This window comes from Bradyrhizobium macuxiense, assembly GCF_001542415.1.
Classification (GTDB): Bacteria; Pseudomonadota; Alphaproteobacteria; order Rhizobiales; family Xanthobacteraceae; genus Bradyrhizobium; species Bradyrhizobium macuxiense.
In genome coordinates this window covers 104,124-205,198 of the sequence record NZ_LNCU01000115.1, presented here as the reverse complement: position 1 = coordinate 205,198, position 101,075 = coordinate 104,124, and the positions used below count along the sequence as shown (strand labels likewise).

General features: G+C 64.2%; 104 protein-coding genes, 1 tRNA gene and 2 pseudogenes. 46 read left to right on the top strand and 61 right to left on the bottom strand.

Annotated elements, in window-relative coordinates; genetic code table 11:
* Nucleotides 1-245: 245 nt before the first annotated feature.
* Together AS156_RS35605 and AS156_RS35600 are read right to left on the bottom strand one after the other, a co-directional pair.
* The gene (locus tag AS156_RS35605) at nucleotides 246-1,286 is read right to left on the bottom strand and encodes an IS110 family RNA-guided transposase (protein WP_066500203.1); all 1,041 of its coding nucleotides are present in this window, start codon (nucleotides 1,284-1,286) and stop codon (nucleotides 246-248) included.
* A 219-nt stretch (nucleotides 1,287-1,505) separates the two neighbouring features.
* Nucleotides 1,506-2,276, bottom strand: coding sequence for a gamma-glutamyl-gamma-aminobutyrate hydrolase family protein (locus tag AS156_RS35600; RefSeq protein ID WP_066514110.1), 771 nt, complete (start codon nucleotides 2,274-2,276; stop codon nucleotides 1,506-1,508).
* A 319-nt stretch (nucleotides 2,277-2,595) separates the two neighbouring features.
* Here AS156_RS35600 and AS156_RS35595 point away from each other — a divergent pair, with 319 nt between their 5' ends.
* On the top strand, nucleotides 2,596-3,744 hold the full coding sequence (locus tag AS156_RS35595) for an AI-2E family transporter (RefSeq protein WP_066514109.1): 1,149 nt from the start codon (nucleotides 2,596-2,598) through the stop codon (nucleotides 3,742-3,744).
* A gap of 16 nt (nucleotides 3,745-3,760) precedes the next feature.
* Here AS156_RS35595 and AS156_RS35590 read toward each other — a convergent pair whose 3' ends face one another.
* From AS156_RS35590 to AS156_RS35565, 7 genes and pseudogenes are all read right to left on the bottom strand, one after another.
* Entirely contained in the window at nucleotides 3,761-4,057 is a 297-nt protein-coding gene (locus AS156_RS35590) for an antibiotic biosynthesis monooxygenase family protein (RefSeq protein WP_066514107.1), read from the bottom strand.
* Nucleotides 4,058-4,219: 162 nt separating this feature from the next.
* The gene (locus AS156_RS35585; RefSeq protein WP_066514165.1) at nucleotides 4,220-4,456 is read right to left on the bottom strand and encodes a hypothetical protein; all 237 of its coding nucleotides are present in this window, start codon (nucleotides 4,454-4,456) and stop codon (nucleotides 4,220-4,222) included.
* A 45-nt stretch (nucleotides 4,457-4,501) separates the two neighbouring features.
* Nucleotides 4,502-4,691 (bottom strand): annotated as a pseudogene (locus AS156_RS45345) (GGDEF domain-containing protein); the annotation flags it as partial.
* 1 nt (nucleotide 4,692) lies between these two features.
* A partial coding sequence (locus tag AS156_RS35580; RefSeq protein WP_245313214.1) for a GGDEF domain-containing protein occupies nucleotides 4,693-5,719 on the bottom strand: 1,027 nt, incomplete at its 3' end.
* A 231-nt stretch (nucleotides 5,720-5,950) separates the two neighbouring features.
* Entirely contained in the window at nucleotides 5,951-6,427 is a 477-nt protein-coding gene (gene rpsI, locus AS156_RS35575) for a 30S ribosomal protein S9 (protein WP_066514105.1), read from the bottom strand.
* Nucleotides 6,428-6,892 carry a 50S ribosomal protein L13 gene (rplM, locus tag AS156_RS35570; RefSeq protein ID WP_066514103.1) on the bottom strand — a complete coding sequence of 155 codons (465 nt, stop codon included), beginning with the start codon at nucleotides 6,890-6,892 and terminating at the stop codon, nucleotides 6,428-6,430.
* A gap of 154 nt (nucleotides 6,893-7,046) precedes the next feature.
* A complete protein-coding gene (locus AS156_RS35565) occupies nucleotides 7,047-7,475 on the bottom strand; it encodes a PaaI family thioesterase (RefSeq protein ID WP_066514102.1) in 429 nt (142 codons plus the stop codon).
* A 70-nt stretch (nucleotides 7,476-7,545) separates the two neighbouring features.
* Here AS156_RS35565 and AS156_RS35560 point away from each other — a divergent pair, with 70 nt between their 5' ends.
* From AS156_RS35560 to nadC, 8 genes are all read left to right on the top strand, one after another.
* The gene (locus AS156_RS35560; protein WP_066514101.1) at nucleotides 7,546-8,370 is read left to right on the top strand and encodes an enoyl-CoA hydratase; all 825 of its coding nucleotides are present in this window, start codon (nucleotides 7,546-7,548) and stop codon (nucleotides 8,368-8,370) included.
* 130 nt (nucleotides 8,371-8,500) lie between these two features.
* On the top strand, nucleotides 8,501-9,085 hold the full coding sequence (locus tag AS156_RS35555) for a CoA-binding protein (RefSeq protein WP_066514096.1): 585 nt from the start codon (nucleotides 8,501-8,503) through the stop codon (nucleotides 9,083-9,085).
* Between the two features lie 151 nt (nucleotides 9,086-9,236).
* Nucleotides 9,237-10,517 carry an O-acetylhomoserine aminocarboxypropyltransferase gene (locus tag AS156_RS35550; RefSeq protein ID WP_066514093.1) on the top strand — a complete coding sequence of 427 codons (1,281 nt, stop codon included), beginning with the start codon at nucleotides 9,237-9,239 and terminating at the stop codon, nucleotides 10,515-10,517.
* A gap of 131 nt (nucleotides 10,518-10,648) precedes the next feature.
* Nucleotides 10,649-11,053, top strand: a complete 405-nt coding sequence (locus tag AS156_RS35545; protein WP_066514091.1) for a hypothetical protein — start codon at nucleotides 10,649-10,651, stop codon at nucleotides 11,051-11,053.
* A 14-nt stretch (nucleotides 11,054-11,067) separates the two neighbouring features.
* Nucleotides 11,068-12,012 (top strand): NUDIX hydrolase, encoded by a 945-nt coding sequence (locus AS156_RS35540; RefSeq protein ID WP_066514090.1) that lies wholly within the window; start codon nucleotides 11,068-11,070, stop codon nucleotides 12,010-12,012.
* Between the two features lie 54 nt (nucleotides 12,013-12,066).
* Nucleotides 12,067-13,053 (top strand): quinolinate synthase NadA, encoded by a 987-nt coding sequence (gene nadA / locus AS156_RS35535; RefSeq protein ID WP_066514088.1) that lies wholly within the window; start codon nucleotides 12,067-12,069, stop codon nucleotides 13,051-13,053.
* Complete coding sequence (locus tag AS156_RS35530) at nucleotides 13,050-14,600, top strand: L-aspartate oxidase (protein ID WP_066514086.1); 1,551 nt, start codon at nucleotides 13,050-13,052, stop codon at nucleotides 14,598-14,600. The genes nadA and AS156_RS35530 overlap by 4 nt, the downstream gene beginning before the upstream one ends.
* On the top strand, nucleotides 14,597-15,448 hold the full coding sequence (gene nadC / locus AS156_RS35525) for a carboxylating nicotinate-nucleotide diphosphorylase (RefSeq protein WP_066514085.1): 852 nt from the start codon (nucleotides 14,597-14,599) through the stop codon (nucleotides 15,446-15,448). The genes AS156_RS35530 and nadC overlap by 4 nt, the downstream gene beginning before the upstream one ends.
* A gap of 4 nt (nucleotides 15,449-15,452) precedes the next feature.
* On the opposite strand, the gene AS156_RS35520 is transcribed toward nadC, so the two are convergent.
* Nucleotides 15,453-16,538 carry a COX15/CtaA family protein gene (locus tag AS156_RS35520; RefSeq protein ID WP_066514084.1) on the bottom strand — a complete coding sequence of 362 codons (1,086 nt, stop codon included), beginning with the start codon at nucleotides 16,536-16,538 and terminating at the stop codon, nucleotides 15,453-15,455.
* A 190-nt stretch (nucleotides 16,539-16,728) separates the two neighbouring features.
* Between AS156_RS35520 and AS156_RS35515 the strand changes: the two genes are divergently transcribed.
* A complete protein-coding gene (locus AS156_RS35515; protein WP_066514080.1) occupies nucleotides 16,729-16,944 on the top strand; it encodes a DUF2842 domain-containing protein in 216 nt (71 codons plus the stop codon).
* 78 nt (nucleotides 16,945-17,022) lie between these two features.
* Here AS156_RS35515 and AS156_RS35510 read toward each other — a convergent pair whose 3' ends face one another.
* Together AS156_RS35510 and AS156_RS35505 are read right to left on the bottom strand one after the other, a co-directional pair.
* Complete coding sequence (locus AS156_RS35510) at nucleotides 17,023-17,787, bottom strand: class I SAM-dependent methyltransferase (protein WP_245313212.1); 765 nt, start codon at nucleotides 17,785-17,787, stop codon at nucleotides 17,023-17,025.
* Nucleotides 17,788-17,839: 52 nt separating this feature from the next.
* Complete coding sequence (locus AS156_RS35505) at nucleotides 17,840-18,892, bottom strand: polysaccharide deacetylase family protein (RefSeq protein ID WP_082747918.1); 1,053 nt, start codon at nucleotides 18,890-18,892, stop codon at nucleotides 17,840-17,842.
* A gap of 128 nt (nucleotides 18,893-19,020) precedes the next feature.
* Here AS156_RS35505 and AS156_RS35500 point away from each other — a divergent pair, with 128 nt between their 5' ends.
* Nucleotides 19,021-20,214, top strand: a complete 1,194-nt coding sequence (locus tag AS156_RS35500; protein ID WP_066514076.1) for a GNAT family N-acetyltransferase — start codon at nucleotides 19,021-19,023, stop codon at nucleotides 20,212-20,214.
* A gap of 31 nt (nucleotides 20,215-20,245) precedes the next feature.
* Here the strand turns inward: AS156_RS35500 and AS156_RS35495 are convergent, their stop codons facing one another.
* Nucleotides 20,246-21,181 carry a LysR family transcriptional regulator gene (locus AS156_RS35495; RefSeq protein WP_066514160.1) on the bottom strand — a complete coding sequence of 312 codons (936 nt, stop codon included), beginning with the start codon at nucleotides 21,179-21,181 and terminating at the stop codon, nucleotides 20,246-20,248.
* Between the two features lie 228 nt (nucleotides 21,182-21,409).
* Here AS156_RS35495 and AS156_RS35490 point away from each other — a divergent pair, with 228 nt between their 5' ends.
* Nucleotides 21,410-22,738: an MFS transporter gene (locus AS156_RS35490; protein WP_066514073.1), complete on the top strand. Its 1,329-nt coding sequence runs from the start codon at nucleotides 21,410-21,412 to the stop codon at nucleotides 22,736-22,738.
* Nucleotides 22,739-22,759: 21 nt separating this feature from the next.
* On the opposite strand, the gene AS156_RS35485 is transcribed toward AS156_RS35490, so the two are convergent.
* On the bottom strand, nucleotides 22,760-25,168 hold the full coding sequence (locus tag AS156_RS35485) for a GumC family protein (protein WP_066514072.1): 2,409 nt from the start codon (nucleotides 25,166-25,168) through the stop codon (nucleotides 22,760-22,762).
* Nucleotides 25,169-25,344: 176 nt separating this feature from the next.
* Here AS156_RS35485 and AS156_RS45705 point away from each other — a divergent pair, with 176 nt between their 5' ends.
* The 4 genes from AS156_RS45705 to AS156_RS35470 all read left to right on the top strand — a co-directional run bounded on the left by AS156_RS45705 (nucleotide 25,345) and on the right by AS156_RS35470 (nucleotide 29,712).
* The gene (locus AS156_RS45705; RefSeq protein WP_283807963.1) at nucleotides 25,345-25,470 is read left to right on the top strand and encodes a hypothetical protein; all 126 of its coding nucleotides are present in this window, start codon (nucleotides 25,345-25,347) and stop codon (nucleotides 25,468-25,470) included.
* 3 nt (nucleotides 25,471-25,473) lie between these two features.
* Nucleotides 25,474-26,613 carry a glycosyltransferase family 4 protein gene (locus AS156_RS35480; protein WP_066514071.1) on the top strand — a complete coding sequence of 380 codons (1,140 nt, stop codon included), beginning with the start codon at nucleotides 25,474-25,476 and terminating at the stop codon, nucleotides 26,611-26,613.
* 116 nt (nucleotides 26,614-26,729) lie between these two features.
* Nucleotides 26,730-28,268, top strand: a complete 1,539-nt coding sequence (locus tag AS156_RS35475) for an undecaprenyl-phosphate glucose phosphotransferase (RefSeq protein WP_066514069.1) — start codon at nucleotides 26,730-26,732, stop codon at nucleotides 28,266-28,268.
* 172 nt (nucleotides 28,269-28,440) lie between these two features.
* A complete protein-coding gene (locus AS156_RS35470; protein WP_066514066.1) occupies nucleotides 28,441-29,712 on the top strand; it encodes an O-antigen ligase family protein in 1,272 nt (423 codons plus the stop codon).
* On the opposite strand, the gene AS156_RS35465 is transcribed toward AS156_RS35470, so the two are convergent.
* Nucleotides 29,684-30,157: a MarR family transcriptional regulator gene (locus AS156_RS35465; RefSeq protein ID WP_066514159.1), complete on the bottom strand. Its 474-nt coding sequence runs from the start codon at nucleotides 30,155-30,157 to the stop codon at nucleotides 29,684-29,686. The genes AS156_RS35470 and AS156_RS35465 overlap by 29 nt on opposite strands.
* A gap of 147 nt (nucleotides 30,158-30,304) precedes the next feature.
* Here AS156_RS35465 and AS156_RS35460 point away from each other — a divergent pair, with 147 nt between their 5' ends.
* Nucleotides 30,305-31,501: an FAD-dependent monooxygenase gene (locus AS156_RS35460; protein ID WP_066514155.1), complete on the top strand. Its 1,197-nt coding sequence runs from the start codon at nucleotides 30,305-30,307 to the stop codon at nucleotides 31,499-31,501.
* A gap of 192 nt (nucleotides 31,502-31,693) precedes the next feature.
* On the opposite strand, the gene AS156_RS35455 is transcribed toward AS156_RS35460, so the two are convergent.
* The 3 genes from AS156_RS35455 to AS156_RS35445 form a co-directional block, all read right to left on the bottom strand.
* Complete coding sequence (locus tag AS156_RS35455; RefSeq protein WP_066514065.1) at nucleotides 31,694-32,872, bottom strand: saccharopine dehydrogenase family protein; 1,179 nt, start codon at nucleotides 32,870-32,872, stop codon at nucleotides 31,694-31,696.
* Nucleotides 32,873-32,937: 65 nt separating this feature from the next.
* Nucleotides 32,938-33,723, bottom strand: a complete 786-nt coding sequence (locus AS156_RS35450; RefSeq protein WP_066514153.1) for a DUF169 domain-containing protein — start codon at nucleotides 33,721-33,723, stop codon at nucleotides 32,938-32,940.
* 89 nt (nucleotides 33,724-33,812) lie between these two features.
* A complete protein-coding gene (locus tag AS156_RS35445; protein ID WP_082747917.1) occupies nucleotides 33,813-34,607 on the bottom strand; it encodes a YdcF family protein in 795 nt (264 codons plus the stop codon).
* 66 nt (nucleotides 34,608-34,673) lie between these two features.
* On the opposite strand from AS156_RS35445, the gene AS156_RS35440 reads away from it, so the two are divergent.
* From AS156_RS35440 to AS156_RS35425, 4 genes are all read left to right on the top strand, one after another.
* Nucleotides 34,674-35,615, top strand: coding sequence for an acetamidase/formamidase family protein (locus AS156_RS35440; protein WP_066514064.1), 942 nt, complete (start codon nucleotides 34,674-34,676; stop codon nucleotides 35,613-35,615).
* A gap of 86 nt (nucleotides 35,616-35,701) precedes the next feature.
* A complete protein-coding gene (locus AS156_RS35435; RefSeq protein WP_066514062.1) occupies nucleotides 35,702-37,525 on the top strand; it encodes an AMP-binding protein in 1,824 nt (607 codons plus the stop codon).
* A 173-nt stretch (nucleotides 37,526-37,698) separates the two neighbouring features.
* Nucleotides 37,699-37,899: a hypothetical protein gene (locus AS156_RS35430; protein ID WP_066514059.1), complete on the top strand. Its 201-nt coding sequence runs from the start codon at nucleotides 37,699-37,701 to the stop codon at nucleotides 37,897-37,899.
* Between the two features lie 49 nt (nucleotides 37,900-37,948).
* Nucleotides 37,949-38,416, top strand: a complete 468-nt coding sequence (locus tag AS156_RS35425) for a GcrA family cell cycle regulator (RefSeq protein WP_066514058.1) — start codon at nucleotides 37,949-37,951, stop codon at nucleotides 38,414-38,416.
* A gap of 94 nt (nucleotides 38,417-38,510) precedes the next feature.
* On the opposite strand, the gene AS156_RS35420 is transcribed toward AS156_RS35425, so the two are convergent.
* From AS156_RS35420 to AS156_RS35410, 4 genes are all read right to left on the bottom strand, one after another.
* The gene (locus AS156_RS35420; RefSeq protein WP_066514056.1) at nucleotides 38,511-39,473 is read right to left on the bottom strand and encodes an SDR family oxidoreductase; all 963 of its coding nucleotides are present in this window, start codon (nucleotides 39,471-39,473) and stop codon (nucleotides 38,511-38,513) included.
* A 51-nt stretch (nucleotides 39,474-39,524) separates the two neighbouring features.
* Nucleotides 39,525-40,433 carry a dihydrodipicolinate synthase family protein gene (locus AS156_RS35415; RefSeq protein ID WP_066514054.1) on the bottom strand — a complete coding sequence of 303 codons (909 nt, stop codon included), beginning with the start codon at nucleotides 40,431-40,433 and terminating at the stop codon, nucleotides 39,525-39,527.
* A gap of 165 nt (nucleotides 40,434-40,598) precedes the next feature.
* Nucleotides 40,599-40,724 carry a hypothetical protein gene (locus AS156_RS45700; RefSeq protein ID WP_283807962.1) on the bottom strand — a complete coding sequence of 42 codons (126 nt, stop codon included), beginning with the start codon at nucleotides 40,722-40,724 and terminating at the stop codon, nucleotides 40,599-40,601.
* Between the two features lie 563 nt (nucleotides 40,725-41,287).
* Nucleotides 41,288-42,817: a porin gene (locus tag AS156_RS35410; RefSeq protein ID WP_066514150.1), complete on the bottom strand. Its 1,530-nt coding sequence runs from the start codon at nucleotides 42,815-42,817 to the stop codon at nucleotides 41,288-41,290.
* Nucleotides 42,818-43,266: 449 nt separating this feature from the next.
* On the opposite strand from AS156_RS35410, the gene AS156_RS35405 reads away from it, so the two are divergent.
* A complete protein-coding gene (locus tag AS156_RS35405; RefSeq protein ID WP_066514051.1) occupies nucleotides 43,267-43,779 on the top strand; it encodes a MarR family winged helix-turn-helix transcriptional regulator in 513 nt (170 codons plus the stop codon).
* Between the two features lie 53 nt (nucleotides 43,780-43,832).
* Here the strand turns inward: AS156_RS35405 and AS156_RS35400 are convergent.
* From AS156_RS35400 to AS156_RS35370, 7 genes are all read right to left on the bottom strand, one after another.
* Nucleotides 43,833-43,910 (bottom strand) — tRNA-Pro (locus AS156_RS35400).
* A gap of 90 nt (nucleotides 43,911-44,000) precedes the next feature.
* Nucleotides 44,001-44,597, bottom strand: coding sequence for a MerR family transcriptional regulator (locus AS156_RS35395; protein ID WP_066514045.1), 597 nt, complete (start codon nucleotides 44,595-44,597; stop codon nucleotides 44,001-44,003).
* A gap of 31 nt (nucleotides 44,598-44,628) precedes the next feature.
* Entirely contained in the window at nucleotides 44,629-44,964 is a 336-nt protein-coding gene (locus tag AS156_RS35390; RefSeq protein ID WP_035631661.1) for an integration host factor subunit alpha, read from the bottom strand.
* A 129-nt stretch (nucleotides 44,965-45,093) separates the two neighbouring features.
* Nucleotides 45,094-46,071, bottom strand: coding sequence for a beta-ketoacyl-ACP synthase III (locus tag AS156_RS35385; RefSeq protein WP_066514043.1), 978 nt, complete (start codon nucleotides 46,069-46,071; stop codon nucleotides 45,094-45,096).
* Nucleotides 46,068-47,129 carry a phosphate acyltransferase PlsX gene (plsX, locus tag AS156_RS35380; RefSeq protein WP_066514041.1) on the bottom strand — a complete coding sequence of 354 codons (1,062 nt, stop codon included), beginning with the start codon at nucleotides 47,127-47,129 and terminating at the stop codon, nucleotides 46,068-46,070. The genes AS156_RS35385 and plsX overlap by 4 nt, the downstream gene beginning before the upstream one ends.
* A 300-nt stretch (nucleotides 47,130-47,429) precedes the next feature.
* Nucleotides 47,430-48,029, bottom strand: coding sequence for a YceD family protein (locus tag AS156_RS35375; RefSeq protein ID WP_066514039.1), 600 nt, complete (start codon nucleotides 48,027-48,029; stop codon nucleotides 47,430-47,432).
* Nucleotides 48,026-48,577, bottom strand: coding sequence for a ubiquinol-cytochrome C chaperone family protein (locus AS156_RS35370; protein WP_066514035.1), 552 nt, complete (start codon nucleotides 48,575-48,577; stop codon nucleotides 48,026-48,028). The genes AS156_RS35375 and AS156_RS35370 overlap by 4 nt, the downstream gene beginning before the upstream one ends.
* 137 nt (nucleotides 48,578-48,714) lie before the next feature.
* Here AS156_RS35370 and AS156_RS35365 point away from each other — a divergent pair, with 137 nt between their 5' ends.
* The 3 genes from AS156_RS35365 (at nucleotide 48,715) to AS156_RS35355 (ending at nucleotide 50,983) form a co-directional block, all read left to right on the top strand.
* Complete coding sequence (locus AS156_RS35365; RefSeq protein ID WP_066514029.1) at nucleotides 48,715-49,191, top strand: outer membrane protein assembly factor BamE; 477 nt, start codon at nucleotides 48,715-48,717, stop codon at nucleotides 49,189-49,191.
* Between the two features lie 169 nt (nucleotides 49,192-49,360).
* Nucleotides 49,361-49,717, top strand: coding sequence for a hypothetical protein (locus AS156_RS35360; RefSeq protein ID WP_066514027.1), 357 nt, complete (start codon nucleotides 49,361-49,363; stop codon nucleotides 49,715-49,717).
* 258 nt (nucleotides 49,718-49,975) lie between these two features.
* Entirely contained in the window at nucleotides 49,976-50,983 is a 1,008-nt protein-coding gene (locus tag AS156_RS35355; protein ID WP_066514025.1) for a Bug family tripartite tricarboxylate transporter substrate binding protein, read from the top strand.
* Between the two features lie 42 nt (nucleotides 50,984-51,025).
* Here the strand turns inward: AS156_RS35355 and AS156_RS43620 are convergent, their stop codons facing one another.
* The 9 genes from AS156_RS43620 to glyA form a co-directional block, all read right to left on the bottom strand.
* The gene (locus AS156_RS43620; RefSeq protein WP_165123933.1) at nucleotides 51,026-51,181 is read right to left on the bottom strand and encodes a hypothetical protein; all 156 of its coding nucleotides are present in this window, start codon (nucleotides 51,179-51,181) and stop codon (nucleotides 51,026-51,028) included.
* A 151-nt stretch (nucleotides 51,182-51,332) separates the two neighbouring features.
* Complete coding sequence (locus tag AS156_RS35350) at nucleotides 51,333-53,453, bottom strand: sodium-translocating pyrophosphatase (protein WP_066514023.1); 2,121 nt, start codon at nucleotides 53,451-53,453, stop codon at nucleotides 51,333-51,335.
* Nucleotides 53,454-53,665: 212 nt separating this feature from the next.
* Nucleotides 53,666-54,667 carry a thiamine-phosphate kinase gene (gene thiL / locus AS156_RS35345; protein ID WP_066514020.1) on the bottom strand — a complete coding sequence of 334 codons (1,002 nt, stop codon included), beginning with the start codon at nucleotides 54,665-54,667 and terminating at the stop codon, nucleotides 53,666-53,668.
* A gap of 173 nt (nucleotides 54,668-54,840) precedes the next feature.
* Nucleotides 54,841-55,335, bottom strand: coding sequence for a transcription antitermination factor NusB (gene nusB, locus AS156_RS35340; protein WP_066514018.1), 495 nt, complete (start codon nucleotides 55,333-55,335; stop codon nucleotides 54,841-54,843).
* A gap of 2 nt (nucleotides 55,336-55,337) precedes the next feature.
* Nucleotides 55,338-55,829 (bottom strand): 6,7-dimethyl-8-ribityllumazine synthase, encoded by a 492-nt coding sequence (gene ribH, locus AS156_RS35335; RefSeq protein ID WP_066514016.1) that lies wholly within the window; start codon nucleotides 55,827-55,829, stop codon nucleotides 55,338-55,340.
* A 136-nt stretch (nucleotides 55,830-55,965) separates the two neighbouring features.
* Nucleotides 55,966-56,574 carry a riboflavin synthase gene (locus tag AS156_RS35330; RefSeq protein WP_066514014.1) on the bottom strand — a complete coding sequence of 203 codons (609 nt, stop codon included), beginning with the start codon at nucleotides 56,572-56,574 and terminating at the stop codon, nucleotides 55,966-55,968.
* Nucleotides 56,574-57,725: a bifunctional diaminohydroxyphosphoribosylaminopyrimidine deaminase/5-amino-6-(5-phosphoribosylamino)uracil reductase RibD gene (gene ribD / locus AS156_RS35325; RefSeq protein WP_066514012.1), complete on the bottom strand. Its 1,152-nt coding sequence runs from the start codon at nucleotides 57,723-57,725 to the stop codon at nucleotides 56,574-56,576. The genes AS156_RS35330 and ribD overlap by 1 nt, the downstream gene beginning before the upstream one ends.
* A complete protein-coding gene (nrdR, locus tag AS156_RS35320) occupies nucleotides 57,722-58,204 on the bottom strand; it encodes a transcriptional regulator NrdR (RefSeq protein WP_066514009.1) in 483 nt (160 codons plus the stop codon). Before nrdR ends, ribD begins: the two co-directional genes overlap by 4 nt.
* Nucleotides 58,205-58,289: 85 nt before the next feature.
* Entirely contained in the window at nucleotides 58,290-59,591 is a 1,302-nt protein-coding gene (gene glyA, locus AS156_RS35315) for a serine hydroxymethyltransferase (protein ID WP_066514007.1), read from the bottom strand.
* Between the two features lie 489 nt (nucleotides 59,592-60,080).
* Between glyA and AS156_RS43615 the strand changes: the two genes are divergently transcribed.
* Nucleotides 60,081-60,248, top strand: a complete 168-nt coding sequence (locus tag AS156_RS43615; RefSeq protein WP_201456163.1) for a hypothetical protein — start codon at nucleotides 60,081-60,083, stop codon at nucleotides 60,246-60,248.
* Between the two features lie 177 nt (nucleotides 60,249-60,425).
* Nucleotides 60,426-60,800, top strand: coding sequence for a DUF930 domain-containing protein (locus AS156_RS35310; protein WP_347336661.1), 375 nt, complete (start codon nucleotides 60,426-60,428; stop codon nucleotides 60,798-60,800).
* Between the two features lie 46 nt (nucleotides 60,801-60,846).
* On the opposite strand, the gene AS156_RS35305 is transcribed toward AS156_RS35310, so the two are convergent.
* Nucleotides 60,847-61,902 (bottom strand): HoxN/HupN/NixA family nickel/cobalt transporter, encoded by a 1,056-nt coding sequence (locus tag AS156_RS35305; protein WP_066514004.1) that lies wholly within the window; start codon nucleotides 61,900-61,902, stop codon nucleotides 60,847-60,849.
* 493 nt (nucleotides 61,903-62,395) lie between these two features.
* Between AS156_RS35305 and AS156_RS35300 the strand changes: the two genes are divergently transcribed.
* From AS156_RS35300 to AS156_RS35265, 8 genes are all read left to right on the top strand, one after another.
* On the top strand, nucleotides 62,396-63,217 hold the full coding sequence (locus AS156_RS35300) for a chromate resistance protein ChrB domain-containing protein (protein ID WP_066514002.1): 822 nt from the start codon (nucleotides 62,396-62,398) through the stop codon (nucleotides 63,215-63,217).
* A 116-nt stretch (nucleotides 63,218-63,333) separates the two neighbouring features.
* Nucleotides 63,334-63,567, top strand: a complete 234-nt coding sequence (locus AS156_RS35295) for a hypothetical protein (protein ID WP_066513998.1) — start codon at nucleotides 63,334-63,336, stop codon at nucleotides 63,565-63,567.
* A gap of 65 nt (nucleotides 63,568-63,632) precedes the next feature.
* Nucleotides 63,633-63,956 carry a hypothetical protein gene (locus AS156_RS35290; RefSeq protein ID WP_066513996.1) on the top strand — a complete coding sequence of 108 codons (324 nt, stop codon included), beginning with the start codon at nucleotides 63,633-63,635 and terminating at the stop codon, nucleotides 63,954-63,956.
* A 59-nt stretch (nucleotides 63,957-64,015) separates the two neighbouring features.
* Nucleotides 64,016-64,960, top strand: coding sequence for a DUF1259 domain-containing protein (locus tag AS156_RS35285; protein ID WP_066513994.1), 945 nt, complete (start codon nucleotides 64,016-64,018; stop codon nucleotides 64,958-64,960).
* Nucleotides 64,961-65,093: 133 nt separating this feature from the next.
* The gene (locus AS156_RS35280; protein WP_066514147.1) at nucleotides 65,094-65,666 is read left to right on the top strand and encodes a c-type cytochrome; all 573 of its coding nucleotides are present in this window, start codon (nucleotides 65,094-65,096) and stop codon (nucleotides 65,664-65,666) included.
* A gap of 426 nt (nucleotides 65,667-66,092) precedes the next feature.
* Entirely contained in the window at nucleotides 66,093-67,274 is a 1,182-nt protein-coding gene (chrA, locus tag AS156_RS35275) for a chromate efflux transporter (protein ID WP_066513992.1), read from the top strand.
* A 21-nt stretch (nucleotides 67,275-67,295) separates the two neighbouring features.
* Nucleotides 67,296-68,300: a YncE family protein gene (locus AS156_RS35270; protein ID WP_245313210.1), complete on the top strand. Its 1,005-nt coding sequence runs from the start codon at nucleotides 67,296-67,298 to the stop codon at nucleotides 68,298-68,300.
* Between the two features lie 23 nt (nucleotides 68,301-68,323).
* Nucleotides 68,324-69,115: a hypothetical protein gene (locus AS156_RS35265; RefSeq protein ID WP_245313209.1), complete on the top strand. Its 792-nt coding sequence runs from the start codon at nucleotides 68,324-68,326 to the stop codon at nucleotides 69,113-69,115.
* Between the two features lie 433 nt (nucleotides 69,116-69,548).
* Here AS156_RS35265 and AS156_RS35260 read toward each other — a convergent pair whose 3' ends face one another.
* The 4 genes from AS156_RS35260 to AS156_RS35245 all read right to left on the bottom strand — a co-directional run bounded on the left by AS156_RS35260 (nucleotide 69,549) and on the right by AS156_RS35245 (nucleotide 71,851).
* Nucleotides 69,549-69,770 (bottom strand): hypothetical protein, encoded by a 222-nt coding sequence (locus AS156_RS35260; protein WP_066513991.1) that lies wholly within the window; start codon nucleotides 69,768-69,770, stop codon nucleotides 69,549-69,551.
* Nucleotides 69,771-69,790: 20 nt separating this feature from the next.
* Entirely contained in the window at nucleotides 69,791-70,021 is a 231-nt protein-coding gene (locus AS156_RS35255) for a hypothetical protein (RefSeq protein WP_066513990.1), read from the bottom strand.
* A 189-nt stretch (nucleotides 70,022-70,210) separates the two neighbouring features.
* On the bottom strand, nucleotides 70,211-70,729 hold the full coding sequence (ldtR, locus tag AS156_RS35250; RefSeq protein ID WP_066513988.1) for a transcriptional regulator LdtR: 519 nt from the start codon (nucleotides 70,727-70,729) through the stop codon (nucleotides 70,211-70,213).
* A gap of 660 nt (nucleotides 70,730-71,389) precedes the next feature.
* A complete protein-coding gene (locus AS156_RS35245; RefSeq protein WP_066513985.1) occupies nucleotides 71,390-71,851 on the bottom strand; it encodes a DUF6163 family protein in 462 nt (153 codons plus the stop codon).
* A gap of 188 nt (nucleotides 71,852-72,039) precedes the next feature.
* On the opposite strand from AS156_RS35245, the gene hemB reads away from it, so the two are divergent.
* The 3 genes from hemB to AS156_RS35230 all read left to right on the top strand — a co-directional run bounded on the left by hemB (nucleotide 72,040) and on the right by AS156_RS35230 (nucleotide 74,660).
* Complete coding sequence (hemB, locus tag AS156_RS35240; RefSeq protein ID WP_066513983.1) at nucleotides 72,040-73,104, top strand: porphobilinogen synthase; 1,065 nt, start codon at nucleotides 72,040-72,042, stop codon at nucleotides 73,102-73,104.
* Nucleotides 73,105-73,258: 154 nt separating this feature from the next.
* Nucleotides 73,259-73,798, top strand: coding sequence for an RDD family protein (locus AS156_RS35235; protein WP_066513981.1), 540 nt, complete (start codon nucleotides 73,259-73,261; stop codon nucleotides 73,796-73,798).
* An 85-nt stretch (nucleotides 73,799-73,883) separates the two neighbouring features.
* On the top strand, nucleotides 73,884-74,660 hold the full coding sequence (locus AS156_RS35230) for an arginyltransferase (RefSeq protein ID WP_066513978.1): 777 nt from the start codon (nucleotides 73,884-73,886) through the stop codon (nucleotides 74,658-74,660).
* Nucleotides 74,661-74,671: 11 nt separating this feature from the next.
* On the opposite strand, the gene AS156_RS35225 is transcribed toward AS156_RS35230, so the two are convergent.
* The gene (locus AS156_RS35225; protein ID WP_066513973.1) at nucleotides 74,672-76,042 is read right to left on the bottom strand and encodes an Nramp family divalent metal transporter; all 1,371 of its coding nucleotides are present in this window, start codon (nucleotides 76,040-76,042) and stop codon (nucleotides 74,672-74,674) included.
* 121 nt (nucleotides 76,043-76,163) lie between these two features.
* Here AS156_RS35225 and AS156_RS35220 point away from each other — a divergent pair, with 121 nt between their 5' ends.
* From AS156_RS35220 to AS156_RS35205, 4 genes are all read left to right on the top strand, one after another.
* Complete coding sequence (locus tag AS156_RS35220; protein WP_066513968.1) at nucleotides 76,164-77,294, top strand: PspA/IM30 family protein; 1,131 nt, start codon at nucleotides 76,164-76,166, stop codon at nucleotides 77,292-77,294.
* The gene (locus AS156_RS35215; protein ID WP_066513966.1) at nucleotides 77,291-77,953 is read left to right on the top strand and encodes an OB-fold-containig protein; all 663 of its coding nucleotides are present in this window, start codon (nucleotides 77,291-77,293) and stop codon (nucleotides 77,951-77,953) included. The genes AS156_RS35220 and AS156_RS35215 overlap by 4 nt, the downstream gene beginning before the upstream one ends.
* Before the next feature lie 3 nt (nucleotides 77,954-77,956).
* Nucleotides 77,957-79,714, top strand: coding sequence for a flotillin family protein (locus tag AS156_RS35210; RefSeq protein ID WP_066513964.1), 1,758 nt, complete (start codon nucleotides 77,957-77,959; stop codon nucleotides 79,712-79,714).
* Between the two features lie 146 nt (nucleotides 79,715-79,860).
* Entirely contained in the window at nucleotides 79,861-81,102 is a 1,242-nt protein-coding gene (locus tag AS156_RS35205) for an MFS transporter (protein ID WP_066513960.1), read from the top strand.
* Nucleotides 81,103-81,251: 149 nt separating this feature from the next.
* On the opposite strand, the gene AS156_RS35200 is transcribed toward AS156_RS35205, so the two are convergent.
* Nucleotides 81,252-82,508, bottom strand: coding sequence for an adenylate/guanylate cyclase domain-containing protein (locus tag AS156_RS35200; protein WP_066513959.1), 1,257 nt, complete (start codon nucleotides 82,506-82,508; stop codon nucleotides 81,252-81,254).
* Between the two features lie 199 nt (nucleotides 82,509-82,707).
* Between AS156_RS35200 and AS156_RS35195 the strand changes: the two genes are divergently transcribed.
* On the top strand, nucleotides 82,708-82,905 hold the full coding sequence (locus tag AS156_RS35195) for a hypothetical protein (RefSeq protein ID WP_066513958.1): 198 nt from the start codon (nucleotides 82,708-82,710) through the stop codon (nucleotides 82,903-82,905).
* Between the two features lie 27 nt (nucleotides 82,906-82,932).
* Here the strand turns inward: AS156_RS35195 and AS156_RS35190 are convergent, their stop codons facing one another.
* The 12 genes from AS156_RS35190 to rpoZ form a co-directional block, all read right to left on the bottom strand.
* Nucleotides 82,933-83,886 (bottom strand): cation diffusion facilitator family transporter, encoded by a 954-nt coding sequence (locus tag AS156_RS35190; protein WP_066513957.1) that lies wholly within the window; start codon nucleotides 83,884-83,886, stop codon nucleotides 82,933-82,935.
* A 101-nt stretch (nucleotides 83,887-83,987) separates the two neighbouring features.
* Nucleotides 83,988-86,249: a DNA topoisomerase IV subunit A gene (gene parC, locus AS156_RS35185; protein ID WP_066513951.1), complete on the bottom strand. Its 2,262-nt coding sequence runs from the start codon at nucleotides 86,247-86,249 to the stop codon at nucleotides 83,988-83,990.
* 79 nt (nucleotides 86,250-86,328) lie between these two features.
* On the bottom strand, nucleotides 86,329-86,586 hold the full coding sequence (locus AS156_RS35180; RefSeq protein WP_066513949.1) for a hypothetical protein: 258 nt from the start codon (nucleotides 86,584-86,586) through the stop codon (nucleotides 86,329-86,331).
* Nucleotides 86,587-86,675: 89 nt separating this feature from the next.
* Nucleotides 86,676-87,431, bottom strand: a complete 756-nt coding sequence (recO, locus tag AS156_RS35175; RefSeq protein ID WP_066513948.1) for a DNA repair protein RecO — start codon at nucleotides 87,429-87,431, stop codon at nucleotides 86,676-86,678.
* A gap of 56 nt (nucleotides 87,432-87,487) precedes the next feature.
* Nucleotides 87,488-87,868 carry a hypothetical protein gene (locus tag AS156_RS35170; RefSeq protein ID WP_066513946.1) on the bottom strand — a complete coding sequence of 127 codons (381 nt, stop codon included), beginning with the start codon at nucleotides 87,866-87,868 and terminating at the stop codon, nucleotides 87,488-87,490.
* Between the two features lie 15 nt (nucleotides 87,869-87,883).
* A complete protein-coding gene (gene era, locus AS156_RS35165; protein ID WP_066513944.1) occupies nucleotides 87,884-88,807 on the bottom strand; it encodes a GTPase Era in 924 nt (307 codons plus the stop codon).
* Nucleotides 88,800-89,621, bottom strand: coding sequence for a ribonuclease III (gene rnc / locus AS156_RS35160; protein ID WP_066513942.1), 822 nt, complete (start codon nucleotides 89,619-89,621; stop codon nucleotides 88,800-88,802). Before rnc ends, era begins: the two co-directional genes overlap by 8 nt.
* The gene (lepB, locus tag AS156_RS35155; protein ID WP_066513940.1) at nucleotides 89,618-90,376 is read right to left on the bottom strand and encodes a signal peptidase I; all 759 of its coding nucleotides are present in this window, start codon (nucleotides 90,374-90,376) and stop codon (nucleotides 89,618-89,620) included. Before lepB ends, rnc begins: the two co-directional genes overlap by 4 nt.
* Before the next feature lie 286 nt (nucleotides 90,377-90,662).
* On the bottom strand, nucleotides 90,663-91,079 hold the full coding sequence (gene acpS / locus AS156_RS35150; RefSeq protein WP_066513938.1) for a holo-ACP synthase: 417 nt from the start codon (nucleotides 91,077-91,079) through the stop codon (nucleotides 90,663-90,665).
* Nucleotides 91,076-91,849 carry a pyridoxine 5'-phosphate synthase gene (locus AS156_RS35145; RefSeq protein ID WP_066513936.1) on the bottom strand — a complete coding sequence of 258 codons (774 nt, stop codon included), beginning with the start codon at nucleotides 91,847-91,849 and terminating at the stop codon, nucleotides 91,076-91,078. The genes acpS and AS156_RS35145 overlap by 4 nt, the downstream gene beginning before the upstream one ends.
* Nucleotides 91,850-91,963: 114 nt before the next feature.
* The gene (locus tag AS156_RS35140) at nucleotides 91,964-94,255 is read right to left on the bottom strand and encodes a RelA/SpoT family protein (protein WP_066513932.1); all 2,292 of its coding nucleotides are present in this window, start codon (nucleotides 94,253-94,255) and stop codon (nucleotides 91,964-91,966) included.
* 217 nt (nucleotides 94,256-94,472) lie between these two features.
* Nucleotides 94,473-94,865 carry a DNA-directed RNA polymerase subunit omega gene (gene rpoZ, locus AS156_RS35135; RefSeq protein ID WP_016844003.1) on the bottom strand — a complete coding sequence of 131 codons (393 nt, stop codon included), beginning with the start codon at nucleotides 94,863-94,865 and terminating at the stop codon, nucleotides 94,473-94,475.
* Between the two features lie 360 nt (nucleotides 94,866-95,225).
* Here rpoZ and AS156_RS35130 point away from each other — a divergent pair, with 360 nt between their 5' ends.
* Together AS156_RS35130 and AS156_RS35125 are read left to right on the top strand one after the other, a co-directional pair.
* Nucleotides 95,226-95,867 carry a LabA-like NYN domain-containing protein gene (locus AS156_RS35130; RefSeq protein WP_066513931.1) on the top strand — a complete coding sequence of 214 codons (642 nt, stop codon included), beginning with the start codon at nucleotides 95,226-95,228 and terminating at the stop codon, nucleotides 95,865-95,867.
* The gene (locus AS156_RS35125) at nucleotides 95,848-96,507 is read left to right on the top strand and encodes a uracil-DNA glycosylase (RefSeq protein WP_066513930.1); all 660 of its coding nucleotides are present in this window, start codon (nucleotides 95,848-95,850) and stop codon (nucleotides 96,505-96,507) included. Before AS156_RS35130 ends, AS156_RS35125 begins: the two co-directional genes overlap by 20 nt.
* A gap of 22 nt (nucleotides 96,508-96,529) precedes the next feature.
* Here AS156_RS35125 and AS156_RS35120 read toward each other — a convergent pair whose 3' ends face one another.
* From AS156_RS35120 to dapA, 4 genes are all read right to left on the bottom strand, one after another.
* Nucleotides 96,530-97,111 carry a peroxiredoxin gene (locus AS156_RS35120; protein WP_066513929.1) on the bottom strand — a complete coding sequence of 194 codons (582 nt, stop codon included), beginning with the start codon at nucleotides 97,109-97,111 and terminating at the stop codon, nucleotides 96,530-96,532.
* Between the two features lie 110 nt (nucleotides 97,112-97,221).
* A complete protein-coding gene (gene smpB / locus AS156_RS35115; RefSeq protein ID WP_066513928.1) occupies nucleotides 97,222-97,698 on the bottom strand; it encodes an SsrA-binding protein SmpB in 477 nt (158 codons plus the stop codon).
* 1 nt (nucleotide 97,699) lies between these two features.
* The gene (gene mscL / locus AS156_RS35110) at nucleotides 97,700-98,116 is read right to left on the bottom strand and encodes a large conductance mechanosensitive channel protein MscL (protein WP_066514144.1); all 417 of its coding nucleotides are present in this window, start codon (nucleotides 98,114-98,116) and stop codon (nucleotides 97,700-97,702) included.
* 59 nt (nucleotides 98,117-98,175) lie between these two features.
* On the bottom strand, nucleotides 98,176-99,066 hold the full coding sequence (gene dapA / locus AS156_RS35105; protein WP_066513927.1) for a 4-hydroxy-tetrahydrodipicolinate synthase: 891 nt from the start codon (nucleotides 99,064-99,066) through the stop codon (nucleotides 98,176-98,178).
* A gap of 315 nt (nucleotides 99,067-99,381) precedes the next feature.
* On the opposite strand from dapA, the pseudogene AS156_RS45340 reads away from it, so the two are divergent.
* A pseudogene (locus AS156_RS45340) lies at nucleotides 99,382-101,075 on the top strand (lytic transglycosylase domain-containing protein); the annotation flags it as partial.

Sequence of the window (101,075 nt, the reverse complement as noted above, 5' to 3'; positions counted from 1 at the left end):
CCCCGTGGCACAAGAGCTTTTTGGTGAGATCGGATCGCTTGCATCCATATGTCCGGCCTGTTGAGCGCGATCGATTGGATCGCTGGCCAAGATGGTTTGCGCGATGCGAGTTCCAAACAACCTGGCGACCTGCTGGCGGCCAATGGGTCCCACGGATTGTCTCGCATCGTTGCTCGATCGATCGCTCCATCTGCTCCTGCAGCTCCGGATCGGCCGGCGAGCGAGCCCGCCGGTCGGCCAATCTGTTAGGCGGCCACTGCCGTAGCGGCATTCGACCGCGCCGCGTCGTAACTCTCGCCGGTCACCATGAGCTTCCAGGCGATGCGGGCGACCTTGTTGGCGAGCGCCACGGCGGCGAGCTTCGGCGGCTTGCGCGCAATCAATGCCAGCAGCCAGCGCGGATGCTGGCCGCGCCCACCTCTGGCCTGCCGGATCACCGCCGTGGCCCCGATCACGAGCAGTCGTCTCAAGTCCTCGTCGCCCGCCCGCGTGATCTTGCCGAGCCTGGTCTTGCCACCAGTGGAATGGTCCTTGGGCGTCAATCCCACCCAGGCCGCAAAATGCCGACCGGAGGGGAACGCACGCGGATCGGGCGTCTTCATCACCAGCGCGGTCGCAATGATCGGGCCGACCGCGGGGATCGTTGCCAGACGCCGGCCCGTGGCATCGCCGCGGTGCCAGGCCATCACCTTGGCCTCGATTGCCTCCAGTTCGCTCTCGAGCTTGGCGTACTCGCGGCCCAGCACGACAAACAGCTCACGCGCCAGAGCGGGAAGCGTCTCGTTCTGCGCGATCTGCGCCAGCAGCGGCTCGATCCTGTCCAGCCCCCTGGGTGCAATCAGGCCATACTCCGCCGCGTGGCCGCGGATCGTATTGGTCAACTGGGTGCGCCGGGCGATCAACCCGTCGCGGATTCCCATCAGCATCAACGCGGCTTGCTGCTCGGCTGTCTTGACCGGCACAAAGCGCATGGTCCGCCGGCTCATCGCCTCACACAGCGCTTCCGCATCCCGCCAGTCGTTCTTGTTCCGCGCGACATAGGGCTTCACCAATTGCGGGGCCATCAGCTTCACCTCATGGCCCAGCCTGGAGAGCTCCCGCGCCCAATATTGCGAGGCTCCGCAGGCCTCCATCCCGATCACGGTCGGCGGCAATTTGGCAAAGAACTCCACCACCTGCTTGCGCGAAAGCTTCTTGCGCAGCACAGGCCGCTCATCCTCATCAATCCCGTGCAGCACAAAAATATACTTCGACGTATCCATTCCAATGCGGATAATCTTCGTCACGGACGGCTCCCTTGCTGAGATTTGCAACAACCTCATTCTGGCACACTGATGCCGTAGGGGGCCGTCCACCCCATCAACCACGAATGCTGGTTATTGCCCGATGCTGGAACGACGAGTCCCGCCTGCAACATCCGCCGCGGAGTATGGGTCCCTGCTTTCGCAGGGACGACAGCGGGGCGGCTCAAACAGCAGGGTCACAGTTGCGGTCAACAGCGATCGCTACGCCGCGCGACGCCGCTCACGCAGGGCGTCGCCGAAGGCCTCGAACAGCGCGCGGTTGATCGGGTTGCGCTGCGGATCGTATTCGGCGTGCCACTGCACGCCGAGCGCAAATCCCGACGCGTCGGCGATGCGGATCGCCTCGATGGTGCCGTCCTCGGCGATCCCCTCGATCACGACGCGGTTGCCGGGCTCGAGGATTCCCTGCCCGTGCAGCGAATTGACGCGGATGGTGTCCCGGCCGAGGATCCTGGCGAAGGCGCCGCCCGGCGTCAGCGTGACGTCGTGACGGTCGGCAAACACGACCGTGGGATCGGGATGGATCTCGCCGTTCTCGAGCCGCGGCATGCGGTGGTTCATGCGGCCGGGGATCTCGCGGATCTCTGGGTGCAGCGAACCGCCGAAGGCGACATTCATCTCCTGCAGGCCGCGGCAGATACCGAAGATCGGCACGCCGCGCGCAACGCAGGCCTCCGACAGCGCCAGCGCGACGTCGTCACGGTGGAGATCGTAAGGCTCGTGGGCCGCGCATGGTTCGGTGTTGAAGCGAGTCGGATGGACGTTGGCGCGTGCCCCGGTCAGCACCACACCGTCGACCACGTCGAGCAAGGCTGCGATATCGGTGATTTCAGGCGTTCCAGCAAACATCAGCGGAACGGCACCAGACACTTCGGCAACCGCGCGAAGGTTGCGCTCTCCGACCATCTGGACTGTGAAACGATTTTCGAGGCGATGGGCGTTTCCGATCACGCCGACCACGGGCCGTCTCATTATCTAAGTCTCGCGTTATCTACGTCTCGCGCAATGATTTTTCTACGTTTGCTACGATTCAGAGAGGATCATGCCTTCGAGTTCCTGCCGGATCAACTGTCTATATCTGCACAGGACGGTTGCAGCCCGACACAACGCCGGCCTGGGGACGACGCCCCCGGATTGGCCGCACCCGCACCGGTGATCCGGCTCACCAACGCACCGATCCTGACGCCTGCCGCAGCGCCTCAGCCCCAAGGTGGACCAACCCGGCAGCTTGATCCCAGCCGCGTTTTCGCCAAAGACTGGCCCGGACACCGTCGCGAAGGGGGAATCACCCGTGACAGACTCGGCTGACAATCGCCTGCAGGCCCGTAACGACATGGCGTGGGCGATTGCCGTCGGCGGCATCGGCGCGGTGCTGTTCGCGGCGCTGTTGATGTTCTCCTGGCATTTCGCCGCGACGCTGTTCCTGCTGTTCGCGGGCATGCTGCTCGGCGTCGGCCTGAACGCGATGACCACCCTGCTCGGCCGCCTGATCAAGCTGCCCCATGCGCTGCGGCTCACCCTCGTCTGCCTCGGGCTGGCGGGCGCGCTCTCCGGCATCGTATTCCTCGGCGGCACCACGATCGCGCAGCAGGCGACGGTGTTGAGCAACACCATCAAGTCGCAGCTCGGCAGCGTCAAAGAGTTCCTCGAGCAGCACGGCGTCGACACCAACTATCTCGACTTCACCAATGCAGCGGGCGAGGCCAAGCCGGAAGGCACCGGCGCGGCGACGACGACCACAGCGACGACACCCGCGACGCCCTCGCCGCACGGCCTGCCCGGCGCCGGGGCGCTGGCCTCCAGCGGGGGCGCCATCATCAGCCAGACGCTGAAGGTGCTGCTTGGCACCGTCAGCGTCGTCGGCAACTTCTTCATCGTGCTGTTCCTGGGCCTTGCCTTCGCCGCCCAGCCGAGCATCTACCGCGCCGGGCTTCTGTTCATCGCGCCGGCCAAGTACCGCACGCAGGCGACCATCATCGTCGACCGCATCGGCGACACCCTGGAGCGCTGGCTGATCGCGCAGATGATCACCATGGCCGCGGTGTTTCTCGTCACCTGGATCGGGCTTGCGATCATCGGCATCCCGAGCTCGTTCATCCTCGGCATCCAGGCAGGCCTGCTCGCCTTCATCCCGACGGTCGGCGCGATCCTCGGCGGCTTGATCGTGGTGATGGCGAGCCTTGCCACGGGATGGATCGCGGCGCTGTCCGCCTTCATCCTGTTCCTCGGCGTGCACGCGCTGGAAAGCTACGTGCTGACGCCGATCATCCAGCGCCAGGCGCTCGACATTCCGCCGGCGACGCTGTTCGCGTTCCAGATCCTGCTCGGCGTCGTGTTCGGCATCTGGGGGCTGGCGCTGGCGCTGCCGTTGATGGCGATCGCCAAGGTGATGATCGACCACTTCAAGACGGAGGATAAGGCGCCTGCGCACGCCGCTTGAAGCGTTTTCGAGCGCCTCAGGTCGTCACCACCGTCTCGGTGTGCTCGACCTCAGGCGGCGCCGCGAAGTACTGGCCGACCAGCGCACGCCAGGCGGTGAAATCCTCCGAGCCGCGGAAATCGACGGTGTGGTTCTCCAGCGTCTCCCACTTCGCCAGCAGCCGGTAGCGGGACGGCTTCTCGATCGAACGGTGCAGCTCGAACCCCTTGCCGCCCTTGGCGCGCAGGAACAGCGGGCGCGCCTTGGCCACCGCAGCTTCAAAATCCTTCTCGGTGCCGGGCTTGACGTCGAAGATCGCGATTTCAGTGATCATTGGGCTTGGGTCTCCTCCGTAGCGTTTTCGAGCGAAGTGGATACCGGTTCGCGTAAAGAAAACGCGTCAAAACAAGAATCCAGAGGCCCGTCTCTAGCCCAGCCGCCGAAAAAGAAAAAGGCGCCACAGCGGGCGCCTTCCTTTGCCGCAGCAGGCGATGCTTCATTTGAGCAGCAGCACCGTACCTACGACCATCAGCATGGCGCCGAGCAACAGCACGGTCGGCAAGCGACGCTTCGGTTGGCCGTAACGGCCTTGCGCGCGCCGCTCGTCGATCAGCGCGCGTTCATATTCGTCCGAATTCGAGAACATGCAGGCGAAGCCACCACGTGTCGAAGCTGCTGCGGCTTCGAGCGACATCAAGGCTGCCTGCGGATTGCGTGTGTGAAACGACTCCATGTCCGGAAACATGGGATCGAATGGTTAACCAATGGTTACCTCAACTCACCCTTGGGCGATCGCCGGCTTGTGGCGTGCCGACGCAGGCAGGCCCGCGGTCTTGCGCCGCCAGTTTTCCAGCGAGAGCGGCAACTCCTCCGCCGCCTCGACGCGATTGCGGCCGCCGCGCTTGGCCTGATAGAGCGCGGTGTCGGCCGAGGCCAGCAATACCTCGAGTTCGGTGCCGGCGGGCCCGNCCACGCCGATGCTGACGGTGGTATCGACCGGCCCCTCATCGCAAACGATGCCGCTGGACTCGAAGGCTTCGCGGACGCGCTCGGCGACCAGCACGCCCTCCTCCAGCGAACACGGCAAAAGTGCTGCGAATTCCTCGCCGCCGATGCGACCGGAGAGATCGCTGATCCTGAGACTGTTGATCACCACGGCGGCAAACAGCTTCAGGATCTCGTCGCCCGCGGGATGACCGAAGCGGTCGTTGATCGACTTGAAATGATCGATGTCGAAGATCATCATCGTGACCGGGCGGCCGGCATTGGCTTCCCGCTCGATCACCCGCGAGCAGGCCTCGGAGAAGCCACGGCGGTTCAGCATGCCGCTCAGAGGATCGATCGACGCGGCGGTCTTGTGCACGGCGACCGCACGGTCCGACACCATCATGAAGATCACGAACACCGTTCCGATCGCATAGAGCACGAGTTCGATCGAGAACAAGGTGACCCAGAAGCTGTTGCCGAAATTCTCCTCATTAGGACGCAACAGGGCGCCGAGCAGGATCGGCAGCATCAAGACGCTGCCATGCAGGACCGGCACCACGATCGCGGGCCAGCGCCTCTGCATCGCGCGCCGGCGCTCGCTCCACAGTTCGGACGCAGTCAGCGCAGCGTAGATCGCCACGATCGCAGCGCCGATCGTCAGACGGTTCGCGGAATCATGCACAGTCGTCACGGTGCCGATCCAGGCGATCGCGCCAAGCACGAGCCCCGGCAGGTTCGGCTTGCGGCCGTGGAAAACCCGCGAAGCGTTCCAGACCATGCCGCAGGCGATGAAGCCGACGGCGTTCAGCCCCAGCAGCACGGACTCGCCGAACATCGAGCCGCCGATCGTCCAGAGTCCGACCGATGCTGCACCGAGCAGATAGGCCGTCCCCCACCACTTCAACGCAGGAATGTTCTCCTGCCTGCCGAAGAACATCAGCATGGCACCGAGCATGCCCGCAACCATGGTCGCGAACAAATAAAGTGTCGACGGATCGAACGACATAATCTCACCCCAGCCAGTGTGATGCGACGTTCGCAGGTGCAATTATTAGGTGATGCCGCGCCGCTGCGAGCTTGCAGACTAGGAGACCGGCGTTCGAATTTCGTTTGCACGCATACGCAAGTTTTCGCGAAAATCTGCGTTAATTCATGTCTAACCGAACAGCAAAAAGGGCGCCTCGCGGCGCCCTCTTCAACTCGATACGCGCGGCGATTGCCGCAAATTTTACGACTCGAATTAGCGCTTCGAGAACTGGAAGGACTTACGGGCCTTGGCCTTGCCGTACTTCTTGCGCTCGACCGAGCGGGAGTCACGGGTGAGGAAGCCGCCCTTCTTGAGGACGCTGCGCAGCTCGGGTTCGAAGTTGGTCAGCGCCTTCGAGATGCCGTGGCGGACCGCACCGGCCTGGCCCGAGAGACCGCCGCCGGTGACGGTGCAGATCACGTCGTACTGGCCGTTGCGCGCGGCTGCGACAAGCGGCTGCTGGATCATCATGCGCAGCACCGGACGGGCGAAGTACACCTCGAACTCGCGGGTGTTGACCGAGATCTTGCCCGAGCCGGGCTTGACCCAGACGCGGGCGACCGCGTCCTTGCGCTTGCCGGTGGCATAGGCGCGATTGTACTTGTCGACCTTCTTCACATACTTCGGGGCTTCGGGAGCCGCCGGCTTGACCTGCGAGAGCTGGTCGAGAGACTGCAACGTGTCGGACATTTATGCGGCCCTCGTGTTCTTGCGGTTCAGCGACGCGATATCGACCTTCTCGGGGTTCTGGGCTTCATGCGGATGATCGGCACCGGCGTAGACGCGCAGGTTGCCCATCTGCATGCGGCCGAGCGGGCCACGAGGAATCATGCGCTCGATCGCCTTCTCGACGACGCGCTCGGGGAAGCGCCCCTCGAGGATCTGCTTCGCGGTGCGCTCCTTGATGCCGCCGATAAAGCCGGTGTGCTTGTAGTAGGTCTTCTGGTCGCGCTTGCGACCGGTCAGCACCACATGCGCGGCGTTGACGATGATGACGTTGTCGCCGCAATCGACGTGCGGGGTGTAGGTGGGCAGGTGTTTGCCGCGCAGACGCATGGCGACGAGGGTCGCGAGACGACCGACGACCAGACCCTTGGCGTCGATCACCACCCACTTCTTCGTCACTTCGGCGGGCTTGGCCGAGAACGTGCTCATGTGTGAAATCCGTGAAAAAAGAAATCGGCGCCGTATGCGCCGAACTGCGCGGTTTTCTAGAGAAGCCGCGCGCGCACGTCAACGTCCCAGCGAGATAATTACGTCAATCAAATCAATGGTTTATAAATACGGTGTTATAATACCTGCAAAAAGCTCACGTGTTCGGAATGGAATAGGTCGCCGTGACATGGGCGATCGGATCGGGCGACGTGCCCGACAGCAAATTGACATCGCCGACCGCGAGCCGCTTGCCGAGCTTGAGCAGCTTCGCCACCGCGAGCACGTCCTGCCCCGGCTGACCCTTGCGCAGGAAGTTGATGTTGAGGTTGGTGGTCACCGCAAGGCCGATCGGCCCGATCGCCGACAGCAGCACCACATACATCGCGAAATCGGCCAGCCCCATCAGGGTCGGGCCGGACACCGTGCCACCCGGCCGCAGCATGCGCTCGCTGAAGCGCTGGCGCAGCAGCGCCGTTTCGCCGTCGGCGCTCTCGATCCTGATGTCGTCATACGTGAACGCCTGCGGAAATTCCTTGCGCAGGAACTCCTCCAGATCAGCCACGCTCATTTTCGCAATCGCCATGCCCTGCCCGCCCTCGCTTCAGCCTGCCTGTTACATTAAGTTGTCATAGTCACCATAGTGGAATTTCGCCATGTCCGCCCAAGCCGCCCGCGCAGAAGCGCCGCAAGTCCCGATCCTGCTGCGAGAAGCCGTCGGCAGTATTGCGGTACTGACGTTGAACCGCCCCGCGGCGCGCAACAGCCTGTCCGAGGGACTGATCGGCGAATTGCACGCAGCGCTGAACGACATCGGCAGCGACAAGGCGATCCGCGGCGTCGTGATCGCCGCCAACGGCCCGGCCTTCTCTGCCGGCCATGATTTGAAGGAGCTCACCGCCCGCCGCAGCGACGCCGATCGCGGCCGCGCCTATTTCGCCGAGCTCATGAACGCATGCAGCGCGATGATGCAGGCAATCGTACGCCTGCCCAAGCCGGTAGTTGCCGCCGTCCAGGGCGTCGCCACCGCGGCCGGCTGCCAGCTTGTCGCAAGCTGCGACCTCGCCGTCGCATCCGAAGCCGCGACCTTCGCGACGCCGGGCGTCGACATCGGCCTGTTCTGCTCGACGCCGATGGTGGCGCTGTCGCGCAACGTGCCGCGCAAGCAGGCGATGGAGATGCTGCTCACCGGCGAGCCGATCTCCGCGGCCACTGCGCAGGGCATCGGCCTGGTCAACCGCGTCGTGCCAGCCGGCACCGAGCGCGATGCCGCGATCGCGCTGGCGCAGAAGGTCGCATTGAAATCGGCCCACACGGTCAAGCTCGGCAAGGAGGCGTTCTATCGCCAGGCCGAGATGAACCTCGCGGACGCCTATCGCTTCGCCGCCGAGGTGATGACCGAGAACATGATGGCGCGCGACGCCGAGGAAGGCATCGGCGCCTTCATCGAGAAGCGCGAGCCGAAGTGGCAGGACAAGTGACGCGCCTCTTCGGGCGTCATTCCGGGATGGTGCGTTAGAACCAGACCCGGAATCTCGGGATTCTCAGATGCGCAAGTGCGCATCATAGTTCGATGCCACGCATCACCCCGGAATGACTGACAGGACTAAAATGAACCACGACGCCTACGACGACAATTACATCCGCAGCATCCTCAACAGCGTGAAGTCGATCGCGATGGTCGGCGCCTCACCCGTGAATGTGCGGCCGAGTTACTTCGCGTTCAAATATCTGGCGCAGCGCGGCTACGACATGATCCCGGTCAACCCCGGCCATGTCGGCAAGACGCTGATGGGCAAGCCGTTCGTGGCCTCGCTCGCGGACATCGGCCGCCCGATCGACATGATCGATATCTTCCGCAATTCGAGCCACATCATGCCGGTGGTGGAAGAAGCGCTGAAGCTGTCGCCGCTGCCGAAGGTGATCTGGATGCAGCTCGGCGCGCGCGACGATGCCGCCGCGGAGAAGGCGGAAGCCGCCGGTCTCAAGGTCGTGATGAACCGCTGCCCGAAGATCGAGTACGGCCGTCTCTCGTCGGAGATCTCCTGGATGGGCGTCAACTCGCGCACGCTGAGCGCCAAGCGCGCGCCGATCCCGACGCAAGGCATGCGGCTGTCGCTCAACCGCACGAGCTTCGGCGGCGGGCAGACTGCGGCATCTGACCGCGCCGCGAAAAACAAGACTGAGACCTCCTGACACATCGGCGGAACAATCGTTTCAATCATCCAGCAGAGCGCAGCATGCCCGTTTCAAACACGCGGCGCGAGCGGCAACTCGGCTTGACGGCGAGCGCCGCCGCCATCAGCATGCCGCGCATTTCGACCAGGCCACAACAGGACGACAAAGTATGACCGATCGCCTTCCGGGATTCTCCACCCTCGCCGTGCACGCCGGTGCGCAGCCTGATCCCACCACCGGCGCGCGGGCGACGCCAATCTACCAGACCACATCTTTCGTCTTCAACGACGCCGACCATGCCGCCTCGCTGTTCGGCCTACAGGCGTTCGGCAACATCTATACCCGGATCGGCAACCCGACCAACGCGGTGCTGGAAGAGCGCGTCGCCGCGCTCGAGGGCGGCACTGCCGGGCTTGCGGTCGCCTCCGGTCACGCCGCGCAGCTCGTCGTGCTGCAGCAGCTGATGAAGCCCGGTGACGAGGTGATTGCGGCGCGCAAGCTCTATGGCGGCTCGATCAACCAGTTCACCCATGCCTTCAAGGCCTTCGGCTGGAACGTCGCCTGGGCCGATCCCGACGAGGTCTCGACCTTCGAGCAGGCGGTGACGCCGCATACCAAGGCGATCTTCATCGAGTCGATCGCCAACCCGGCCGGCAGCATCACCGACATCGAGGCGATCGCGGCTGTCGCGCGCAAGGCCGGTGTGCCGCTGATCGTCGACAACACGCTGGCGTCGCCCTATCTGATCAAGCCGATCGATCACGGCGCCGACATCGTCGTGCATTCGGCGACGAAATTCCTCGGCGGCCACGGCAATTCGCTCGGCGGCATCATCGTCGACGCCGGCACCTTCGACTGGTCGAAGGACAACAAATATCCGATGCTGAGCGAGCCGCGCCCGGAATATCACGGCATCCGGATCCAGGAGACGTTCGGCAATTTCGCCTTCGCGATCGCCTGCCGCGTGCTCGGCTTGCGCGACCTCGGGCCGGCGCTGTCGCCGTTCAACGCCTTCATGATCCTGACCGGCATCGAGACGCTGCCGCTGCGCATGCAGAAGCACTGCGACAATGCCAAGGCGGTGGCGGAGTTCCTCTCCGGGCATCCGGCGGTCTCGGCGGTGAACTATGCCGGCCTGCCCAGCGACAGGTACAACAACCTCCAGCGCAAATATGCGCCGAAGGGCGCGGGCGCGGTGTTCACCTTCAGCCTCAAGGGCGGCTACGACGCCGGCGTCAATCTGGTCTCGAACCTGAAGCTGTTCTCGCATCTCGCCAATGTCGGCGACACCCGCTCGCTGGTGATCCACCCGGCCTCGACCACCCACAGCCAGCTCGACGATGCCGCCAAGGTGAAATCGGGTGCCGCCCCCGATGTGGTCCGGCTGTCGATCGGCATCGAGGACAAGGAAGACCTGATCGCCGACCTCGACCAGGCCCTGCGCGCCTGATCGCGCCGTCATGTCCGGAGCGAGGCGGCCGCTTCGCTCAGGAGATTTGCCTAAAACGGCAAGTCTCTCATTAACGCTCATTCCGGCATAAAGTGGCAGTTATAGGCTCCGGATGATTCGGGAGACCATTAATGCTGCGCTGGATATTGCCACTCGCGGTCGCGCTGTCAGCGATTCCGCCCGCTGACGCCGCCGACAGCCTCGCCGTCCCTAAGCCCGCGACCGTGCGCGCCGCGCGCCAGCTACCTGCCGGCCTGCCCCACCGGCACTATTCCTACCGCACCACGGTCACACCGCCGACCTATGTGCGGCGCGGCCGGCAGCTCGTGGTCGTCGAGCCCAAGGTGATCCCGATGAACTCGGACCCCTACATCCCGTTCGTGCCGGGTGAGCCGCTGCTTCCGGGCTCGTCCTCGCTGCCCGGCTATTACGGCAACGCGCGCTCCTACAGCTACCTCGGCCCCTATTACGGCGGCGCCTATGTGGATTACTGGGATCGCCTGCCCTACGCCTGCGGCATCTACGGCTACTGCTAGCGCGGACCCGTCGCGTGGCAAGATCGACGCAAAAATCCAGCGCACCGGCTTCGGGGAACGCGATCACCGCTGATCTCGTCGCGGTGCTGGTGGCCGTCACCGACGGCACACCGAGGATCATGACCATCGCAGGCGGATCGGCGCTGCCGAGCGGCCCGTTCGAATTCAGCCACCGCTCGCTGCAGACAGCGCTTCGCGCGTGGGTCGAGACCCAGACCGGCCATCCGCTCGGCTATGTCGAGCAGCTCTACACCTTCGCCGATCGCGGCCGCTCCGGCGACATCAAGGGACCGCACAGCGTTTCCATCAGCTATCTCGGCCTGACCCGCGAGGACAGGGTCGGCGAGGGTTTCGAGGCGCATTGGTCCGGCTGGTACGACTACTTCCCCTGGGAGGATCATCGCGCCGGCGCGCCACCCTGCCTTGCCAAAATACTCGCGCCGAAGCTCAAGGCGTGGGCGAAATCGGCGTCGACGCCGACGCTGCAGCGCGAGCGCTGGCAGCGCTGCGCCATCACCTTCGGCCTCGACGATCGCGACTGGAACGAGGAGCTGGTGCTGCAGCGCTACGAGCTGCTCTACGAAGCATCGCTGATCCCGGAGGCGAGCCGCGAGGCATCGGTGCTGCCGGGCAAACCGATGACCGCAGATCACCGCCGCATCCTCGCCACCGGGATTGCGCGGCTGCGCGCCAAGATCAAATACCGCCCGGTGGTATTCGAGCTGATGCCGGCCGAGTTCACCCTGCTGCAACTGCAACGCAGCGTTGAGGCTCTCGCAGGCCGGTTGGTCCACAAGCAGAACTTCCGCCGGCTAATCGAGCAGCAAGAACTCGTTGAAGAGACTGGCGCAATCGCCACGGAGGCGGTCGGTCGGCCGGCCAAGCTGTTCCGCTTCCGTCACGCCGTTTTGGCCGAACGCGCCGTCGTCGGCACCAAGCTCCCGCTTTCGCGCACTTGACAGCCCTTATGCTCAGGATAAGTATAAGCCGTCTTATGCTCAAGGAGAGTATAAATGGCGACACTCGATACCGAACTCCTCGCGCGCACCGCGCCGCTCTATGAACGCGTCAAGCGAGTCATCCCTCCCTTCGAATGGGCCACCTTCGCCGAGGACGTCGATGCGATCCTCGACCTGAAGCGCCGCCGCAACGCAGTCGTGCTCGCGCACAATTACCAGACGCCCGAGATCTTCCACGGCGTCGCCGATATCGTCGGTGACAGCCTGCTGCTCGCGCGCGAAGCCACCAAGGTCGATGCCGATGTCATCGTGCTCGCCGGCGTGCACTTCATGGCCGAGACGGCAAAGCTGCTGAATCCGGAAAAGGCCGTGCTGATCCCCGACCTCAAGGCCGGCTGTTCGCTGGCGGATTCCATCACGGCACAGGACGTGCGGCTGATGCGCGCGCGCTATCCGGACGCGCCCGTCATCTGCTACGTCAACACATCGACCGCCGTGAAGGCGGAGTCCGACATCTGCTGCACCTCGGGCAACGCGCTGAAGGTCGTGGAATCGCTAGGCGTCGAGCGCGTTATCATGCTGCCGGATGAATATCTGGCGCAGAACATCGCCAAGCAGACCAGCACAAAGATCATCGCCTGGAAGGGCCATTGCGAGGTACATGAGCTCTTCACTGCCGACGACGTGCAGCAGCTCCGAGACGATCATCCCGGCATCACCATCCTGGCGCATCCGGAATGCCCGCCCGAGGTCGTGGCGGAAGCGGACTATTCGGGCTCGACCGCCGCGATGTCCGCGTTCGTGGACACCAAACGTCCGCCGCGCGTCGTGCTGCTGACAGAATGCTCGATGAGCGACAACATCGCGGCCCAGCACCCCGAAGTTGACTTCGTCCGCCCCTGCAATCTCTGTCCGCACATGAAGCGGATCACGCTGAAGAACATCCGTCACGCACTGGAAACCAACCAGCACGAAGTGACGATCGACTCCGCGATTGCCGATCGCGCGCGGCAGACGGTTGAAAGGATGCTGGCACTATGAGTACGAAAGTCTCCGACCTGATCGGCTGTCCCGTCATCATCGGCGGCGGCGCCGCCGGGCTCATGACCGCGCTTGAACTTGCGCCCGAGCCGGTCGTGCTGCTGTCGAAATCGCCGCTGGGTGCGGAAGCCTCCAGCATGTGGGCGCAAGGTGGCCTTGCCGCGGCCGTCGGCGACGACGACACCCCTGCCCTCCATCTCGCCGACACGATCGCGGCCGGCGCTGGACTGTGCGACGAAGCCGCAACATGCCGGATCGTCGACGCCGCGCCGGCAGCCGTGGAACGACTTGCGGGGCTCGGCGTCGCATTCGATCGGCGGCCCGACGGCGGTTGGCGGCTCGGGCTGGAGGCCGCGCATGGCCGCAATCGCATCGTGCACGCCACCGGCGACGGCACCGGACGTGAGATCATGCGCGCGCTGATCGCCGCGGTCCGGCGCTCGCCGTCGATCACGCTGTTGGAACGTGTCGAAGCGCGCCGGCTCCTCGTCGAGGACAATGCGGTCAGCGGCGTGCTCGCGTCGAACGACGGCGGCTGGTTCATCCTCCCAACCAACCGGGTCGTGATCGCGACCGGCGGCATCGGCGGCCTGTTCGCCGACAGCACCAATCCGAGCGGATGCTTCGGCCAGGGGCTCGCGCTTGCGGCAAATGCCGGCGCTGAGCTTTCCGATCTCGAATTCGTGCAGTTTCATCCGACTGCCTTCGACGGACCGTCGCGGCCGATGCCGTTGCTCACCGAGGCGATCCGCGGCGATGGCGCCGTGCTGATCGACGAGACCGGACAACGCTTCATGGCCGACCAGCCCGGCGCCGAGCTTGCGCCGCGCGATATCGTCGCGCGCGCCGTGTGGCGCCACCGCGCCGCGGGACATCGTACGTTCCTCGATGCACGGCAGAATCCCGGCGCGGACTTCGCGCGGCGCTACCCCGTGATCAGCGCATTCTGCAAGATGGCCGGTATCGATCCCGCCAGCGATCCGATCCCGATCCGTCCGGCGGTCCACTATCACATGGGCGGCATCGCCGTTGACGGCGAAGGACGCAGCTCGGTGCAGGGCCTGTGGGCCTGCGGTGAAGCGGCGCGCACTGGACTGCATGGCGCAAACCGGCTCGCGAGCAATTCGCTGATGGAAGCGATCGTCTGTGCGCGGTGGGTCGCCGAGAGCATCGAGGGCGTCGGCGCAGGTCCGCGGGCCATGTTGAATGCCGAAGCTGCTCCGCCGCCCAGCGATCCCTCGGCGGTGCGTCCGATCCTGACGCAAGGGCTCGGCGTATTGCGCGACAATGACGGGATCAAGCGTGCGATCCGCAGCCTCTATCCGCTGGCGCGCAAGCAGGGCGCAGCATCCGATGCGGCCCTGGTCGGCTTGATGATCGCGGTTGGGGCCATCAAGCGTGAGGAAAGTCGTGGCGGGCACTTCCGCACCGATTTTCCGGACACCGCACCGACGGCCGTCCCCTCATCCCTCACCCGCACCGAGGCGCTCGTCGCCGCGCGCGACATCGTCGAATCCGTCCCCACTGCCAGGAGTGCCCAATCATGAATCTCGATCCCCTGTTGCCGCTGATGTTCGAGCCGATCGTGCGAACCGCCCTGCTCGAGGATCTCGGCCGCGTCGGCGACATCACCGCCAATGCGATCGTGCCGCTGAGCCAGCAGGCTCGGCTGGTGATGCGGGCACGGCAGCCCGGCGTGGTCGCCGGGCTCGACGTCGCCCGCTGTGCCTTCCAGACGGTATCGCCGGCGATCGAGCTGCGCGCTGAGCGCCCGGACGGCAGTGCGGTCGAGCCCGACCAGGTGATCGCGATCATCGACGGTCCGGCGCGCAGCCTGCTGACCGGCGAGCGCACTGCGCTCAACTTCCTCTGCCATCTGAGCGGCGTTGCGAGTGCGACCGCGACACTTGTCAAATCCGTTCAAGGAACGCGGGCGCAGATCGTCTGCACCCGCAAGACGATGCCGGGGCTGCGCACGCTGGAGAAATATGCGGTCCGCGCCGGCGGCGGCCACAACCACCGCTTCGGGCTCGACGATGCGGTGCTGATCAAGGACAATCACGTCGCGCTCGCCGGCGGCATTCGTCCCGCGATTGAGCGGGCGAAGGCAAATGTGGGCCATCTCGTCAAGATCGAGGTCGAGGTCGATACGCTGACGCAGCTCGAAGAGACGCTGGCGCTCGGCGTCGACGCCGTGCTGCTCGACAACATGACGACCGAGCAGCTCGCCCAGGCAGTGGAGATGGCGCGCGGCAAGGCGATCACCGAGGCCTCGGGCCGCATCACCGCAGCAACCGCGCCTGCGATTGCCGCAACCGGCGTCGACCTGATCTCGGTCGGCTGGGTGACCCACAGCTCGGCCGCGCTCGATATCGGGCTGGATTATCTGCCGTAAAAGATCAACCGGTCTGGCCGGCGGGAACGAGCTTCGGCTGCTCCCGCTCGGTCCGGCGCACAGCCAGTCGCTCGGCCTGCAGGACGGCGAGCGTGAGCACGACGATCGCCACCGCCTGGTGCGTCAGCGCCAGATCGATCGGCACCTGATGCAGCAGCGTCAGGATGCCGACCGTGGCCTGCACCGTGATGGCCGCCACCAGCCACCACGCACCCGCGATCACGCCACGCCCGGCGCGCGAGCGCACGGCATCGATCGCGTGCGCAATCGCCAGTGCGAACACAAGATAGGCGGTCATGCGGTGCTCGAACTGCACGGTCAGTGTGTTGTCGAACAGGTTGCGCCACCACGGCGTCTCGAACCACAGCCGGTCGGCGGCCGGAATGAAGCCGCCGTCGATGTCGGGCCAGGTGTTGTAGACCCTGCCCGCGCGCAGGCCCGCAACCAGCGCACCGAAATAGAGCTGCACGAAGGTCAGCACGAGCAGCACCGCGCTCGTGATCTTCAACCTGACGGCCGCGATGACCGGCGGACGCTCCGTCAGCCGCCGCAGCGTCCAGACGATCGCGGCGAAGATCAGCAGCGCGAGCACCAAATGCGTCGCCAGCCGATACTGTGACACCTCGACACGCTGTGACAGGCCGGAGGCAACCATCCACCAGCCCACCGCGCCCTGCAGCGCACCGAGGCCAAAGATCACCCACAGCCGCCGCCCCAGTTCGCCGCTCACCGCGCCGCGCCACAGGAAGTACAGGAACGGCAGCAGATAGGCGACGCCGATCACACGGCCGAGCAGCCGATGGCTCCATTCCCACCAGAAGATCGTCTTGAACTGCTCGAGCGTCATGCCGGCATTGAGCTCGCGATATTGCGGAATGGTCTTGTAGCCCTCGAAGGCCTGCGTCCACTGCGCCTCGGTCAGCGGTGGCAGCGCGCCGGTGACCGGCTTCCATTCCACGATCGACAGGCCGGATTCGGTGAGTCGGGTCGCGCCGCCGACCAGCACCATCAGCGCGATCAGCGCGGCGACCGAAAGCAGCCACACCCTGACGGCGCGAAGCTGCGTTGTCTTTGCGGAAATACCGGCCATTTCGCCCGACTTGATTGGATTTTCGCGCCCCTTATAGTCCGCCGCGCCAGCGGCGCAAGCGCCGCTTGGAGCCCTCGTTCCGGGAGATTGGAACGAAGCTCCGGAATCTTGTTTTGACGCGTTTTCTTCAGTTGAACCGGTGTCCACTTCGCTTGAAAACGGTCTGGATTGCGAGTTGCACATATCCGCCATGGCCATACGTACCCGCAAACTGCTCGGAACCATTGCACTGCTCATCCTGGTCGTGGTGTGGTCGCTGCTCGGCATGACGGTCGCCCAGACACCGTGGCTGGCCAATTCGGGGCTGCTGCAGGCGATCTTCTACGTGATCGCGGGGCTCGGCTGGGTGCTGCCGGCGATGCCGATCGTCGCCTGGATGTCGCGGCCCGATCGCGCCCCTAACTAATAGCAGCGGTTGCTCCTTCCCAGGCAGGGCCAGGTTCTCCGCGTCATTTCGCCCGGCGCGCGATGTAGAGGCTGGTGGTCATGTTTCTGATGACCCGTCCCCGAACTCGTCGCGGGCGATGCGGCCAAGCTCGGCCAGGATGCGCTCACGATCCGGATGCGCCGTGGCGTTCGAGTAGGTCGAATACAACGCCACCGTCTGCTCTGCATCGAGGACCAGCGGCCATCGGCTGGCGACGTGATCCGCGACGTCGAAGCCGCGCGAGCGCTGCAAGGCGGCCAGGCGGGCGGCGCTATCCAGCCCAAAGGGCATTCCTCCCTTGCCGATCGAAGGCCCGGTCGGGCCCTTCAGCAATCGCGTTGTCGCGTTATGAAATGGATCGGGCCGGCTGTCGTCGCCGAACACGTTCCAGACCGCCGCCCACCAGCCGCCCGGCCGAAGCAGCCGGACGATCTTCGCAAGCGCGCTCTCCTCGTCGAGCCAGTGAAAGGAGGTCGCGCTCAGGCCGAGATCGAACGCCTGCTCCTCAAGCGCGGCCTCCTCGAACGGCGCGACAATCACCCGCAGCACCTGGCTCGCATTGTTCTGGCGCAGGAAGTCGGCAAGGCGCTGATCCGGCTCGATGACCGTCAAAGGATCGGCGCCGAGCTCAAGCAAGCGGCGCGTCGCCTTTCCGGTCCCGGCCCCGATCTCGAAAGCCGCAGTCTTTGGCCGTAGATCGCAGCGCGAGCTGAGGGTTTCGTAGACCCACTCGGGATAGTCGGGGCGCGCCGTGTGATAGCCGGCGGGATCCGCCCCGAACGCCTGCCGGCCGAACTGCCGTTCCAATCCGGGTGATGGCATCGCTTGCACTTCACAATCGTGGCTGATCGAGATGGCGGATCTAACTCGAGATTCAGCCCTGCGCGCTGCGGGTGGGTCGCATCGGGGCGAACATAACGCCTGACAGCAGCACTCGCATCATCCGTAGCGAACGTACACGTCCGTCCCAGGCGATGCGCGGCAAGGCGTGAAGGCTGATGCGTCCCTGCGCCTCGACGATGCCAGGTATCGTCGACACGGCGCTGGCAAAGCCGACTTCTTCCGCCATCACCACATGCGGGCGGCGGAAGGATTCGCGATCGCCGAACGGAAAGGCGAAATGCCTGACCTCGCGCCGGAACGCGCTCTCCGCCACCGCCTTCCCCATCGCCATCTCGCGCCGCGCGTCGGCATCCCCAAGGTTCGACAACGCGGGATAGTTCACGGTGGCGCTGCCGAATGTGACCTTCGGATTCTCCGCGAGCTTCGCCAGATCCTCCCAATCCATGAACGCGCCGCGCGACACCTGCGCGACGTCGACCGAATAACGCGTGCCGAGATCGTGGATCGCATAGGACAGATCGGGCGGCGGCAGCTTGCGCATCCACTGGAACAGAAAATCGAACAGTTCGTATTTGTCCGATACCTTGGCGATCGCGAAGTGCTGCTCCCTGCCCTCGATTATCAGGCTGATTCGGCTCTCGCGCCCGATGATGTCCTCGAGCACCAGCCACCAGGCCTCGCCCACGCCGTCGGGAAAGGCGGTTGGCAAATACAGCGTGAACGGAACGCCGTGGCCGGCGAGAACCGGATAGGCATGCTTGACGAGATCCTTGGTGCCGCCATCAAACGTCAGGCAGGCAAACCGCCGCCGCTCAGGCAAGGTGATGGCGCGGCGGCAGGCCTCGTCGATTCCGACGATGTCGTAGTTCCAGCGCTTCAACGCATGGATTGCGCGATGGAGGAATTCCGGCGAGATCTCTCTGGATTTCAGTGGCTGGAATCGGGCCCGCCGCGCGGGTCGGACCCGTTCGAACCGCAGGATCACTCCGGCGCCACCGGCCGCGCGCTGCCTCAGCCGGAACGCGCCGCTGAAATAGGCGAGCTCCATCCGCACCCGTCGCAAAAAACGGTTATCCGATCCCAAAGTCCCGCCCTCGTCCGGCGGTTCCCACCCGCCGCCGTGGCATTGTTATTACCCTTTGTTGACATTTCCCTGCGAAGGTCGCCGCCGTCGAAAACTGTGAACAAATACCTAGAAGAAGCGGGTTCCGAATGACCATGGCTGCAGCAATCCAGGGCCGGACGGCGGATGCGCGGACGTGGTCAAATGCAAGCCGCATCGCCGGCGTCGACATTTTCCACGATCTTGGCGCCGCCGAAGCGGTCTGGCGCGGTTTCGAGGCGTCGCGGCAATCCTTCACCCCGTATCAACGTTTCGACTTCCTGGCCGCCTGGCAGCGCCAGGTCGGCGAGCGCGAGGGCCTGCGGCCCTTCATCATCGTCGCGCATGACGGCGAGCGCCGGCCCCTGATGCTGCTGCCGTTGGCGGTCGAGTCAAAATGGGGCGCGCGGTGCGCCGGCTTCATGGGCGGCAAGCATTCGACCTTCAACATGGCGCTGTGCGACAAGGATTTCGCCGCCAACGCGACCGAGGCCGACCTCGCCGCGCTGGTGCGCTCCATCGCCGATCGGTCCCGCGTCGATGCGCTGGTGCTGCACCAGCAGCCATTGCGGTGGCAGGACCTGCCGAACCCGCTGGCGCTCCTGCCGCGCCAGCCCTCGGCAAATGATTGCCCGCTGCTCGTGATCGAGCCGGGTTCTGCGCCCGCGACCCTGATCAGCAATTCGTTCCGCCGCCGCCTCAAGGGCAAGGAGCGCAAGCTGCAGCCGCTGCCGGGTTTCCGCTATCACATGGCAACCGAGAGCGCCGACATCAGCCGACTGCTCGACTGGTTCTTCCGCGTCAAGCCGGAGCGGATGGCCGAGCAGAAGCTGCCGAACGTGTTCGCCGAACCCGGTGTCGAGCAGTTCATCCGCACCGCCTGCCTCACGCCGCTCGGTGACGGCTCGCGCCATGTCATCGACATCCATGCGCTGGAATGCGACGACGAGGTCATCGCGATCTTCGCCGGCGTCGCTGACGGCCATCGGTTCTCGATGATGTTCAACACCTACACGATGTCCGGCAATTCCAAATACAGCCCCGGCCTGATCCTGATGCGCGACATCATCGATCGCCATGCCGGCGAGGACTATCGCGCCTTCGATCTCGGGATCGGATCGGACGAATACAAGCGGCTGTTCTGCAAGGACGACGAAGCGATCTTCGACAGCTTCGTTCCGCTTAGCCTGCGCGGACGGCTGGCGGCCAGCGCATGGTCAGGCCTCAATCGCGCCAAGCGCACGGTGAAGCACAACGCAGTCCTGTTCGAGATCGCGCAGAACCTGCGCAGCATGTTCCGTTGACAGCGCGTCACTGAGGCTCGTGCGATAGCTTTCAGGATTGGCCGTTCGACGCAGACCGGCCGTTCGGCACGCCAAGCCGCATCATTGCATCGAAGACCAGTGTGGCGGCGGGCGACAGTGTGCGCTTGCGTAACCTGATCAGGCCATAGCTCTCCAACATCAGCTGGTCCCGGATGCGCAGCTTCCTGAAACGCTCCGGATCGACCAGATCGAATATGAGCATCGGAACCGGCACGATCGCATCGATCCGCGCTGCGATTCCGACCGACGCGAGAAAAGACTCGGTATTGATGATGCGCCGGGGCGGCGTGACCCCGCGGCTGTAGAACAAGCGCTCCAGCGCCTGGCGCATGAAGGATCCCTGCGGCTGGCAGACCCACTGCTGGTCGACCATGTCCTCCAGCTCGACGAGCTCGCTGTCGGCCAGCGGATGCTCCGCGCGAACGAGCAGCGCGGCCTCCTCTGCACCGATCTCGTAATAGTCGAATTGCCGAGGATCGACGTCGGCGGGAATCCGGGCAACCACGAAATCGAATTCGAGCGCGAGCAGACGCTCGATCAGCGGCGGGCTGGTGCTGACGTCGAGCGTGATGTTCACCCGCTGATGCTTCTTGCCGAGATACTCGATGACCTCGATCACCAGGTCGGCGCAGGGCCTCGCGACCGTTCCAATCGACACCGTGCCGAGTTCACCCGACTTGTAGCCGGCGAACTCGTCGGTGACCTGGTCGAGATCCGCCAGCACGCTTTTGCCGCCACGGATCAGGATCGCGCCATAGGCCGTCGGCTCGACGCCGCGCGCGGTTCGCTCGAACAGCGGAACCCGGGCGAGCGCCTCGATCTCGGCGAGCATTTTCGACGCGGCCGACTGGGTGATGTTCAGACGCTCAGCCGCGAGCTGAAGCTTGCGTTCGCTGTCGAGAGCGACCAGCAGGCGGAGCTGCCGCAGTTTGAGGTCCTTGATCACAGCCTTTTCGCCATCCTGCCCGGCAAGGTTCCAACGTTCATGCCGCGATGCATCATGACGGTTTCGCCGTGGCTCCATTCCCAAATGCCATTAGTCACCCGCCTCTCAATTACACAACAATGAACGCATAGCCTGCAAGGGCTGGCCCCTCCCCGGAGGGCGCGGAAGCGCTCGTCGCCGGGTCATATCGGCGCGTGCCAAATCAACAAAGCAGGAGGGACGGGAACGATGACCGACAATGTCGAGAAGCGCGCCATCGGCAAGATCATGCGGCGGCTGATCCCATTCCTGATCCTCTGTTATTTCGTAGCCTATCTTGATCGCGTCAATGTCGGCTTCGCCAAGCTGCACATGAACGAGTCGCTCGGCTTGAGCGAAGCCGCGTTCGGACTGGGCGCCGGCCTGTTCTTCATTGGATATTTCTTCTTCGAAGTGCCATCCAACATCCTCCTGGAACGGTTTGGCGCGCGGCGCTGGATTGCCCGCATCATGATCAGTTGGGGCATCGTATCGGCGGCATTCGCCTTCATTCCGTCGATGTCTGCAGCATCAGGAATATCGAACGAGTGGATCTTCTATTTCCTCCGCCTGCTGCTCGGCGCCTGCGAAGCGGGCTTCTTCCCCGGCATTATCTTCTATCTGACGCTGTGGTTCCCGGCGGTGTATCGCGCCCGTGTCATCAGCCTGTTCATGCTGGCGATTCCGATCTCGAGCATCATCGGATCTCCGATCTCGGGACTGCTGCTCAATCTGTCCGGACTGAGCTTGCAGGGTTGGCAATGGCTATTCATCTGCGAGGCGCTGCCGTCGGTGCTGGTCGGCTTCGGCGTCCTGATGTTCCTGCCTGACTTCCCGCGCCAGGCGACCTGGCTCAAGCCGGACGAGGTCAGCTGGATACAGGACACGCTCGAATTCGAGCGGCAGCGAACGGTGGAGGCGGAGCATATTTCGGTCATGCAGGCCCTGACCGACATGCGAATTCTCGCCTGCTCCGTGGTGTACTTCTGCCTCAACGCGGCGAGTTACGGCGTCGCATTCTTCCTGCCGACCATCATCAAGGCGTTTGGTGTAACTGATACCCAGACGGGACTGATCGCGGCACTGCCGTTCGTGTTCGGCGCCATCGGCATGGTCCTGCTCGGTCGCCATTCGGACCAGACCGGCGAAAGGAAGATTCATGTCGCTGCGGCGCTGACGCTGGCCGCCGTCGGGATCGGCCTGGCCGGAGTGGTGACGAGTCCGGTCTTGATCGTAGTCCTGCTCTGCCTGGCCCAGATCGGCGTCTCGGCGGTGCCCCCGATGTTCTGGCCGATGCCGGCAGGCATGCTGACCGGCGCGTCCGCCGCCGCAGGAATTGCCGCCATCAACTCGCTCGGCAATCTCTCGGGCTTCGCCGGCCCGTTCGCCATGGGATATCTGAAGGATCTGACGGGCGGATTTACCGCGGGGCTGCTGCTGCTCGCGGTGGTCGGATTGATCGGCGCCATTGTCGCGATCAGATTGCGGATTGATCCGCGGCTCGAGCGGAGCACGCGCGAGCCTATGATGGCGCACTGAACGACAAAGCGCGCGAGGCGGTCAGGCCGCCACCACGCGCGGTCCCGGCACGACGACGTCCGATGCCGCGCACGGCTTGCTCAGCATCGTCACGCGGGAGAACCCGACGGCCTTGAGCTGATCGACCATCATCTTGCGTGCGTCCTGCGCCATCGCGGCATCGGGCACGACGATGGCCTGCGCCTGCGCGGTCAAGAGATCAGCCGGCAAATCGACGGCCGATCCGGCATCGAGCAGCACGTGATCGTAGACCCTGAGCAAGGCGTCGATCGCGAGCGACAGCCGCGGCGATTGCAGAAGCGAGCGATCGAACCCCGGACGTCCGGCGGTGACGAGTTGCACGCGCGACTGCCGATCCTTGGTAATGATCTGCGCAAACGTCGCCTCGCCCTGCATCAGTTCAGCAAGACCCGGTGCATTCGGATCGACCGAGGCCGCCGTCAGCGTCGGCGAGGACGCGACCAGATCGACCACGACGACCTTGGCCTGGCGAGCCATCAGGCGGGCCAGCGTCAGCGCGGTCATCGTGACGCCCTCGCCTCCTGCCGTGCCGAGGATCGTGATCTTGTGGGCGGCGGTCCCGTCAGCGACGAGGCGCGCGGCGAGTTCGTCGATTTCGCTGACCGGCTCGGTAGGCGCCGACGGCTCGCTGACGGCGCGCTCGTGCGCGACCATGGGCTCCGGCGCGGTCACGGGCTCCGGCGCGGTCACGGGCTCCGGCGACAGCTCGGGCGCTGGCGAGAATTCAGGCTCCGGCGAAGGCCCCTGCTCCGCCGCCCGTTGCCGCCCACGCGACAGCTCCGGCTCGTGGCGCTCCTCGACCACTGGCTCCAAGACAGGCTCCGAGACAGGCTCCATCACCGGCTCGCGGCGCCTGATCGGCGCTGCGGCCGACGCGAAAGCGCGGCTGACCGCGGCAGGCGCAGATATGCGCAGGAGTTCGCGGGTGATGATCAGGCCTGACGACAGCAGAAGCGTCGCCAGCGTCGCGATCAGGACGATCGGCAGCTTCTTCGGATAGGCCGGCGTGTTCGACACCGAGGCACGCGAGATGACGCGGCCGTCGATCGGCGCGCTGTCGATATTTTCGCGGGCGGTCGCCTCACGGTATTTGGCAAGATAGGTTTCGAGCAGATCGCGCTGCGCCTTGGCCTCGCGCTCCAGCGCGCGGAGCTGCACGTCCTGGCCGTTGCTCGATGACGCCTGCTTTTTCAACTGGTCCAGGTTCACGGACAAGGCCTGGACCCGGCCGTCGGCGACACGGGCATCGTTCTCGAGCGAGCGCGATATCTTGGCCGCCTCGTCGCGCAACTGTCGGTCATAGTCGGAGAGTTGCGCCTTCAACTCCTTGATGCGCGGATGGTTATCGAGCAGCGTCGACGACTGCTCGGCAAGCTGCGCGCGGACCGCGGCGCGCTGTTCGCTCAGCCGGCGGATCGATTCGGAATTGAGCACCTCCGATGCCTCGATCGGCTTGCCGCTCTGGAGCATCTCGCGGATCAGCCGCGCCTTGGTCTCGGCATCAGCCTTCAGCGCACGGGCATTGTTGAGCTGCGTGTTCAGCTCGCCCATCTGCTGGTTGGACAGCGTGGTGTTGTTGGTGCCGACGAACAGACCCGACTTCGAACGGAAATCCTCGACGCGCGCGTCGGCGTCCGAAACCTTCTTGCGCAGATTGTCGATCTCGCCCGAGAGCCATGTGCTCGCGGATTTGGCCTGGTCCTGCCGCGCCGCCTGCTGCAACACGAGATAGCCGTCCGCGATGGAGTTGGCGACGCGCGCGGCGAGATCCGGATCCTGCGACTGGAATTCGATCACCATGACGCGCGACTTGTCGACCGCATAGGCCTGAAAGCGCTCGTAATAGGCATCGAGCACTCGCTCTTCCGGCGTCAGGGAGAACGGGTCACGGCCGATGCCGAACAGCGCCAGCAGCGACTTCAGCGGCGAGAAGCCGCGCAGCACCGGATCGAACTCGGGACGCTCGGCAAGCTTGTTCTTCTTGATGATGTCGCGTGCGAGATCGCGCGACAGCAGCAGCTGCACCTGGCTCGTCACCGCCTCTGCGTCGAGTGCCGTGCGGTCCTGGTCGCGCTCGCCGTTCGGCCGCATGAAGACGTTCTCGCGGCCATCGATCAGGATGCGGGCTTCAGACTTGTAGCGCGGGGTGACGATGTTGACGGCGGCCAGCGACAGCGCGAAGGCGAGCACTGTCGGAACGATAATCCAGCCGCGGCGGCGCGCCAGCGCCTGGCCGAGCGCGTGCAGATCGAGATCGCTTGCCTCGGGGGCGCGATCCGGTTTGACCGGACCGGGATTCGCGAAAGCCGGCTTCGCAGCGGCGGGCTCGCCGGCAACGGGCGCAGACTTCGGCAACGCCCGTTGCACGACGGCCTTTTCCTTGCCTCTACGCCAGAACGCAAACTGCATCACACCACTCCCGCGGACGCCGCGACTCCACCTCAACCGAGGCGATTACACTCCATTAAGGTTGCTGCTGGGTTAATCGAGGGAACAGCGACCTGCCCCAGCAACGCGGAGACCGTCATCCTTTGTTAACCATGAGCGCCGTTAATCGAGGCTCATATTTTCCGGGATTCCTTGCAATGCGCGGTCCACGCGCCCCCCTTGCTTATCCGATTGCTGCGCTCGCGCTGCCGGGCTGCATGCGCCGCCGCGCTGCGCCAGTCGGTCCCGGCGACATCGTATTCATCAACCAGCGCTGGTTCTGATCGATGGAGGAAGATCGGAAAGAGCAACAGCCGCTTCGTATTCTGCATGTCGTCCGCGCGCCGGTCGGCGGCATCTTCCGTCACATCCTCGATGTCGCCAACGGCCAGATCGAGCGCGGCCATCATGTCGGCATCGTCGCCGACAGCCTCACCGGCGGCGCGCGCGCCGAGGCGGCGCTCACCGAGATCGCACCGCGCCTCAAGCTCGGCGTCCGCCGTGTGGCAATCCGCCGCGAGCCGCGCCTTGGCGACGTCGCGGTGTGGGCCCGCATCGCCGGCCTGATCTGGAAGCTGAAGCCCGACGTGGTGCATGGCCACGGTGCCAAGGCCGGCGCCTATGTCCGCTCGCGGCGGCGTTCGCACAAGGTCATCCGGGTCTACACGCCGCATGGCGGCTCGCTGCACTACCCGCTCGACACGTTGAAGGGGCAGTTCTACAGCCAGCTCGAGCGCACGCTGATGAACAGCACCGATCTGTTCCTGTTCGAGAGCGCGTTCGCCCGCAACACATATCAGCGCACCGTCGGGGTGCCGAACGGACTCGTGCACTGTGTGTTCAACGGCGTCGCCGCCGAAGAATTCGAGCCTGTTCCGAGGGCCGACGACGCCACCGATCTCGTCTATGTCGGCGAGTTCAGGCACATCAAGGGCGCCGACCTCCTGATCGACGCAGTCGCCAAGCTGCGCGCCGAGGGCAAGCCGGTGACGCTGACGCTGGGCGGCGACGGCGAGGAATTCGAAGGGCTCAAGGCGCAGGTCAAGCGGCTGTCGCTCGGCGAGGTCGTCCGCTTCATCGGCCACGTCAAGGCGCGCTACGGCTTTTCCAAGGGCCGCCTGCTGGTCGTGCCGTCGCGCGGCGATTCCATGCCCTATGTGGTGATCGAGGCCGCGGCAGCCGGTATTCCGATGATTGCCGCCAATGTCGGCGGCATCCCGGAGATCTTCGACACCCACACCGACGCCCTGTTCGCTCCAAGCAATGCGGCTGCTATGGCCGACGCCATCAAGGCCGCGCTCGACAATCCCGCGGCCACAGCGACGCGGGCGGAGAAGCTGCGCGAGCGCATCTCCCAGCACTTCTCGCAAGGCGCCATGGTCGAGGGCGTTCTGGCCGGCTATCGCGACGCATTTGCCAAGCGTTAACCATTCCATGCACCCGTAACCGTTTCTTCCGATTTGTCCCGTTAAGTCGCGCCCTGGGGGAATTCTCGCCCTGCGCTCGCGTACCTATGTGCATGCGCAGGAATGGACGTGGACACGTGGAACCGTTTAACGCACGCTCGATGCTGGACGCCGCGGCGTCTGCAACGACCGGTCGCCCGCAGGTCGAACGACGCCGGCGGCTGTCGCCGGCCGCGCTCGCCGTCACCAACCAGAAAGTTCGCGGCGCCTATTCGCCGGTCGTGATCGCCGGTGCGGTCCGCATTGCCGATTTCGTGCTGCTCAGCCTCGTCGGCGTCGGCCTGTATCTCGCCTACGTCAAGCCGCTCTCCGGCTTCCACTGGGAATACATCGCAGCGATCATCGGCATGACGGTGACTGCGGTGATCTGCTTCCAGGCCGCCGACATCTACGAGGTCCAGATCTTCCGCGGCCAGCTCCGCCAGATGACGCGGATGATTTCGTCATGGACGTTCGTCTTCCTGCTGTTCATCGGCGTGTCCTTCCTGGTCAAGCTCGGCGGCGAAGTGTCGCGGGTCTGGCTGTCGTCGTTCTTCTTCGTCGGTCTCTCCGTCCTGATCGTCGAGCGCCTGCTGCTCCGCTCCATGGTACGCGCTTGGGCGCATGACGGCCGGCTCGACCGCCGCACCATCATTGTCGGCGCCGACAAGGCAGGCGAGCAGCTCATCGAGGCGCTGAAGGCCGAGGAGGATTCAGACATCCACGTGCTCGGGGTGTTCGACGACCGCAACGACGATCGCGCCATGGATACGTGCGCCGGCAGCCCCAAGCTCGGCAAGGTCGACGACATCGTCGAATTCGCCCGCCGCACTCGCGTCGACCTCGTGCTGTTTGCGCTGCCGATCTCGGCAGAAACGCGCATCCTGGAGATGCTGAAGAAATTGTGGGTGCTGCCGGTCGACATCCGCCTGTCGGCGCACACCAACAAACTGCGCTTCCGCCCCCGCTCCTACTCCTATGTCGGCAAGGTCCCGACGCTGGATGTGTTCGAGGCGCCGATCACCGACTGGGATCTGGTGATGAAATGGCTGTTCGACCGCATCGTCGGCGGCCTGATCCTGCTCGCCGCCCTCCCGGTGATGGCGCTGGTCGCGCTCGCGATCCGGCTCGACAGTCCGGGTCCCGTGCTGTTCCGCCAGAAGCGCTTCGGCTTCAACAACGAACGGATCGACGTATTCAAGTTCCGCTCGCTCTATCACCACCAGGCCGATCCGACCGCGTCCAAGGTCGTGACCAAGAACGACCCGCGCGTCACCCGCGTCGGCCGCTTCATCCGCAAGTCCTCGCTCGACGAACTGCCGCAGCTGTTCAACGTCGTGTTCAAAGGCAACCTCTCGCTGGTCGGTCCGCGCCCGCACGCCGTGCAGGGCAAGCTGCAGAACCGCCTGTTCGACGAGGCCGTCGACGGCTACTTCGCCCGTCATCGCGTCAAGCCCGGCATCACCGGCTGGGCGCAAGTCAACGGCTGGCGCGGCGAGGTCGACACTGACGAGAAGATCCAGAAGCGCGTCGAGTTCGATCTCTATTACATCGAGAACTGGTCGGTGCTGTTCGACCTCTACATTCTCTTCAAGACACCGTTCTCGCTGCTGACCAAGAACGAGAACGCGTATTGAGTTTGGCGGAATCGACCGCTCGTCATTGCGAGCGCAGCGAAGCAATCCACACTACAACTCGGAGATAGGTGGATTGCTTCGTCGCTTCAGCGCAAAATTGCTCTGCAATTTTGCCGCGAGCTCCTCGCAATGACGGCGTCTGCGTGTATGTGTTGCGTTGCGTGAGTATCCGATGGCCTATGCGGCAACAGCCGAAACGTCCGACTTCCCGATCACGGCACCGCCCGGCGTGGTGGCGCTGCAGCGGGCATTGGTGTGGCTCGCCGGCGCGTCGGTCGCCATCGTGTTCTTCGAGCCGAGCCCGTATGAATTCGTCACGCTGATCGCCTCCGTCCTGTTCTTCGCGACGGGCTTGCGGATGCGGCTCGTCTTCATGCCGCTGCTGTTCACGCTGATCGTGCTCAATGTCGGCTACAGCATCGGCGCCATTCCGTTCCTCGACAAGCCGGAGGTGATGAACTGGATCCTCACCTCCTGGTACATGGCGATCACCGTCATGTTCTTCGCCATGGTGATTGCGGAGGACACCGACGCGCGCCTCGACATGTTGCGCCGCGGCCTGATCGTCGGTGCGATGATCGCCTCGATCTCGGGCATCGCGGGCTACTTCCATCTGGTGCCCGGCGGCTATGATCTCCTGACGCTCTACGACCGTGCGCGCGGCACCTTCAAGGATCCGAACGTCCTCGGCGCGTTCCTGATCCTGCCGGCGCTGTTCACGCTGCAGAGCGTGGTCTCCGATCGCTTCGGCAAGGCGTTCCGCAATGCGATCGCGTTCGGCATCATCTCGCTCGCGGTGCTGCTGTCATTCTCCCGCGCGGCCTGGGGCGGGCTGATCATCACCTCGGCGTTCATGCTGATGCTGATGGTGTTCACCAGCCGCTCACCGGCGCAACGTTCGCGCATCATCGTCATGGCGCTGATCGCGGTCATCCTCGCAGCGGCGCTGGTCGCCGTGCTGCTCTCGCTCAGCTCGGTCGCAGACATGTTCAAGCAGCGCGCGAGCTTCGACCAGAGCTATGACGAAGGCCGCTTCGGCCGGTTCGGCCGCCACATCCTCGGCGCCCAGATGGCGCTGCAGGTGCCCTTCGGGATCGGGCCGCTGCAATTCCACACTTATTTCCCCGAAGACACCCACAATTCCTTCCTCAACGCCTTCATGTCGGGCGGCTGGATCTCGGGCGTCTGCTATCCGGCGCTGGTGTTCGTCAGCGTGATCACCGGCTTCCGCTACATCTTCGTGCGCGTGCCCTGGCAGCGCGCTTATCTGGCGATCTTCTCGGCGTTCCTCGGCATCGTCGGCGAAAGCTTCATCATCGATACCGACCATTGGCGGCACTTCTGGATGATGCTGGGCGCGATGTGGGGCATGTATGCGGCGGCCGAGCGCTACCGCGCGACATCGGCATCATCGCTCAACGCCGAGATTTCGGCGGCATCTTGAAACTGGCGCGCTTCTCGGGCGGCGTGTCGATCACCGCCTTCAGCGCCTCGGTCGCCTCCAGCACGCCCTTGTAGCCGTCATTGGCGAAGCGCAGCAGCAGTCGCAGTTCGTCGTCGCTGTAGCTGGTCCACAGGCGGTGCATCGCCTCCTGCATCGGCACGTAGAACTTGCCGATCTCGACCGCCTTCTCCTCCACCACCGAAATGAAAACCTTGCGCCGGTCGCTTTCGTCGCGCTCGCGGCGCACATAGCCGGCCCTCTCCAGACGATCCACCACCCCGGTGATGGCGCCCGTGGTCAGTCCGGTCACTTCCGCGAGACGCCCGGCGGTCACCCGCCCCTCGAGGTTGAGGATGTCCATGCACTCCATGTCGGAGTTGGAAATTCCGGCCATGTTTGCAACGACTTGGCCGAACATCACCCCCTGCGCCGACGAGCGGCGCATCGCCTTCTCAAGCTCCTGCAGCAAGTCATCGCGCGATTTCGAGCTTGACAACGCTCACCCCACATCTTAGTCGATTGATATCTTAGTAACTAAGATAGTTAGTCACTAACCTTTCCTAACCCACGAGGATACACGGAGCAAGGCATGATGACTCAACGTTCCCGCAAGGCCCTCGTCATCGGCGGCGGTATCGCCGGTCCGGTAACGGCGATCTTCCTGAAACGTGCCGGCCTGGAGGTCGAGCTTTATGAGGCATGGCCCTATTCGACCGGGATCGGCGGCGGCCTGCAGATCGCGCCGAACGGCATGCGCGTGTTGGCCGAACTGGGTTTGGCCAACGATCTGATCAAGCGTGGTTCGATCGCCGAGTCCTTCGACTTCTACTCGCAGGCCGGCAAGAAACTCGGCTCGCTGAACCGCGACATGGAGAAGCGTTTCGGCCAGCCGGCAGTGAACATGTGCCGCGCCACCCTGAACGAAGCGTTGGTCGACGCCGCCTGGTCCGCGAATGTCGCAGTGTTCTTCGAGAAGCGGCTGGTGAAGATCGAGGATCGCGGCGACCAGCCCGTCATCGCCTATTTCGACGACGGCACCACCGCCGAGGGCGATTTCGTGATCGGCGCCGATGGCGTGCACTCGGCGGTGCGGCGGCATGTGATCCCGGACGGACCGATGCCATTCGACACCGGGCTGATAGGCTTCGGCGGCTTCATGCCGCGCGCGGTGATCGAAAACCTGCCGATCGGACGGCGGGTCGAGACGACGTTCGGGCAAAGCGGCTTCTTCGGCTACGGCCTCTGCAGCCCCAATCCGAACGACGGCGCGATGTGGTGGAGCACCCAGCCCTCGCACGGCATCACCGCAGCGGCCTACCGCGCGATGAGCCAGGATGCGATCAAGCAGCATTTGCGCGATTTCCACGCCGGCTGGCATGCGCCGATCCCCGCGATCATCGAGTCCGCCGAGAACATCGTGATCACCGACACGCTCGACGTCGCGACGCTGCCGACCTGGTCGCGCAAGCGCACACTTCTGATCGGCGACGCCGCGCATGCCACGAGCCCGCATGCCGGCCAGGGCGCCTCGCTCGCGCTCGAAGACGCGATGCGCCTCGGCCGGCTGATGCTGGAGGACCAGGAGCTCGGCATCACCTTCCAGAATTTCGAGCATGAGCGACGTCCGCGCGCCGAGAAGATCGTGGCGATCGCGCGCCGCAACGGCAACAGCAAACGTGAATTCAGCCCGACCGGCGCGTGGATCCGCGATCACATGCTGAAGCTGATGTTGCCGCTGGCTTCGAAAGGAATGGACTTCATGTACGCCTACGACGCACGCGCGGCGTAGTCCGTATCTGTCATGCCCCGCGAAGGCGGGGCGTCCAGCACGCCGCGGCTTTTCGGCTAGTGTGCGATAGCTCTGGGATACTGGATCGTCCGGTCCCGTCTACGCCAAGGCTTCGACGAGGCCATGAATCCTTGGCACGCCGAAGCCTTAGAAGGCGGCAAGCCGGGCGATGACGATGAAGTGGAGCCGACGCTACTTCTCCACCGCAAACGTCAGGCCGGCGTGATCGACGAGGCGCTTGATCAGCTTGGCCTGCATCGCCGCCCCGGGCGTCCAGAAGCCCGCCGGCACGTCGGGTGTATCGCGCAGCAGACAGATCGCGCATTCGGAAATCATCTTCGAGGTCGAGCCATAGCCCGGGTCGCGGTCACCCTTGACCGCGGCGCGAACCTCGCGGCCGTCAGGCGCGATGGCGACGTACAGGAGATCGTAGAGACCGTTCTCGCGCTCTTCCTTTGACGGCCCCTCGCCCGGCTTCGGTGCGTTCGGGCCGGTCTTCTCGGCATTGGCCGCCATCACGCGCTTGGCGTTGGCCTCGCCCTTCTCTCCCTGTCCGGTCAGCACCATTTCGTCGTAGACGAATTCCTTTCCGTACGGATAGCCCATCAGCATGTTGGAGCGATGGACGTTGCGCGTGTTGATCAGCGCCATCATGAACGGCGCGGCCCAGGACTGCAGGTCCTCCTCGTACATCGGCCGGTTGCCGCGCGGCTGCTTGGCGCCTTCAAATCCCGGGGTCAGTGCGAACGGGTTGTTCAGGATGGCGACGAGGCTGAGATCCTTGGAGATCGCATCGAAGGTTGCCTTGGCGCTCGCCGCGGTGCCCCCCGACAGCGTGCCGCGCATGTCGCGCACGCGGCCCTTGACGCGCACCACCGGCGCACCAAACACCTGCTTGGCCTCCTCCTGAACGAAGAAGGTGCCGAGCTCGAACGGCACCGAGTCGAAACCGCAGGAGAACACGATGCGCGCGCCGCTGGCCTTGGCGGCCGCCTCGTGCTTGTCGATCATCTGCCGCATCCAGACCGGCTCGCCGCAGAGATCGAGATAGTCGACGCCGGCCTCCACGCAGGCCGCGATCAGCTCGTTGCCGTAGAGCTGGTAGGGACCGACGGTGGAGATCACCGACCCGGTCTGCGCGACCATCGCCTTCAGCGAGGCGATGTCGCCGGCATCAGCCACGACCAGCGGCGTCTCGGCGGGCGCACCGATCGCATCGCGGACCGATGCGAGCTTGTCCTTGCTGCGGCCGGCCATCGCCCATTTCAGCTCGCGGTCACCCTTGTAATGGGTGGCGAGATATTCGGCGACCAGCTGGCCGGTGAAGCCTGTGGCGCCGTAGACGACGATGTCGAATTTCGACGAGGACATGGATTGGGTTCCCAAGGACACGAATTGGCGCCCTTTTGTCACCGCGGGCGCAGCGAAGCAATCCGCTATTTCTTGGCGTAGGACACGCCCATGCCGGCACGCACGTCGGCCTGGATGCCATAGGGCGCGATCGGATAGCGCAGGCCGTTCTTTGCGAGCTGCTTCATGCCCGCAATCGCCTTCACGAGATAGGCCGGCGGCAGCGCCATCAGCATCTCCTCGTCGGGCACGCCGCCATAGCGGCGTTCGGCAAAGCACGGCAGTGACAGGCTCGGCTCGCCGGTCTTCAGCGCTCGGCCCCACGAATCTGCGCAAGCGGTTTCGCCGACCACTCCCCACTCGAACTTCTTGTAGCCCGTATACTGCAGTCCGTTGATCAGGATGATCATCTGGCCCGGCGTCGCGTAGACGAGGCAGATGTCAGGCGGATTGAGGCGGCCGCTGGTCAATGGACTCACCGCCATTGCCTGGTACTGGCCGTAAGGCACGACGTCGAGCGCCTCCTGGCGCTTGCGCGCATCCTCTGACGTCCCGTGCCAGACACCGACGTAGTTTTCGCCGGCGAGCCATTTCTCGTCCTGGGGGCCGAGCCCGATCACCGCGCGACACTGCGCGCCGACCAGATCGTCGCCGGTGATGCCGACGGTCCAGCCGAGCCGCGAGGCCATGCTCACGATCTGGTCGGTGGTGTGGATCGCCGATGGACGCCGGATCTTCGGGATCGCCTCCATATCCTCGACCCTGGCGAACATCTTGATGCCGATCACGGTGGTCTTCAGCCGCAACAGGCTGTTCAGATCGGCGACGATCGCGGCGAGGTCGAACTGTTCCGGCGGTGTCTGCTGCTGCATGGCGTGAACTCCCGTGATCGGCGGCTTCACGCCGCCTGTTGGCTTGATGTTAGCCGGATTGACCGGCGGAGGCGACAGCTCGCCGCGCGTCAGTGCGTGACGGGGCCCGGCAGCCAATCATCAGTCTTGCCCGCGAGGTGATAGGCCACAAGGCCGATCCATTCCCGCATGCCGAGATCCGTGCGCACCAGACCTTCGGCCGCCAGGGTGGCGAAGCCGAACGCCTTGCTGACGCGCCAATCGACCGGATAAGCCTCCACGTCGAATCCCGCCTTGCGGAACAGGCCGACCGAGCGCGGCATGTGGTAGCCCGAGGTGACGAGCAGCCAGCGCTCGCCCGGCTTTGGATTGACCAACGCCTTGGAGAACTCGGCGTTCTCCACGGTGTTGCGCGAGCGGCGCTCGATGATCAATCGCGATTTGGGAATGCCAAGGCTCTCGAAGATGTCACCGGCAAAGTCAGCCTCGCGCGCGTCGTTCGAGATCAGGTTAGCGCTGCCGCCGGTGAACACGAGGCGCGCGTTCGGAAATTTGCGCGCAAGCGCTGCCGCCGCGATGATGCGATCGGGAGCGCTGTGCACCACCGGCATGCCGTGGGCGATCGACAGGTCGGGCTCGATCGACCCGCCAAGCACGATGATGCCGTCGGGCGCACCGCGCGAGGCATCCCACGGCGGAAAACGCTGCTCCAGTGCATACAGCAGGACATTGCCGAGCGGCGAGAAGGCGCAGACCACGAGCAGCAGCAGCGATGCCGCCATCAGCCTGCGGCCGAGCGCCGCAAACCGCGTCAACAGCAGGATGACACCGATCAGGCCGATGCCGAGCAGGAAATTGACCGGCAGCAGCATGATGCCGAGCGTCTTGGAGAGGACAAAAAACAAGGGAAGCCTCTGGGAAGTTCTGCTACAGCGTCATACGCTGCCAAGGCCGCAATCAAAAGACGTCACATGACCCATCATCATCTCAAGTCCAGTCCTGAAACCTGTCATTGGGGCTTTTTTGAAGCCAGGCTGAAGCCGGTCCTGGCGATTGCGAGCGGCGACGAGGTGACAATCGAGACCGTCAGCGGCGGTCCCGACGTCGTGCCGGACCGCACGAGATTTCACATTCCGCCGGAACTGGCCGACATCCACGCGAAGAACGAGCGGATGGTGCCGGGGCACATCCTCACCGGCCCGATCGCGGTTACCGGCGCCGAGCCCGGCGACGTGCTCGAGGTCGATATCCTCGATGTGCAGCTCCGCCAGGACTGGGGCTACAATCTGATCAAGCCGCTGTCCGGCACCCTGCCCGACGATTTCCACGAACCGCGCCTCCTCAACATCCCGCTCGATCGCGATCTCATGATCGGTCGTATGCCCTGGGGGCTCGACCTGCCGTTGAAGCCGTTCTTCGGCGTGATGGGCGTGTCGCCGCCGCCGGCGTGGGGCCGGATCTCCTCGCTGATCCCGCGCGCGATGGGCGGCAATCTCGACAACAAGGAACTCGGCGCCGGCGCAAAGCTCTATCTGCCGGTGTTCGTGCCGGGCGCGCTGTTCTCCTGCGGCGACGGCCACGGCGTGCAGGGTGACGGCGAGGTCTGCGTCACCGCGATCGAGACCGCCCTCACCGGCCGCTTCCGCCTCACGCTGCGCAAGGATCTCAAGCTCGCCTATCCGCGCGCCGAGACGGCGGACCATTACATGACCATGGCGATGGATCCCGACCTCGACCAGTGCGTGGTGCGGGCCCTGCGCGACATGATCGTCCTGCTCGGCGAGAAACGGAATCTCTCGCGTGAGGATGCCTACACGCTGTGCAGCCTGGCCGCCGACCTGCGCGTGACACAGACGGTCAACGGCTCCAAGGGCATTCATTGCATGATCGCCAAGTCGGTCGTCCACGGCTGACAATCGGTCGATGGGCCGCACTTGTGTTTCGCAAGTGCCGCTCGATACAATCCCCGCCAACGAATGCAAAAGCGACGGGGACGGACATGTTGAAGGACAGGCTTTCGCCGGCCGATGAGGCTGCGCGCGACAACGAGATGCAGCAGACGCTCGCCGCCTGCCCGCGCATCCTCGACCTCATTGCCCGCGGCCCGCAGGGCGCGCCTGATGCCGAAGCGGCAATCTATCTGCGCTCGCCGCTCGACCCCAGCCCGGTCGTGATCTCGAACGATCAGCTGATGGGCTGCGTCAAGGCGGCCGAAAGCTACTTCCGCGCCCAGGGCATCGGCAAGAACGACGCGGTTGCGCTGCTGCTGCCGGCCTGTCCGGCGACGATGGTCGCGATCTTCGGCGCGGCGGCCTGCGGCATCGCCGAACCGCTCAACCTGCTGTTCACGCGCGAGGCGATCGTCGCCCAGCTCAACGCAATCAAGGCGAAGCTGTTGCTGGCGCCGCCGCCGGGCATGCCGGGCGGGCTGTATGAGAGGATCGAAGGCCTGCAGCGCGAGGTGCCCACGCTGAAGCGCATCGTGATCGTGCCGCTCGACGGCAGCATCGCATTCGACGGCGAGGTGCTGCGGCCCGATCCCGCGTGGCGCGACGACTACGGCAAATCAACTGACATGAGCGAGGCCGACCGCGTCGCGGTGATGCTGCCGACCGGCGGCACGACCGGCCATCCCAAGGTGGCGCGGCTCACCAACCGCGCGATGGTCGCCTCCACCCTCTCCTCGCGCATGGCGCTCGACTTCCACCGCGGCGAGCGCGCGATGATCACGCTCCCGCTGTTCCACGTCGGCGGCCTGTTCTGCACCACCGCCAATTGCCTGTCCGCCGGCACGACGATGTTCATTCCGGGCCCTGCCGGCGCGCGCGATCCGGCGCTGATCACGCATTTCTGGAAGATCATCGAGACATACCGCGTCAACATCGCCGGCAACGTACCGACGACGCTCGGCGCGCTGGCCGACGTGCCGGTCGCCGACAGCGACATTTCGAGCCTGCGCGTCACCGCCACCGGCGCCTCGATCTGCCCGCCGGAGATCGAACGGCGTTATCTCGCGACCTGGGGCGGCCCCTGCATCCAGCAGCTCTACGGCATGACCGAACTCGCCGGCGCCATCACGCACGACGTGCACGGCGTGAAGCCGCGCGCGGAGAGCGTCGGCACGCGCAATCCGCTGGTCGAGCTTGCGATCCTCGAGAGCGGCAAGCTGCACACGGGGCCGTGGCCGTCGCCGGTCGGCGAGCTCCTGACCAGGGGGCCACAAGTGTTTGCCGGCTATGTCGACAGGAAGCAGACCGAGGACGCCTTCCACGACGGCTGGCTGCGCACCGGCGACATCTGCCGCATCGATGCCGATGGCTTCGTCTACATCTTGGGCCGCGCCAAGGACGTCATCATCCGCGGCGGTCACAACATCGATCCGCGCGCGATCGAGGACGCGGCGCTACAATTTCCCGGAGTGGCGCTTGCCGCCGCGGTCGGGCGTCCCGACGCCTATGCCGGTGAGGTGCCGATGCTGTTCGTCTCGGCGCAGCCGGGCGTCCAGATCGATTCACAGGCGCTCGCCGCCTTCGTGCAGGACAACATCCCGGAGCCGCCGGCGCGACCGCGCGCCGTGTCGGTCATTGCCGACATGCCGGTCACGCCGGTCGGTAAGATCTTCAAGCCCAAGCTGCGCGAAATCGCCGCCGGCGACGCCGCGCGCGAGCTGCTGGCACGGGAGGGACTGTCCGAGGTCAGCGTCGACGCCGTCACCGACCCGTCCCGCGGGCTGTACCTGAGTGTGAACGCGCCTCCGGACAAGGCCGAAACGGCTGAGCGGCTTCTCAAGAAATTCCCAGTCAAGGTCAAGATACGACCCTAACGCATTCATTATTCTAGATAATTTTACGACAACATCGCGCCGGAACTCGCCCAGGCGCGATCCAAGGCGGCTGTCTGGATTTTGCAGATCGACGCTTGACCGACTACGGCACGCCTAAATAGACTCTAAATAGATACTTTTCAGTACAAGCGTTCGAGGTTAAGCGTTTCTTCATGGCTACGGAAAAGGCCGAAACCGACCGCGTCCCGGTCACGCTGGCGCTCTCGACCATCGGTTACCTCGAGAAGCTGGTGAGACAGGGCACCCACGGCACGAGCGTCCCGGGCGTTGCACGGACACTGATCGAGGAAGGCATTCGACTCGCCATCAAGGACGGGTTGCTTGCAATCCGCGACAACGGACGCGCGCCCTGACGGCGCGCGCGTCGGCGCGGCGGTTCAACACAGAACGTGGAACCGTCAGATGATTGCCATCGAACCAACCTGGACGCCGGAGCGCGTCGACCAACTCAAGATCTACTTTGAAGCCGGCCTCTCCTGCCGCGACATCGCCGTCAATATCGGCGTCAGTCGCAATGCGGTGATCGGCAAGCTGTCGCGGCTGAACCTCACACGCACAACGTCGGACGAACGCCGCGCCCGGCGCAAGAAATCCGCCTCACACGCCGCGCAACGGGCGACCGCGAAGCAGCAGTTCCGGTTGCTTCAAGAGGTTTACGAACAGGAGCCCGAGGATGCGCCGATCGTCAGCGCCAACAGCTGCTCGCTGTTCGAATTGAGCGAGCAGCGCTGCCGCTGGCCGATCAGCACGCCGGGGGCCGAGGACTTCTGCTTCTGCGGCAACACGCCGCTCGGCGGCATGCCCTATTGCTCCGGACATTACCGCCTCGCCTACCAAGCGGGCTCCCGCCAGCGCGCCGCCCGCGGATAGCGTTGTCGAGCAACATTGGACCGGTTCGCGTGACGAAAGCGCGGCCGGCGGAAAGCTGGCTTCGGTTCCGCTTCAATCAGAACCGAAGCTCCAATCAGCCGACTTTCCAGCCTGTCGCAGCCACGAGGTCCTGATAGAACTCCGGCGTGTAGGCCTGTTCCGGCGTCTTGCGCACGCGCTCGTCGAGCAGATGCGCGTCGTCGCCAACCAGGATACGCCAGCGGTCGGCCTTGACGCCGTCCAGGATGATTTTGGCAGCCGCAGCAGCCGTGGTCGGCGCCTCGTCGCGGAAGATGCGGGCACGGTCGAGCGCGATATTCTGGATGTCCTGATCCGAGAGCGCCGCAACGTCGATACCCTGCCCCTGCAGCCGCTGGCGGGCCTGCTTAAGCTCTTCTGCGGTGAGCTGGTCGGAACCGTTCTGCACCTTGCGCGAGTTCGACACGATCGAGGTGCCGATATGGCCGGGCATCACGACCGAGCATTTGACGTGCGGCGCGTTGAGGCGGAGGTCGTTGATCAGCGCCTCGGTGAAGCCCTTCACCGCGAACTTCGCCGCGCTGTAGGCGGTGTGCGACACGCCGAGGCCGACCGAAGCCCAGAACCCGTTGACGCTCGAGGTGTTGACGATGTGGGCCTCGTCGGCCTTCACCAGCAGCGGCAGGAAAGTGCGGACGCCAAGATAGACGCCGCCCCAGCAGATGTTGAAGGTGCGCTCCCACTGCTCACGCGTGTTGGTGAACAGGCTGCCGCCCCCGCCGATGCCGGCATTGTTGAACAGCAGATGGATCTTGTCGGTCGACTGCTGCTCGATCAGCTCGTCGCGAAAGCGCTTGTAGTGGTCCTCGATCGAGACGTCTGCGACGTGGGCGGTGATGCGCAGACCCTGCGGCAGCATCTCGACCTCGCACAGCCGCTTGGTCTCGGCCATGGCCTCGGCTGAGACGTCGCACATCGCAACGTTGCAGCCTTCGGCGACCAGCTGGCGCGCCAGCTCGCGCCCCATGCCCGTGCCGCCACCCGTGATCACGGCAATCTTCCCGGCAAAATCCTTCATGTGAGATCCATTTCCTTCCTTGTTGTTGGTCTTGTCTTGCTTGCGGCAACCCTATTCCGCCGCCGCGATGCGCCTGCCGCCGGGCGCTCCGATCCCTGCGAGCGCCTGCCGGATCGCCGCCTGCTGTGCGCTTGAAGCCTCCGGCATCGGCGCCCGCGGAAAGGTTTGCGGCAGGCCCTGCAGCGTCTGGGCATAGCGCGTGCAGGCCGGCAGATTGTCGGCAATGATCGCGTTCCACATGGTCAGAAGCTTCTTGTGCAGATCGAGCGCCTTGCCGTGATCGCCCGCCTTGACGGCGTCCCACAGCGCTACCGAGGCGTGCGGCGCGGCGGTCAGGATCGCGGCGATCGAGCCATGGGCGCCGAGCGTATAGGACGGATACATCAGCGCGTCGACCGCGCTGTAGATCAGTCTGTCCGGCGCCATCATCATGAGGTCGGCAAACAGTTTCAGGTCGCCCGCGCTCTGCTTGACGCCGATGACGAGCGGCACCTCGGTCATGATCCGCGTCAGCAGCGTCGGCGACAGATAGGACCACGGCACCACATTGTAGATGATGATCGGCATGCCGGTCTCATCCGCGATGCGGCGGAAATGACCGACCATCGCCTCGTCGTCGGGCTTGAACAAATAATGCACCGGGGTCACCTGCAGCGCCGCGACATCCATGTCGCGTACCAGCCTGCCGCGGCGGATGGCGTCGCGGGTGGAATCGACGATGATGCCGGCGATGACCGGCGCCCGGCCTCCTGCAGCCTCCACCGTTGCCGCGATCAGGTCCCGGTATTCCTCGTGATCGAGCGCATGGCCCTCTCCGGTCGAGCCGCCGGCGGCCATGCCATGGGCGCCCGCAGCGAGCAGCCAGTCGACCTGCGGCGCGATGAGCTTGAGATCGATCTCGCCGTCCTTCCGAAACGGCGTGGTTATCGGCGGTATCACGCCGGTCGGACGCGTTTTCATGGCTAGCCCTTGCTGTTTCCATCCCGCATATCCGATCCGCTCTTGCGGCGGCGATCGGCGGAGCCAAGCCTACTGATTGTGGTTGCGGCGTCCAGTTGCCGCGGCGGCGGGACTGGCCTCTGACGCGAGCATGACGCAGCGCCCGAGCGTCGCAGGATGTCCGTGCTACGGAAAGAGCAGCCTGAGCAGGCCGCGCCAGGAAAAATCGAGGATCACCTCGTGGTGGCGCAATCCCTTGCCGCCCTTCACGAGGCCGAGATCCCGTATCAAGCAATAGTGGCCGCTGCTCATGCGAGCCAGGCGGCTGTTCTTGAAGCGCCCCATGAGTCGCGAGAATGCATTGCGAATAGATTTCGTCAAATCTTGACGGCGTCGAATCGGCGGCTCGGCCCCCGGCAGGGTCCCCGCCTCGTGCTTGATGCGCCGCGAATGTCGACGCCAACCCGATGCCGCTCGCAAATCTGAAGATTACCTACGCGCAGTTCTCGGCCGCCAATAAGTAATGATATGGATGTCAATTCACGCGCAGCCGGCGCGCGAGCAGTGAGCGCGCACGGCAATCGTTGAGATTCTGCGGGAAAGCCTTGAATCAAAAACCTCCGGCAGGGCATTGCCGGAGGTTTGGGAGGCTTAGCATGAAGCTAAGAGCCAGCATTCATATGTTGGCTGGGGCCTATATAGTTTAGTAGATCAGCTAAGTAAATAAGTCTGCGGTCAATGAATCGCATGGCTCATCTTCGTCGTCTGCGTGGTGCGTAACGTCGCACCGCTTTTCTTCTCCGCGTCCTCGTCAGAGAAAAGCCCCGGCAGTTTCCTGCCGGGGCTCTGTGAGATCGCAATCAGATCAACCGGTATTACCAGTTGCGCTGAGCGCGGAGGAGCAGCATCACAGTGTCCTGATTCTTCAGCTCATAGGTCGCGGCCGGCTTGCCGATCGCGGTCGAGGACGTGGTGACCACGCCCGCATACTTCTGATCGAGGTGGGAGTAGGTCACGTCTGCCGAGAAGGTCAGGTTCTTGACCGGGGTCCACCGGGTGATCAGGCCGATCTGGGCCAGGCTGTAGTCAGGGTTGCAGGACGTCACGCCCGTGCCGAACGCGGTACGGAACGTACCACCCACGCCACCAACGCCGCAGATCCAGGTCTTAGCCGTGTCGCTGTACATGACCGAGGCGTAAGCACCGTACAAGCTGGTGTTCCAGTAGGGATCCCAGTTGTGGGTGTACGCACCGCGCATACCCCAGGTCTTGATCGTCTCCTGCTGGCTGCCGTTGACGAACACCGTATCCGGTGCAGTGCCGAAGCCAACGCTGCCATAGACGCCCGGAAGGTTCGTACCGCCGAACATGGCGATCGAGCCGGCCTGGCTGGCCAGATCCTGGATGTTGTAGCGGGTTGCACCATCCGTATACACGCCCTGGATGTTGATCGTGTCACCAGGTCCGGTCGGGATGTTCTTGATCGACAGGGCCAGAGCACCAGCCCAACCCCACTTGTCGTCGGGATGACCAGTCAACTCGGTGCCGCCGAAGTAGGCTGCGTGATTGTCATGCGCCGCGAACGACGCCTGGAAGATGCCCCAAGCCTGATCGACCTTGAGCGCAGCGATCAGGTCCGGCGCAACCGAGCCGGCGTAGTCGCTGGCGCCGTAGGCACCACCGGCGCTGAGGTTGTTCACGCCAGCCTGGGAGTACTGAGTCTGATCCTGGGCCGACAGAGACAGCGCGACGCCGTTGCCGAACTGCGCCGTGTAGGTGAACTGGTTGACACCAGTGACCGTGTTCGCGCCGCCGACGAGACCGTCGAAGTTGTTGCCCGGATAGGCCGTCCACGGAGCAGCGAACTGCGAGACCGCCTTACCGATCGTGAAGCCGGCGAACTGGATGAAGGCGTAGTAGACGCCGACCGTACCGGCAGCGACGCCGCCGGCGCTGGCGTTGTTCGGAGCCTGGGTGGAGCCGATCGCCGAGTAGACAGTCGAGCCGTTGCCTTGGCCGGCATAGGTGTCCGAGGTCCAGGTGAACACCGCGTCGAAGTAGGTGCGGACCACGCCATACTCGGTCGCGGTGCGCGTATCGACGTTCAGGTCTTCACGCGAACGCCAAGTGTAGCCGTTCGTGAAGCGGTTGTTGGCACCGTTGGCGCCGTTGTAGTTCGGGCCGGCAACGCTGTTCGTGTTCGCCAGAACGTCGACGCGCAGGTAGCCACCCAGCTTGATGCAGGTGTCGGTGCCCGGGATGTAGTAGAAGCCGGGACCGTACAGGGAGCAAACCTTCACGTATTCGACCGCTTTGGCCTTAACGGGAAGATCAGCCGCCTGAGCGCCGCCGACTGCGACGAGGGCAGCCGCCGAGCCCAGGATAAGGCTCTTCACCAAATTCATATTAACCTCCAAGTTGCTCATATGCGGAGAGTCCGGGCCGCGAGCGCCCCGAGATCCCCCGCATGTCGCAAAATCATTCAATGTGTTCACGCCTCCAGATGAATTCCCCAGGAGAGGGTGAACGTGAGTGACCAAACGCACCGGGACGATCGAGATTCCCCTACCGCCGGGGGTCAATATGCCTGCGTCGAATTCCTAATCAAAATAGTTTATAAAGTCAGGTTTACGAATAAGGTCACACTGTGGCTCGACGGCAACGCCGCAGCCAGCCCATTGCGTGCACGGGATAATTTGTCGCACCGAAAAAATCTTGTCCGTCACGCAACCATCATAATTAATTTATGCTCACTTGCGCCAGGCGCGCCTTGCGTGAACAATTCCGCTCGCCCACAAGAGTAGCAAGAATCAAATCAGCGAAAAGCTGTGCTGGGCAGGAGGAAGGGAAAGCCGTGTCAGTCACGAGGAAGGATACGACGCGTCAGCGCGCCGTCGAAAATCTGGATATCATCAAGCGCTTCACGCTCGAGATCTCCTCCATCAATTCTCACCTTGAGGAAGTCCGCCAGTTCTGGGGCAAATCGCTCGGCGTCAGCGCCCCGCAATGGATGATTCTGATCGCGATCTCAGATCTCGACAAGGGCGACGGCGTGCAGATCAACATGGTGTCGAAGCTGCTCCACGTCGATCCGTCGTTCGTGACCACGCAGTCCAAGCTTCTGGAACATAAAGGGCTGCTGCATCGCGCCCCCTCGCCGGCCGATGCGCGGGTGGTGCGGCTATCGCTGACCGCCAAGACCAAGAAGCACCTGGCAAGCCTCGCCGAGCAATACAATGCATTCAGGCAACTCGTCTTCGACGAGTTCAGCGAGAAGGAGCTCGCCGAGTTCACGACCAAGCTCGCGACACTCAACAACCGTCTCGAAAAGGCGTGCGTGAAAGTCGCGCTGGACTACAGCTTTTAGGCTGTTGCCACAGACCGGGGCCGGTCCCGAATGCCTGAGCTCTTTGGAAAAAATGGTCGGAGCGAGAGGATTTGAACCTCCGACCCCTAGTCTCCCAGACTAGTGCGCTAACCGGGCTGCGCCACGCTCCGATGCCGTTCCATTAGCTGCGATCCTGCGTCGGCGCAAGGCGGGAAGCCGGTCTTGGCCCCGCCAATCTGGCGCCGGTTCCGCCTGCGACGTCAGCCGTCCTTCATTGCGGCGTCGATCATCTGCCGGCAGGCCACCAGTTCCTGCAGCACGCGCTCGAGGCGGTCGCGGTCGCCCGACGGAATCCCGGCCCGCACCTGGGGTGCTGCGCCCGGCGCCTTCGCCGGCTGGGCACGCGCCTTGTAGGTCGACAGGATGGCATCCTCGTCGGGATCGACGAATCGGTAATCGATGCCCTTCTCGTCGCCGTCGCCCTCCTCCCCGTCGAGATCGAGGCCGTCGCTGAGCTCGGCGTCATCAGGCTCGGCCATGCTGTGACCGACCGCTTCCTCGACCGCGCCGAACGAGACCACCGCGGTCTGATCGGCAATGCCCTGCACCGACTTGATGCCGTGCTCCTTGAGGATCCGCTGCACGCCACGGATGGTGTAGCCCTCGCCGTACAGCAGCCGGCGTATGCCCTTGAGCAGGTCGACGTCATCGGGGCGGTAATAGCGGCGTCCGCCGCTGCGCTTCATCGGCTTGATCTGCGCGAAGCGCGTTTCCCAGAATCTCAGGACGTGCTGGGGAATGTCTAGCTCATCAGCGACTTCGCTGATGGTACGGAACGCATCCGGCGCCTTGTCCAAATGCCCGCTCCTCTTAGCCTCAGTTCAATGGTCAATCGGCCTTGCTGCCGTCGCCATTGGTGACCACGTGGCCGTTGATCCGTTGTTTCAGGATCGCCGACGGCTTGAACACCATCACTCGGCGCGGCGAGATCGGCACCTCGGTGCCGGTCTTCGGATTGCGCCCGATACGCTGTCCCTTCTTGCGCACCATGAAGGAGCCGAACGATGACAGCTTCACCGTCTCGCCCTTCTCCAGGCAATCGGTGATCTCCTTCAGCACAAGCTCGACGAACGCCGACGATTCGGTGCGCGACAAGCCTACCTTCTGGTAGACCGCCTCGCAAAGATCGACGCGTGTAACTGTTTTTCCGGTTCCCGTGGTCATCGCCTGCCCCGCACTCTCGGCGAACAATTTGTTGACTGAAATTAAAAGCTTAGCACGCAATGGTCAACAGCGACCAGCACATAGACGCAGCAAAGAAACCGGCAAATTGCCTGTATCCTAGCGATGCGCTCACCAGCGCAGCAGCGCCGAACCCCAGGTAAAGCCGCCGCCCATCGCCTCCAGCAGCAACAGGTCGCCCTTCTTCACGCGTCCGTCCTTCACCGCAACCGACAGCGCGAGCGGGATCGAGGCCGCCGAGGTGTTGCCGTGCTTGTCGACCGTCAGCACCACCTTCTGCGGCGCAATATGAAGCTTGTGCGCCGATGCATCGATGATTCGCTTGTTGGCCTGATGCGGAATGAACCAGTTGATGTCTTCCGCAGTGACGCCGGTGGCGTTGAACGCATCGACGATCACGTCGGTGATCATGCCGACGGCGTGCTTGAAGACCTCGCGGCCCTCCATCCTGAGATGGCCGACCGTCTTGGTCGAGCCGGGACCGCCGTCGACGAACAGCTTGGCCTTGTGGCGTCCGTCGGAGCGCAGATGCGTGGTCAGCACGCCGGGATCGCTGGTCTTGCCGGCTTGCTCCTGCGCCTCGAGCACGATCGCGCCGGCGCCGTCGCCGAACAGCACGCAGGTGCCGCGATCATTCCAGTCGAGGATTCGCGAGAAGGTCTCCGCGCCGATCACCAGCGCCCGCTTGTAGGCTCCGGTGCGCAGGAAATTGTCGGCGGTGGCGAGCGCAAAGACGAATCCGGAGCACACCGCCTGCAGGTCGAACGCCGCGCCGTGGTTGATGCCGAGCCCGTGCTGGACTGCAACCGCCGTCGCCGGAAAGGTGTTGTCGGGCGTCGAGGTCGCCAGCACGATCAGGTCGATCGCCTGCGCGTCGAGCCCTGCATGGGCGAGCGCAGCGCGCGCTGCGTTGATCGCGAGATGCGAGGTGAACTCGTCGTCGGCTGCGATGTGGCGCTCGCGGATGCCGGTACGCTGCACGATCCAGTCATCGGACGTGTCGATTCGGCTCGCCAGTTCGGCATTGGTCAAAACCCGCTCCGGCAAATAAGAGCCGCAGCCGAGCACTACCGAACGTATCGCAGTCACGAGACAGCCTCCTGCGCGGTCTGCGCCTTTACCAGCGCGCTGCCGTCGCGATTTAGCATCTGATTGATCTTGGTGAGGAGATCGTAGTGGGCCATCTCATAGCCAACATCCACCGCATAGGCAAAGCCTTCCGCGTTGATGCCGCCATGGCTCTTGACCACCACGCCGTTGAGGCCGAGCAGCACGCCGCCGTTCGACTTGTTGGGATCGAGCTTGTCACGCAGCTTCCGGAACGCGCCCCGGGCAAACAGATAGCCGATGCGCGCCAGCCAGCTCGACGACATGGCTTCGCGCAGCAGGGCGAACATCTGCCGCGCGGTTCCCTCGGCCGTCTTGAGCGCGATGTTGCCGCAGAAGCCTTCCGAGACGATCACGTCGGCGGCCCCGTTGCCGATTCCGTCCCCCTCGACAAAGCCGACATAATTGAATTGCGCCGAGTTCATCGCACGAAGCAGTTCGGCCGCCTCGCGGATTTCCCCGTGCCCCTTGATCTCCTCGGATCCGATATTGAGCAGGCCGACGGTCGGCCGTTCGAGGTTGAACAGCACGCTCGCCATGGCGCTGCCCATCACGGCCAACGTCGTCAGATGGCGGGCATCGCCTCCGATCGTGGCACCGAGGTCCAGCACGACTGAGTCGCCGCGCAGCGTCGGCCACACCGCTGCGAGCGCCGGGCGGTCGACGCCGGGCAGCGTCCGTAGATTGAGGCCCCCCATTGCCATCAGCGCGCCGGTGTTGCCGGCGGAGACCGCGACATCGGCCTCGCCATGCTTCACGGCATCGATCGCAAGCCACATCGACGAGGCGCGCCGGGTCCGCCGCAGCGCCTGGCTCGGCTTCTCCTCGTTCTTCACGGCAACGTCGGTATGGATCACCTTCGACACAGCCTTGAGCGCGGGATGCTTCGCAAGCTCGGGTTCGATCTTGGCCTGGTCTCCGAAAAGCAGGAATTCGCTGTCGGGATGACGGCTCAGCGAAATCGCGGCGCCGGGAATGACGACCGATGCGCCGACATCGCCCCCCATGGCGTCAAGCGCGATTCGAACCTTGTGAGGCATGAACGTCCCGGAAACCTGCTCTCCCACAGCCCCTTTTGACAAAGACCGCGAGCTTGAAGTCACCGCTTTCAACGGCGCGCGGCCAAACGCCAACTCACGTCCCGGCCGGGCCGCGACAATAGCGTGTCCGCGGTCCGACACAACCTCTTGCCCTCGGCCGACGATGTGGCCGAACCGCAACAAACTACATCACCACATGCCAAAAATATATGATTCTTCAATATATTGTGACATTATTCTGAAGTTGCAAGGGATGCCCTTCACGCACCCCGGCAGTCAAGCCATCCCCTTACAAATGGCCTAGCCGCCCTTCGGCTTCTTGCCGTCGGCCTTTTCGGTCAGGGCCTTCAGCGCGGCAAAGGGATGATCCTCCGGATCAGACGCTTCGACCATCTTCTCAAAGACGGCATCCGCCTTGCGCGGATATGGATCGATACCGAGGAAGAGCGCGTCGGTGGCGAGCCGGCCGATATCGATGAAGCCGTTCACGATCGGCTCCGGCGGGTCCGGCGTATCCTCGTCGCTCTCCTCCGCATCGTCGACCAGATCGGCCATCTGGGGGATCTGCTCGGGCGGCGCGAAGATCACATCGATCGGTTCGTCGATGTCGTTCTCTATCGGATCGAGCGTCACGACGCAGGTCTGCCCGATCCGTGCCTGCACCCTTCCCGTAACCTGGTAGCTCCCGTCCTGCTTCGGCATGATGTCGAAGACGGCATGCGCCGAGATCACCCCGCGCAGTCCGGCAATGTCGGCCATCGCCTGCCGTGCGGCCTCGTCGGCCTCGATCTCGCGGTGCAGCCCGGCCTCCGGGATCTGCGCCGCGTTGACGAGAACGCGCCAGGGATCACGTGATGGATCGCGCACCGGCTCGCGCCGCCCTGTGGGATCGCTGCTCATGCTGAGGCGCTCGCGGTCCGTGGCACAGGAAAACGCCATGCGCCCTGGATCAGCCCGGCAAGGTCGACGCGCGCCAGCGCCGCCATCGCTTGCCTGGCGTAGACGGCGAGTTCTCGCGCCTTGTCGATATCCTTGCCGTTGAGGATGTTCTTGCAGAACGACTGGGCCAGCGCCTCGTCGCTGCCGGTCAGCGCCAGATCATAGGCCGCGGTCCGGCCGTAAAATGCCTCACCGAACGCCTGCATGCGCTTGGGCACGGTGATGTCGCCGACGCCCATCTCGCGCAGATTGTCGTCCATATCGATGCAGAAATGGTCGAACAGGGCCTGCGACAAATCGGCCCCCGCGCCTGCGGATTTGAGTTGCCGCAGCACCAGCCAGAGGTGCATCACGAGCAAGTCAAAACGGCCATTAACCGTGTCCGGAACGCCCAAGTCCCGGTAAAATAACGGTTCTCGCGCCTGCGTCACGATCATGCCATAGATGATCTCAATGGTGCGGCGCGGAGGCACCGGGGGTTTTCTGAAGTGATTGAACGGCCAAAGCATGGTGGGTTCCGGCTGCGAGCCCCAAAGGACGGCCTGTTGAGGGTTCGCCTGTTGGAGGCTCGGCAATATTGCAATCCATTGAGCTGCCCGGTACGTCAACGCCTCGCCTGATGCAAGGGGACGGATCAGTTCCGCCGATGAACCACACCACACCAAAGCAGTTCCGTGCGGCCTCCGCGCGCGGCCTCTTCTCGCGTTTCCGCGCGTTCGCCGCCATTGGCTTGGTCTGCGCCGCGCTCGGAGGATGTACCGGCGAGCAGTTCCAGAAGGGCTACATCCTGCCCGACGGCGCGCTCGATCAGATTCCGATCGGCGCGAGCCAGGATCAGGTGCTGATCGTGCTGGGCACACCCTCGACGGTCGCAACCCTCGACGGTGAGGTGTTCTACTACATCTCGCAGCGAACCTCCCGCCCGGTCGCGTTCATGAACCAGCACGTGATCGACCAGCGCGTGATCGCGGTCTATTTCGACAAGAACCGCCAGGTGCGAAGGCTCGCCAATTACGGCATGAAGGACGGCAAGATCTTCGACTTCGTCAGCCGCACAACGCCGACCTCCGGTCAGGAGATGTCCTACCTGACGCCGCTGTTCAAGCTGCTCAGCTTCAACTAGCGCCATCCGATTGCGGGCGCGCTGCCGCCCGCAAGCTCGCTTTGCGCGAAAAACAATTTATGATTGTGTGTAAGGTAACTCACACGTATATGCCGCCGCCCTTGCTAGGACAGCCGCGAGCCGAACCACAGCGGCTCGCAACCGACCTCATTTGAGCAGGAGATACGTCATGGGTTTTTATGGACCGGAACCTTTCGATACCGCACAAGCCGTCTACGTCTGGACAGGCCTGGGTTCTCCGGGCTTCTTCTCCGTCACCGTCGAGGGGCACGCCCCGAATTTCACGTCAGGCATCCGCCTTGTCCGCGACGAGCAATGGGTCGGCGGTCTGGCCATCAAGATCATGGGCTGGACGGGGCCGCTCGGCAAAGGCACGACGCCATACAAGGTCCGCGGCTCTTTCCCTGGGTCGTTCCTCAGGGAAATCGTGTTGATCGGCAGCAACAAGCACGAGGTCGTCAAGGTCACGGAGATTCCGTTCACCACTGACGAGGCGTTTGCCAAGAACGCAGACGCGCTGGTGTAGCCACGGCGATTTGCCCGAAGTCGTCCGCTTGCCGGATGCGCTGCCCGAAATAACCGAAACGCTGCTGCCGGCGCCCCGTGACTATGATGCGGGCGAGTTATGGGTGCTGAGCCTGACCTGTGCAGCGTTTCGGTCGAAGTAGATCGAAGTATCCTCACGCCCTGCCCGACGATCGAGCTGTGTCAAGTCGTCCGCTTGTCTGGAGCGCACGGGCTCCCTACGGTCGCGCGCAAACGCGACGAGCAAGGGGGCAAACGCATGACCAGCAAGAGATTTTCCCGTCGTACGGTATTGTCAGGCGCCGCCGCCCTGTCGGCCGCCGCGATTGTGCCGCGCACGAGCCTGAGCGCCGGCGATTGGCGACCGACCGAAACCGTACGGATTATCGTGCCGGCAGCCGCCGGCGGCTCGACCGACGTGATGGGGCGCCTGCTGGCCGCGCATCTGCAGCCGATCTGGGGGCAGTCGGTGGTCGTTGAAAACCGGTCCGGTGCGGGAGGCACCATCGGGACTGCCGAGGTCGCACGCAACAAGGGCGACGGCCATACCATCCTGATCGGCAATCCCGGGCCGAACGCGATCGCCTACAGCATATTCAGGAACCTGACTTACAAGCCTGACCAGTTGCAGCCGGTCTCCAACATGATCCGGATTCCGAACATCGTGACCGCGCATCCCACGACCGGCATCAAGACGATTCCCGAGCTGATCGCGCATCTGAAGGCCAATCCGGACAAGCTCACCTATGGCTCGTCCGGCACCGGACAGAGCCCGCATCTCACCGGCGCCTGGTTCCTCCAGCTGACCGGGCTGAAGATGACGCATGTGCCGTTCCGCGGCGCCGGCCCAGCCTTGCAGGCCGCACTCGCCGGCGACATCCAGATCCTGTTCGACAACCTCTACCCGTCACTGCCACAGGTGCTCGACGGCAAGCTCACCGGGCTCTGCGTCACCACGCCCGAGCGCAGCGCCTCCGCGCCGCAGCTCCCGACGATGCGCGAAGCCGCCCCCGAACTCGCCAAGTTCGACGTCTCATCCTGGTTCGGTGTCTTTCTGGCGAAGGCGACACCCGCCCCCGCGGTCGATGAACTGAACCGGCAGATCAAGGCGATGCTGGAGCGCGACGACGTCAAGAAGAACATCGCCGGTATGGGTGCGCTCGCGGACTACGGCACGCCGCAGCAGTTCTCCGGTTTTGTCGAGGCCGAGACGAAGAAGTTCGCCGCCATCATCGAGAAGGAAGGCTTGCAGATGGAGGTGAAGTGACAGCCGCTGTCACAGTCTTTCCGGAGCACGGTGCGGCCGATGCTAGGAAGACTTGTTGATCTTCTTGATCTTGGCATCGGTTGCTTCAATCGACATCGCCAGTTCCAGGATTGCCTTCGACAGCAACTCGATGGCCTCCTTCTGATCCTGCGACTTGGAGGCGCGGAGCGCATAGTTCCGTGCGGATGACAGCGACATCGATTGATCTCCGTTTTGTTCGCGTCTGGTTCTCGGCGGATATCGTTGGCGGAAAGCTGGTCAATTCGGCAACTGCTCCGAACGATATCCACGCAAAACAGAAACCCCGCGGCTTTCACCGCGGGGTTTGCATTCAGTGGTGTCGCGCCGTTCAGTGCGCGAGGATCGCGAGCAGCAGCAGCGCCACGATGTTGGTGATCTTGATCATCGGGTTCACCGCGGGGCCCGCCGTATCCTTGTAGGGGTCGCCGACGGTATCGCCTGTCACCGCTGACTTGTGGGCGTCGGAGCCCTTGCCGCCGTAGTGACCGTCCTCGATGTACTTCTTGGCGTTGTCCCAGGCGCCGCCACCCGAGGTCATCGAGATCGCGACGAACAGGCCGGTGACGATCACGCCGAGCAGCATGGCGCCGACCGCGGAGAACGCCGCCGACTTGCCGGCCGCACCGCCGCCCGCAATGAAGTAGATCAGGAAGTAGACGACGATCGGCGACAGCACCGGCAGCAGCGAGGGGATGATCATCTCCTTGATCGCCGCCCGGGTCAGCAGGTCGACCGCCTTGCCGTAGTCAGGCTTGTCGGTGCCCTGCATGATGCCGGGCTTCTCGCGGAACTGACGGCGCACCTCCTCGACGATCGCGCCGGCAGCACGTCCGACCGCGGTCATGCCCATCGCACCGAACAGGTACGGCAGCAGGCCGCCGAACAACAGGCCAACCACCACATAGGGGTTGTTGAGCGAGAAGTCCGGGTTGACGCCCTTGAAGTAGGCATGGGCGCCGGAGTCGGCGATGAAGAATTTGAGGTCCTGATTATAGGCCGCAAACAGCACCAGGGCGCCGAGACCGGCGGAGCCGATCGCGTAGCCCTTGGTCACCGCCTTGGTGGTGTTGCCGACCGCGTCGAGCGCGTCGGTCGACTTGCGCACCTCCTTCGGCAGTCCCGCCATCTCGGCGATGCCACCGGCGTTATCGGTGACGGGGCCGAAGGCGTCGAGCGCGACGATCATGCCGGCCAGCGCCAGCATGGTGGCAGTCGCGATCGCGATGCCAAACAGACCGGCAAGGCTGTAGGTGACGAGGATACCGGCGATGATGACGATCGCGGGCAGCGCGGTCGCCTCCATCGAGACCGCGAGGCCCTGGATCACGTTGGTGCCGTGCCCCGTGACCGAGGCCGACGCGATCGACTTCACCGGGCGGTAGTCCGTGCCGGTGTAGTACTCCGTGATCCAGATGATCAGGCCGGTGACGACCAGGCCGACCACGCCGCACCAGAACAGCGACAGGCCGGTGTAGTCGACGCCATCCAGCTTGCCGAAGCCGATCAGCCAGTTGATCACGGCCGCGACGCCGATCAACGACAGGATGCCGGTAGCAATCAGGCCCTTGTACAGCGCGCCCATGATCGACTGGCTCGCGCCGAGCTTGACGAAGAACGTACCGATGATCGAGGTGATGATGCAGATGCCGCCGATCGCGAGCGGCAGCGTCATCATGTTCACCAGGATCGGCGTCTTGGCGAAGAAGATCGCGGCGAGCACCATGGTGGCGACCGCGGTCACCGCATAGGTCTCGAACAGGTCGGCCGCCATGCCGGCGCAGTCGCCGACATTATCGCCGACATTGTCGGCGATGGTGGCCGGGTTGCGCGGATCGTCCTCGGGGATACCGGCCTCGACCTTGCCGACCAGGTCGCCGCCGACATCAGCACCCTTGGTGAAGATGCCGCCGCCGAGACGGGCGAAGATCGAGATCAGCGAGGCACCGAAGCCGAGCGCAACCATGGCGTCGACCACGGTACGGCTCCCCGGCTCCAGCCCGAGGAAGTGGACCAGCACGATGAAGTAGATGGTGACACCGAGCAGTGCGAGCCCTGCGACCAGCAGGCCGGTGATCGCGCCCGCCTTGAAGGCGAGCTCGAGGCCGCCGGCAAGCGAGGTGGTCGCCGCCTGCGCGGTACGAACGTTGGCGCGCACCGAAACGTTCATGCCGATGAAGCCGGCCGCACCCGACAGGACGGCGCCGATGGCAAATCCAACGGCAACCAGCAGCCCGAGGAAGTAGGCCAGCACCAAGAAGATGACGATACCGACCAGGCCGATGGTCGTGTACTGGCGACGGAGATAGGCCTGTGCGCCCTCACGCACGGCGGCCGCAATCTCCTGCATGCGCGGATTGCCCGCATCCGCGTTCAAGACCGACGACGTCGCCCAGATCGCGTAGACGATAGAAAGCGCCCCGCAGAGCACTATCAACCATAATGCTGTCATTGAATGTTGCCTCAGATCCTTGATGTAACCCCCGCGCCTTTTTTTGCAGGCGCTTATTTTTCGAGGATCATCCCTCCCCAAGAAAGAGATGGCCTCAAATCGGGCGCGACCTTGCCAAAATCGTTACCCCCGCGCAACGGCACTTGGAGCCGAAAACACCGATATGGGCAGCAATTTAGAAGGAAAGTCGGGGCTTCTTCCGGCCCGGAATCCTAGAAATGGCTGTAGGACAGCCGTTTCAGCACCAGTTCCTTGCCCTGCCCGTCGAGGAAGCGCGGGCCGGTACGGCCGGCAACAACCTGGCCGATCGCGGAGAGCGCTATGCCTGCGCCTTGCGCCGCCAGCGCAAATGCGTCGGCGCGATCCCGGGGGACGGTGCAGAGGATTTCGTAGTCGTCGCCGCCCGCGATCAGCGCCTCGACGCCGACCGCGCCTCGGCCGAGCAGCGCCGCAGCCGCCTGGGAATGCGGGATGCGCGGCAGCTCGATATCGGCCGACACGCCAGATGCCGCACACAGCTTGGCGAGATCGCCCGCCAGGCCGTCCGACACGTCCATCGCGGCGCTGGCATGCTCGCGCACGGCAAGCGCCAGCGCGTTGCGCGGCTCCGGGACGCGGTAGCGGGAGGCGAGCCAATTCCGGGCGGTGGCGTCGTTCGCAAGCGCCGCCGCGACCGGGCCGCCCCGCAGCACGTCGAGGCCGAGCGCGGCGTCGCCGATGGTGCCGGTGACGAAGATGCGATCGCCAACCTTGGCGCCCGAGCGATGCACCATCCGGCCGTCAGGCACGCGCCCGAACGCGGTGATCGAGATCATCAGCGGTCCCGGCGTCGACACGGTGTCGCCGCCGAGCAGCGGGCAACCATACTGCGCGGCGTCCTCGCCCAACGCATCGGCGAATGGCTTCAGCCAGCCCTCCTCCGCCCCGCGCAGCGCCAACGTCAGCACGAAGCCCGCCGGCACTGCCCCCTTGGCCGCGATGTCCGAGAGGTTCACCCGCAGCGCCTTGCGCGCCAGCGTGCCGGGCGGATCGTTGGCAAGAAAATGCACGCCCTCGACGATCGCATCCGTCGTGACCACGATGTCCTCGCCTGCCGCTTTCAGGGCGGCGGCGTCGTCATCAAGATTGAACGCGCCGGGATCGGTCGCCAGCGGCTTGAAGTACCGCGCGATCAGGGAGTCTTCGCCGGAGGTTGGCTTACTGTCCTGTGTCACAACAGCAGACCCGTCATGCTGAGGTGCGAGCCCTTGCGAGCCTCGAAGGATGCACGGCCGAGACGCAACCACGTAGCCAAGCCGCCACCCTTCGAGGCCTCCGCTTCGCTACGGCACCTCAGGATGACGGCTACGGCTAGGACCATCGTGTCGTCACGGCCACTGATTTCATCCTAGCCCCGCACAAACTCGTCGCCGCGGAACTGGCGTGCGATCTGGTCGAGCACGGCGTTGACCATGCCGGTCTCGTCCTTCTCGACGAAGGCATGCGCAACGTCGACATATTCGGAAACGACGACGCGGCCGGGCACGTCCTTGCGATGCTCGAGCTCGTAGGAGCCGGCGCGCAATACGGCACGCAGGATCGCGTCGATCCGCTTCAGCGGCCAGCCCTTCGACAGCGCGTCGTCGATCAAGGGATCGAGCTTGGCCTGGTCGCGCACCACGCCGGAGACGACGTCGCGGAAGAACGCAGCCTCGGCCGGCAGGTATTTCTCGCCCTCGACCTCGTTGCCGAGCCAGTGGCTCTCGAACTCGGCGAAGATGTCGTTGAGGCCGGCGCCCCCGATGTCCATCTGGTACAGCGCCTGCACGGCCGCGAGCCGCGCTGCACCGCGCCGGTTGGCTTTCCTGTCGGGACCTTTCGCCGGCTTCTTGCTCTCTGCCATGATCAGGCCTTTGCCAGGCGGCGTTTGATGCGCAGCATCGCCAGCGCCGCGCGGGCTGCGTCGCCGCCCTTGTTCAGTTCGCTGGCGCGCGCCCGTGCCCAGGCCTGCGCGTCGGTGTTGACGGTCAGGATGCCGTTGCCGAGCGGGAATTTCCGGCCGACCGCCAGATCCATCAGCGCGCGCGAGGACTCCTGCGAAACGATCTCGAAATGAATGGTGTCGCCGCGCACCACGCAGCCGAGCGCGATCGCCGCGTCATAGGGCTTGCCGTTGGCTTCCGCCGCATCGATCGCGATGGCAATCGCCGCCGGAATCTCCAGCGCACCCGGCACCGTGATCACGTCATGGGTCACGCCGGCCGCCTTCAGCTCGGCCACCGCGCCCTCAAGCAGCGCATCCTGGATGTCGTCATAAAACCGCGCCTCGACGATCAGCGCGCGTGCGCCTGATATGTCGCTCTGGTCCTTCAGGGGTGCGCGTCGCGCGTCAGCCATTGTCTACCTTTGGTCTACCTTTGTCGTCTACGTTCGTCATTGCCGGGCTTGACCCGGCAATCCATCGTGCCGGAAAGCCATCTTGTTAAGAGGATGGATACGCGGGTCAAGCCCGCGTATGACACATTTGGGGCCGCTATTTCATCTCCGACAGCCGCGCCGCGTAGCGGGCCATCAGGTCGACCTCGATATTGATCTCGCTGCCAGCCTTCCAGCCGCTCAGGGTCGTCACTTGAAGTGTATGCGGGATGATCAGCACCGAAAAGGTCACGTCGTCGACCGTATTCACCGTCAGCGAGACGCCGTCCAGGGTCACCGAGCCCTTTGCCGCGATGAAACGCGCGAGCTCGCGCGTGGTCCTGAGCTCGAAGCGCGCCATGTCGGGCAGATCGTCGCGCTTGATGATGGTGGCGATGCCGTCGGCGTGGCCGGCCACGATATGGCCGCCGAGCTCGTCGCCGATCTTGAGCGCGCGCTCCAGGTTGAGCCGGGTTCCCTCGACCCAATGCTTCGCCGTGGTCATGCCGAGCGTCTCGGCCGCGGCGTCGACGTCGAACCAGGTCTTGGCCCCCGAGGTGCCGGAGGCGACCACCGTGAGGCAGACGCCGTTGCAGGCGATTGAGGCGCCGTCGGCGATCGTGGTCTGGTCGTAGTCGCAGGCAATCCGCATCCGGTGCAGCTGCCCCTGCGCGACTTGCTTCAGGCTGGTGATTTCACCGATATCGGTGACAATTCCGGTAAACATTACGCACGCTCGTAAATATCAAGACTGTCCTTGCCGAGCGCCTCGCTAGCACGAAGCCTGAAGGTCGGCGACTGCGTGATTGCGGCGAGCGGCAATGCGTCCAGCGCGGGAACACCACCGTCTCCGATTGTATCAGGCCCGTGCAACAGCCAGATTTCATCGACGAGGCCGGCGGCGACGAAGGACGACGCCACACGCGCGCCACCCTCGACCATCAGCCGCGTGATCCCCTTCTCGGCCAGAGCATGCAGCACGGCCGGCAAATCGAGCCCGGGCGGCGACGCAGTCGCGGCGACGCGGATCACCTGGGCACCGGCGGCGCCAAGTTTTACCGCGGCGGGCGCTTCCGCCATGTCAGAAGTCATCATCCAGAGCGGGATCTCGCGCGCGGAATGCACCAGGCGGCTGTCGCCCGGGATCCGAAGCGCGCGGTCCAGCACAACACGGACCGGTGAACGCGCCGCCATGCCCGGCAGACGGCAGGTCAGCAACGGATCGTCCGCCCTGACCGTGCCGATCCCGACCAGGATCGCGTCGCTCTGCGCACGCAGCAGATGCACGCGGGTCCGCGCGGCCTCGCCCGTGATTGCGACCGTCTTGTTGCCGGCGGCGGCGATCTTGTCGTCGGCGGACACCGCGAGCTTGAGGATCACATGCGGGCGCTGGTCGCGGATGCGGCGGAAATGCCCCGCATGGTCGCGCGCAGCCTCCGCCGCGCATAGCCCGACATCGACGACGATGCCGGCGGCACGCAGCTTGCCGTGCCCCTTCCCCGCGACTTCCGGATTGGGATCCTCGATCGCCGAGACCACACGGGCGAGACCGGCGGCGGCGACCGCGTCCGCGCAGGGCGGCGAGCGGCCGAAATGCGAACAGGGTTCGAGCGTCACGTAGAGCGTAGCGCCGCGCGCAGCCTCACCGGCGCGCCGGAGCGCCTCCACCTCGGCATGGGGGCGTCCGCCTGCTTGCGTCCAGCCGCGGCCGACGATCACGCCGTTCTTGACGATCACGGCGCCGACCGCCGGATTGGGCCAGGTCCGCCCCAGCCCGCGCCGGCCGAGCGCCAGCGCAAGCTGCATGAAGCGCAAATCGGCAGCCTTCGCGTCTTTCGATTTCTGCGCGAGCTGATCTTCCAGGATCCGGAAGATCATTTTCGCAACGTCGCGATCTGCGGGTCGTCCTCGCCGTGCAACTCGCCGAGCACGGCCTCAAAGTCCTTGGCTTCGCGGAAATTGCGATAGACCGAGGCGAAGCGCACATAGGCGACGTCGTCAAGCTGGCGCAGATGCTCCATCACGATCTCGCCGATCGCCTCCGAGGAGACCTCCGCCTCGCCGCCGCTCTCGAGCTCGCGGACGATCGTCGACACCGTCTTCTCCAGCCGCTCGGAATCCACCGGGCGCTTGCGCAGGGAGATTTGCAGCGAGCGCACCAGCTTGTCGCGGTCGAACGGCACGCGGCGGCCGTTGCGCTTGATCACCGTGAGCTCGCGGAGCTGCACCCGTTCGAACGTCGTGAAGCGGAAGTTGCAGGCCATGCAGACGCGGCGCCTGCGGATCACGGCGGAATCTTCGGTTGGACGCGAGTCCTTCACCTGCGTATCAAGACTGTTGCAGCTCGGACAGCGCATCCAACGGGGCCCTTGAGACGAGCATGATCCGGAAAAGTGTGCAGCGGTTTTCCGGCAAGACCATGCTCAAACAATGAGATGAACCTTACTGATAGATCGGGAAGCGATCGGTCAGGGCCTTCACGCGCTCCTTGATCGCAGCTTCAACCAGCGGCGCCTTGCCGTCCGGCGACTGCGCGAGCGCATTCAGCACCTCGGCGATCATGCCGCCGACCTGCTTGAACTCGGCGACGCCGAAGCCGCGGGTGGTCGCAGCCGGGGTGCCGAGGCGCAGGCCCGAGGTGACGAACGGCTTCTCGGGATCGAACGGGATGCCGTTCTTGTTGCAGGTGATCGCCGCGCGCACCAGCGCCTTCTCCGAGATGTTGCCCTTCAGGCCCTTCGGACGCAGATCGACCAGCATCAGATGGTTGTCGGTGCCGCCGGAGACGATGTCGAGGCCGTGGCCGCGCAGCGTCTCGGCCAGCGCCTTGGCGTTCTCGACCACGTTCTTGGCGTAGACCTTGAAGTCCGGCCGCAGCGCCTCGCCGAAAGCCACCGCCTTGGCGGCGATGACGTGCATTAGCGGGCCGCCCTGCAGGCCGGGAAAGATCGCCGAGTTCAGCTTCTTGTGCAGCGTCTCGTCATTGGTGAGGATCAGGCCGCCGCGCGGACCGCGCAGCGACTTGTGCGTCGTGGTGGTGGTGACGTGGGCATGCGGCACCGGCGAGGCGTGGACGCCGCCGGCGACGAGGCCGGCGAAATGCGCCATGTCGACCAGGAGATAGGCGCCGACGGAGTCGGCGATCTCGCGGAAGCGCTTGAAGTCCCAGGCGCGCGAATAGGCCGAGCCGCCGGCGATGATCAGCTTCGGCTTGACCTGCTCGGCCTGCTTCTGGACCTCGTCCATGTCGATGATCTGGTCCTCGCGGCGCACCGTGTAATGCGCGGCCTTGAACCACTTGCCGGACATGTTGACCGGCGAGCCGTGCGTGAGATGGCCGCCGGCGGCGAGGTCGAGGCCCATGAAGGTATCGCCGGGCTGCAGCAGCGCCAGGAACACCGCCTGGTTCATCTGGCTGCCGGAATTGGGTTGGACGTTGGCGAAGCCGGCGCCGAACAGCTTCTTGGCGCGGTCGATCGCGAGGTTCTCGGCGACGTCGACCCACTCGCAACCGCCATAGTAGCGCGCGCCCGGATAGCCCTCGGCATATTTGTTGGTCATCACCGAGCCCTGCGCCTCGAGCACCGCCCGGCTCACGATGTTTTCGGAGGCGATCAGCTCGATCTCATGGCGCTGGCGGCCGAGCTCGCCCTTGATCGCGGCGGCGATCTCGGGATCGGCCTCGGCAAGCGTGGCCGTGAAGAAGGAATCGGGCGCGGAACGGGCTTGGGGCGAAGAGGTCATCGGCGAAATATCTCCACCGCCGCAAGCCTTTACACAGGATGCGGACGGTCACGAGTGGCGGTCGAAGCTGGTCGCAGAGCGTTACCACATCGGCCCAAAATGGCCAAGCGGTTGCGGTCCCCAGCCGCCAATTATGCCAGATATGGTGGGGATGGCGGGGATTCGCCAGATCGGCCGGAGCCGGGCTCCAGGCCCCGATTCCCCTCGGCCGGCCTGCCCCGTCGGCAACCGGGTTGCCCATGGCGGGACCTGCCGGGATGGGCGGTCAGCGACGTCATCCATTGCGCCACGGTCATGCCGAAACAGTGCCAAGGTCGGCGTTACACAACCGGCAACACCGTGTGATAGATGGGCCGATCGGGATTCGATCGATGGATCTTTTCCGGGGTCCATCACGTCATGGGTTAAGCCGCGTGAAGCGCAAAAGCGTCGGCCACGCGGCAAGCGCGGTTTGCGACATGGAGCGCGACTTGGGTCGCGATCTCAGGGATGAGCAAGACGACCAAGGAACTCAAGAAGCAGGCGCTGAAGGCCGAAGTCGCGGCAAAGAAGGCCGCCGACGAGACCACGACCGAGGAACTGAAGGCGCTCGCGACCGCGTTTCGCGCCCAGGCCAAGGTCATCAAGCAGAAGAAAAAGAAGACCTCGCCCGCGTGATCTCTCGCACATCGCGGCGCGACACCTCGCGCCTGCGCGCCGCCTCGCGCAATTGTGCGCGGCTTGCACACGACGATACCGCAGCGGACGCGCGCCGCCGATTGATGGGCGCGCGCCGTTTTGTATATCACAGATCTCGTCGATTCCTTCCGCTCCGCAACGAGGCGACAATTGAGAGTGATCTATCTGACGGCGTTGCTCGCGCTGTCCGGCCCCGCTTTTGCCGACGACCAACGCTTCCTCGCCAGTTTGCGCAAGCTCGAGCCGCAAACCCGGCTCGAGCAGATTTGCGACTATACGGTGATGTCTCGCATCGACCGGGATACCGGGCAGGAGGCCGACCGGGCGAAGTCAGACGTCACGTCCCGCCCCTCGCATTCGGGTGACGCGATCACCGCGAAGGGCGGCGCGTTCCGCAGCAAGGGCCAATGGTACGCGCTGTCCTATGTCTGCCAGGGAACGCCCGACCATCTGCATGTGACGAGCCTGCACTACAAGATCGGCAGCACGATCCCGGAATCGAAATGGGCCTCGCTCGGGCTTTGGCGCTAACCCGCACTCACCATCGGAAATAACGATCTCTCACGACGTCAGCGTCTCAGCCTGCCCGGCCCTCACCGCTGATCTCATCGAACCGGCCCAACCGATACACCAGCACCGACATCAACCACGCGGCGATGAACACGCCGACGATGAGGTAGCCGAGCAGACTGAAGTCTTCGCTGATCTTCCCGACGAAATCCCAGAACGGTCCTTGCAGGTCGAGCTTGCTTGCGATGAGACCGAGCGCCTCGATGCCGCCGATGAGGAGCGCCACGATGATCGAGATCAGGGTCATGGTCAGATTGTAGTAGAGCTTGCGCACGGGCTGCCGGAACGCCCAGCCATAGGCCTGGACCATGATGATGCCGTCGGCAGTGTCGATGAGCGACATTCCCGCGGTGAACAGCGCCGGAAACACCAGGATCGACCACACCGGCAAGCCGGCGGAGCCCTGTGCGGCGGAAATTCCGATCAGGCCGATCTCGCTCGCCGTGTCGAACCCCAGGCCGAACAGAAAGCCGAGCGGGTACATCTGCCAGCTCTTGGTAATCAGGGCGAACAGCGAGCGCAGCATGCGGGCCATGAAGCCGCGCTGTTGCAGCAGATCGTGAAGCTCCTGCTCGGTCGCGTGATCCCCACGTCTCGACGCCTGAAAGGCGCGATAGACCGAGATCAGGATCATCGTGTTGATGAGCGCGATCAGAAGCAGGAAGAGCGCGGACACGCTGGTCCCGATCACGCCGCCAATTTCCTTGAAGCCCTCGAACCGTGCTTCGAGCGCGCCGACCGAGACCGCGACCAGCAGCGAGGCCGCGATCACGACAGTCGAATGCCCCATGGCGAAGAACAGGCCGACCGCCACCGGGCGCTTGCCCTCCTGCATCAGCTTGCGCGTGACGTTGTCGATGGCCGCGATATGGTCGGGATCGACGGCATGGCGAAGCCCGAGCGTGTAGGCAAGCGATGCCGTTCCAAGCAGGAGCGGATAGTCGCGGAAGCTGAGATAGGCCCACAGCCAGACCGCGGCATTCACCAGGATCAGAAGCGCGCCGAGAACATACGCCTTCGCCTTGGCATCCGCCGCTTCGTCGTCGAACACTCTTGTAAGCAATGCACGCCCGCCGTTCCCGGTCACCAGCGATCCCGGCGGGATCCCTGCCGCTTGTTGATGTCATCCGACAAGCCGACGCTAGCGGCGCCTGTATGACGATACAATCAGAATATCATACCGCACCCAAGTCAGCGTCCAAGTCGCTGCCCATGTGGGGAGAAATTGTCACGCGATCGACAGCAGCGCCGGCGGCGCAGGCGGAGGTAATCCATCTCGTCGCTTGGACTCGCCGGGATTGCTTGGCCGGTTCGAGAAATCAGGAAGACAATTGCGCGCTCGCCGCTGCCGCCCCCATTTCGTTCGCCTCACGACCAAGGTTCCACCGAAACGGCAGGCGGCCTGTCATGTCCGCTTCGCAATTCGTTGAAGCCGCAGCGCGATCGCCAGGTTGACAGCGCGGACCACAGGGTCTTCTATTGTTTCTACGGGGAAATGCGATCTCCCCGCGAGGCGACATGCCCAAGAATCGCGTCCTGATCACCAAGGGCGCAGCATGTCATCATCCTACACCTCGATCTCATCCGAAAAACTTTCGCGGCTCATCGGCACGGCACACGCGCCGACCCTCATCGATGTCAGAACCGACGAGGACTTCGCCGCTGATCCACAGCTCATACCCGGCGCGGCGCGGCGGTCGCATCTTGACGTCCAGGACTGGGCCTCCCGGCTGACCGGCCAGTCCGTGGTCGTCATCTGCAACAAGGGCCAGAAGCTCAGCGAAGGCACCGCAGCCTGGCTTCGCTGCAGCAATGTTGCGGCGGAAATACTCGAGGGCGGTCATCTCGGCTGGCGGGGCTCGGAACTGCCGACCGTCCCGGCGGAGCGAATCCCCAAGCGCGACGGACGCGGCCGCACCATCTGGGTGACGAGATCGCGACCGAAGATCGACCGCATCGCCTGCCCGTGGCTGATCCGCCGTTTCGTTGATCCAGCCGCCATGTTCCTCTTTGTCACCAGCTCCGAAGTCGAGGCAGTGGCCGAGAAATTCGAAGCGACACCGTTCGATATCGAGAACGTGTTCTGGAGCCACCGGGGCGAACTCTGCACCTTCGACGTGATGGTCAAGGAGTTCGGCCTTTCCATCCCGCCGCTGCAACGGCTTGCAACGATGGTGCGCGCCGCGGACACCGCACGGCTCGATCTCTCGCCGGAGGCGCCCGGATTGCTCGCCGCCTCGCTCGGCCTGTCGCGCATGTTCGACGACGACCTCGAACAGTTGAGCGCCGGGCTTATCCTCTACGATGCCTTCTATCGGTGGTGCCGAGACGCGAGCAAGGAGACGCACAACTGGCCGACCAACAAGGTGAAGCCATGACCGGTCTCGCGGCCTCCCGCATCATCGGCATCGTGCGCCCGCTTGCGGGCATCATCTGAAGTGAAGGCACCGCGCATCTCGAGACCCTGGGGCAGGATACGACCAGGAGAACGACCATGCAGACACGAAGACTCCCTCACCTGCTCCTCGCCTTGGCAATTGCGGGCGCAGCCGCGCCCGCTTCCGCCCTCACCCAGGGCGAACTGGTCGCGAAGCTAGAGGCCGCGGGCTACGCGAAGATCACTAACATCAAATCGACGGCCGAGGGCACGACTGCCCAAGCGATGAAGAACGGCAAGGAAGTGCGGCTCGTGATCGACAGTAGCGGTCAGGTCAAGGAGCAGGACTGAGACGTCTCGCCCCCGCTCGAAGCAATCGACATCAACATGATGGAGTGAACACCATGACGAGATCAATGGCAGCCCTCTGCGGGGCTGTCCTGTGGCCATGCGTAGCCCTGTCGGCGCCCGCCGATGTCGGTCAGGAGCAGGAAGCCGTCGTCACCCTGGCCCAGGTGGTTGCCGTCCGTCCGCCGCCGACCGAAATGTTGCGTGGCGTCGTCGATAGCGTCGATGAGGGTAACGACACCATCAGGATACGCCTGTCTGCCGACAAGACGGAACCATTCAAGGTGCAGGACGGTTTGCTGTTCAACGCGGTCCGCTTCGGCGACCCAGTCGCGATCACGGTGCAAAACATCTCCGGTGCGCGAACCATCGTCGGCCTTTCGAAAGAATAGAGCATCGCCGCAAGCGAATTGCAGCAGCAGACGTGACGTCTGATTCAAGGAGCATAACAATGCGGAACATCATCCCGGCACTGATTGGCATCGGCGCCTGTTGCTTCGCCGCCGGCGCAAGCGCCCAGAATATCGACTGGCGCATCTTCGCCGAACCGTTCGTCTCGACGGCTCATGCGCAGAGCGTGGATTGGCAGAAGGTTGACGAGACGCTGGGCCGGAAACCTGCCGTTGCGGGCGACGTACACCGCTACGGCTTTCCACGGACCGATCTGACGGTGACGCTCGATGGCGTAACCATCAAACCGGCGCTGGCGCTCGGCGGATGGGTCGCTTTCAAACCCGCGCATGATGGCGTCATGGCAATGGGTGATCTCGTGCTGCTCGAATCCGAGATCAACCCAGTCATGTTGAAGATGATCGCGAGCGGTCTGCAGATCACGGCGGTGCACAACCACCTGCTCCGCGCCAGCCCGGCGACCTTCTATATGCACATCGCCGGCCATGGCGATCCGGTCAAGATCGCCACTGCAATCCATGACGGACTTGCCGAGAGCAAGACGCCGCTGACAGCCGCCGCGTCGACGGCGCCTCCTCCGGCGATCGATCTCGACACCGCCCAGCTCGATCAGATCATCGGCGTCAAGGGCCAGGCCAACGGCGGAGTCTATCAATTCAACGTTCCGCGCCACGACCCGATCACCGAGGACGGAATGCCGTTAAGTCCGGTCGGACCGATGGGCGTCGCCATCGGCATCAACTTCCAGCCGACCGGCGGAGGCAAGGCGGCCATCACCGGCGATTTCGTCCTGACGAGCGATGAGGTCAACCCGGTGATCATGGCGCTGCGCACGCACGGCATCGACGTGACAGCGCTGCACAGCCATATGCTGGACGAACAGCCGCGCCTGTTCTTCATGCACTTCTGGGCCAATGACGACGCCATCAAGCTTGCCAAGGGCTTGCGAGCCGCACTCGACAAGACGGCGAGTACCAAGAGTTGAGCTGAGAACCGTGTATCGGTGACCGCACATGATGAGCAAAGACAGGACGATACTCTTGAAGCCAACCATCGACGACCGGCAGCTTGCGGCCGGACGGCGACGATTGGTGAACCGTGCCCTCTCGCGGCTACCAATCCTTGCGGCCTGCGCGGCTGCAGCCGCCATCGGTCCGGCGACGGCGGGCGCGGACAACGGAAAAGCCAAGGCGGAGACGTGCGTCGCCTGCCATGGCGAGAACGGCATTTCGGCAACCGAGAACGTCCCGTCGCTTGCTTCGCAACCCGACCTCTTCCTGCAATGGCAGTTGATCTTCTTCCGCAGCGGCGCGCGGAAGAACGAGACGATGGAGCCCATCGCGGGTCCGCTCAGCAACGAGGACGTCCGCGATCTCGGTGCTTACTTCGCGTCGCTCAAGGCAGCAGACCCCTCAGTAGTCAAGAAGCCCGATGATCATCCGGAACTGACCGAGGCCGGAAAGCAGATCGCCGCCACCGGACGCTGCGCGTCGTGTCACGGCGACACCTACTCCGGAAACAAGGCTGCGGCCCGCATTGCCGGACAGCGCGAGGAATACATCGTCAAGGCGCTACACGACTACAAGGCAGGCGTGCGAACCGGAGGTGGTGTCGCTGCGATGGCGGAAGTCGCCTATCCACTTGGCGACAACGACATCACGGCACTCGCACACTACCTCTCGCGCCTTTGATCCATATGCTCCGCGGCGTGGCAATCCACTCCGCGCGCGGATTTGCGTCTGTGCGTCGGCACATCCGCGGCCGGACTCCAACGCACGCGAGGTTGCTGCGCCGTTGACAAATTCGCCCTGTTGCCGCTACTAGATTCATACGGGGAAGCGATCTCCCCGCGAGGCGACATGCCCAAGAATCGCGTCCAACTTTTCAAAAGGACGCTGCATGTCTGCTACCTATCGACAATCCTTCGAACCTGCTCCACGCTCGTTGATCGACGCGTTGAGCCGCCAGTGCCAAGGCACCTCGGCGGCACCGTCCGACGCCGCTCACCATTCTCGTGACATCGGTGCTGGTTGGACCTGGGCTCCCGCCAGACACCGCTCTTCGGATCATTTCCGCCTCTCGGTCAGGAGCAGGGCTCCTTCCAGGGAGGTTCTGACATGAACGCTCCGGTGATTTCGCGGCACAGCCGTCTGACAGAACTGGCGCGCTATTTCTTGCGCCTCGGCTTTCTTGGCTTCGGTGGTCCGGTTGCGCTCGTCGGACAGATGGAGCGGGAACTGGTCGACGGCAAGAAATGGCTTAGCAAGGAGGAGATGAAGGAATCGATTGCCATCTGCCAATCGCTCCCGGGGCCGCTGGCGATCCAGGTCGGCATCTATGTGTCCTGGCTCCGCGGTGGCTTCTGGGGGGCTTGGGTCGGTGGATGGTGCTTTATCCTTCCCAACTTCGTCATCGTAGCTTCGCTTGGAGCCCTGTATGTCTACCTCGGCGATCTCCAGCCGGTCACCGCGATCTTCTACGGCGTTAGCCCCGCAGTCATCGCGCTTATTCTTCACTCCTGCTACCGGCTTGCCAAGTTGGGCATGGAAGACTGGTTGCAATGGGCGATCGCGGCTGTTTGCCTGGCCGTCACGGTTATCCTCCAGGCAGAGGTCGCGCTGCTGTTCATCGGCGCCGGCATCGTGGGCATTCTTTACTACGGTGACCTGTTCAAACGCTCGTCTGCGACCCTGCCAGGAATTGCCGTCGTGCCGGCCGCGGTTGGTCCAATCGCGCCGGTGGCAAGCGGCTCCACGCTTTCCAAGCTCCTGCTGTTTTTCCTCAAGGCCGGCTCGCTGACATTCGGCAGCGGCCTTGTCATCGTACCGTTCCTCGAGCAAGGGCTAGTGCAGCAGTACAACTGGCTCGACGAGCGGCAATTTCTTATCGCGGTCGCGATCGGTATGATCAGTCCGGGACCGGTGGTGATCACCGCGACCTTTGTCGGCTATCTCGTGGCGGGTTTCTGGGGCTCGCTCGTCTCCACGATCGGCATTTTCCTGCCGTCGTTCCTGCTGGTGCTGATCGTTGCCCCACTGCTGGCACGGCATCGCGGCAACGCCAAGGTTCAGGGGTTTGTGAAGGGCGCCTATGCAGCCGCCATCGGAACCATCCTCGGCGCGTGCATCCTGCTCGGCAACATCGCAATCGGCGACTGGCTGACAGCACTCATCGGCGTGATCTCGCTTGCCGTCCTGTTCCGCTGGAAGGTGAGCAACCCGCTCCTGATCGCGGCGACTGCCGTTGTCGGTCTGATTGCCTACCCGTGGCTGCAACCGACTTGGGTGATGGTTCACTGACCGGACGAAGGGGGACGTGAGATGACCTATCCATTCCGGATGATATCAGCCGTATCGGTGTGTATCGCGACTTTTGTTGCCACCCCGGCCCTGTCCCAATCGGCGGGCAGCGGCGTCCTGCAACTCGAAACCAAGATTCCGCTGGGCGAAGTCCGCGGTCGCATCGACCACATGGCGGTTGATCAGAAGCGGCTACGGCTCATCGTGGCCGAACTCGGCAACGACACGGTCAGCATCGTGGATTTGGCAAGAAGGAGCGTGATCCAGAGAATCACCGGGCTGAAGGAACCGCAAGGCGTCGGCTACGAGCCATCTAGCGACACGCTCTATGTGGCGAATGCGCGCGACGGATCGTTGAAGTTCTTCAAGGGAGAAGCTTACGAAGCGGCAGGCGGCATCGATCTTGGCGGCGACGCCGACAACATCCGGATCGATGCTTCGGCCGGGCACGTCGTTATCGGCTACGGTGAAGGACGCCTCGCGGTGCTTGACGCTGCGACGCGAAAGCGACTCGGAAATATCCCTTTGAAGGCTCATCCCGAGAGCTTCCAGCTTGATCCCGACGGCGGCCGGATCTTTGTCAACCTGCCCGATGCCCACGCGGTCGCGGTGTTCGATAGCGCATCCGGAAAGCCGCTGGCGAATTGGCCGATGGACAAGGGCGGCAATTTTGCGATGGCCATCGACAATGATCGAAACCGAATTCTGGTGGCCTTTCGTCGCCCGCCCGAGCTGTCCGTCTTCTCCATGGTGGATGGAAAGCGGATCGCGACGGTCGACACCTGCGGCGATATCGACGACCTCTTCATCGATCGAAAGCGCAGCCGGGTCTACGCTAGTTGCGGGTCGGGTTTTGTCGATGTGTTTGAGATCGACGGCGCTGTCTATCGCAGGCTGAGCCGCATCCCAACCGCGTCGGGCGCACGCACGTCGTTCTTCGCACCGGAGCTGGACCGCCTGCTTATCGCCGCACGGGCAACGTCCACCGAGCCGGCAGCGATCTGGATATTCCGCCCGCTCCCTTAGGCTTACGACCGTGAGACACTCCCATGTCCACACTCAACCAATGCCCGCAACGATGTAGCCACAAGCTACTTGCTTCGGGCTCTGCGCTCGTACTGGCCTTGACGGCGTGGTCTCCTTCTGCCCGGGCCTATCGCCCCTTCGACGGCACCGATGCCGCCGTCGCTGCTCCGGGAGAAGTCGAGATCGAATTGCAGCCTGCGGGGCGGTTGCACGACGCGGGGGGCACGGCGCTTGTCGCACCCGCCGCAGTCTTCAACTACGGCCTTGGCGAGGACTGGGAGGCCGTCCTCGAGGGTCAGGGCGAAACGCCGCTCTCGCCTTCCGGGCTCACGAGCCTGACAGCAGCAGGAGCCTTTCTCAAACACGTCGTCGTGCCCGGAAGCCTACAGGACAAGACCGGACCGAGCATTGCGACCGAGTTCGGCGTGCTCCTCCCTGACAGCACCGGCATGTCAGGTGTCGGCGCGAGCCTGGCGGGTATTGTTTCTCAACGCTGGGATTGGGGAACGATCCACCTCAACGCCGAGACTGTGCTCACCCGCGATCATCACGGCGATGTCTTTATCGGCGCCATTCTCGAAGGGCCCTTGAAATGGACGATCAGACCAGTCGCTGAGGTGTTCTACGAGAATGAGTTCAGCAAGGAGGAAACGGTATCGGCCCTGGTCGGCCTGATCTGGCAGGTTCGCGACAATCTGAGCTTCGACGTTGCGTTTCGTCGCGGCCTCACGAATGGACACCCCGTAGACGAGATCCGCGCAGGGCTGACGTTTGGCTTTCCCCTTCGGTTCCTTGACAGTCGTGTCACCCATTAATGAGTTCCTCATAACCTGGATCACTGAGTTGCCCGACCGGCGCCACCCTCAATTCCAACCAACTTCCGGACGGGACCAATGCGAAGCTGTATCCTCATTCACATCTGTGATCGCGCGGCTCGACCGGGCGATCCAGTACGCCGCGGCCCATCGGTTCACTCACATCCGTCTCTGGGATACTGGGTCACCTGCCTTCGCGCATGCGCGGGTGATGACAGCGCAGCCAGGCTGTCTGACAATCGAATCGGAAACTAACTCCGTTATCCCAGCGCAAAGGCTTCGCTTTGTCGCTGGAGGAGCGCGCTCTTGCGCGCGTCTCGAAGGATGCGCGGCCCCCTGTGGTAGCTCGGCCGTGGATCCTTCGAGGCTCGCCCAGCGCCGCAAGGCTCGCACCTCAGGCTGACGGGTCAGCCGAGAGAAACGCCGCCGTTCGCTACAGCCCGGTATATCCCGCCTTCACGTGATCGGTGCTGCCGTCGAGCTGGCGCAGATAGGTCAGGCCGCACACGGCTAACCGATGGGTGTCGGTTTCGCCCGCCTCGACCAGGGTCCGCAGATATTCCGTCACCTTGGCGCGCGCTTCGTCGCTCGCCGCTGCCGTGCGATTGAGCAGCAGGTCATAGGTCAGCATGATGCGATCGATAGCGGCTTCCATTGATGTCTCCGGGTTAACGCTCAAGCAACGACCAGCGTCTCGGCCTCGAATTGTGCGATCGCCTTGTTGGCGAGGCGAATTCTGTTCATCTCACCGCGCTGGAACAGCTTCACGATGATTCCGAGCAGGCGCTCGTTGGTAACGAATGTGTCGGGAATGGCGCCGGATTTGCGCAAATAGTTCGAGGCGATAGCGTAGGCGTCACCGACGACCTCGACATTCAAGACCTGCATCTCGCGCTCGACAACCATCGCCCCGCGGCTCCATTGCGTCGGGAGATAAGCCGCAGGGAGAGCCTTGGTTCCTGGCTAGGGAAATCTTTTTTCGCAGGTGCAGCATGACGAAAACGCACCGGCCGGGCATGACCGATGCGTCGTCTGGGGGATGGCTGCCGGTCTTCTGGATCGGCCGGCTTGACCGTCAGGCGGAGAAGGAAGTGCTCAGAGACGATAGAGGATCTGGTCGGTCCAGAACCGCTCGAGGCGGTGCAGCGACTTGTTGAGGCTCGCGAACTCCTCGTTCGAGATGCCGCCGACCTGCTCGACCGTCTTGACGTGCTTCTGATAGAGCGCGTCGACGATGCGGCGGACTTCCTGGCCCTGCGCGGTCAGGCGGATGCGGACCGAGCGGCGATCGACGCGGGACCGCTGGTGATCGAGGAAGCCGAGCTCGACGAGCTTCTTCAGATTATAGGAGACGTTGGAGCCGAGATAGTAGCCGCGGGTGCGCAGCTCGCCGGCGGTCAGCTCCTTGTCGCCGATGTTGTACAGGAGCAGTGCCTGCACCGAGTTGATGTCGGCGCGGCCGCGGCGATCGAACTCGTCCTTGATGACGTCGAGCAGCCGGCGATGCAGCCGCTCCACCAAAGTCAACGCTTCGAGATAGAGCGGCTGCACCGGAGATTGACCGGCAGCGCGATCAGCGGTTTCCACCGCCGTTGTCGCAACGGCTTTCATCATGACACTTCCCCTGTTGTCGTTTTTATCGACTTATTCGACGAAACTTGTGTCCCGCCTGATAGGTGCAACTTAGGGGGGCCGTTTGAAGATCAGCTTAAATAAGACAATAAAGAGATCATGAATTTAAGACAGTGAATCGCGGATTAAGCCCTTAGATCAAGGGCTTTTCGCAACTCTTCATTGACGGTGCGGAGCCCTTGTTCACGCTTCGTCTGCCTCCCCTGTCGCATTCGGAAACAGCTTCGCTTGAATTCGAAACGGTGATGTAACAGGTGTGAGGGAACCCTTTACGGTCACCGAACGGTTACCGGAAAATTCTTTGAAAATTTTATCGTCTCGCGTGAGACCTCCTGCACGCGATGCGCGTAGCGGCGGCGCACACCGCGCCTCTGCCGGCTTCGCTCGCTCGCAAAAATCGGGTCCCGCCGTCGGCCAGCGCAAAGCCAACTGGCATATATGCCGAGATCCGGTAATCGATCCCGACGGCGATCCCGCAGACGCGCGCTCCTGGATGGGGTGTCTCGGTAGGTGCGCGGCCTGTGCGCCTCACCTAGCAGACCCACTGATCCTGTCTTCTCATTGCGCGCATCAGCGCCATTAAGTTCGGAGGCGCCCGGCCGGATTCAGCGTGCTGTCGCAGCACGGCCACAGTCAGGCGCGCTACGGCGGCCGTTCGCGCGCCGCCATCCAGGCAAGCGCGAGATAGGCGGCGAGCATCACCGCCTCGAACCCGACCACCATCAGGCTGCCGCCATAGATGGCGGGAAACATCAGCTCGATGACCGCCATCGACACCACGGCGGTCAGCCACACCACGGCACCCCAGGGCGTCGCAAGCCAGAGGCCGACGGCGGCGACGAGCTCGATCACGGCGAAATAGATGGTGGCGGTCTGCCAGGCCATCGACTGGTTCTCGAAGGCCTCCTCCTCACCGCCGACGAAGCCGGTCACCTGGGCCCAGTGATAGAGACCCTTGGCAATCGACACGACCGCCATGATGCGCAGGAAAATGACGAGCCGCCGCGTCCACGCATTCTCATCCGGCTGGATACGGTCAGACGACATCGCACTGGCCGTGATGGCATTGTCCCGCGCCTGGTCGCGCGCAGAGGTGTCAGACATGCGAATCGCCGCGCAAGGGCTGCAAACAGGGGTTCATGACGGCAGTCTTGGCCCGCCGGGGCTGCAAAATCAATTGCCGTTGCGGCAAATCAAGGGCGCATCAGGGTGCAATGACGATGCCCCCTGAAAGATGCTAGAACCGGAATTATATCAGATCCGGAACCAGCCGGCCGTTAGGAGAGACAGACATGGCGATCAAATTCGGGCGCCCGATCGAACTGCGCGACGAGCCGCGGCAACAGACCGACGCCCTCGCCTCGCCGTCGCTCGACCTCACAATCCGCCCGCGCCGCAACCGCAAGTCGGAATGGGCCCGGCGGCTGGTGCGCGAGCACGTGCTGACGACCGACGATCTGATCTGGCCGATGTTCGTGGTGGACGGCCGCAACACGCGCACGCCGGTGGCCTCGATGCCCGGCGTCGATCGGCTCACGGTCGATCAGATCGTCCGCGACGCCGAACGCGCCGCCAAGCTCAACATCCCATGCATCGCGCTATTCCCCTTCACCGAGCCGTCCCTGCGCGACGAGCAGGGCTCGGAGGCGCTCAATTCCGACAACCTCGTCTGCCAAGCGGTGCGCGCGATCAAGAAGGAGTTTCCCGATATCGGCGTGCTCTGCGACGTCGCGCTCGATCCCTTCACCAGCCACGGCCATGACGGGCTGATCGCCGACGGCAGGATCCTCAACGACGAGACGGTCGCGGTGCTGGTGAAGCAGGCGCTGACCCAGGCGGAGGCCGGCTGCGACGTGATCGCGCCGTCCGACATGATGGACGGCCGCGTCGGCGCGATCCGCGATGCGCTCGACGACAACGGCTTCGGCGACGTGCAGATCATGTCGTACGCGGCGAAATACGCTTCCGCCTTCTACGGCCCGTTCCGCGACGCGATCGGATCGGCCAAGACGCTGATCGGCGACAAGCGCACCTATCAAATGGACTGCGGCAATACCAACGAGGCGTTGCGCGAGGTCGAGCTCGACATCGCCGAAGGAGCCGACATGATCATGGTGAAGCCAGGCATGCCCTATCTCGACATCGTCCGTCGCGTGAAGGACACGTTCGCGATGCCGACCTTCGTGTACCAGGTGTCTGGCGAGTACGCGATGATCGCAGGCGCCGCGGCCAATGGCTGGATCGACGGCGAGCGCGCGATGATGGAGAGTCTGGTCGGCTTCAAGCGCGCCGGCGCAGACGGCATCCTGACCTATTTCGCACCGCAGGCCGCCGAGCAGATCAGGGCGGAGCGCTGACGGACGGTCACCGCCCGTTGAAAGACCGCCTCGTTGCAACGACCGCCCAGCCGCCGAATCGCCTGAATATTTCGGCTTGTTAATGTCAGCGCGGGCTTGCAGCCGCGTCGCCGGCTCCCATGTCCTGCGCGGGACTTTTCATCGGAGGTTGGTCATGTCCTACAGCAATGACGGCGGCGCCTGGCGCAACGACGGCGGCGTTCCGCCGCATGCGTTCGATCCCTGGGCGCAGCCGGAACTGTTCCGCGGCGTGCTGACGCGACGCGTGTTCGCGTTCCTGATCGACCTCGTGGTGCTGTCGGTGCCGATCATCCTGGCGGTGATCTTCATCGCCCTGTTCGGCGTGGTCACGCTCGGCCTTGGCTGGGCGCTGTTCTGGCTGGTGTCGCCGGCCTCGATCATCTGGGCGATCGTCTATTACGGCGCCTCGATCGGCGGGGTCCACTCGGCCACCATTGGCATGCGCATGGTGGATCTGGAACTGCGCACCTGGTACGGCGCCCCCGGCTATTTCGTGCTCGGCGCCATCCATGCGGTCCTGTTCTGGGCGACGGTGTCGTTCCTGTCGCCGCTGGTCCTGCTGGTCGGCCTGTTCAACGGCCGCCGGCGGCTGTTGCACGATGTCATCCTGGGAACCGTCATTATCAACAGCTCGGTTCGGACCCAGGTGACCCCGGCTGCGCGGGCCTATTAGGCCCGCCTAAACCAATTGACCGTTAGCTTCTGGAGGGCGATGCTAACTCGGCTGCCTGTTTGTTTGTGGAGCCTGACGATCCGACGTGACCCAGCACTCGCGTGATACCCCGCAGTTCTATCTGACCGCGCCCTCGCCCTGCCCCTATCTGCCGGGTCGGCATGAGCGCAAGGTGTTCACGCATCTAGTGGGCGACAAAGCGGGCGATCTCAACGACTTGCTGACCCATGGCGGCTTCCGCCGCAGCCAGTCGATCGCCTACCGCCCGGCCTGCGACCAATGCCGGGCCTGCGTCTCGGTCCGGGTGATCGCAAATGAATTCCGCCCGTCCCGCAACTTCCGCAAGATCCTGGCCCGCAACGCCGACGTGATCGGCGAACAGCGCACTGCGGTGCCGACCTCCGAGCAATATTCGGTCTTCCGCGCCTATCTCGACCGCCGCCACCGCAACGGCGGCATGGCCGACATGACGGTGCTGGACTACGCGATGATGGTCGAGGACAGCCATGTCGAGACCCGGATCATCGAATACCGCAAGCGCAACGTCGACAGCGCCATCACCGGCCGCGGCGACGAGCTGATGGCGGTGGCGCTGACGGATGTGCTCAGCGACGGGCTGTCGATGGTGTATTCGTTCTTCGAGCCGTCGCAGGAAAGCCGCTCGCTCGGCACCTTCATGATCCTCGACCATATCGCTCGTGCCCGCCGGCAGGGCCTGCCCTACGTCTATCTCGGCTACTGGATCGAGGGCTCCCGGAAGATGGACTACAAGAGCCGCTTCCTGCCCCAGCAGCGGCTCGCGCCCAGCGGCTGGCTGCGCGTCGACGCCACCGGCGAGGCGCTGTCGGAGCCGCAGGACTGAGCGCGTCAGCCTCAGAACGTATCGATCAACAGCTTGACGTTCAGGATCACGATCAGGCCGGCGACGATCCACGCCGCGATCGCAACCGGGACGGAAATCGCGAAGGTGCCCATCTTGCGCTTGTCGGACACGAAGCGCACCAGCGGGATCACAGCGAACGGCAACTGCATCGACAGCCCGACCTGGCTGAACACCAGGAGCTGCGCCGTGCCGCTGTCGCCATAGAGCGCGGCGACCACGACGACGGGGATGATCGCGATGCCGCGCGTCACCAGCCGCTGCGCCCAGTCGGGCAGCCGCAGGTCGAGAAAGCCCTGCATCACGATCTGGCCCGCCAGCGTCGCCGTCACGGTCGAGTTGAGGCCGGATGCGAGCAGCGCCACCGCAAACAGCGTCGAGGCGATGCCGAGGCCAAGCAGCGGCGACAGCAGCTCGAAGGCCTGATCGATCTCGGCGACGTCGGAATGGCCGCTTTTGTGGAAGGTCGCGGCCGCCAGCACCAGGATCGCGGCATTGACGAACAGCGCCAGCATCAGGGCGATGGTGGAATCCGTCGTCGCCCATTTGATCGCGTCGCGCCGGCCCTCCTCGGTACGCGGATAGGCGCGGGTCTGCACGATCGAGGAATGCAGGTAGAGATTATGCGGCATCACGGTGGCGCCGATGATGCCGATCGCGATGTAGAGCATCTCGGGATTGGTGACGATCTCGCGCGACGGCATGAAGCCGCCGATCACACCGGCGATCGGCGGTGCGGCGGCGGCGATCTGGACCGCGAAGCAGACCGCGATGACGATCAGAAGCGCCACCACGAAAGCCTCGAGGAAGCGGAAGCCGCGGTTCATCAGGAGCAGCAGCAGGAAGGCATCCAGCGCCGCAAGCAGCGCACCGCCGACCAAGGGGATGCCGAACAGCAGCTTGAGCGCGATCGCGGTGCCGATCACCTCGGCAAGGTCGCAGGCGATGATCGCGGCCTCGCAGGCGAGCCAAAGCAGGAAATTCACCGGCCGCGAATAGGTCGCGCGGCAGGCTTGGGCCAGATCGCGGTCGGTGGCGATGCCAAGCCGCGCCGAAAGCGCCTGCAGCAGGATCGCCATCAGGTTCGAGAGCAGGATGACCGACAACAGCGTGTAACCGAACTTGGACCCGCCAGCGAGGTCGGTGGCCCAATTGCCGGGGTCCATATAGCCGACCGACACCAGATAGCCCGGACCGGCAAAGGCGATGAGGCGCCGGAACCACAGTCCGCCCGTCGGCACGGCGACCGTCGAATTCACCTCCGGCAGGCTCCGCGCATGACCGGCATCGCGGCGCCAACCGGCAGCGCCCGGCAGGGCGTCGGGGAGAGAAGCGGCAGTCGCTTGGGGCGTTCGGGCATCCATGCTGACAAGATGGCCGATCCGAGTCGTTAATGCAACTCATTTGCAACTGCATCTAGGCTCACGAAAATGATACCAGCTACGCCGCTTGTAAAGCACTGAGGAAGTGCTTTACGTTGAATGCATGATCAAGTTGCCTGTCGAAACGCCGACCGCAACGCTGCGCTATGCCCTCGCCCCCGATCCATCGGGCATCGAGGCGATCGAGGCGACGTTTGCCGCCTACGACCGCATGATGGCGATCCTCGCCGAAGTCGCCCCTGTTGGTGCCAACCTCGTCTCGCTGCACGCCCAGGCCTACGAGAGGATTCGCAAGGAGACCGGCCTGCCCGCGCGCCTGGTGACGCTCGGCCTGCGCGACCGCGCCAACTATGCCACCGACGCGACGATCCGCAGGATACCGCTCGACGACAAGTTGTTCGCGATCAAGGGTCCAACTTCACTGACCATTAGCACTCTCAGCGGACGCGTCTTGGTGCCGTTCGAGGTGCCGGGATATGTCTCGGGCTGGGAAAGCCCCTTCCCGGCGCATCTGGTCTCGGATGGACGCGGCTACGAAATCCACATCGCCGTCAAATCCAAATCTGCACAACCGGAGGAGAAGACCATGCTTCACGAAGGCATCCTTGCGCGCATGGGCCGGCTTCTTGCCGCCATCGCGAGCCAGACCATCGACAACGCCGAGAACGCCAACAAGGTCGCGCTGGTCAAACAGGCCATCCGCGAGATCGATGCGGGCGCCGACGAAGCGCGTTATGCACTCGGCAAATCACGCGCCGAAGAGTTTCGCTTGAAGAAGCGGCGTGACGAACTGGATACCGAGACGGCAAATCTTACCGAAAAGATTCGCCTCGCAATTGCGGAAAATCGCGAAGACCTCGCGCGCGCGGGCGTCGCACGGCAAATTGATCTGGAGTCCCAGATGATCGCGCTGGAACGCGCGATGGATTTCATCGAGCTCGAAATCGACGAGCAGACCAAAGCCCTGCAGGCCATGCTCGGCGCGCGGCGCGAGGCAGAGGCTCGATTAACCGATCTCGAACAAAGTCTGATCCGGGAGACCCAGCAGGAAACCAGCCGGGCTCCCACAGCGACCAATGCATTGAGTGCTGAGCGCGCCATGGCGGCGATCGCACGGGTGACCGGCGTTCCCGCAGCAAGCGTGCTCGGCGACAAGGAGCTTGACGAACTCGATCGCTTGCACCGCGAAAAGGAAATCGCGGCGCGGCTTGAAAGGATAAAGTCACAACAATGAGTGCAGTTGGCGACATCCTGCTCGCCCCCGACGTGCGGCCCTTCGCGGTCGCGGCTGCGATCATGGTGACCCTTGGCGGCATCGAGCTGCTGACCACCATGGTCGGACTTTCGATCAGCGAATTCATCGGCAAGGACTTCGCGGTCGAGGCCGAGAGCCACAACGCTCTCAGTGGCCTGTTTCTCTGGATCAACGCCGGACGGCTTCCCCTCCTGATTCTGATCATCCTGGTACTTGGCATCTTCTCGATCGGAGGCTTTCTGCTTCAGGGCCTGGCGCATGCCGTAGGCACCGCCATCCCCGTCTCGCTTGCCGCGGTGGCGGCTGCCTTCGGCAGCATCCCCGTGATCAGGAACGCAAGCCGCGGCCTCGCCCGCATCATCCCGCGCGACGAGAGCTATGCGGTCGATGATCGCGACTTCGTCGGCAAGGTCGCGACCGTGGCGGTCGGCCCGCTCGATCAGGGCCTGCCCGGCCGCGTCCGTCTCAAGGATGTCTTCGGCAACTGGCACACTGTATCGGCGCGTGCCAGCCCTGATTCCGAGGCGTTGCAGGTCGGCGCCAGCGTGCTGCTGGTCGATCGCGACGCCAAAAGCTTCATCGCCATTGCCGCTCCCGCCGACCTCATTGAACAACAACAATCTTCCAACAGGGCATAACACATGTGGGAACTTGCTGTACCCGTCGCCATTGGCGTTCTCGTCATCCTCGTCATCGGTCTTATCTTCGCAAAGCTCTACAAGCGTTCGACGCGCGATGAAGCCTATGTCCGCACCGGGCTCGGCGGCCAGAAAGTCGTGCTCGACGGCGGCTCGCTGGTGTTGCCGATCTTCCATTCGACGGCGGCCGTGAACCTGAAGACGCTGCGGCTCGAGGTCGCCCGCGGCGGCCCCGACTCGCTGATCACCAAGGACCGCATGCGCGTCGACATCGGCGCCGAGTTCTATCTCCGCGTCAAACCCGACAGTTCGTCGATCGCGCTCGCCGCGCAGACGCTCGGCAACCGCACCAACGATGCCGCGGAGCTGCGCGAGCTGGTCGAGGCGAAATTCGTGGACGGCCTGCGCTCGGTCGCCGCAACCATGAACCTCGAGGAATTGCAGGAGCAGCGCGCCACCTTCGTCAAGGCCGTGCAGGACGCGGTCGGCGCCGACATCCAGAACAACGGCCTCGAACTCGAATCTGTGTCGCTGACCAAGCTCGACCAGAGCGACATCAAGCACTTCAATCCCAGCAATTTCTTCGACGCCCACGGACTGACCACGCTGACCAGGATCACCAAGGAGCGCGAGCAGGAGCGTAACCAGATCGTCCGCACCACCGAAGTCAATATCGCGCAGCAGGATCTGGCGGCGCGGCAGACCACGCTGACGATCGAAAGCACCAAGCGCGAGGCAGAACTCGCCCAGCAGCGCGATATCGCCAACAAGACCGCCGCGATGCGGGCGCAGACCGCACAGGTCGAACAGACCGCGCTGCAGAACGAAGCCGAATATCGCATCCAGCAGGAGCTCGCGGTCGCCAACAAGCAGACCGAGGCCAACCAGGCCCGCGACACCCGCAAGATCGAGGCCGATCTCGCGGTGAAGCGCCGCACCACCGAAATGGAGCGCGATCTCCAGATCGTGGCGCAGGAAGCGGCGATCGTCGTCGCCAACAAGAACAAGGAGCAATCTGAAGCGCAGACCATCGCAGAGACGGCGCGTGCGGTTGCCATTGCGGCCGAAGAAAAGGTCACGACCGCCCGCGCCACCGAGGTCGCCGAGCGCGACAAGATCATCAACGTGATCGCGGCGCGCAAGGTCGCGGAGACCAACGCGATGCCGATCACGGTGATGGCCGAGGCCGAACGTCAGGCCGCCGCCAACAAGGCGGAGGCCACCAACGTGCTCGCCAAGGCCGACGCGGCCGCTGCCACCACCCGCGCCGCCGGCGTCAAGGCGCTGGGCCAGGCCGAGGCCGAGGTCGCGACATTGAAGGCGGAGGCGCGCAACAAATTGAGCGCGGAGATGATCGCCTACGATCTCAACCTCGCCCGCATCAACGTCATTCCGAATGCGCTCGCCGAGGCGGTGAAGCCGATAGAGAAGATTTCCGACATCCGGATCTTCGATACCGGCAGCATGCTCGGCCGCGGCGCCAACGGGCATGCCAACGGCAATGGCGGTCTCGGGCTCGGCGACGGGCTCGCCGCGCAACTGCTATCGGTCTCGGCATTCAAGCCGATGATCGACAAGATCCTCTCCGAGGCGGGTTTCCCGGCCGGACCTGACGCGCTGACCAGCCTGACCAGTGCATTGGCGCAACGAAAGGCCGAAGTTGTTGCGGCGGAGACACCTGCGACCGTCAACGACATTCCAACGACGCCGCTGGTCGGAACGATCACGGGCCAGCTCGCCAGCACTCCCAAATCGCCGTGATGATCTGAGTCGGCTCTGACATCTCATCGAAAGGCCCGCCGAATTCTCTCGGCGGGCCTTTGCTTTGGGGTTGTCGGGAAACGGGTGGGATCGGACGTCTTCCAATCACACACTATGGAGAGATCAAATCCTTACAGGAATCTGCCATGTCCGCCGACACGCCTCACCTGCCAGCCACGTTCAATCGCCTGGCCTGGTCCAACCTTGCCGCACAATCGGCCGAGCAGATTGCGCTCGCCGCTGCACCGATCGTCGCCGTGCTGCTGCTCGGCGTCGGCGAGGGTCAGACCGGGCTGCTGCAGACCGCGCTGACGCTGCCCTTCATCCTGTTCGCAATTCCCGCTGGCCTGCTCGCCGACCGCGTATCGCGGCGCTGGGTGATGGCAGGCTCCGAGGCACTGCGGGCAGCCGCGCTTGCAACCATCCTGCTGTCGATCTGGCTGGGCTTCCTGACCCTGCCGTTGCTCGCCTTCCTCGGATTCGTCGCTGTCTGCGGCACTGTCGCCTACAGCGTCGCCGCGCCCGCGCTGGTGCCGTCGCTGGTGACGTCACAGCAATTGCCGGCAGCGAATGCCCGCATCGAGCTGGCACGCACTGTCGCCTTTGCCAGCGGCCCCGCGCTCGGCGGCGTGCTGGTCGGCTGGGTCGGCGCCGCGCCCGCGTTCGGCTTCGCCGCGGCGCTGTCGGCGATAGCGGTCGTGCTGCTCGCCGGCCTCTATGAGCCGGCGCGTGCGCCCGCTCCGCGGCGTCATCCGTTGCAGGACATCAAGGAAGGCGCCGCCTTCGTGATGCACCACGCCCTGCTGCGCCCGGTGTTCATCACGCAGTTCATCTTCAACACCGCCTCCTTCCTGCTGCTCGCCGTGTTCGTGCCCTATGCCGTCCACCATCTCGGCCTCAGCGCGACCGGTGTCGGCACGACACTCGCAATGTACGGCGTGGGCATGGTGGTTGGCGCGCTGTTCGCGACCCGCGTGATGAAGCGGCTGGCGTTCGGCATCGTGATCGGACTCGGCCCGGTGACCGGCTTCGTCGCCGCCGCCGTGATGGCGCTGACGACCTGGTTTCCGACACCATTGCTCGCGGGCCTGAGCTACTTCCTGCTCGGCGTCGGCCCGATCCTGTGGGTGATCTCGACCACCACACTCCGGCAGTCGGTGACACCGCCTTCGCTGCTCGGCCGGGTCTCGGCGATCAACATCATGAGCTACGGCGCTCGCCCGCTCGGCTCCGCGCTCGGCGCCATCGTCGGCGGTCTCTACGGTGCCGAAGCCTGCCTGTACCTCGCGGTCGCGATCTTCGCCGCGCAGGCGCTGGTGATCCTGATGTCGCCCGCGGTATCGCTGACGCGGCAGCCCGACATGGTCGGCGAGCCCGCGCGGTGCTAGCGCCGCACTTTGCGTCATTGCGAGCGAAGCAAAGCAATCCGTCGCTCCGCATATGCGGGACCATGGATTGCTTCGTCGCTTCAGCGCAAAATTGCTCTGCAATTTTGTCGCGAGCTCCTCGCAATGACGGAGAATGACGATGAGAGAGCCTAGCTCGCGAGGTACCGCTCGTACTTGCCGCCGACCACCTCGTCGGCGGCAACGGCGGGATCCAGCGTATAGAGATCCTGCGCGTGGCCGATCCCGCGCAGCACGAAGCGGCCGGTGGAGACGAGATAGTTGCGGCCGGCCGCGTCGAGACCACTGCGGAAGGCCGTCGACGTCAGCAATTCCCGGTCGACCGAGGCGCACATCGAGGCAATCCGGCTGACCTCATTGACCGCGGGTCCGACCACCGTGAAATCCAGCCGGTCCTCGCTGCCGATATTGCCGTAGAGCACCTCGCCGACATGGAGGCCGACATAGGCCGAGGTGGTCGGCCGGCCTTCCGAGGCACGACGCACGTTCAGCGCATCCAGGTTGCTGCGGAATGTGTGCTCGGCCCGCAGCGACGCCCGCTTCGCGCCCGCCATGTTCTCGTTCGTGAACATCGCCAGCACGCCGTCGCCGATCAGCTTGAGCACCTCGCCGCCGGCGTCATGGATCGCGTCGATCGAAGCCTGCGCGTAGTCGTTGAGGAACGGAATGATCTCGTCCGGGCCGATGCGCTCGCTGATCGCAGTCGAGCCGCGCACGTCGGAGTACCACAACACGGCCTTGATCTTCTCGGTGACGCCGCGCTGCATCCGCCCGCGCAGCACCTGCTCCGCCGTCTCACGTCCAAGATAGACCCGCCCGAGCGTACGTGCGATCTCGACCTGCGCGGCCGATTTGATCGCAAGCCCGAGCACCGGCACCAGGTCGCGCAGCGCGGCCATGTGGTTCTCGTCGAACCCGTTCGAATGACGCGTCGTGTAGTAGGAATAGAAGCAGTCCATCTCCCCGATCGTGCCCGCCTCGCCGAAGCGATGGACGAAGGCGGCGAAATGCTTGTGCCCCTTCTCCGCGAGCTCGCCGATCATCGAGAAATCGTGCGAGGCGTCGGCGAGATCGATCACCATCTCGTCGTGGCCGTTTTCGAGCATGTGATAGAAGGCCGACCGCCGCCAGTTCTGGCTGGCCTCGCCCGTGCTCGTCGGGCCGTATTCGAAGATGTCAGCCTCGTTGCTCTCGCCGTCGTTCCAGCGGAAGCCGCGCCCCTCGAAGATCGGATGCAGCGTATCGATGAAGACGATCGCCCGCGACAGCGGCATGCCCGCCGACCGGCAGCGTTCGCAAAAGCCGCGCAGCAGGTCATTTTCGGGCAAGCCCGTCAGGCCCTGGCGGACCAGCCAATTCGTCAAGTGCAAACGGGACGTCGGTTCCATGGATGGATTATGCCGGGCAATTGGTGCGGGAGAAAGGCTCGTGTCCGCGCTAGGCTGAGGGCCGTGGACGGGTCCCTCACAGATGCGAATCCCAATCCGACAATGCAACCCAGCGGCTGACGTTTTCCATGCAATGCCACCCCGCCGAGGGACGGCGGATTGCGCTTCCCTTTGGGTCAGCTTTCGCGCACAAAACGCCATGGACAACGACACTGGCCCGACCTCTCCGGTCCAACGCTTCGTGCAATGGGCGATCAAGCCGCCGCAATCCTATGCGGTCTACCTGGTTTGCCTGATCCTGGTCTTCACCCTGTCGTTCTACGCCGGAACGCTGAAGCCGAAACACACGCCCGCTTCGCCGCCGGCGACGACTGCACCCTCCGCGCCGCAAGGATAGCCGGTCACGCCATCGCGGCCGGCCGCCCTACACCAGCTCCGCAGGCGCCAGCTTGCAGGTCTCGCTGCTGATCTCGACCTGCAGCGTCGCGTGGTGGATGCTGAAGCGGTGCGAGAGCTCGGCGCAGACGTGATGCAGGAAGGCGTCGTCATGGCCGCCGGGGCAGACAAGGTGCGCGGTCAGCGCGGTCTCGCTCGTGCTCATCGCCCAGATGTGCAGATCGTGAACCTCGGTGACGCCCTCGACCGTCAGCAGATAGTCCCTCACCACCTTGAAATCGATGCCCTTCGGCACCGCGTCGAGCGCCAGGTTGACGCTGTCGCGCGCCAGCTCCCAGCCGCTCACCAGCACGACGACGGCGATGATGAGGCTGATCGCGGGATCGAGCCATTGCCAGCCGGTCGCCATGATCAGTAGTGCTGCGACGACGACTCCGAGCGAGACGCCGGCATCCGCCGCCATGTGCAGATAGGCGCCGCGGACGTTAAGGTCGGTGTCACGGCCGCGCATGAACAGCAGCGCCGTGCCGCCATTGATGAGGATGCCGAGCGCCGCAACCCAGACCACGGTCCAGCTCGCCACCTCGGCCGGCTCGCGCAAGCGGTTGATCGCCTCGACCGCGATGCCGCCGACCGCGATCAGCAGCAGTCCGGCATTGATCAGCGCGGCCAGGATCGAGGCGCGGCGATAGCCGTAGGTGTGGGTATCGGTGGGCCGCTTGCCCGCCAGCCACGCGCCGGCCCAGGCCAACAGCAAGGCGATCACGTCGGAGAAATTGTGAACGGCGTCGGAGACCAGTGCGAGCGAGTTGGCGCTGTAGCCGAAGATCAGTTCGGCGACGACGAACGCCGTGTTCAGCGACGCGCCGATCGCGAACGCCGTGCCGAAACCGTCGGGCGCGTGGCTGTGCCCGACGTGGCCATGAGAATGCCCATAGGAATGACCGTCGTGGTCATGGTCGTGATGATGGTGGTGCGCCATTGGCACGGCAACCGTCGCCTGCTGAATGTCCTCGGCGATGGTTATAGGCGCGGTGAAATACGGATACTATCACACCGCCCCCCCGGGGCTACGGACCTGGCCTACTCCACGCCGCGACTGAACTTGTTCGACTTCGGCAGGCCGTGGGCCAGCCGACCGGCATCGGCACGGTTGCCGCGCCAATCGGCCAGTTCCTTCATGGTCATGCTGTGCTCGCGGCCGGCGGAGTCCTTCCAGGTCAGGCCGGCCTTGGCATCGAACACCGCGACGTCGGACAGCGACGCGCTGGTGTATTTCTGCAACCGCACACCGCGGCCGCGCGCCATTTCCGGCACCTGATCGAGGCCGAAGAGCACCATCTTGTGGTTGGTGCCGATCACGGCAACAGTATCGCCGGTGACGGTCGCGATCGCGCGGGCCTCGTTCGGCATCTCCACATTGAGCACCTGCTTGCCCTTGCGGGTGTTGCCGACGCAGTCCTCTTCCTTGACGATGAAGCCTTGGCCTTCACTGCTCGCGATCAGGAACTTGCGCTCGCCCTTGTTGACGAACAGCGCGACGATCGCGGCATCCTGCTCGAGTTCGATGAACATGCGGATCGGCTCGCCATGGCCGCGGCCGCCCGGCAGCTTGGCGACGTCGAGCGAGTAGAACTTGCCGTTGGTGGCGAACAGCAACAGCTTCGACGTCGTCTCGGCAAAGAACGAGTGCTCGAGCTTGTCGTCGGTCTTGAAGGCGAGCCCCGAGAGATCCTCGACGTGGCCCTTCAGCGTCCGCACCCAGCCCTTCTCGGAGACCACGATGGTGCACGGCTCGCGCTCGACGAAGGCCTCCTCGATGGCGGCGAGATCGTGCTCGGGCGCATCGGCGAAGGTGGTGCGACGCTTGCCGAGCGGCGTCTTCGGCCCGAAGATATCGCGGACCTTGGTGACCTGCTCGCCGACCTTGGCCCATTGTTGCGCTTCCGACCCGAGTAGTCCCTCGATGCCCTTCAGCTCCTTGCGCAGCTCCTTGTCCTCGTTGCGGATCTCCATTTCCTCGAGCCTGCGCAGATTGCGCAGCCGCATGTTGAGGATGGCCTCGGCCTGGATCTCGGTGAGCTTGAACGTCTTGATCAGCACCGGCTTGGGCTCGTCCTCGGTGCGAATGATCTTGATCACCTTGTCGAGGTTCAGATAGGCGATCAGTTGTCCGCCTAGGATTTCCAGCCGGTGCTCGATCTCGCCCTTGCGGAAGTTGGAGCGGCGGATCAACACGTCGCGCAGATGGTCGAGCCATTCGCGCAAGCACTCGGCAAGGCCGACCACCTTCGGGATGCGGCCCTTGACCAGCACGTTGAGGTTCAGCGAGATCCTGCTTTCCAGCTCGGTCAGCCGGAACAGCGACTCCATCATCAAGGCAGGATCGACGGTGCGCGACTTCGGCTCGATGACGAAGCGGATGTCTTCCGCCGATTCATCACGGACGTCGCCGACCAGCGGCAGCTTCTTCTGCTCCAGCAGCTCGACGATCTTCTCGTGCAGGCGCGACTTCTGCACCAGCCACGGGATTTCGGTGACGACGACCACCCAGGTGCCGCGGGCGCCCTCTTCCACCGACCAGCGCGCACGGGTGCGGAACGAGCCGCGGCCCGTCGTGTAAGCCTCGATGATCGCTTCCTTGGAATCGACGACGATGCCGCCGGTCGGGAAGTCCGGGCCCTTAACCCATCTCAACAGCGCCTTCGATTTGGCGTCGGGCTTGTCGATCAGATGCAGCGCGGCGTCACAGAGCTCGGCCACGTTGTGCGGCGGGATCGACGTCGCCATGCCGACCGCGATGCCCTGCGCGCCGTTGGCGAGCAGGTTCGGGAAGCCGCCCGGCAGCACCACCGGCTCTTTCGACTGGCCGTCATAATTGGCGCGGAACTCGACACCGTCCTCGTCGATGCCATCGAGCAACAGCCGCGCGACCTCGGTCATGCGCGCTTCGGTGTAGCGGTACGCGGCCGGATTATCGCCGTCGATATTGCCGAAGTTGCCCTGGCCGTCGACCAGTGGGTAGCGCGAGGAGAAGTCCTGCGCGAGCCGCACCATGGCGTCATAGATCGCCTGGTCGCCATGCGGATGGAATGAACCCATCACGTCGCCAACGATCTTGGCCGACTTCTTGAACGCGGTGCCGGGGTCGAGTCGCAACAGCCGCATGCCGTAAAGGATGCGCCGATGCACCGGCTTCAGGCCGTCGCGGGCATCCGGCAGCGCGCGATGCATGATGGTCGAGAGCGCATAGGCGAGATAGCGCTCCTCAAGCGCATCACGCAGCGGCACCTCATGGATTTCGGCCGGCTTTGGCTCTTCCGGCGGTGTCTGACGTTTTCCCATGGGGAGGCGTTAAACCGGCGCGGTGAATCGGGCAAGACGCGAATCACGTCTGCCACATCAGATGCCCTGATTCGCGCGGTTATTGCGCGGCCCGGTTTGCCGCCTGCAGGGTCTTGACGGGAGCCTCGTTGAGGCAACGGCGGGCGACATCGATCTCGGCGTCGGTGGCACCATGGGCCCTTGCCCAGCTCTCGGCCGCCGCAGCCGAGTATCTGGCGACGTAGTACCGCACGACGGTGCAGGAGACGCGGCGGATAACGCCACCCCGTTCGCCGGCTGCTGCGTCAGGCGCCAGTGTCAGCAGCGCCGCCGAAATCACTATTCCGCGAAGAAGCATTCAACCGCCCCCCAACATGGAACCAATCCCGAAACGCCCAAGAGGGCGATTCGTTCCGGTATCTGGTGCATGACAAGGGCGCGCGCCCCTCAGGGCGCGGTGGTGTTTACCTTGCCGCGCGGCTTCGTCACTGCATTGATAAAGCCGTCGCGGGCGTCGGAATGGCCCTGCCCGCGCGGCTCCAGCACATGGCGGAGCAGGAACAGGCCGGTGATCTGGAACCCGTCGAGCAGATCCTGATCGGACCAGGCATTGGCGCCGCCGTCGCCTTCGCGCAGGAAAGGCGGCAACGGCAGCAGGCGATCGCGCCACGGCTCGCCGGCAGCGCGCGACACCGCGCCGCCGGATTTCGGCGAGACGTAGATCAGCTCCGTGGTCGCGCCGGTGGCCGCGCAGTTCTGCAGATCGAGCCCGAAGCCGAGTTCGGCCAACATCGCCAGCTCGAACCGGATCAGATGCACCGCGGCGACGCCGGCATCCTCGAAATCGTCGAGCGTCCACTGCAGCATCTCGTAGATGTCTTCATGCGGATCGCGCTCCGGCAACAGCCGGGCCAGCGCGGCCAGATGCGTGACGCCGTAGACACCGTGCGACGAGCCGAGCAGCGTTGCTGCGCGCAGCCGCGTGCCCTCGATCGCATACACGCCGAGATGCTCGTCGAGGCGCGCCCGCCACACCGCGGTGACGCTGTTGCCGGGCTGCAGCAGCGGCCGCATCCGCGAACTCGCGCCGCCGCGCACCAGGCCGAGATGACGGCCGTGCTCGCGCGTCAGCAGTTCGGCAATCGCGGAGGATTCGCCGTGCCGCCGCACGCCCAGCACGATGCCTTCGTCGGTCCATTCCATGGTGTGAAACTATCATGGTGGGTGGGCAAAGCGTAGCGCACCCACTCTACGAAGACCTAAGCGTTGAACCAACCTTGCGCATCGCCGGTGAAGGAGAAATACAGCCCGGCCGAGGTCAGGATGCAGGACACCACCTCGATGCCGCTGTCGAGCTCCACGCCGCGGTCCCCGATCACCTGCACCAGCGAGATCGCCGAGAGCACCAGCGCCGCCGCCAGCGCCCAGCGCGGCCAGTTCTTGCGGCGCTGCGCGGCGAGCCAGACGAAATACATCAGCAGCAGAATCATGCCGCCCGCCAGCAGCGTCGCCACCATGATCATCTGATCGGTCATCTCGTAGCTTGGCGTGCGGTCCTGGAACGCCACCGACAACGCATCCAGCGTCAGCGACAAATAGAGCAGCACTTCAAACCACAGCACGTTTCTAGGCACGTTCATCGCACACGCCGGCTCTTATTCCTTGGGGAATTCCAGTCCCATCTCGCGGTAGCGGTCCGGGTCGTCGCCCCAGTTCTCGCGTACCTTGACGAACAGGAACAGATGCACCGGCACGCCCATGATCTCCGCGATCTCCTTGCGCGACTCCGCACCGATCGACTTGATGGTGGCACCACCCTTGCCGAGCACGATCTTGCGCTGGCTCTCGCGCTCGACAAAGATCGTCTGCTCGATCCGGATCGAGCCGTCCTTGCGATCGGTCCAGCTGTCGGTCTCGACCGTCGACTGGTACGGCAGTTCCTGATGCAGATGGCCGTAGATCTTCTCGCGCGTGATCTCCGCCGCGAGGTGCCGCATCGGCGCATCCGACATCTGGTCTTCGGGATACAGGAACGGCCCCTCCGGCACCGCTGCCGCCAGCGTCTGGCGCAGATCGGCAACGCCATCGCCCGACAGCGCCGAGATCATGAAGGTGTGCTCGAAGCGCAGCCGCTCGTTGGCCGCCTGCGACAGCGCCAGCAGTTTCTCGCGCTGCACGAGGTCGATCTTGTTCAGCACCAGGATTTTCGGATGCCCGACCGTCTCGAGCTTGCCGAGGATCGCATTTGCCTCCTCGTCGAGGCCGGATTTGGCATCGAGCAGCACGCAGACCAGATCGGCGTCGTGGGCGCCGCTCCAGGCGGTCGACACCATGGCGCGGTCGAGCCGGCGCCGCGGCGCGAAGATGCCGGGCGTATCGACCAGGATGATCTGCGCGTTGCCCTCGATCACGATGCCGCGGATCAAAGCGCGCGTGGTCTGCACCTTGCGCGAGACGATCGTGACCTTGGAGCCCACGAGCGCGTTGACCAGCGTCGACTTGCCGACATTGGGAGCGCCGATCAGCGCGACGAAGCCGCAGCGCGTCGCGGCTCCCTGCCGTTTGGCCTCATCAGTCATTGGTGCCGACGCCCTCGCGCTCGATCATTGCCGACGCTGCGGCCTTCTCAGCCGCGCGCTTGTTGCCGCCGAGACCCTCGGCGGACGCCAGTCCCGGCAGGTCGACGGCGACGCGGAATTGCGGATCATGGTGCGGACCGGTGCGCTCGACCTCGCGATAGACCGGTGTCGGCAAGCCCTTGCCCTGCGCCCATTCCTGCAGCACCGTCTTGGGGTCGCGCAGCGGCCGGCGCAGCTTGTGCATCCGCTCGGTCCAGTTGCGCTCGACGAATTGGCGGGCAGCTTCGTAGCCGCCGTCGAGAAAGATCGCACCGATCACGGCCTCGCAGATGTCGCCGAGCACGGATTTGCGCAAGCGCGCACCCTCGACGGCCTTGACCATGCCGAGCTTGATGTCGTCGAGCAGGCCGAGCGACTTGGCGACGTCGGCGCAACTCTCCTTGCGCACGAGGTCGGCGAGCCGCTTCGACAATTCGCCCTCGTCGGCCTTCGGGAAGGCGCGGAACAGCATGTCGGAGACGATCAGGCCGAGCACATGGTCGCCGAGAAACTCGAGCCGCTGATAGCTGTCGGCGCGGTTGCGGGTTGCGGGCTTGAGCGCGGAGACGTGGGTGAACGCAGTGGTCAGCAATGCGGGATCCGAGAACTTATACCCGATACGCGCCTCGGTGCCGGCGATCGCGGCCTTCTCCTCCGCAGCCTTGGCAGCCTTGCTGCGCCGCTTCTTCGGCGCGGCTTCGCTGCCGGTGGCAGGCGTCTGGCTCGGCTCGCCCGGTGGCGGTTGATCCTTGATGACTGAGGTCTCGTCGTTCATCGCACGATGGAGAATATGCGATTCCACCGCACAGCGGTGGGCCAACGCCAGAACATCCAGGCGTGCTCGCCCTCGGCGATCGAGAAGAAGATCATCTGGGCGCGGCCGACGATATTCTCGAGCGGCACGTAGCCAACCGCCGACAGCACCCGGCTGTCGGTCGAATTGTCGCGGTTGTCGCCCATCATGAAGAAATGGCCTTCGGGCACGGTGTAGACGTTGGTGTTGTCGTAGAAGCCGTTGTCGACACAATCGAGCGTCTCATAGCTGACGCCGTTCGGGAGCGTCTCCTTCCACCGCTTGACGCGGGCGGTGGCGTCGGAGCCGCAGGGATCCTCACCGACGAAGTCGCTCAGGCGCTCGCGCTTGACCGGAACGTCATTGATGTAGAGCAGCCCCTCCTTCATCTGGATGCGGTCGCCCGGCAGGCCGATCACGCGCTTGATGTAATCCGTGGTGTCGTCCTTCGGCAGCCGGAACACGACGATGTCGCCGCGATTCGGGTTGGACCCGAAGATGCGGCCGGAAAACAGCGGCGGCGACAGCGGGATCGAGTAGTGGCTGTAGCCGTAGGAGTATTTCGAGACGAAGAGATAGTCGCCGACCAGGAGGGTGGCCTTCATCGATCCCGAGGGGATGTTGAAAGGCTGAAACAGGAAGGTCCGGATGACGAGCGCGATCAGCAGGGCGTGGATGACGACGCGGATGGTTTCGCCCAGGCCGCTTTCAGATTTGGTGCCGGTGGTCGCGCTCATTGCTTTCCCAATTCCCGCGGGCTCTGACGCCCACGCGGTGGCAGAACGTTCTCTTCCCGCGAAGCGCTCGATCCTCGCGTGAGGAAAATGGCCTTGATTCTGATCTTGAGGGCAAATTCCGGCGCAAACCCGAATCCGCGTCTCGCTCGATGATAACCCTGCGGCGTTTTAGACGGTTGTTTGCAGCCGCGCAATCAATCGCCGCGCAAAAACTTCACAATCCATTGAAATATCAATGATTTTTTAGTTTTCTGAAGATTTCTGGCGATGCCGCGGGCAGCCCGGCTCATTTGCCGGGGGCAACGGCCGAAATTATGACGAAGGCCTGCGCCAGCGGCCAGTCGTCGGTGATCGAGAGGTCGATCCGCGCCTCCATCCCCTCGGGCGTCAGCTCCTGCAGCCGCGCCAGCGCCCCGCCGGTCAGCTGCATGGTCGGCCGTCCCCCGGGCAGGTTCACCACCCCCATGTCCTTCCACCACACCCCGCGCCGGATGCCGGTGCCGAGCGCCTTGGAGCAGGCCTCCTTGGCGGCGAAGCGCTTGGCGTAGGTGGCGACCACCATCTTCTCGCTCTTGGCGCGGCGCATCGCCTTGGCGCGCTCCGCGTCGGTGAAGATGCGCTCGAGGAAGCGCTCGCCGTGGCGCTCGATCACCTTGGCGACCCGGGTGATATCGATCAGGTCGGAGCCGATGCCGATGATCATGCGCCGCCGGCGCCTTCCGCCTTTGCACGCCCGCGGTCCATCGCCGCACGCATGGCGCGGACGGTCTCGGCAATGCCGACAAACAGCGCCTCGCCCATCATGAAGTAGCCGATGTTGAGCTCACGGATTCCTGATAGCGCCGAGATCGTCTCTGACGTCTCGTAATCGAGGCCGTGGCCGGCATGGACCTCAAGCCCGGCCGCGTTCGCTAGCCTGACGCCTTCGACAATCCGCTTCCATTCGGCCGCGGCCTTGTCGCGGTGGCCGTCGACCACGGCGTCGCACCAGCCGCCGGTGTGGATCTCGATCACCGGCGCCTTCAACTTCGCGGCCATCTCGATCTGCCTGGGATCGGCGGCGATGAACAGCGACACCCGGATGCCGGCGTCGCTCAGCCGCGCGATGAAGGGCGCCAGCGCGTTGTGCTGGCCGACCACGTCGAGGCCGCCTTCGGTGGTGAGCTCCTGGCGCCGCTCCGGCACCAGGCAGACGGCGTGCGGCTTGGTCGCGAGCGATATCTGCAGCATGTCGTCGGTCGCCGCCATCTCGAAGTTCAGCGGCTTGGAGATTTCGGCCTTCAGCCGCGCCATGTCCTCGTCGCGGATATGGCGGCGATCCTCGCGCAAATGCGCGGTGATGCCGTCGGCGCCGGCCGCGATGGCGGCAAGCGCCAACCGGACCGGATCGGGGCGCCCGCCGCCCCGCGCATTGCGCAGGGTCGCGACGTGATCGACATTGACGCCGAGGCGCAGCGGAGGAGCTTTGGACATTCTCTAACCTGCAAATCCAATCAGCCATTCGCGGGCCTGACCCACGCAGCAATCATTCCTGGAAGATGGGCCGCCGGGTCAAGCCCGGCAACGACGAGAACCTACCCCGAGAACCTACCCGTTGACGCGCTCGACCCGTGCAACGACGGCCTTGGCGCGCAACTGGGCGATGATAGCGCTGAGATGCTTGAGGTCATAGACCTCGAGATCAATGGTCAGCTCCGTGAAATCGGGGGAGCGGCGCGACATGTGGATGTTGTCGATGTTGCCGTCGTGCTCGGCGATCACGGTCGCGATCTGCGCAAGGCTGCCGGGCTCGTTGACATTGTGGACCAGGATTCGCGCCGGGAAGCGCTGCGGCATAGTCTCGTCGATGTCCCAGCGCACGTCGAGCCAACGCTCCGGCTCCTCCTCGAACTCCTTCAGCGCCGGCGACTGGATCGGATAGATCGTGATCCCCTCGCCCGGCGTCACGATGCCGACGATGCGGTCGCCCGGCACCGCGCCGCCATTCGGCGCGAACTTCACCGGCAGGTCCGAATTGATGCCGCGCACCGGGATCACCGAAGCGGCGCGCGCCGGATGCGGCGGCGTCTGCGTCTTCAGCTTGGCGGCGAGCCCCTTCGCGGTGCCATAACGCACCAGCCGCTCCTCCTTGTAGTCGGGATACATCGCACGCGCGACGTCGGAGGCCTTGATCTCGCCGCGCCCGACGGAAGCCATCACATCCTCGATCGAGGTACGCGCCAGCCGCGGCAGCGCCCCCTTCAGCTTGTCGTCGGCATATTCGATCTTGGCGCGGGCAAACAGGCGGTCGACGATGCGGCGGCCGAGGCCGGCATACTGGTCGCGCACCGCGTTGCGGGTGGCACGCCGGATCGCCGCGCGCGCCTTGCCGGTAACGGCGAGCGCCTCCCAGGCCGACGGCGGCGCCGACTGCGCCTTCGAGGTCAGCACCTCGACCTCGTCGCCGTTCTGCAACTCGGAAGACAATGGCGCGAACTTGCCGTTGATCTTGCAGCCGACCGCGCTGTTGCCGACGTCGGTATGCACCGCATAGGCGAAATCGATCACGGTGGCCTGGCGCGGCAGCGCGATCAGCTTGCCCTTCGGCGTGAAGCAGAACACCTGGTCGTGGAACAGTTCGAGCTTGGTGTGCTCCAGGAACTCTTCGGGGTTGGCACTTTCCGAGAGGATGCCGATGGTGTGGCGCAGCCAGGCGAAGGCGTTCGACTCGTGCTTCAGCCGCTCGTTCGGCGAGCCCGCCCCTTCCTTGTAGAACGCGTGCGCCGCAATACCGAACTCGGCGATCTGGTTCATTTCCTCGGTGCGGATCTGCAGCTCGACGCGCTGCTTGCCCGGGCCGATCACGGTGGTGTGGATGGACCGATAGTCGTTCTGCTTCGGGGTCGAGATGTAGTCCTTGAAGCGGCCCGGCACGACCGGCCAGGTCGTGTGGACGATGCCGAGCGCACGGTAGCAGGCGCCGATATCTTCGAGGATGATGCGGAAACCGTAGATGTCGGACAACTGCTCGAAGCCGATCGACTTGCGCTCCATCTTGGTCCAGATCGAAAACGGCTTCTTGCGGCGACCGACGACCCTCGCATTGATGCCGTTCTTCTGCAGGTTCTTGGAGAGCTGGGTTTCGATCTCGCCGATCAGGTTGCGGTTGCGGTCGGCCAGCGCATCGAGCCGCTGCTTGACCACCGCATAGGCTTCGGGATCGAGCACGAAGAACGACAGGTCCTCCAGCTCCTCGCGCATTTCCTGCATGCCCATGCGGCCGGCGAGCGGCGCATAGATGTCCAGCGTCTCCTCGGCGATGCGGCGCCGCGACGCAGGCGGCACGAACTCCAGCGTGCGCATGTTGTGCAGGCGGTCGGCGAGCTTGATCAGCAGCACGCGAACGTCGTCGGCGATCGCCAGCAAAAGCTTGCGCAGGTTCTCGGCCTGCTTGGCTTCGCGCGACACCAGTTCCAGCCGCTTCAGCTTGGTCAGGCCCTCGACCAGCGCGCCGATCTCATGGCCGAACACATGATCGATTTCGGCGCGCGTCGCCTCGGTATCCTCGATCGTGTCGTGCAGCAGCGCCGCCACAATCGTGGCGTCGTCGAGCTTGAGGTTGGTGAGGATCGCGGCAACCTCGAGCGGATGCGAGAAATAGGGATCGCCGGAAGCGCGCGTCTGGGTGCCGTGCGCCTTCATGGCATAGACATAGGCGCGGTTCAGCAGGTCTTCGTTGGTGTCGGGGTTGTAGGAACGGACGCGCTCGACGAGGTCATATTGCCGCATCATCCGCGCCCTCGGCTTGACCGGCCTCTCCGCCGTGGACGACGCCGGTGCCACCGCGACCGTTTCGGTCGCAGCCTGCATCTGGCTGGAACTCCGGCGTCGATAAACCATGGACGCAATGCCTTTCGCCTGGGCCAAACGGCCCTTTCTTCCCAATCTAGTGCACCTTCGAACGAAGCAGCACCCCGCGCAGGCCCAGGAACCGTTCAATTTCCTGCGTCCGCATAGGACGCATCGTAACAGCAAAATTGTCAACAAAAGCAAAGGCCCGGAGCAATATCCGGGCCTTTGGCAATCTATCCAAAATCGGGCGGCTGGAAGCCGGCGTCTACTCGTCTTCCTCGGGCTGCTCTTCCGGGGGCGCGAGACCCTCCAGGCCCTTCAGCAGCTCTTCCTCGGTCATCCGTTCGACGGCGACCTCGGTGTCGTCGGCATCGACGCTGGCGCCGGCGGAACCGATCAGCGGAACGGTGTCGGGCTCGGGCTCGTCGACCTCGACGAACTTCTGCAGGGAGTGCACGAGTTCCTCTTTCAGGTCTTCCGGCGAGATCGTGGAATCGGCAATCTCCCGCAGCGAGACGACAGGGTTCTTGTCGTTATCGCGATCAACCGTGAGTTGAGAACCTGACGAGATCATACGGGCGCGATGCGCCGCCAACAGGACGAGGTCGAAGCGGTTGTCGACCTTATCAATGCAGTCTTCAACGGTGACGCGAGCCATCTCAAGGCGCTCCGTGGTAAAAGGGACCGAATATGATGATTATGAGGGTTAGTTATAGGCCTAGCCACCGTTTCGCAAGGCAAAATTTGTGATTTGCCTTCCGAACAGGCTCTGATAACCCGATTGGGCGGGGCCAGAACGGCCGGAGCGTCTGACGACATGGCCAGGTTGCTGTCCCTGACAAGTAAATCTCTTCATTGCAATGTCAAAAGTCTAGGCATTTTGCCCTCGCCTCACCATAATTGCGGTGGTGACTGTCGTGGGGAAAGATTCACCGAACTTTAGACAGCAACGCAGAAAATTGCGCGCGGTCGGTTGCCGCTGCGCTAAGAACACGAACAACCACGCGAGAACACTTTGATGTCGTCACCTGTTTCCAACAAGATCGCGCTCTTCATCGACGGAGCGAATCTTTATGCAACCGCAAAGACGCTGGGCTTCGACATCGACTACAAGCGCCTCCTCAAGGAATTCCAGGGTCGCGGCACGCTGCTGCGTGCGTTCTACTACACGGCGATCATCGAGGATCAGGAGTATTCGTCGATACGTCCGCTGATCGATTGGCTCGACTACAACGGCTACACCGTCGTCACCAAGGCGACCAAGGAGTTCATCGACGCCAGCGGCCGTCGCAAGGTCAAGGGCAACATGGACATCGAGCTTGCCGTCGATGCGATGGAACTCGCCGAACATATCGACCAGATGATTCTGTTCTCCGGCGACGGCGACTTCCGTTCGCTGGTCGAGGCGGTGCAGCGCCGCGGTGTTCGCGTCACGGTGATCTCCACCATCGCCAGCCAGCCGCCGATGATCGCCGACGAACTGCGTCGCCAGGCCGACGTCTTCACCGATCTCGTCGAGCTGCAATCCAAGCTCGGCCGCGATCCGTCCGAACGTCCGGCGCCGCGCGAACCACGCGAGCCGCGTCACCACTCCCCGCAATTCCTGCAGCGCGCGACCACGATGGCCCCACGGGGAGCCGATGACGATTTCGACGAGTAATCTCGTCAGCGCTGCCACCCGACCTGACAGCAACTGCCCGCTCTGTCCGCGGCTGGCCGCCCTCCGCGCGGAAACCCGTGCGCGCCAGCCGGACTGGTTCAACTCGCCGGTGGACTCCTTCGGCGATCCAAACGCACGGTTGTTGATCGTCGGGCTAGCGCCGGGCATGCAGGGCGCGAACCGCACCGGCCGTCCGTTCACCGGCGATTACGCCGGTGACCTGCTTTATGCGACCTTGCTCGAATACGGCTTTGCCAGCGGCGTCTACCAGGCGCGGCCGGATGATGGTCTGAAGCTCGTCGATAGCCGGATCAGCAACGCGGTGCGCTGCGTGCCGCCGCAGAACAAGCCGCTGCCTACAGAGATCAACACCTGCCGGCAGTTCCTCAGCGCGACGATCGCCACGATGCCGAACGTGCGCGCGATCGTGCTGCTCGGGCGCATCGCCCACGAATCGACCGTGAAGGCGCTCGGGCTTCGTCTGGCCGCCGCGCCCTTTGCGCACGGTGCCGTGCATAAGGCGGGACCGTACAAGCTGTACGACAGCTATCATTGCTCGCGCTACAACACGAACACGGGCGTGCTGACGACCGATATGTTCCGAGCGGTCTTCGCAAATGTGCGAAAGGACCTCGGCTGATACTCAGCGAAGCGCTGCGGCATCACGCTCCAACCGGATTGTCCTTCAGCCAATCCAGCACGTCGCCCGCGCTCCGATCCGGCGGGAACACCGGATAGAACACGTGCGTGATGCGGCCGTCGTCGATGATCAGCGCGAGCCGCTTGATCAGGGTCAGCCCTACGACCGACATCGCCGGCAGATTCAGCGCCTGCGTCAGCTCCAGCGCCTCGTCGGACAGCACCGGGAACGGCAGATGCAGCCGCGCGGCCATCTCGGTCTGGTACTCGTTGCTCTGCGTCGACAGGCCGAACACCTGGGCTGCGCCGGCCGCCCTCAACTCGGCGAACAGGTCGCGGAAGGAGCAGGCCTGCGGCGTACAGCCGCGCGCGCCGGGGATCATATCCCAATCGTCGACCAGCCCGATCTTGCCGGGCTCGCCGGTCCGCGGATAGGCGAACACCACGGTGCGGCCATCGAGCACCGACAACCGCACCGAGGTGTCGTTGGTGGCTCGCAGCGACACCGGAGGAATCTTCATGCCCTGAAGATGGGCGGCGGCGCCGTCATCGGTCGGCGCCGGAATCTTGCTCCAGTCGACGTCGGTCAAACTGCTCTGGCTCATCGCATCGATCTCCGTCCACGATCATCGCGAGGCGCACTTGCGAAGGCCAGATCCAATTCACGCGTAGCGCGATGGACCACTTCGTCTACGGTGATCGAAAGGACGCAGGTCTATCCCCGCGCCCGCATCAGGCGGCCCTTCTCGCGGCCCCAGTCGCGCTTCTTGACCGTCTCGCGCTTGTCATGGAGCTTCTTGCCCTTGGCAACCGCGAGCAGCAGTTTGGCACGGCCGCGCTCGTTGAAATAGAGCTTCAGCGGAATGAGCGTCATGCCCTCGCGATCGACCGCGCCGAGCAGCTTGTTGATCTGCTTGCGATGCAGCAGCAGCTTGCGCGGCCGTTTCGGCTCGTGATTGAAGCGGTTGGCCTGCAGATATTCCGGGATATTGGCGTTGATCAGCCACAGCTCGCCGTTCTTAGAATCCGCATAGGATTCCGCGATCGTGCTCTTGCCGCTGCGGATCGATTTCACCTCGGTGCCGGTCAGCGAGATGCCGGCCTCGATCGTGTCCTCGATTGCGTAGTTGAAGCGGGCCTTACGGTTCTCGGCGACAACCTTGATGGGGCGTTCGTTCTTGTCGGCGGCCACTTTAGCTCTTCTTGAGAAGGTCGCGGATTTCCGTCAGCAACTCGACCTCTGGGGTCGGCTTCGGCGGTTCCGCGGGCTTGACCTCTTCCTTCCGTTTGAACTGGTTCATCAGGCGGATCACGATGAACAGCACGAAAGCGATGATCAGGAAGTTGATGGTCAGCGTCAGGAAGTTGCCGTAGGCGAGCACAGCGCCCTGCTTCTTGGCGTCGGCGAGGTTGGTCGCGGTCACGTTCTTCGCGAGCGGGATGAAGTAGTTGGAGAAGTCGAGGCCGCCGGTGATCGCGCCGATGACCGGCATGATGACGTCGCCGACCAGCGAGGTCACGATCGCGCCGAAAGCCGCACCGATGATGACGGCGACGGCGAGGTCGACGACGTTGCCCTTCATGGCGAACTCGCGGAATTCCTTCAGCATGCCCATCCCCTTCTCTTCGACGTTACGGACCGCATTGTTCGCGGCGAACCCTACTTCCCTCAGTTGATCAGGCCGGCATGCACCATGGCGCTGCGGACGGCCTGACGGGTCGATTCAGCGACCGGCACCATCGGCAGACGCAGCTTCTCGTCCATCTTGCCGAGCAATGACAACGCGTATTTGACCGGCGCGGGATTGCTCTCGATGAACAGGTTGGTGTGCAGCGGCATCAGCTTGTCGTGGATCTTCAGCGCGGCGGCCGCATCGCCCTTCTGCCATGCGGTCTGGAATTCCGAGCACAGCCGCGGCGCGACGTTCGACGTCACCGAGATGCAGCCATGGCCGCCATGCGCCATGTAGCCAAGGATGGTGGCGTCCTCGCCCGACAGCTGATTGAAGTCCTCGCCCATCGCCGCGCGCTGCTGCGAAACCCGCACCATGCTGGCGGTGGCGTCCTTGACGCCGGCGATGTTTTTCAGCTCGAACAGCCGCTTCATCGTGTCGACCGACATGTCGATCACCGAGCGCGGCGGGATGTTGTAGATGATGATCGGAATGCCGATCGCATCATTGATCGCCTTGAAATGCTGGTACAGGCCTTCCTGGGTCGGCTTGTTGTAGTACGGCGTCACGACCAGCACCGCAGCCGCGCCGGCCTTCTCGGCATGTTCGGCCAACTCGATCGCCTCCTTGGTCGAATTCGAGCCGGCGCCGGCGATCACGGGCACCCTGCCCTTGGCCTCCTCGATGCACCACTCGACCACCCGCTTGTGCTCGTCGTGGCTCAGGGTCGGGCTCTCGCCAGTGGTGCCGACCGGCACGAGGCCGTGCGTGCCCTCGGCGATCTGCCAGTTCACCAGGCTGCGAAATGCCGCCTCGTCCACTCCGCCGTTTTTGAAGGGCGTCACCAAGGCAGTGAATGAACCCCGGAATTTTGTCTTGGCTGCCATGGACTTCCTCCAATCGCTTCAGGCTAAAGGCTAGGTCGACGGACCCTTGTTGTTGGCGTGCTTCATGTCCGCGACCGGCACCGGTTGATGCGAAACGCCATGAAAGGCAATTCATATCGGGTCTGGCCGACAGGCGAAAGGGCCGCACCGTACCTATTCCCAACGGTAATCTGCGGCGCGCGAGGCCGCTATTTTGCCGTTGTGCTGGCGCAAACAGCCGCACCGGCAGCCTTCTTAGTATTTTGTCTACGTTTTCAATCAAATAAGAACCCAGGGCCCAAACGACCAGATGATTCGGGGCCGCAGAGGACTTCTGTGATCCGTTCCGCCCGCGCAGGCACATTGCGATCGACGGCGCTAGCGACGAGCCTGGCGCTCGTTGTCGGCTTTGCTGCCATCACGGCCGACGCATGGGCCGCCTCGGACGTTCCAGCACCGGCGCCGGCTGCCGACAACACGGCTTCCAAGACTACGGCCCCCAAGACAGCCACGTCGAAGACTGCTGCGTCCAAGGGCACTGCTTCGTCCAAGGGCACTGCTTCCAAGACTGCCGCTCCCAAGACTGCTGCGCCCAAGACGGCTGCTTCAAAGTCGAGCGCAACCAAGCACGGCGCGGCCAAGACTGAGGCAGTGAAGACTGAGGCAGCCAAGACCGAGACAACCAAGACCGAGACGACCAAGACCGAGGCAACCAAGCCGACCTCTTCCAAGTCCGGCGCGGCCAGCGCGGACAGTCACAAAGCCGTGCCTTCCAAGACGACGGAGAGCACGGCGTCCAAGACCACGGCGCCCAGGGCCACTGCGTCAAAGACCGCCACCACGCCCAAAACCACCGCGCACAAGACCGCTGCGCCTGGTGCAACGGGAAGTCTGTCGAACAGGCCAGAGCACGCCGCCCGCGCCATCGCACCTGCGCTGGTTCCCGCCACCCGCCAGCATGTCGCACCGGCGGTGCGCAGCAAGCCGGTGATACCGGCGGCCGTGGCTGCGACATCGTCGACGTCAGAGACAGACAAGGAGTCACTCAAGACCGTCGTTGAACTCCTGCGCAAGCGCAGACCGGGCGATGCGACCGACGCCGAGTCCTCGATCTCCGATCCGGTGGCCCGCAAGCTTGCGGAATGGCTGATCCTGCGCAGCGAGGATAATGGCGCCTCGGCCGAGCGTTACCGCGCCTTCCTCGACGCCAATCCGAGCTGGCCGTCGCAGACGTTCCTCCGCCGTCGCATCGAGGCCTCGCTGTGGGACGACCACCGTGACGACGCCGCGGTCTCGGCCTGGTTCCAGAATGAATCGCCGATCTCGGCCAAGGGGCGGCTCGCGCTAGCCAAGGTGATGGTCGCGCGCGGTGACCGCGCTAATGCCGAGCGCCTGGTGCGCGAGGCCTGGCGCAACGACCCGATGGGCGAGGACACCGAGAGCACCGCGCTCGATCTGTTCAGCTCGTTCCTGACCGCCGGCGATCACAAGGCGCGCATGGATGCGATGCTCTACGGCACTGACAACGAAGCCGCTGGCATGCGCGCTGCAAGACGTCTCGGTTCCGGCTATGTCGCGCTAGCCAAAGCGCGCATCGCCGCCAACCGCAAGGGATCGAACCTGCGCGCGCTGCTGGAAGCCGTGCCGCGCGAATTGACCGGCGACACCGGCTATCTCTTCGCGAAGATCCAGTTGCTCCGCCGCGAGGAGAAATTCGCCGAGGCCGCGCAACTGATGATGAGCGCGCCGCGGGAGCCCTCGCGCCTGTTTAATGTCGACGAATGGTGGGTCGAACGCAGGCTGCTGGCGCGCAAGATGATCGACGTCGGCGAGTATCGCACCGCCTATCTGATCGCGCGCGACGCGGCGCTGCCGAGTCGCGACATTTACAAGACCGAGCAGGAATTCACCTCGGGCTGGATCGCGCTGCGCTTCCTGAACGATCCCGCGGTCGCCGCGCAGCACTTCGCGCGGATCGGCGTCGGCAGCACCAATCCGACCGCGCTGGCGCGCGCCGGCTACTGGCAGGG

What these genes read in the sequence shown, in the direction of transcription:
- AS156_RS35600 (WP_066514110.1), bottom strand. Translation starts at nt 2,276, where the DNA reads ATGAGACGGCCCGTGGTCGGCGTGATCGGAAACGCCCATCGCCTCGAA.
- AS156_RS35590 (WP_066514107.1), bottom strand. Translation starts at nt 4,057, where the DNA reads ATGATCACTGAAATCGCGATCTTCGACGTCAAGCCCGGCACCGAGAAG.
- AS156_RS35585 (WP_066514165.1), bottom strand. Translation starts at nt 4,456, where the DNA reads ATGGAGTCGTTTCACACACGCAATCCGCAGGCAGCCTTGATGTCGCTC.
- rpsI (WP_066514105.1), bottom strand. Translation starts at nt 6,427, where the DNA reads ATGTCCGACACGTTGCAGTCTCTCGACCAGCTCTCGCAGGTCAAGCCG.
- rplM (WP_066514103.1), bottom strand. Translation starts at nt 6,892, where the DNA reads ATGAGCACGTTCTCGGCCAAGCCCGCCGAAGTGACGAAGAAGTGGGTG.
- AS156_RS35565 (WP_066514102.1), bottom strand. Translation starts at nt 7,475, where the DNA reads ATGGCGATTGCGAAAATGAGCGTGGCTGATCTGGAGGAGTTCCTGCGC.
- AS156_RS35560 (WP_066514101.1), top strand. Translation starts at nt 7,546, where the DNA reads ATGTCCGCCCAAGCCGCCCGCGCAGAAGCGCCGCAAGTCCCGATCCTG.
- AS156_RS35555 (WP_066514096.1), top strand. Translation starts at nt 8,501, where the DNA reads ATGAACCACGACGCCTACGACGACAATTACATCCGCAGCATCCTCAAC.
- AS156_RS35550 (WP_066514093.1), top strand. Translation starts at nt 9,237, where the DNA reads ATGACCGATCGCCTTCCGGGATTCTCCACCCTCGCCGTGCACGCCGGT.
- AS156_RS35545 (WP_066514091.1), top strand. Translation starts at nt 10,649, where the DNA reads ATGCTGCGCTGGATATTGCCACTCGCGGTCGCGCTGTCAGCGATTCCG.
- nadA (WP_066514088.1), top strand. Translation starts at nt 12,067, where the DNA reads ATGGCGACACTCGATACCGAACTCCTCGCGCGCACCGCGCCGCTCTAT.
- AS156_RS35530 (WP_066514086.1), top strand. Translation starts at nt 13,050, where the DNA reads ATGAGTACGAAAGTCTCCGACCTGATCGGCTGTCCCGTCATCATCGGC.
- nadC (WP_066514085.1), top strand. Translation starts at nt 14,597, where the DNA reads ATGAATCTCGATCCCCTGTTGCCGCTGATGTTCGAGCCGATCGTGCGA.
- AS156_RS35520 (WP_066514084.1), bottom strand. Translation starts at nt 16,538, where the DNA reads ATGGCCGGTATTTCCGCAAAGACAACGCAGCTTCGCGCCGTCAGGGTG.
- AS156_RS35515 (WP_066514080.1), top strand. Translation starts at nt 16,729, where the DNA reads ATGGCCATACGTACCCGCAAACTGCTCGGAACCATTGCACTGCTCATC.
- AS156_RS35510 (WP_245313212.1), bottom strand. Translation starts at nt 17,787, where the DNA reads ATGCCATCACCCGGATTGGAACGGCAGTTCGGCCGGCAGGCGTTCGGG.
- AS156_RS35500 (WP_066514076.1), top strand. Translation starts at nt 19,021, where the DNA reads ATGACCATGGCTGCAGCAATCCAGGGCCGGACGGCGGATGCGCGGACG.
- AS156_RS35490 (WP_066514073.1), top strand. Translation starts at nt 21,410, where the DNA reads ATGACCGACAATGTCGAGAAGCGCGCCATCGGCAAGATCATGCGGCGG.
- AS156_RS35485 (WP_066514072.1), bottom strand. Translation starts at nt 25,168, where the DNA reads ATGCAGTTTGCGTTCTGGCGTAGAGGCAAGGAAAAGGCCGTCGTGCAA.
- AS156_RS45705 (WP_283807963.1), top strand. Translation starts at nt 25,345, where the DNA reads ATGCGCGGTCCACGCGCCCCCCTTGCTTATCCGATTGCTGCGCTCGCG.
- AS156_RS35480 (WP_066514071.1), top strand. Translation starts at nt 25,474, where the DNA reads ATGGAGGAAGATCGGAAAGAGCAACAGCCGCTTCGTATTCTGCATGTC.
- AS156_RS35470 (WP_066514066.1), top strand. Translation starts at nt 28,441, where the DNA reads ATGGCCTATGCGGCAACAGCCGAAACGTCCGACTTCCCGATCACGGCA.
- AS156_RS35465 (WP_066514159.1), bottom strand. Translation starts at nt 30,157, where the DNA reads ATGCGCCGCTCGTCGGCGCAGGGGGTGATGTTCGGCCAAGTCGTTGCA.
- AS156_RS35460 (WP_066514155.1), top strand. Translation starts at nt 30,305, where the DNA reads ATGACTCAACGTTCCCGCAAGGCCCTCGTCATCGGCGGCGGTATCGCC.
- AS156_RS35455 (WP_066514065.1), bottom strand. Translation starts at nt 32,872, where the DNA reads ATGTCCTCGTCGAAATTCGACATCGTCGTCTACGGCGCCACAGGCTTC.
- AS156_RS35450 (WP_066514153.1), bottom strand. Translation starts at nt 33,723, where the DNA reads ATGCAGCAGCAGACACCGCCGGAACAGTTCGACCTCGCCGCGATCGTC.
- AS156_RS35440 (WP_066514064.1), top strand. Translation starts at nt 34,674, where the DNA reads ATGACCCATCATCATCTCAAGTCCAGTCCTGAAACCTGTCATTGGGGC.
- AS156_RS35435 (WP_066514062.1), top strand. Translation starts at nt 35,702, where the DNA reads ATGTTGAAGGACAGGCTTTCGCCGGCCGATGAGGCTGCGCGCGACAAC.
- AS156_RS35430 (WP_066514059.1), top strand. Translation starts at nt 37,699, where the DNA reads ATGGCTACGGAAAAGGCCGAAACCGACCGCGTCCCGGTCACGCTGGCG.
- AS156_RS35425 (WP_066514058.1), top strand. Translation starts at nt 37,949, where the DNA reads ATGATTGCCATCGAACCAACCTGGACGCCGGAGCGCGTCGACCAACTC.
- AS156_RS35420 (WP_066514056.1), bottom strand. Translation starts at nt 39,473, where the DNA reads ATGAAGGATTTTGCCGGGAAGATTGCCGTGATCACGGGTGGCGGCACG.
- AS156_RS35415 (WP_066514054.1), bottom strand. Translation starts at nt 40,433, where the DNA reads ATGAAAACGCGTCCGACCGGCGTGATACCGCCGATAACCACGCCGTTT.
- AS156_RS45700 (WP_283807962.1), bottom strand. Translation starts at nt 40,724, where the DNA reads ATGAGCAGCGGCCACTATTGCTTGATACGGGATCTCGGCCTCGTGAAG.
- AS156_RS35410 (WP_066514150.1), bottom strand. Translation starts at nt 42,817, where the DNA reads ATGAATTTGGTGAAGAGCCTTATCCTGGGCTCGGCGGCTGCCCTCGTC.
- AS156_RS35390 (WP_035631661.1), bottom strand. Translation starts at nt 44,964, where the DNA reads ATGACCACGGGAACCGGAAAAACAGTTACACGCGTCGATCTTTGCGAG.
- plsX (WP_066514041.1), bottom strand. Translation starts at nt 47,129, where the DNA reads ATGCCTCACAAGGTTCGAATCGCGCTTGACGCCATGGGGGGCGATGTC.
- AS156_RS35375 (WP_066514039.1), bottom strand. Translation starts at nt 48,029, where the DNA reads ATGAGCAGCGATCCCACAGGGCGGCGCGAGCCGGTGCGCGATCCATCA.
- AS156_RS35370 (WP_066514035.1), bottom strand. Translation starts at nt 48,577, where the DNA reads ATGCTTTGGCCGTTCAATCACTTCAGAAAACCCCCGGTGCCTCCGCGC.
- AS156_RS35365 (WP_066514029.1), top strand. Translation starts at nt 48,715, where the DNA reads ATGAACCACACCACACCAAAGCAGTTCCGTGCGGCCTCCGCGCGCGGC.
- AS156_RS35360 (WP_066514027.1), top strand. Translation starts at nt 49,361, where the DNA reads ATGGGTTTTTATGGACCGGAACCTTTCGATACCGCACAAGCCGTCTAC.
- AS156_RS35355 (WP_066514025.1), top strand. Translation starts at nt 49,976, where the DNA reads ATGACCAGCAAGAGATTTTCCCGTCGTACGGTATTGTCAGGCGCCGCC.
- AS156_RS43620 (WP_165123933.1), bottom strand. Translation starts at nt 51,181, where the DNA reads ATGTCGCTGTCATCCGCACGGAACTATGCGCTCCGCGCCTCCAAGTCG.
- AS156_RS35350 (WP_066514023.1), bottom strand. Translation starts at nt 53,453, where the DNA reads ATGACAGCATTATGGTTGATAGTGCTCTGCGGGGCGCTTTCTATCGTC.
- nusB (WP_066514018.1), bottom strand. Translation starts at nt 55,335, where the DNA reads ATGGCAGAGAGCAAGAAGCCGGCGAAAGGTCCCGACAGGAAAGCCAAC.
- ribH (WP_066514016.1), bottom strand. Translation starts at nt 55,829, where the DNA reads ATGGCTGACGCGCGACGCGCACCCCTGAAGGACCAGAGCGACATATCA.
- AS156_RS35330 (WP_066514014.1), bottom strand. Translation starts at nt 56,574, where the DNA reads ATGTTTACCGGAATTGTCACCGATATCGGTGAAATCACCAGCCTGAAG.
- ribD (WP_066514012.1), bottom strand. Translation starts at nt 57,725, where the DNA reads ATGATCTTCCGGATCCTGGAAGATCAGCTCGCGCAGAAATCGAAAGAC.
- nrdR (WP_066514009.1), bottom strand. Translation starts at nt 58,204, where the DNA reads ATGCGCTGTCCGAGCTGCAACAGTCTTGATACGCAGGTGAAGGACTCG.
- glyA (WP_066514007.1), bottom strand. Translation starts at nt 59,591, where the DNA reads ATGACCTCTTCGCCCCAAGCCCGTTCCGCGCCCGATTCCTTCTTCACG.
- AS156_RS43615 (WP_201456163.1), top strand. Translation starts at nt 60,081, where the DNA reads ATGAGCAAGACGACCAAGGAACTCAAGAAGCAGGCGCTGAAGGCCGAA.
- AS156_RS35300 (WP_066514002.1), top strand. Translation starts at nt 62,396, where the DNA reads ATGTCATCATCCTACACCTCGATCTCATCCGAAAAACTTTCGCGGCTC.
- AS156_RS35295 (WP_066513998.1), top strand. Translation starts at nt 63,334, where the DNA reads ATGCAGACACGAAGACTCCCTCACCTGCTCCTCGCCTTGGCAATTGCG.
- AS156_RS35290 (WP_066513996.1), top strand. Translation starts at nt 63,633, where the DNA reads ATGGCAGCCCTCTGCGGGGCTGTCCTGTGGCCATGCGTAGCCCTGTCG.
- AS156_RS35285 (WP_066513994.1), top strand. Translation starts at nt 64,016, where the DNA reads ATGCGGAACATCATCCCGGCACTGATTGGCATCGGCGCCTGTTGCTTC.
- chrA (WP_066513992.1), top strand. Translation starts at nt 66,093, where the DNA reads ATGAACGCTCCGGTGATTTCGCGGCACAGCCGTCTGACAGAACTGGCG.
- AS156_RS35270 (WP_245313210.1), top strand. Translation starts at nt 67,296, where the DNA reads ATGACCTATCCATTCCGGATGATATCAGCCGTATCGGTGTGTATCGCG.
- AS156_RS35265 (WP_245313209.1), top strand. Translation starts at nt 68,324, where the DNA reads ATGTCCACACTCAACCAATGCCCGCAACGATGTAGCCACAAGCTACTT.
- AS156_RS35260 (WP_066513991.1), bottom strand. Translation starts at nt 69,770, where the DNA reads ATGGAAGCCGCTATCGATCGCATCATGCTGACCTATGACCTGCTGCTC.
- AS156_RS35255 (WP_066513990.1), bottom strand. Translation starts at nt 70,021, where the DNA reads ATGGTTGTCGAGCGCGAGATGCAGGTCTTGAATGTCGAGGTCGTCGGT.
- ldtR (WP_066513988.1), bottom strand. Translation starts at nt 70,729, where the DNA reads ATGATGAAAGCCGTTGCGACAACGGCGGTGGAAACCGCTGATCGCGCT.
- AS156_RS35245 (WP_066513985.1), bottom strand. Translation starts at nt 71,851, where the DNA reads ATGTCTGACACCTCTGCGCGCGACCAGGCGCGGGACAATGCCATCACG.
- hemB (WP_066513983.1), top strand. Translation starts at nt 72,040, where the DNA reads ATGGCGATCAAATTCGGGCGCCCGATCGAACTGCGCGACGAGCCGCGG.
- AS156_RS35235 (WP_066513981.1), top strand. Translation starts at nt 73,259, where the DNA reads ATGTCCTACAGCAATGACGGCGGCGCCTGGCGCAACGACGGCGGCGTT.
- AS156_RS35225 (WP_066513973.1), bottom strand. Translation starts at nt 76,042, where the DNA reads ATGGATGCCCGAACGCCCCAAGCGACTGCCGCTTCTCTCCCCGACGCC.
- AS156_RS35220 (WP_066513968.1), top strand. Translation starts at nt 76,164, where the DNA reads ATGATCAAGTTGCCTGTCGAAACGCCGACCGCAACGCTGCGCTATGCC.
- AS156_RS35215 (WP_066513966.1), top strand. Translation starts at nt 77,291, where the DNA reads ATGAGTGCAGTTGGCGACATCCTGCTCGCCCCCGACGTGCGGCCCTTC.
- AS156_RS35210 (WP_066513964.1), top strand. Translation starts at nt 77,957, where the DNA reads ATGTGGGAACTTGCTGTACCCGTCGCCATTGGCGTTCTCGTCATCCTC.
- AS156_RS35205 (WP_066513960.1), top strand. Translation starts at nt 79,861, where the DNA reads ATGTCCGCCGACACGCCTCACCTGCCAGCCACGTTCAATCGCCTGGCC.
- AS156_RS35200 (WP_066513959.1), bottom strand. Translation starts at nt 82,508, where the DNA reads ATGGAACCGACGTCCCGTTTGCACTTGACGAATTGGCTGGTCCGCCAG.
- AS156_RS35195 (WP_066513958.1), top strand. Translation starts at nt 82,708, where the DNA reads ATGGACAACGACACTGGCCCGACCTCTCCGGTCCAACGCTTCGTGCAA.
- AS156_RS35190 (WP_066513957.1), bottom strand. Translation starts at nt 83,886, where the DNA reads ATGGCGCACCACCATCATCACGACCATGACCACGACGGTCATTCCTAT.
- parC (WP_066513951.1), bottom strand. Translation starts at nt 86,249, where the DNA reads ATGGGAAAACGTCAGACACCGCCGGAAGAGCCAAAGCCGGCCGAAATC.
- AS156_RS35180 (WP_066513949.1), bottom strand. Translation starts at nt 86,586, where the DNA reads ATGCTTCTTCGCGGAATAGTGATTTCGGCGGCGCTGCTGACACTGGCG.
- recO (WP_066513948.1), bottom strand. Translation starts at nt 87,431, where the DNA reads ATGGAATGGACCGACGAAGGCATCGTGCTGGGCGTGCGGCGGCACGGC.
- AS156_RS35170 (WP_066513946.1), bottom strand. Translation starts at nt 87,868, where the DNA reads ATGAACGTGCCTAGAAACGTGCTGTGGTTTGAAGTGCTGCTCTATTTG.
- era (WP_066513944.1), bottom strand. Translation starts at nt 88,807, where the DNA reads ATGACTGATGAGGCCAAACGGCAGGGAGCCGCGACGCGCTGCGGCTTC.
- rnc (WP_066513942.1), bottom strand. Translation starts at nt 89,621, where the DNA reads ATGAACGACGAGACCTCAGTCATCAAGGATCAACCGCCACCGGGCGAG.
- lepB (WP_066513940.1), bottom strand. Translation starts at nt 90,376, where the DNA reads ATGAGCGCGACCACCGGCACCAAATCTGAAAGCGGCCTGGGCGAAACC.
- acpS (WP_066513938.1), bottom strand. Translation starts at nt 91,079, where the DNA reads ATGATCATCGGCATCGGCTCCGACCTGATCGATATCACCCGGGTCGCC.
- AS156_RS35145 (WP_066513936.1), bottom strand. Translation starts at nt 91,849, where the DNA reads ATGTCCAAAGCTCCTCCGCTGCGCCTCGGCGTCAATGTCGATCACGTC.
- AS156_RS35140 (WP_066513932.1), bottom strand. Translation starts at nt 94,255, where the DNA reads ATGGTTTATCGACGCCGGAGTTCCAGCCAGATGCAGGCTGCGACCGAA.
- rpoZ (WP_016844003.1), bottom strand. Translation starts at nt 94,865, where the DNA reads ATGGCTCGCGTCACCGTTGAAGACTGCATTGATAAGGTCGACAACCGC.
- AS156_RS35130 (WP_066513931.1), top strand. Translation starts at nt 95,226, where the DNA reads ATGTCGTCACCTGTTTCCAACAAGATCGCGCTCTTCATCGACGGAGCG.
- AS156_RS35125 (WP_066513930.1), top strand. Translation starts at nt 95,848, where the DNA reads ATGACGATTTCGACGAGTAATCTCGTCAGCGCTGCCACCCGACCTGAC.
- AS156_RS35120 (WP_066513929.1), bottom strand. Translation starts at nt 97,111, where the DNA reads ATGAGCCAGAGCAGTTTGACCGACGTCGACTGGAGCAAGATTCCGGCG.
- mscL (WP_066514144.1), bottom strand. Translation starts at nt 98,116, where the DNA reads ATGCTGAAGGAATTCCGCGAGTTCGCCATGAAGGGCAACGTCGTCGAC.
- dapA (WP_066513927.1), bottom strand. Translation starts at nt 99,066, where the DNA reads ATGGCAGCCAAGACAAAATTCCGGGGTTCATTCACTGCCTTGGTGACG.